At 35.1% G+C, this 115,343-nt stretch carries 93 protein-coding genes (1 of these 93 running past the window's edge); 36 read left to right on the forward strand and 57 right to left on the reverse strand.

Annotated elements, in window-relative coordinates:
- A protein-coding gene (locus ACFSTE_RS01330; RefSeq protein WP_176027932.1) for a zinc metallopeptidase crosses the window boundary here: on the forward strand, positions 1 to 70 show its final stretch. 623 nt of this gene lie to the left of the window's left edge; 70 of the gene's 693 nt are visible here — the last part of the coding sequence; the start codon falls outside the window, past its left edge; its stop codon occupies positions 68 to 70.
- A 139-nt stretch (positions 71 to 209) separates the two neighbouring features.
- Here ACFSTE_RS01330 and ACFSTE_RS01335 read toward each other — a convergent pair whose 3' ends face one another.
- From ACFSTE_RS01335 to ACFSTE_RS01345, 3 genes are all read right to left on the reverse strand, one after another.
- The gene (locus tag ACFSTE_RS01335) at positions 210 to 623 is read right to left on the reverse strand and encodes a carboxypeptidase-like regulatory domain-containing protein (RefSeq protein WP_378258065.1); all 414 of its coding nucleotides are present in this window, start codon (positions 621 to 623) and stop codon (positions 210 to 212) included.
- Between the two features lie 327 nt (positions 624 to 950).
- A complete protein-coding gene (locus ACFSTE_RS01340) occupies positions 951 to 1,421 on the reverse strand; it encodes an Lrp/AsnC ligand binding domain-containing protein (protein WP_176027930.1) in 471 nt (156 codons plus the stop codon).
- 79 nt (positions 1,422 to 1,500) lie between these two features.
- Positions 1,501 to 2,871: a saccharopine dehydrogenase family protein gene (locus ACFSTE_RS01345; protein ID WP_176027929.1), complete on the reverse strand. Its 1,371-nt coding sequence runs from the start codon at positions 2,869 to 2,871 to the stop codon at positions 1,501 to 1,503.
- Between the two features lie 153 nt (positions 2,872 to 3,024).
- Here ACFSTE_RS01345 and ACFSTE_RS01350 point away from each other — a divergent pair, with 153 nt between their 5' ends.
- Positions 3,025 to 3,408, forward strand: coding sequence for a DUF423 domain-containing protein (locus tag ACFSTE_RS01350; protein ID WP_176027928.1), 384 nt, complete (start codon positions 3,025 to 3,027; stop codon positions 3,406 to 3,408).
- 71 nt (positions 3,409 to 3,479) lie between these two features.
- Positions 3,480 to 5,036 (forward strand): phosphoenolpyruvate carboxykinase (ATP), encoded by a 1,557-nt coding sequence (gene pckA, locus ACFSTE_RS01355; protein ID WP_176027927.1) that lies wholly within the window; start codon positions 3,480 to 3,482, stop codon positions 5,034 to 5,036.
- Positions 5,037 to 5,172: 136 nt separating this feature from the next.
- On the opposite strand, the gene ACFSTE_RS01360 is transcribed toward pckA, so the two are convergent.
- Both ACFSTE_RS01360 and ACFSTE_RS01365 read right to left on the reverse strand, forming a co-directional pair.
- Positions 5,173 to 5,919, reverse strand: coding sequence for a uroporphyrinogen-III synthase (locus tag ACFSTE_RS01360; protein ID WP_176027926.1), 747 nt, complete (start codon positions 5,917 to 5,919; stop codon positions 5,173 to 5,175).
- A gap of 34 nt (positions 5,920 to 5,953) precedes the next feature.
- Complete coding sequence (locus tag ACFSTE_RS01365; protein WP_176027925.1) at positions 5,954 to 6,610, reverse strand: DUF4271 domain-containing protein; 657 nt, start codon at positions 6,608 to 6,610, stop codon at positions 5,954 to 5,956.
- A gap of 185 nt (positions 6,611 to 6,795) precedes the next feature.
- Here ACFSTE_RS01365 and ACFSTE_RS01370 point away from each other — a divergent pair, with 185 nt between their 5' ends.
- Genes ACFSTE_RS01370 through ACFSTE_RS01380 form a run of 3 tightly spaced genes read left to right on the forward strand, consistent with a single transcriptional unit; the run spans position 6,796 to position 9,366 of the window.
- The gene (locus ACFSTE_RS01370; protein WP_378258069.1) at positions 6,796 to 7,527 is read left to right on the forward strand and encodes a polyprenol monophosphomannose synthase; all 732 of its coding nucleotides are present in this window, start codon (positions 6,796 to 6,798) and stop codon (positions 7,525 to 7,527) included.
- Positions 7,528 to 7,529: 2 nt separating this feature from the next.
- The gene (locus ACFSTE_RS01375) at positions 7,530 to 8,870 is read left to right on the forward strand and encodes a dihydroorotase (RefSeq protein ID WP_176027923.1); all 1,341 of its coding nucleotides are present in this window, start codon (positions 7,530 to 7,532) and stop codon (positions 8,868 to 8,870) included.
- Between the two features lie 40 nt (positions 8,871 to 8,910).
- Positions 8,911 to 9,366 carry a DUF4296 domain-containing protein gene (locus tag ACFSTE_RS01380; RefSeq protein ID WP_378258071.1) on the forward strand — a complete coding sequence of 152 codons (456 nt, stop codon included), beginning with the start codon at positions 8,911 to 8,913 and terminating at the stop codon, positions 9,364 to 9,366.
- 24 nt (positions 9,367 to 9,390) lie between these two features.
- Here ACFSTE_RS01380 and ACFSTE_RS01385 read toward each other — a convergent pair whose 3' ends face one another.
- Complete coding sequence (locus ACFSTE_RS01385; protein ID WP_378258073.1) at positions 9,391 to 10,404, reverse strand: NAD-dependent epimerase/dehydratase family protein; 1,014 nt, start codon at positions 10,402 to 10,404, stop codon at positions 9,391 to 9,393.
- Between the two features lie 191 nt (positions 10,405 to 10,595).
- On the opposite strand from ACFSTE_RS01385, the gene tyrS reads away from it, so the two are divergent.
- Positions 10,596 to 11,891, forward strand: a complete 1,296-nt coding sequence (gene tyrS, locus ACFSTE_RS01390; protein WP_378258075.1) for a tyrosine--tRNA ligase — start codon at positions 10,596 to 10,598, stop codon at positions 11,889 to 11,891.
- Positions 11,892 to 11,973: 82 nt separating this feature from the next.
- On the opposite strand, the gene ACFSTE_RS01395 is transcribed toward tyrS, so the two are convergent.
- The 5 genes from ACFSTE_RS01395 to ACFSTE_RS01415 all read right to left on the reverse strand — a co-directional run bounded on the left by ACFSTE_RS01395 (position 11,974) and on the right by ACFSTE_RS01415 (position 15,465).
- Positions 11,974 to 12,426, reverse strand: coding sequence for a YHS domain-containing (seleno)protein (locus ACFSTE_RS01395; RefSeq protein WP_176027919.1), 453 nt, complete (start codon positions 12,424 to 12,426; stop codon positions 11,974 to 11,976).
- 87 nt (positions 12,427 to 12,513) lie between these two features.
- Entirely contained in the window at positions 12,514 to 13,029 is a 516-nt protein-coding gene (locus tag ACFSTE_RS01400; protein ID WP_176027918.1) for a DUF350 domain-containing protein, read from the reverse strand.
- Positions 13,030 to 13,038: 9 nt separating this feature from the next.
- Positions 13,039 to 14,052: a hypothetical protein gene (locus ACFSTE_RS01405; protein ID WP_378258077.1), complete on the reverse strand. Its 1,014-nt coding sequence runs from the start codon at positions 14,050 to 14,052 to the stop codon at positions 13,039 to 13,041.
- Between the two features lies 1 nt (position 14,053).
- Positions 14,054 to 15,031, reverse strand: coding sequence for a LuxE/PaaK family acyltransferase (locus tag ACFSTE_RS01410; protein WP_378258079.1), 978 nt, complete (start codon positions 15,029 to 15,031; stop codon positions 14,054 to 14,056).
- Between the two features lie 83 nt (positions 15,032 to 15,114).
- A complete protein-coding gene (locus tag ACFSTE_RS01415; RefSeq protein WP_176027915.1) occupies positions 15,115 to 15,465 on the reverse strand; it encodes a T9SS type A sorting domain-containing protein in 351 nt (116 codons plus the stop codon).
- Positions 15,466 to 15,711: 246 nt separating this feature from the next.
- Between ACFSTE_RS01415 and ACFSTE_RS01420 the strand changes: the two genes are divergently transcribed.
- On the forward strand, positions 15,712 to 17,118 hold the full coding sequence (locus ACFSTE_RS01420; RefSeq protein ID WP_176027914.1) for an MATE family efflux transporter: 1,407 nt from the start codon (positions 15,712 to 15,714) through the stop codon (positions 17,116 to 17,118).
- Between the two features lie 91 nt (positions 17,119 to 17,209).
- On the opposite strand, the gene ACFSTE_RS01425 is transcribed toward ACFSTE_RS01420, so the two are convergent.
- The 3 genes from ACFSTE_RS01425 to ACFSTE_RS01435 form a co-directional block, all read right to left on the reverse strand.
- Positions 17,210 to 18,421 (reverse strand): hypothetical protein, encoded by a 1,212-nt coding sequence (locus tag ACFSTE_RS01425; RefSeq protein ID WP_176027913.1) that lies wholly within the window; start codon positions 18,419 to 18,421, stop codon positions 17,210 to 17,212.
- 277 nt (positions 18,422 to 18,698) lie between these two features.
- On the reverse strand, positions 18,699 to 21,467 hold the full coding sequence (locus ACFSTE_RS01430) for a TonB-dependent receptor (RefSeq protein WP_378258082.1): 2,769 nt from the start codon (positions 21,465 to 21,467) through the stop codon (positions 18,699 to 18,701).
- A 377-nt stretch (positions 21,468 to 21,844) separates the two neighbouring features.
- Positions 21,845 to 22,204 (reverse strand): toxin-antitoxin system YwqK family antitoxin, encoded by a 360-nt coding sequence (locus ACFSTE_RS01435; protein WP_176027911.1) that lies wholly within the window; start codon positions 22,202 to 22,204, stop codon positions 21,845 to 21,847.
- Positions 22,205 to 22,732: 528 nt separating this feature from the next.
- Between ACFSTE_RS01435 and ACFSTE_RS01440 the strand changes: the two genes are divergently transcribed.
- The 4 genes from ACFSTE_RS01440 to ACFSTE_RS01455 all read left to right on the forward strand — a co-directional run bounded on the left by ACFSTE_RS01440 (position 22,733) and on the right by ACFSTE_RS01455 (position 28,442).
- Positions 22,733 to 23,929, forward strand: coding sequence for a porin (locus tag ACFSTE_RS01440; protein WP_378258084.1), 1,197 nt, complete (start codon positions 22,733 to 22,735; stop codon positions 23,927 to 23,929).
- Between the two features lie 87 nt (positions 23,930 to 24,016).
- Positions 24,017 to 26,407, forward strand: a complete 2,391-nt coding sequence (locus ACFSTE_RS01445) for an inorganic phosphate transporter (protein ID WP_176027909.1) — start codon at positions 24,017 to 24,019, stop codon at positions 26,405 to 26,407.
- Between the two features lie 272 nt (positions 26,408 to 26,679).
- Positions 26,680 to 27,363 (forward strand): response regulator transcription factor, encoded by a 684-nt coding sequence (locus tag ACFSTE_RS01450; protein ID WP_176027908.1) that lies wholly within the window; start codon positions 26,680 to 26,682, stop codon positions 27,361 to 27,363.
- Positions 27,363 to 28,442 (forward strand): sensor histidine kinase, encoded by a 1,080-nt coding sequence (locus ACFSTE_RS01455; RefSeq protein ID WP_176027907.1) that lies wholly within the window; start codon positions 27,363 to 27,365, stop codon positions 28,440 to 28,442. The genes ACFSTE_RS01450 and ACFSTE_RS01455 overlap by 1 nt, the downstream gene beginning before the upstream one ends.
- Here the strand turns inward: ACFSTE_RS01455 and ACFSTE_RS01460 are convergent.
- Positions 28,380 to 29,435, reverse strand: coding sequence for a glycosyltransferase (locus tag ACFSTE_RS01460; RefSeq protein WP_176027906.1), 1,056 nt, complete (start codon positions 29,433 to 29,435; stop codon positions 28,380 to 28,382). The genes ACFSTE_RS01455 and ACFSTE_RS01460 overlap by 63 nt on opposite strands.
- Positions 29,436 to 29,608: 173 nt before the next feature.
- On the opposite strand from ACFSTE_RS01460, the gene trmB reads away from it, so the two are divergent.
- From trmB to ACFSTE_RS01485, 5 genes are all read left to right on the forward strand, one after another.
- Complete coding sequence (gene trmB, locus ACFSTE_RS01465; RefSeq protein WP_378258088.1) at positions 29,609 to 30,295, forward strand: tRNA (guanosine(46)-N7)-methyltransferase TrmB; 687 nt, start codon at positions 29,609 to 29,611, stop codon at positions 30,293 to 30,295.
- Complete coding sequence (locus ACFSTE_RS01470) at positions 30,292 to 30,927, forward strand: LysE family translocator (RefSeq protein ID WP_368660069.1); 636 nt, start codon at positions 30,292 to 30,294, stop codon at positions 30,925 to 30,927. The genes trmB and ACFSTE_RS01470 overlap by 4 nt, the downstream gene beginning before the upstream one ends.
- Complete coding sequence (locus ACFSTE_RS01475; protein ID WP_176031044.1) at positions 30,924 to 31,253, forward strand: MGMT family protein; 330 nt, start codon at positions 30,924 to 30,926, stop codon at positions 31,251 to 31,253. Before ACFSTE_RS01470 ends, ACFSTE_RS01475 begins: the two co-directional genes overlap by 4 nt.
- A gap of 183 nt (positions 31,254 to 31,436) precedes the next feature.
- Entirely contained in the window at positions 31,437 to 32,573 is a 1,137-nt protein-coding gene (locus ACFSTE_RS01480; protein WP_176027904.1) for an Mrp/NBP35 family ATP-binding protein, read from the forward strand.
- A gap of 3 nt (positions 32,574 to 32,576) precedes the next feature.
- The gene (locus tag ACFSTE_RS01485; RefSeq protein ID WP_176027903.1) at positions 32,577 to 32,822 is read left to right on the forward strand and encodes a NifU family protein; all 246 of its coding nucleotides are present in this window, start codon (positions 32,577 to 32,579) and stop codon (positions 32,820 to 32,822) included.
- Positions 32,823 to 32,938: 116 nt separating this feature from the next.
- Here the strand turns inward: ACFSTE_RS01485 and ACFSTE_RS01490 are convergent, their stop codons facing one another.
- Complete coding sequence (locus ACFSTE_RS01490; RefSeq protein ID WP_176027902.1) at positions 32,939 to 33,835, reverse strand: metallophosphoesterase family protein; 897 nt, start codon at positions 33,833 to 33,835, stop codon at positions 32,939 to 32,941.
- A gap of 152 nt (positions 33,836 to 33,987) precedes the next feature.
- On the opposite strand from ACFSTE_RS01490, the gene hpf reads away from it, so the two are divergent.
- Positions 33,988 to 34,287 carry a ribosome hibernation-promoting factor, HPF/YfiA family gene (gene hpf / locus ACFSTE_RS01495; protein ID WP_176027901.1) on the forward strand — a complete coding sequence of 100 codons (300 nt, stop codon included), beginning with the start codon at positions 33,988 to 33,990 and terminating at the stop codon, positions 34,285 to 34,287.
- 111 nt (positions 34,288 to 34,398) lie between these two features.
- Positions 34,399 to 35,235: a universal stress protein gene (locus ACFSTE_RS01500; protein WP_378258092.1), complete on the forward strand. Its 837-nt coding sequence runs from the start codon at positions 34,399 to 34,401 to the stop codon at positions 35,233 to 35,235.
- Positions 35,236 to 35,442: 207 nt separating this feature from the next.
- On the opposite strand, the gene ACFSTE_RS01505 is transcribed toward ACFSTE_RS01500, so the two are convergent.
- Together ACFSTE_RS01505 and ACFSTE_RS01510 are read right to left on the reverse strand one after the other, a co-directional pair.
- Positions 35,443 to 36,330, reverse strand: a complete 888-nt coding sequence (locus ACFSTE_RS01505; RefSeq protein ID WP_378297920.1) for a DUF3298 and DUF4163 domain-containing protein — start codon at positions 36,328 to 36,330, stop codon at positions 35,443 to 35,445.
- Positions 36,331 to 36,383: 53 nt separating this feature from the next.
- Complete coding sequence (locus tag ACFSTE_RS01510; RefSeq protein WP_378258096.1) at positions 36,384 to 36,722, reverse strand: hypothetical protein; 339 nt, start codon at positions 36,720 to 36,722, stop codon at positions 36,384 to 36,386.
- 112 nt (positions 36,723 to 36,834) lie between these two features.
- Between ACFSTE_RS01510 and ACFSTE_RS01515 the strand changes: the two genes are divergently transcribed.
- The 4 genes from ACFSTE_RS01515 (at position 36,835) to hemN (ending at position 41,459) form a co-directional block, all read left to right on the forward strand.
- Entirely contained in the window at positions 36,835 to 38,061 is a 1,227-nt protein-coding gene (locus tag ACFSTE_RS01515) for a PAS domain-containing sensor histidine kinase (RefSeq protein WP_378258098.1), read from the forward strand.
- 12 nt (positions 38,062 to 38,073) lie between these two features.
- The gene (locus ACFSTE_RS01520) at positions 38,074 to 39,129 is read left to right on the forward strand and encodes a response regulator (RefSeq protein WP_176027896.1); all 1,056 of its coding nucleotides are present in this window, start codon (positions 38,074 to 38,076) and stop codon (positions 39,127 to 39,129) included.
- 89 nt (positions 39,130 to 39,218) lie between these two features.
- Positions 39,219 to 40,055: a universal stress protein gene (locus ACFSTE_RS01525; protein WP_176027895.1), complete on the forward strand. Its 837-nt coding sequence runs from the start codon at positions 39,219 to 39,221 to the stop codon at positions 40,053 to 40,055.
- Positions 40,056 to 40,094: 39 nt separating this feature from the next.
- The gene (hemN, locus tag ACFSTE_RS01530; protein ID WP_378258101.1) at positions 40,095 to 41,459 is read left to right on the forward strand and encodes an oxygen-independent coproporphyrinogen III oxidase; all 1,365 of its coding nucleotides are present in this window, start codon (positions 40,095 to 40,097) and stop codon (positions 41,457 to 41,459) included.
- 28 nt (positions 41,460 to 41,487) lie between these two features.
- Here the strand turns inward: hemN and ACFSTE_RS01535 are convergent, their stop codons facing one another.
- From ACFSTE_RS01535 to ACFSTE_RS01585, 11 genes are all read right to left on the reverse strand, one after another.
- Positions 41,488 to 42,063, reverse strand: coding sequence for a DinB family protein (locus ACFSTE_RS01535; protein WP_378258103.1), 576 nt, complete (start codon positions 42,061 to 42,063; stop codon positions 41,488 to 41,490).
- Between the two features lie 62 nt (positions 42,064 to 42,125).
- Positions 42,126 to 42,662, reverse strand: a complete 537-nt coding sequence (locus ACFSTE_RS01540; RefSeq protein ID WP_378258105.1) for a Crp/Fnr family transcriptional regulator — start codon at positions 42,660 to 42,662, stop codon at positions 42,126 to 42,128.
- 122 nt (positions 42,663 to 42,784) lie between these two features.
- Positions 42,785 to 43,489, reverse strand: coding sequence for a sulfite exporter TauE/SafE family protein (locus tag ACFSTE_RS01545; protein WP_176031043.1), 705 nt, complete (start codon positions 43,487 to 43,489; stop codon positions 42,785 to 42,787).
- A gap of 12 nt (positions 43,490 to 43,501) precedes the next feature.
- Positions 43,502 to 43,948: a FixH family protein gene (locus ACFSTE_RS01550; RefSeq protein ID WP_176027891.1), complete on the reverse strand. Its 447-nt coding sequence runs from the start codon at positions 43,946 to 43,948 to the stop codon at positions 43,502 to 43,504.
- A 222-nt stretch (positions 43,949 to 44,170) separates the two neighbouring features.
- Positions 44,171 to 45,592 (reverse strand): cytochrome c oxidase accessory protein CcoG, encoded by a 1,422-nt coding sequence (gene ccoG, locus ACFSTE_RS01555; protein WP_176027890.1) that lies wholly within the window; start codon positions 45,590 to 45,592, stop codon positions 44,171 to 44,173.
- Positions 45,593 to 45,680: 88 nt separating this feature from the next.
- A complete protein-coding gene (locus ACFSTE_RS01560) occupies positions 45,681 to 46,577 on the reverse strand; it encodes a cbb3-type cytochrome c oxidase N-terminal domain-containing protein (protein WP_176027889.1) in 897 nt (298 codons plus the stop codon).
- Positions 46,574 to 46,759, reverse strand: coding sequence for a CcoQ/FixQ family Cbb3-type cytochrome c oxidase assembly chaperone (locus ACFSTE_RS01565; protein WP_176027888.1), 186 nt, complete (start codon positions 46,757 to 46,759; stop codon positions 46,574 to 46,576). Before ACFSTE_RS01565 ends, ACFSTE_RS01560 begins: the two co-directional genes overlap by 4 nt.
- Before the next feature lie 5 nt (positions 46,760 to 46,764).
- A complete protein-coding gene (gene ccoN / locus ACFSTE_RS01570) occupies positions 46,765 to 48,963 on the reverse strand; it encodes a cytochrome-c oxidase, cbb3-type subunit I (protein WP_176027887.1) in 2,199 nt (732 codons plus the stop codon).
- 2 nt (positions 48,964 to 48,965) lie between these two features.
- Complete coding sequence (gene ccoS / locus ACFSTE_RS01575; protein ID WP_176027886.1) at positions 48,966 to 49,160, reverse strand: cbb3-type cytochrome oxidase assembly protein CcoS; 195 nt, start codon at positions 49,158 to 49,160, stop codon at positions 48,966 to 48,968.
- A gap of 209 nt (positions 49,161 to 49,369) precedes the next feature.
- Positions 49,370 to 49,963, reverse strand: a complete 594-nt coding sequence (gene pdxH / locus ACFSTE_RS01580; protein ID WP_378258109.1) for a pyridoxamine 5'-phosphate oxidase — start codon at positions 49,961 to 49,963, stop codon at positions 49,370 to 49,372.
- Positions 49,944 to 52,358, reverse strand: coding sequence for a heavy metal translocating P-type ATPase (locus ACFSTE_RS01585; protein ID WP_176027884.1), 2,415 nt, complete (start codon positions 52,356 to 52,358; stop codon positions 49,944 to 49,946). The genes pdxH and ACFSTE_RS01585 overlap by 20 nt, the downstream gene beginning before the upstream one ends.
- Before the next feature lie 201 nt (positions 52,359 to 52,559).
- Here ACFSTE_RS01585 and ACFSTE_RS01590 point away from each other — a divergent pair, with 201 nt between their 5' ends.
- Positions 52,560 to 53,462 (forward strand): universal stress protein, encoded by a 903-nt coding sequence (locus ACFSTE_RS01590; RefSeq protein WP_176027883.1) that lies wholly within the window; start codon positions 52,560 to 52,562, stop codon positions 53,460 to 53,462.
- Positions 53,463 to 53,536: 74 nt separating this feature from the next.
- Here ACFSTE_RS01590 and ACFSTE_RS01595 read toward each other — a convergent pair whose 3' ends face one another.
- The 9 genes from ACFSTE_RS01595 to ACFSTE_RS01635 all read right to left on the reverse strand — a co-directional run bounded on the left by ACFSTE_RS01595 (position 53,537) and on the right by ACFSTE_RS01635 (position 66,806).
- Positions 53,537 to 54,952 carry an MBL fold metallo-hydrolase gene (locus tag ACFSTE_RS01595; protein WP_378258111.1) on the reverse strand — a complete coding sequence of 472 codons (1,416 nt, stop codon included), beginning with the start codon at positions 54,950 to 54,952 and terminating at the stop codon, positions 53,537 to 53,539.
- Between the two features lie 127 nt (positions 54,953 to 55,079).
- The gene (locus ACFSTE_RS01600; protein ID WP_176027881.1) at positions 55,080 to 55,859 is read right to left on the reverse strand and encodes a patatin-like phospholipase family protein; all 780 of its coding nucleotides are present in this window, start codon (positions 55,857 to 55,859) and stop codon (positions 55,080 to 55,082) included.
- 131 nt (positions 55,860 to 55,990) lie between these two features.
- A complete protein-coding gene (locus ACFSTE_RS01605; RefSeq protein ID WP_176027880.1) occupies positions 55,991 to 56,836 on the reverse strand; it encodes a universal stress protein in 846 nt (281 codons plus the stop codon).
- A 116-nt stretch (positions 56,837 to 56,952) separates the two neighbouring features.
- Entirely contained in the window at positions 56,953 to 58,083 is a 1,131-nt protein-coding gene (gene chrA / locus ACFSTE_RS01610; RefSeq protein ID WP_378258114.1) for a chromate efflux transporter, read from the reverse strand.
- A gap of 145 nt (positions 58,084 to 58,228) precedes the next feature.
- Entirely contained in the window at positions 58,229 to 59,554 is a 1,326-nt protein-coding gene (locus ACFSTE_RS01615) for a DUF4302 domain-containing protein (RefSeq protein WP_378258116.1), read from the reverse strand.
- A gap of 15 nt (positions 59,555 to 59,569) precedes the next feature.
- On the reverse strand, positions 59,570 to 60,418 hold the full coding sequence (locus ACFSTE_RS01620) for a zinc-binding metallopeptidase (protein ID WP_176027877.1): 849 nt from the start codon (positions 60,416 to 60,418) through the stop codon (positions 59,570 to 59,572).
- 27 nt (positions 60,419 to 60,445) lie between these two features.
- Complete coding sequence (locus ACFSTE_RS01625) at positions 60,446 to 61,936, reverse strand: RagB/SusD family nutrient uptake outer membrane protein (protein ID WP_176027876.1); 1,491 nt, start codon at positions 61,934 to 61,936, stop codon at positions 60,446 to 60,448.
- Positions 61,937 to 61,954: 18 nt separating this feature from the next.
- Complete coding sequence (locus ACFSTE_RS01630; protein ID WP_176027875.1) at positions 61,955 to 65,551, reverse strand: SusC/RagA family TonB-linked outer membrane protein; 3,597 nt, start codon at positions 65,549 to 65,551, stop codon at positions 61,955 to 61,957.
- Positions 65,552 to 65,729: 178 nt separating this feature from the next.
- The gene (locus ACFSTE_RS01635) at positions 65,730 to 66,806 is read right to left on the reverse strand and encodes a FecR family protein (RefSeq protein WP_176027874.1); all 1,077 of its coding nucleotides are present in this window, start codon (positions 66,804 to 66,806) and stop codon (positions 65,730 to 65,732) included.
- 219 nt (positions 66,807 to 67,025) lie between these two features.
- Here ACFSTE_RS01635 and ACFSTE_RS01640 point away from each other — a divergent pair, with 219 nt between their 5' ends.
- Positions 67,026 to 67,649: an RNA polymerase sigma factor gene (locus ACFSTE_RS01640; protein ID WP_378258121.1), complete on the forward strand. Its 624-nt coding sequence runs from the start codon at positions 67,026 to 67,028 to the stop codon at positions 67,647 to 67,649.
- On the opposite strand, the gene ACFSTE_RS01645 is transcribed toward ACFSTE_RS01640, so the two are convergent.
- The 3 genes from ACFSTE_RS01645 to ACFSTE_RS01655 form a co-directional block, all read right to left on the reverse strand.
- Positions 67,600 to 68,913, reverse strand: coding sequence for a DEAD/DEAH box helicase (locus tag ACFSTE_RS01645; RefSeq protein WP_378258123.1), 1,314 nt, complete (start codon positions 68,911 to 68,913; stop codon positions 67,600 to 67,602). The genes ACFSTE_RS01640 and ACFSTE_RS01645 overlap by 50 nt on opposite strands.
- Positions 68,914 to 68,994: 81 nt before the next feature.
- Positions 68,995 to 71,793 carry a CHAT domain-containing protein gene (locus tag ACFSTE_RS01650; RefSeq protein WP_378258125.1) on the reverse strand — a complete coding sequence of 933 codons (2,799 nt, stop codon included), beginning with the start codon at positions 71,791 to 71,793 and terminating at the stop codon, positions 68,995 to 68,997.
- A gap of 183 nt (positions 71,794 to 71,976) precedes the next feature.
- A complete protein-coding gene (locus ACFSTE_RS01655) occupies positions 71,977 to 73,305 on the reverse strand; it encodes a S8 family serine peptidase (RefSeq protein ID WP_378258127.1) in 1,329 nt (442 codons plus the stop codon).
- Positions 73,306 to 73,510: 205 nt separating this feature from the next.
- On the opposite strand from ACFSTE_RS01655, the gene ACFSTE_RS01660 reads away from it, so the two are divergent.
- Complete coding sequence (locus ACFSTE_RS01660) at positions 73,511 to 74,047, forward strand: RNA polymerase sigma factor (RefSeq protein WP_176027869.1); 537 nt, start codon at positions 73,511 to 73,513, stop codon at positions 74,045 to 74,047.
- Positions 74,048 to 74,071: 24 nt separating this feature from the next.
- Positions 74,072 to 74,890, forward strand: a complete 819-nt coding sequence (locus ACFSTE_RS01665) for a tetratricopeptide repeat protein (RefSeq protein WP_378258129.1) — start codon at positions 74,072 to 74,074, stop codon at positions 74,888 to 74,890.
- Positions 74,891 to 75,242: 352 nt separating this feature from the next.
- On the opposite strand, the gene ACFSTE_RS01670 is transcribed toward ACFSTE_RS01665, so the two are convergent.
- Positions 75,243 to 76,142, reverse strand: a complete 900-nt coding sequence (locus ACFSTE_RS01670; protein WP_378258131.1) for a DUF6607 family protein — start codon at positions 76,140 to 76,142, stop codon at positions 75,243 to 75,245.
- Positions 76,143 to 76,247: 105 nt separating this feature from the next.
- Between ACFSTE_RS01670 and ACFSTE_RS01675 the strand changes: the two genes are divergently transcribed.
- The 7 genes from ACFSTE_RS01675 to ACFSTE_RS01705 all read left to right on the forward strand — a co-directional run bounded on the left by ACFSTE_RS01675 (position 76,248) and on the right by ACFSTE_RS01705 (position 85,033).
- Positions 76,248 to 78,323, forward strand: a complete 2,076-nt coding sequence (locus ACFSTE_RS01675) for a TonB-dependent receptor plug domain-containing protein (protein WP_378297923.1) — start codon at positions 76,248 to 76,250, stop codon at positions 78,321 to 78,323.
- Between the two features lie 12 nt (positions 78,324 to 78,335).
- A complete protein-coding gene (locus ACFSTE_RS01680) occupies positions 78,336 to 78,974 on the forward strand; it encodes an HmuY family protein (protein WP_378258135.1) in 639 nt (212 codons plus the stop codon).
- Positions 78,975 to 79,160: 186 nt separating this feature from the next.
- On the forward strand, positions 79,161 to 80,375 hold the full coding sequence (locus ACFSTE_RS01685) for a PAS domain-containing sensor histidine kinase (protein ID WP_378258964.1): 1,215 nt from the start codon (positions 79,161 to 79,163) through the stop codon (positions 80,373 to 80,375).
- A 102-nt stretch (positions 80,376 to 80,477) separates the two neighbouring features.
- Positions 80,478 to 81,329, forward strand: a complete 852-nt coding sequence (locus tag ACFSTE_RS01690) for a universal stress protein (protein WP_378258137.1) — start codon at positions 80,478 to 80,480, stop codon at positions 81,327 to 81,329.
- Positions 81,330 to 81,342: 13 nt separating this feature from the next.
- A complete protein-coding gene (locus ACFSTE_RS01695; RefSeq protein WP_176027864.1) occupies positions 81,343 to 82,197 on the forward strand; it encodes a universal stress protein in 855 nt (284 codons plus the stop codon).
- Between the two features lie 480 nt (positions 82,198 to 82,677).
- Positions 82,678 to 83,109, forward strand: coding sequence for a fibronectin type III domain-containing protein (locus ACFSTE_RS01700; protein ID WP_176027863.1), 432 nt, complete (start codon positions 82,678 to 82,680; stop codon positions 83,107 to 83,109).
- Positions 83,110 to 83,341: 232 nt separating this feature from the next.
- Positions 83,342 to 85,033, forward strand: a complete 1,692-nt coding sequence (locus ACFSTE_RS01705; RefSeq protein ID WP_176027862.1) for a T9SS type A sorting domain-containing protein — start codon at positions 83,342 to 83,344, stop codon at positions 85,031 to 85,033.
- A gap of 258 nt (positions 85,034 to 85,291) precedes the next feature.
- Here the strand turns inward: ACFSTE_RS01705 and ACFSTE_RS01710 are convergent, their stop codons facing one another.
- Complete coding sequence (locus tag ACFSTE_RS01710) at positions 85,292 to 88,531, reverse strand: TonB-dependent receptor domain-containing protein (RefSeq protein ID WP_378258140.1); 3,240 nt, start codon at positions 88,529 to 88,531, stop codon at positions 85,292 to 85,294.
- Positions 88,532 to 88,610: 79 nt separating this feature from the next.
- The gene (locus ACFSTE_RS01715) at positions 88,611 to 89,789 is read right to left on the reverse strand and encodes a FecR family protein (RefSeq protein ID WP_378258142.1); all 1,179 of its coding nucleotides are present in this window, start codon (positions 89,787 to 89,789) and stop codon (positions 88,611 to 88,613) included.
- 89 nt (positions 89,790 to 89,878) lie between these two features.
- Between ACFSTE_RS01715 and ACFSTE_RS01720 the strand changes: the two genes are divergently transcribed.
- The gene (locus ACFSTE_RS01720; protein ID WP_378258144.1) at positions 89,879 to 90,439 is read left to right on the forward strand and encodes an RNA polymerase sigma factor; all 561 of its coding nucleotides are present in this window, start codon (positions 89,879 to 89,881) and stop codon (positions 90,437 to 90,439) included.
- Positions 90,440 to 90,535: 96 nt separating this feature from the next.
- Here ACFSTE_RS01720 and ACFSTE_RS01725 read toward each other — a convergent pair whose 3' ends face one another.
- The 7 genes from ACFSTE_RS01725 to acs form a co-directional block, all read right to left on the reverse strand.
- Positions 90,536 to 91,150 (reverse strand): hypothetical protein, encoded by a 615-nt coding sequence (locus ACFSTE_RS01725; protein WP_176027858.1) that lies wholly within the window; start codon positions 91,148 to 91,150, stop codon positions 90,536 to 90,538.
- A 371-nt stretch (positions 91,151 to 91,521) separates the two neighbouring features.
- Complete coding sequence (locus ACFSTE_RS01730) at positions 91,522 to 92,661, reverse strand: hypothetical protein (RefSeq protein WP_176027857.1); 1,140 nt, start codon at positions 92,659 to 92,661, stop codon at positions 91,522 to 91,524.
- A 116-nt stretch (positions 92,662 to 92,777) separates the two neighbouring features.
- Positions 92,778 to 94,709, reverse strand: a complete 1,932-nt coding sequence (locus tag ACFSTE_RS01735; RefSeq protein ID WP_378258147.1) for a tetratricopeptide repeat-containing sensor histidine kinase — start codon at positions 94,707 to 94,709, stop codon at positions 92,778 to 92,780.
- 5 nt (positions 94,710 to 94,714) lie between these two features.
- Positions 94,715 to 95,440, reverse strand: a complete 726-nt coding sequence (locus ACFSTE_RS01740; protein ID WP_176027855.1) for a LytR/AlgR family response regulator transcription factor — start codon at positions 95,438 to 95,440, stop codon at positions 94,715 to 94,717.
- A gap of 184 nt (positions 95,441 to 95,624) precedes the next feature.
- Positions 95,625 to 96,179 carry a hypothetical protein gene (locus ACFSTE_RS01745; RefSeq protein ID WP_176027854.1) on the reverse strand — a complete coding sequence of 185 codons (555 nt, stop codon included), beginning with the start codon at positions 96,177 to 96,179 and terminating at the stop codon, positions 95,625 to 95,627.
- Between the two features lie 114 nt (positions 96,180 to 96,293).
- A complete protein-coding gene (locus tag ACFSTE_RS01750) occupies positions 96,294 to 97,325 on the reverse strand; it encodes a M12 family metallopeptidase (protein ID WP_378258150.1) in 1,032 nt (343 codons plus the stop codon).
- A 91-nt stretch (positions 97,326 to 97,416) separates the two neighbouring features.
- A complete protein-coding gene (gene acs, locus ACFSTE_RS01755) occupies positions 97,417 to 99,330 on the reverse strand; it encodes an acetate--CoA ligase (protein ID WP_176027852.1) in 1,914 nt (637 codons plus the stop codon).
- Between the two features lie 533 nt (positions 99,331 to 99,863).
- Between acs and ACFSTE_RS01760 the strand changes: the two genes are divergently transcribed.
- Positions 99,864 to 103,157: an FG-GAP-like repeat-containing protein gene (locus ACFSTE_RS01760; protein WP_378258152.1), complete on the forward strand. Its 3,294-nt coding sequence runs from the start codon at positions 99,864 to 99,866 to the stop codon at positions 103,155 to 103,157.
- A 143-nt stretch (positions 103,158 to 103,300) separates the two neighbouring features.
- On the opposite strand, the gene ACFSTE_RS01765 is transcribed toward ACFSTE_RS01760, so the two are convergent.
- The 6 genes from ACFSTE_RS01765 to ACFSTE_RS01790 all read right to left on the reverse strand — a co-directional run bounded on the left by ACFSTE_RS01765 (position 103,301) and on the right by ACFSTE_RS01790 (position 115,020).
- A complete protein-coding gene (locus tag ACFSTE_RS01765; RefSeq protein WP_378258153.1) occupies positions 103,301 to 105,028 on the reverse strand; it encodes an FN3 associated domain-containing protein in 1,728 nt (575 codons plus the stop codon).
- Between the two features lie 136 nt (positions 105,029 to 105,164).
- Complete coding sequence (locus tag ACFSTE_RS01770; RefSeq protein WP_378258155.1) at positions 105,165 to 107,474, reverse strand: family 20 glycosylhydrolase; 2,310 nt, start codon at positions 107,472 to 107,474, stop codon at positions 105,165 to 105,167.
- A 73-nt stretch (positions 107,475 to 107,547) separates the two neighbouring features.
- Positions 107,548 to 108,249, reverse strand: coding sequence for a LacI family DNA-binding transcriptional regulator (locus ACFSTE_RS01775; RefSeq protein WP_176027848.1), 702 nt, complete (start codon positions 108,247 to 108,249; stop codon positions 107,548 to 107,550).
- 122 nt (positions 108,250 to 108,371) lie between these two features.
- Positions 108,372 to 110,288, reverse strand: coding sequence for a glucosamine-6-phosphate deaminase (gene nagB / locus ACFSTE_RS01780; protein WP_176027847.1), 1,917 nt, complete (start codon positions 110,286 to 110,288; stop codon positions 108,372 to 108,374).
- A 104-nt stretch (positions 110,289 to 110,392) separates the two neighbouring features.
- Positions 110,393 to 111,943: a RagB/SusD family nutrient uptake outer membrane protein gene (locus ACFSTE_RS01785; protein WP_176027846.1), complete on the reverse strand. Its 1,551-nt coding sequence runs from the start codon at positions 111,941 to 111,943 to the stop codon at positions 110,393 to 110,395.
- A gap of 11 nt (positions 111,944 to 111,954) precedes the next feature.
- Entirely contained in the window at positions 111,955 to 115,020 is a 3,066-nt protein-coding gene (locus ACFSTE_RS01790) for a SusC/RagA family TonB-linked outer membrane protein (protein ID WP_378258159.1), read from the reverse strand.
- Positions 115,021 to 115,343: the final 323 nt, after the last annotated feature.

A 115,343-nucleotide genomic window follows, 5' to 3' on the forward strand; every position in this document is an offset into this window, starting at 1 on the left:
GGTAGCTGCACTGGGATCTATAGCAACGCTTCTGTATTTCATCTCCATCTTTTTAGGAAGGAGAGATTAAAAAGTAGTACGTAAAAAACAAATAGAAGAAGCCTCAACTTGAGAATAGGGGAAATCAATGTTGAGGTTCTTCTTGTATATCAACACTTCGTAAATGCTAAGTGCATATTACTTGGGGTAAAGGTTGATAATGCTTCTGTCTATTCTTCTTCTTTAGGAAGCGTTCTTTGTTGTTTGTTTTGATTCTTGTGATTATCTTTTTGAAAAGAAAGCTGATGAGTTGTTTTTTCTGATATGGATATAATAGGGGTTAAAAAGAAAAGCAACGGTTCGTTATTATCTGTTACGATAATAGTTTCTTTTTTGGATTGATAATTAGAATCGTTAATAGCGATTTCATAGGTTCCTTTTGATAAATTATTTATCTGGAAATACCCATTTTCATCTGTAGAAGTTCCGTAAAAATTACCTTTAGAGCTAAAAAATATAGTTGTTCCAGGTATAGGAGTCTCTGTGTTTTCTTTCAGTATTTGTCCGTGTATATCATACGTTCGCTGTCCAAACAATGAACAGGTGGATATGAGTAGAATAAAGAAGAAAAAATAAGAATTCATTTCTTTTTATTTAGACGGTTTTTAAATAGTTACTGTGAATGCGAAAGTATTAAAAAATGAAAATGCTTTCTTTTTTTGTGAGAAGTTTAACCGATTCTTTTGGTTTTTAAAATGTTCATTTTTTTTGAGAATATTTTCATTAAACACTTTTGTTAATCATTGTTTTTCAGTTTGTTGTGTTTTTGTGTAAAAGTTTTTAAGTACGTTTTTACCCTTGTTTAAGTATTAAAATTGAGTTAAAAATAAGATTTTTCTTTCGAGACTAATCGAGATGTTTATGTCCTCAAGAGGTGGAAATTGAAAAACATTTTTTATAGTGGGGGCGGATTATATCTTTATTTGCCTGTCGATTTGCTGATCCAGTGATATAAAAGTCTCTGTTCTGGAAACCCCTTCGATTGCCTGAATGTTTTTATTTAATACAGTCATGAGATGTTCGTTGTCTTTACAAAGGATTTTGATAAAGATAGACCAGTTTCCGGTAGTATAATGGCATTCGATTACTTCAGGAATTTCTTCTAATTGTTTAACAGCTTTTGGGTTGCTGACGGCTTTGTCTAAGTATACTCCGACAAATGCCATAGTTTTGTACCCTAATATTTTAGGATCTATAATAAATTTGGATCCTGCAATAAGTCCAGAAGCTTCCAGTTTTCTTAAGCGTTGATGGATGGCTGCTCCCGAGATGTTTATTTTTCGGGCAATCTCTAAGATGGGTCTTCTGGCATCTTCCATAAGATTTCGTAAAATCTCTTTGTCTGTACCATCTATTTTTATACTATTTCCTTGATTCTTCATAGGGTGGGTGGTGCGGTAATGATCAAAATATTAATTTGATGCTTGGGTTGATTTAATTTTTTTAAAAGATATGTAATGATTAGCCGGTTACTCTATTAGGGTTGTACCCGAGATATTCACATTCTTTTTCTTTAAAAATGATTCCGTATTCCTCTAATTCTTTGAGGATAGGTTTATATACTTGTTCCTGTATAGGGATTTGAACCCCGGTAAGTGTTATTTCCTTGTTTAGAATTCTTAGGGTTGCCATTGCTACTGGTAGTCCTACTGTTCGTGCCATAGCTGTATATGTCTGATCTTCTCCTATACTGACCATGGTAGCATCAATTTGTTTTTGCTCACCATTGATCTCGTATCCAAATTTGTGATACATAACGATCATGTCTTTATCTCCTTCGTCTAATGTCCATTTGTCCATTAATATTTTTTGAAGGATTTGAGCAGGGGTAGCATTAGGAATGCCTATTTTTTTGTCAGGATTAAAGAGGTCTAACTCGATTAGCTTAGCCCACATAATATCATCCTGATCAATTTTTAGATAATGTCTTAGTTTTAATTCTACGGAATCTGTAGGAGAATATGCCAGGAAAGAATTGGTGAACTCCCTGTAACTCATATTTTCGGAGTTTTCAATTGTGTAATCATCAGCGGTCATTCCTAGTTGTACAAATGTATTCCAGGCTCTGGAGAACCCTATTTTTCGAATAGTTCCTCTATAAAGTGTTAGGATATCATCAAGTCCGTAAATGCTTTGGTATTTTAGGGAGTTTCTGTTGGCATAGGCTTCAAATCCTCCGTATTCTTCTATTTCCAGAAATTCAGTCCTTCTAAAAAGTTTGTGATATGGAATGTATTTATAGGTGCCTTCTTGAAGAAATTCTGCAGCACCTCCCTGTCCGGCAACAACCACATTTCTGGGATTCCAAGTGAATTTGTAATTCCATAAATTGGTATCGCTTTCGGGAGCGACAAGTCCTCCGGTAAAGGATTCAAAAAGAACAACCTTAGCTCCTTGTTTTCTGATGCGATCTAATACCTGCATAGCACTCATATGATCGATTCCCGGATCAAGACCTATTTCATTCATAAATAACAATCCTTTTTCCTTGGCTTTTTTATCTAAGGCTTGCATTTCTTCACTTACATATGAAGCTGTTACCATTGATTTGTTGTATTGCAGGCAATCTTTTGCAACTTCTATATGAAATCTCGCGGGGAGCATAGAAACAACAATATCTGCATTTTTGATAGCTGCTTTCCGAGAGTCGCTCTTGAAAACATCTAATAAAATAGCAGTTGTATTAGGGTGGTTAGCTTCTAGTTTTTTGGCGTTTTCTAAAGAAATGTCCCCAATAGTAATATGTAGATTTTCAGTGACAGATTTGTCCTGTAAATATTTTATTAAAACAGCAGTAGACTTACCTGCACCAATAACCAATATCTTTCGCATACTTCATAAGAATTTTGATAACTTTGATACGAATGTAGTAAATAAGGGAAAAAAAAAGTTCGATATCACTAAGTGTTAATTGTGTTTCATTAAAATTTTTGTCTTTATTTATGAAAAACAGATAGAATATAATCAAATTAGGTAAAAAAAACAATGAATAAAGCAATTTTGATTACAGGGGTTGTTGCTGGTATGTTGGCGGTTATTCTGGGAGCTTTCGGAGCTCATGGTTTAAAAAAAATAGTGGACTTAGCAGCAGTTGACTCTTTTAATACAGGAGTTAGGTATCAAATGTATCACGCAATTGTATTATTGGTACTGGGAAGTATGTCCAAAATAGAAGAACAAAGGAAAAAAAGTATATTTTATCTTTTTACTATGGGAATGGTATTGTTTTCAGGATCTATTTACTTACTGGTTGTAGATCAGTCATTAGGGATTGATTTATCAGGAATAGGGTTTGTAACCCCTATTGGAGGAAGCTTGTTAATCGTTGGGTGGTTTTTATTTTTACGGGCTATTATTAAGATAAAGTGATTTTTTTAGTGGTAGTGAATTAATTATTCCTAATTTTGTCGATACATATAACTAACACAACATATTTTTTTATGGAATCACGAGATCCAATTACGAAAAGGTTTTCGTTAGAAAATTATGGTATTGAGAATGCCACAATGAGGTATCAATTGTCGACAGATGAGCTTCAGGAAGAAACGGTATTAAAAGGACAGGGAAGGATTACAGAATCAGGAGCTCTTGCTGTAAATACAGGGGAGTTTACAGGTCGTTCTCCTATGGATCGTTTTATTGTCAAAGATGATATTACTGCTGATAAAGTTTGGTGGGGAGATATCAATATTCCTTTTGATAAAGACAAATTTGATGCACTATATGCTAAGGTAACAGCTTATCTTTCCGGCAAGGAAGTTTTTGTGAGAGATAGTTACGCCTGTGCAGATGATGCGTATAGGTTAAATATCCGAGTGGTAAATGAGTATCCATGGTCTAATATGTTTGCCTATAACATGTTTTTGAGACCAACCGAGGAGGAATTAGAAGGATTTGCTCCAGATTGGTTGATTGTTAATGCTCCCGGTTTTATGGCGGATGCCTCTGTAGACGGAACACGTCAGCACAATTTTGCAATCCTGAACTTTGAAAAAAAGATAGCTTTAATAGGAGGGACAGGGTATACCGGAGAAATTAAAAAAGGAATTTTTTCAGCTTTAAACTTTATTCTTCCTGTAGAGAGAAACTGTCTTCCTATGCATTGTTCTGCTAATGAAGGGAAAGATGGTACTACAGCATTGTTTTTTGGATTATCTGGTACAGGAAAAACAACCTTGTCTACAGATCCTAAGAGAAAACTGATTGGAGATGATGAGCATGCCTGGACGGAAGAGAACACAGTTTTTAATTTTGAAGGAGGATGTTATGCCAAGGTGATCGATCTTTCTCAGGAAAAAGAGCCTGAGATTTATGGAGCGATAAAGAAAGATGCGTTGCTGGAAAACGTAATTATAGATAGTGAAGGAGTTGTTGATTATACTAATAGTACAATTACTCAGAATACAAGAGTGAGTTATCCGATTCATCATATCGAAAATATTAAGACCCCAAGTAAAGGGAAAACAGTAGAGAATATTTTCTTTTTGACTGCAGATGCTTTTGGGGTATTGCCTCCGATTTCTAAATTGACTAAAGAGCAGGCTTCTTTTCATTTCATTAGTGGTTATACTGCTAAGGTAGCAGGGACAGAAGCAGGAATCAATGAGCCAAAGCCAAGTTTTTCAGCTTGTTTCGGAGCTCCGTTTATGCCATTACATCCCAAAGAATATGGGGATATGCTAATGGATAAAATTGAAAAAACAGGAGCTAATGTTTGGCTGGTGAATACTGGATGGACAGGAGGAGCTTATGGTACGGGAAGTCGTATGAAGCTTAGGTATACAAGAGCGATGATTAATGCAGCCTTGAATGGAGAGCTGACAGATGTTTCTTATATAGAGGATAAGCATTTTGGTCTAAGTGTTCCGGAAACTTGTCCAGAAGTGCCATCAGAGATTCTTAATCCTAGAAATACATGGGAAGATAAGGAGGCTTATGATGCAAAGGCAGAAGAGTTGTTAGCTTCTTTTGAGAAAAACTTTGAACAATTTAAATAACATAGTGTAGAGAAAAATGTGTCGTGTTAGCTTTCGACACATTTTTTGATAAAAAGAAAGGGAGTGAAATTTTTCACTCCCTTTCTTTTTATGTTTCTTATTTGTTTATTAATGATAGTGTTACTAATAAAAACATTTATTTTTTATTCACTTCTTTAATGTATTTCTGAAGCGCCATCGTCATTGATGGGGTTTCAGGGGTTGGTGCTTGTATGTTTACATCCAATCCGTGGGCTTTTGCAGCTTTAATGGTAGAGTTCCCGAATACGGCAATTCTAGTGTTGTTTTGCTGAAAATCTGGAAAATTCTCGAAAAGCGACTGAATACCAGAAGGGCTGAAGAAAACCAGAATATCATAAAATACATCTCTTAGATCTGATAGATCGCTAACAACAGTTCTGTAGAAAACCGCTTGTTTCCAGTTGACCTTTAATCCATCTAAGGTTTCAGGAATTTCTTTCTTTAATTTGTCAGAAGAAGGAAGTAAAAACTTTTCGTTTTTGTATTTCTTTATCATAGGAGATAATTCCTGAAAGGTTCTTTTTCCTACGTAAATTTTTCGTTTTCTGTAGACAACATATTTCTGTAAGTAGTAAGCTACAGCTTCACTTTGACAAAAATATTTAAGGCTATCCGGTACTTTATAGCGCATCTCTTCAGCAATTCTGAAAAAATGATCTACTGCATTGCGACTTGTAAGAATAATCGCAGTGTATTGTGATAAATCTACCTTTTGTTGTCGTACCTCTTTGGCGTCAACACCCTCAACATGAATGAATGGTATAAAATCAATTTTTACCTTTTCTTTTTCTTCAAGCTCAAAGTAAGGTGAATTCTCTACTTTAGGCTCTGGCTGCGAGACCAAAATTGTTTTCACTTTCATATTACTTAATTTTCATAAGTTTTAAGTTTAAGGTTTATCGGGCAATAAGCTTAAACAGCATAAAATACGGGGCAATTTCAAAGGCGCAAAGATATAAAATAAAATAAAATAAGTTGTTTAAAATAACGTTTTCATTCTTTTTGTAGATCATAAGAAGGATGATAAGGTTGATAAGAAGGGTCGAAAAAAGAATGATAGAAACCAGTAAATGTGTAGGGGATACTGTGTATGTCAGTATAATGTCAACTGGTAATAAAATAAGTCCTATGAAATTTCTGTAGGATATTTTTTGAAAAATATAGTCCTCAATGATCTCATCTATCGAAAAAACAGTTCCAAATATTTTTTCAACTAGCATTTTTCCGATTACAAATAATCCGTAAATCGTCATTATTTTAATAAAAAAAATGAAATCCTGCGAATGAGAGTTCCATTTCAAGGTGTTAAAACAGATGAAAGCAAATAAGGAGATGGAAATGATTTGCGCCAATATAAGCATGGCATTAAAAGAAGAGGATAAACGCTTAGGTTTTTGATGCAATGTAATATATTTACTGGTGTTGAACAGCCTGATAAAATCGTTAAACTGAGGAGCATCGATTGTTTTTGCAATGGCTAAAAAAACGAAGCAAAAAAGCAATGCAATAGTGATCCAATTGGTGTCCGATATGTGACGGGTAATCATATCCATAATTCAGCGATAAAATTACGCTTTAGATATTATATGGTAAAATATTATAGCGTACAATTTATACGGTTAGCACATTTCCTTGAGATCTTTCTTTCAGGAGCGATCTTCAAAAATCATAATTGTTGAGCGAAACAGACTAAAAAACCTTGTGAATATTTAATTATATTTGCCGGAAAAGAGCCTAAATGGTAGATGCTATCGTAATTATTCCTACCTATAATGAAATAGAAAATGTAGAACGTATTATAAGAAATGTGTTTTCATTACAGCGTAGGTTTGATATTCTTATTGTTGATGATAATTCTCCTGATGGAACGGCTGTTTGTGTCAAAGAATTACAAAAAGAGTTTCCAGATCGTCTTTTTTTGAAAGAAAGAAAAGGAAAGCTAGGATTGGGGACTGCTTATATTGCTGGATTTAAGTGGGCATTAGAGCGATCCTATGAGTTTGTTTTCGAAATGGATGCAGATTTCTCTCATAATCCTAATGATTTGATACGCTTGTATAATGCTTGTGCTAAGGGGACATCACATGTAGCAATAGGGTCTCGATATGTGACAGGAGTCAATGTAGTAAATTGGCCAATGACCAGAGTGCTATTATCCTGGGGGGCTTCTAAATATGTCCGGTTTATAACAGGGATGGATATTCATGACACAACTGCCGGATTTATCTGTTATAAAAGAGAAGTGTTGGAAAAGATACGACTGGACAAAATTCAATTTATGGGGTATGCTTTTCAGATAGAAATGAAATTCAAAGCCTATTTACTGAAGTTTAAAATAAAAGAAATTCCAGTGATTTTTACCGATAGAACCAGAGGAACCTCTAAGATGAGTAAAGGAATTATTTCTGAAGCTGTTTTTGGAGTGCTAAAAATGAAGATAAAAAGTTTATTTAATTTATACGAAATATAATCATGCAACAAGTACTAATTAAGAATGCTAATATCGTTAATGAAGGAACGATTTTTAATGGAGATGTTTATATAGAAGATGGTGTTTTTAAAGAAATCGCATCGCAAATTAGTGCCAAGTCTCCTGATGTGTTAATTATTGATGCAGAAGGGAAGTACTTGTTACCGGGAGTTATCGATGATCAGGTACATTTTAGAGAGCCGGGATTAACGCATAAGGCAACTATTGAGACAGAATCTAAAGCTGCAATCGCAGGAGGAATTACGTCTTTTATAGAGATGCCCAATACCGTACCTCAAACCACAACAATAGAAAAATTAGAAGCTAAGTTTTCGATAGCGGCAGAGAGTAGCTATGCAAACTATTCTTTTATGTTTGGAGGGACAAATGATAATCTGGAGGAAATTATGAAAGTGGATTCCAAAAATGTGGCCGGACTAAAATTATTTTTAGGATCCTCTACAGGAAATATGCTGGTGGATAATCCAGAGGTTTTGGAAAAGATCTTTGCATCTACGGATTTGTTAATTTCGGTACATTGCGAAGATGAAGAAACTATTAGAGAAAACACCAAAGTATATAAAGAAAAATACGGAGATGATATTCCGATTGAATTGCATCCGGTAATAAGAAGTGAAGAGGCTTGTTATTTATCGTCTTCAAGAGCAGTAGCATTAGCTAAAAAAACAGGTGCCAGATTACATGTGTTTCATTTATCTACAGCGAAGGAATTAGCTTTGTTTGATCATACAATTCCTTTGCAGGAAAAGAAAATTACAGCAGAGGTTTGTATTCATCACTTATGGTTTTCGGATGAAGATTATAAAGAAAAAGGGACATTGATCAAATGGAATCCAGCTGTAAAAACAGCAGCGGATAGAGATGCGTTGTTAGAAGGATTGTTGATGGATAAACTAGATGTTATTGCTACGGATCATGCACCACATACTGCCGAGGAGAAAGACAATGTGTATACGAAAGCCCCTTCTGGGGGACCTCTGGTACAACATGCACTACCAGCTATGTTAGAATTGTATCATCAGGGGAAAATAAAATTGGAAAAAATAGTAGAGAAGATGTGTCACAATCCAGCTATTTTATTTCAGGTAGAAAAAAGAGGATATATCAAAGAAGGTTATTTCGCCGATGCAGTATTGGTAGATCTAAATGCTCCATGGACAGTTAATAAAGATAATATTCTATACAAGTGTGGGTGGTCTCCTTTTGAGGGGAGTACTTTCAAGTCCAGAATAACTCATACATTGGTTAATGGAAGTGTGGTGTATGAAAACTTTACGGTATCAGGGATTAAAAACGGAAAACGTTTGACTTTTGACCGATAAACCTTTAAGGGATATATAAAATACGTTTAATTAAGAAAAAATGAATAAGAAGCTTTGTTTGGTAATAATGACGATCGTGGTTTTTTCATGTCAGAGTATCGACAAAAAAGAAAAACCAGATCCTTTTATACAAGAAGAGAGGATGGTAGAAATTCTGACGGATATTGCTTATGTAAAAGCGGCAAAGATTTCTTATAAAAAAAAATTGGAAGAAAAACACTTTGATCCCGAAGCCTATATTCTAAAAAAACATGGGATTGACAGTCTTGTTTTTGAGAAAAACAGGGCTTGGTATATTACAAAATTAGATCGCTATAAAAAGGTTTTTGATAGTGTTAAAAAGCAATTAGAGAAGAGAAAAGTAGCCTATGAAGAACTCGAAAAAAAAGAAGATTCATTAAAGAGGAAAGAAGATTCACTTCGAATGTTTATTCATAATAAAAACAAAGAAAAACGGGAGATTAAACAACTGAAAAAGGAGCGTAAAAAGAAGTGATTATTTTATTTCTGTATCCTTGATTTATTTTTTTTCTTCCAGGAAGAAATTAGCAGCCTCTGTAATGGAGGCTTCTATTTTTTCAAACGAATAAGTGAGCTCTTTTTTGATTTTTTCATTTTCATAAAATGTTTCCGAAAAAGCACTTTTGATAGAAGATCTGAATATAGATCGTTTGGTTCTGAAAAGACGATATCCGATTAATTGCAAGTAATATCCGGTTTTCATCAGAAAGACAGATGCTTTTTTATGAGGCGGTTTTTTATGAAGGGCGTGAGCAATAAGGGTGAATACGGTTTTGTAACTATTGTTCTCACTAACGAGAATATACCGTTCGTCAGAATAATTCCCTTTCATTAACCTGTGTGTGATTTTTACAACATCTGATACGGCGACATATCCAGTGATTCCCGGGGTATGATAAGATAACCCCCTGTGTATTTTAGAAAAAAGTAGCCCGCTTCCACTATCGTAGAAACCAGGTCCGATGATTATTCCCGGATTGACAATAACCGTGTCTAGTCCTTCCTTATTTCCTCTCCAGACCTCCATTTCTGCTCCGTATTTAGTAATGGCATATACCGAATGAGGTTCTTCGGAGTTCCATTCGGAGCTTTCATTGATATTTGTGTTTTCAGCTCCTTTGTTTAGAGTGGCGATCGAACTTATATAACATAGTTTCTGTACTTTTTTTTGTATACAGATATTGACAATATTGGCGGTTCCTTCGATGTTCGTTTTTCGAAGTTCTTTATAATCTGCCGGGTCAAAAGAGATAAGAGCAGCACAATGATAAACATGGGTGACGTCGTTAAAAGCATCCGTGAGTCCCGGAACATCTTCTAGGGTACATTGAATCCATTGAATAGCAGAGAATAAGGAGTCTCCTTCTTGTGGGTGATGGTAATTAAAAATATGCCGAACATACTCTTTTTTTGCTTCTGTACGATACAATGCCTTGATAGGCAGCTCTTCTTTTACCAGTGTTGCTAATAGATGACTACCGACTAACCCTGTTGCTCCTGTAACTAAAATCATGATATAATTTCTGCTGACTAAAGTATAAATTATTTGTTAATCTGAGAGTCTAAAAAGAGCAGAGTTACTATAAACCTCTTCTGTGGAAATGTGTTTTTTTATACAATACCCAATAGGATTTCTTCATGTATCGATAGTGTAATATTATCTCATATTTTTATATTTGTAGGTCATAATAGAAACATAGGAAAATGACTAAGAACTTTATAGAAGAGATCACTTGGCGAGGGATGTTACATGATGTAATGCCAAATACAGAAGAACATCTGTTAGAAGAAATGAGGGGAGCATATGTGGGGATTGATCCTACGGCAGATTCCTTGCATATTGGTCATCTTGTTGGAGTGATGTTATTACGTCATTTCCAATTAGCAGGACATAAGCCTTTTGCGTTAGTAGGAGGTGCTACCGGTATGATAGGAGATCCTTCGGGGAAATCAGCAGAGCGTAATTTGCTAGATGAAAAAACATTAAGACATAATCAGGAGGCGATAAAATCTCAATTAGAGCGATTTCTGGATTTTGATAGTGACGCAGCTAATGCAGCGGTTTTAGTAAATAACTATGACTGGATGAAGGAGTTTTCATTTCTGGAGTTTATCAGAGATGTAGGAAAGCATATTACGGTTAATTATATGATGGCAAAAGATTCTGTAAAGAAAAGGTTGTCTTCTGAATCTTCAGAAGGGATGTCTTTTACAGAGTTTACATACCAGTTGGTACAGGGGTATGATTTTTTACACTTGTTCAGAACGCATAATTGTACCCTTCAGATGGGAGGTAGCGACCAATGGGGGAATATTACCACAGGTACAGAGTTGATTCGTAGAATTGGAGGAGGAAAAGGCTATGCATTGACCTGTCCATTAATAACTAAAGCAGACGGAACTAAGTTTGGAAAAACTGAAGGAGGTAATATCTGGTTAGATGCTGCGAAAACATCTCCATATAAGTTTTATCAATATTGGTTAAATACCAGTGATGAAGATGCTGAAAAATATATTAAAATCTTTACTTTCTTAACTAAAGAGGAAATAGAAGCATTGATTGCTGCACATAAAGAAGCACCACATCAACGTGCCTTGCAGAAAAAACTAGCAGAAGAAATTACTGTTATGGTACACTCTAAGGAAGATCTGGATAATGCGATTGCAGCATCTAATATTCTGTTTGGTAAATCTACTTCTGCAGATTTAAAAGGATTGGACGAAGCTACATTTTTAGATGTGTTTGAAGGAGTACCTCAGGCAGAATTAACAAAGGATTTGATTACTGAAGGATTAGATATTGTTGGGGCATTAGCACAGCATACCGGTTTTCTTAAATCCAATGGAGAAGCAAGAAGAGCTTTAAAGGAAAATTCAATATCTGTCAATAAAGAAAAAGTATCTGATTCATATACGATAGCTACTACAGATTTGATTAATGATCAGTTTGTATTGTTGCAGCGAGGAAAGAAAAACTACTTCGTTATTCGTGTAAAATAAAAGATTAAAAAAAGAACAAAGCCTGTCGGAATTTTCCAGAGCAGGCTTTGTCAACCAACCAATCAATTATTGAAAAAATTCTCTAATGTTTAAGGGTGCTGCCCAATTTCGCCCAATTTTTATCGGCTTTTTCTTGCAGGTCTTCTGCACCTTCCTGTTTCCATTTTTTTAGGGTGTTAATACCCCATGAATTGTAAAACAAATACAATTTTCCATCCCGTATCTCAAATGTTTTAGGGTTTATGGAAACCTTTTCGCCATTAATGCCAATCGCATATGCGCAATATCCGCCATATTGAGGAATATACTTTATGGGATTTTTGTCAAATTTTTCTTTATTTGCGGCAGTAATGAACTGATAGCTTACACCGTTATAGGAACTAGTAAAATTGGGGTCCCCTTTAATTGCTTTATTGTTGAAATATTCTGTAACATCATATCCATTAGCAACAAGACCATTTTTGGTATTGTAATCCTGTTGCGCATAAAAAAACGTAACGACAAACAAGCAAATTATAAGAACCCTTTTTTTCATAGCATATTCTTTTCCGTAAGCAAAGAATAAGTCGGAGATAAAAAAGATTCCTTACATCTTAATTACAGAATTATAAGCAGAAGTGCTTTAAAGAAAATTAGTGGTTTCCGGATAAGGGATTAGTGCACTGATAAGTAAGCTGATACTGTTTTTGGCAATAATAGTAATCGATAATAACGTAGCGGTTACAATCAGTGCGGTAGAGGTGTTGTTTTGCTGAATATCCTTAAATTCATTAATCCCTTTTGTCAGTGCAGAAAACAAAAAGAAAACAGCAATGTTTGTCAGTACAGCAAAGACAAAACCGATAAATAAGTATACTCCTGAATAGGTTATAATTTCAGTGATTGATACTTGATCCTGTCCGGATAATGAAATTCGTATGATATTAGTGATAGACGGGATGATTTCACTTAAAATAAGCCCTATAGACAGGATAATCCCTCCGGTAAAAATAGAAAATGCAATATTATCTTCTCTTAGCGATACTTTTTTTAAAAAAACTTTTTGAAGAATTTTGAAGGAAATAAATATGATGACTACTGAAACAAAAATAGATAGTAGTATTTCTATAGAGGCGAGCGTTAGTAGTTTCGTTTTCATATAATAGTTTTATGTGTTTGTCAGGATGATATTCCAGTGTTTTATGTTTGCAAAGTTACTGGGGAGAACGCCGATTGAGAAATTTTTTGAGGTAGTTTCCCATACGTAATAGCGTTTCCCTTTATAAGGTTTAAATTTTCCTTTGGCAGGAATATGAAGTCCCAGGATAGAATGTTTGTAGTAATTACTGTTTAAGATGGCTACCTCGTATCCAAAATGGTTCAGGATGGCAAAAATAAGTACAGTACGGGTGTCACAGTCTCCTTTTAGATTGCCCATGAATAAGGTAGGAGGTTGTATCCCGAAGGGTATATTACCAATGCAACATTTCTGGCATTTTTGCAAGATATCTCTAATTGATGCTTCGTATTTTTCGGGAGATTCGCACTGTTTGCTAAAAACGAAAGAATACGGAATATCTTGTACAAAGGAAACAACCATCTCGGCAAACTCGAATTGCGTTAGCTTTTTTTGTTTTTGAATTTGTTCGAACTCCTGAAGAATTAAATCCAGGTGAGGCGTATTCGTGTTTATAAGATATGCATAGAGATTTGCCCAGTGCATTTTTTGTAAGTGAGAAGTGTGATTGTCGTACGCTTTGGCAGAAGCAAAATAATCCCTTTCTCTAATAGAGAAATCTCCTGAGAATCTATTTCCGTAATTATCTTTCCACTTTCTTTGATGTGTCAGGATAAAAAGAGAATCCCCGTTAATTACTTTTTTTTCCTTAGATACAATTTCTGAAGTTTCTGGCTGGTAGTCATGGATGTTATCGCTGCTGAATAACAAGTTTTTTAAATAAAATATAGCTGCGAATAGGATGACATTAGGAATGAAATACTTTGCAGGTTTCTTTTCGATATACTTTCCGGTAAGCCACGAGAAAAGCAATAAAAAGAAGATAAATAAAGTAAATAAGCGGACAGGTATAAAAAAGCATACAAAACTACTGCTGATAAAAGCAATTAAGACTATTGCAGGATAGCCAAGGCAACCGAGCGTATTGTTTTTTTTCGAAGACATTCTATAGTACCATTAGATTACAACCCCTGATATCACTGTGATCGAATCGACCTAATACCTCGAAACTACCGTCTTTATATTTTTTACCTAGATCCTGAGTTGCAATAAAAGAACAGGAGTGTAGGTTTGCCAGGTCGATAACGTTAATTCCGCCTGTTTTTCCATACGGAATATAGGATAGGGCATCTTCTGTATCGCGAATAATTACATCCATCCAGGGAGGACAATTAAAGCTTCCATTGCCTTTGGAATACGCTTGAGATAATAATTCGGTCATTCCATACTCACTATGAATGGAAGGGACATGAAACCCTTCTGATAGGATACGGTGTAGTTCTTCTCTAATCAATTCCTTTCTTCTCCCTTTCATACCTCCAGTCTCCATAATAATAATATTTTTAAAAGATAAAGGATAAGCTTCTACAAGATCTAATAAGGCAAAAGATACACCAATAAGAAGTGTTTTTTTTGAACTTCCCTCGCATTGCTGTAGTGTTTTAATCAGTTTGTCGGTATCATGAAGATAAAAACCACTGCTACTTGTTTTGCTGTCTTTGATCAGTTGTTCAGTCATATATACCAGAGAAGAGCCTTCTCTTTCCAGATATGAAGGAAGCAATGCTAATACTGTATAATCGGTGATGTCTCCATAGAAATAAGAAAATGCTTTTCTGAAACTTTGTTCATATAGTGCTAAATCAGCTACATAATGTTTGCTGGTTATGGTTCCTGTGGTACCGCTACTGGTGAAAATTTTTGCGATAGAAGGGGTGTTATCAATAACAGGATATTGTTTGAAAAACTCAATTGGCATAAAAGGGATGTCGGTTATTTGTCGTACCGAAGTTTTTGTAACACCTAATAAATTGCAGAATCGCTGATATATTTTATTGTTCGTGTATTGATGTTGAAATACATTTAATGCTACCGTTTCAAAATCTTGGCTGTTTTTAATTGAGAAAATGGATTTCGACAGCATAAAAAGGAGTGTTTATTATGGAACAAAGGTAAAAAAAAACACTCCTACGAAGAGGAGTGTTTTTTTATAAAGTTTAATTAAAATTAATTAATAATAAGTTTTTTTGTGACAGATTTTCCACCTTCTTTGACCTGAATAATGTATACTCCAGTATTTAGTGGAGAAATATCCAGTACTTTTTCAACAAGTACTTTAAATAGCACTTTTTTTCCTAAAACATTAAAGATGGTAATCGTTTTTGTTTTGGCAGAGGCAGAAGTAATGTATAACTTTCCTTCGTTGGCAGAAGCAGGGTTGGGGTAAATTCGCAATCCTCGTATACTTATTTCAGCCGCAAGGTCTTTTTCAGCATGGGGCGCCTGTGCCTTTACTCCCGGGGTAAAGGAGAGAGCCATGATGCAGGTAAAAATTAGTAATAAGTAGATTTTTTTCATATGATTAAGAGTAGTGATCTGGTTATCAAATATAAAGATACAAATTAAAAATAAAAAAATCGATTATAATAGAAAAATATGCGTTTTTTTGCCTGATTTTTCGTTTTTACTTATAAAGTCTGTATTTTTGGCGTATTATGAAGTTATAAAGAATTAATTCCGACGTGTTTGATAAATGATTTTCTACTGAGGTAGAAACCGTTTGTTGTATTCTGTTATTACGCTATAATTTAATTCTTTAATTTGATGGGTCATCATACTTCAAAATTTCAAAAATCATTATTATTTCTTAAGGCTGCAGTACGTGGTGAACAAAAAGAGTTCACTACAGGAAGTATTCGCAGAGCCGTTTTTATGCTGTCAGTTCCAATGATATTGGAAATGCTGATGGAATCTATTTTCTTTTTAGTCGATGCTTATTTTGTTTCCAGCTTAGGAGCGGATGCTATTGCTGCGGTTGGACTGACAGAGTCTGTTATGACTCTGGTATATGCCATTGCTATTGGGGTTAGTATGGGGGTTACTTCTATAGTAGCGAGAAGAATCGGTGAAAAAAAGGTAAAAGAAGCCTCTAAATCGGCCGTACAAGCGATATTACTAGGGGTAGGTATTTCGGTTATTCTGAGTATTATCGGAATTGTATTTCCTAAGGAAATATTAGGTGTCATGGGAGGGGATGCTGAATTGATAGAGAAAGGGTACGGATATACTCAGATACTGTTAGGGAGTAATATTACAGTGGTGCTGTTATTCCTGATTAATGCTATTTTCAGAGGAGCAGGAGATGCCTCAGTAGCGATGAAAGTATTGATTTTTTCTAATGTTTTGAACATATTATTAGATCCTGTTTTCATTTTCGGATTTGGTCCTGTTCCAGCTTTTGGAGTAAAAGGAGCTGCGATTGCTACAACCATTGGAAGAGGAAGTGCGGTTATTTGTCAGTTTCTGATCTTATTTTATGGAACCAGTAAGATAAAGATTCAGATTTCTGACCTAGTGTTTAGACTGAAATTAATGATGAATCTGTTAAGGGTTTCGGCAGGAGGGATAGGGCAATTTATTATTGGGACTTCTAGTTGGGTATTATTGATGCGTATTATGTCAGAGTTTGGAAGTGAGGTATTAGCAGGATATACAATTGCTGTAAGAGTATTGATGTTTACTTTGATGCCATCTTGGGGAATGAGTAATGCTGCTGCGACTTTAGTCGGTCAGAACCTGGGGGCAGGAGCTGCGGACAGAGCAGAACAGTCCGTTTGGAAAACGGGAAAATACAATGCTATTTTTATGTTCGTAGTATCTGTTTTTTACCTGCTTTGTGCAGAGATGATTATTAGGATCTTTAGCGATGATCCCTTAGTGGTGTCAAGTGGAGCATTGAGTCTTCGAATGATCGCAATAGGATATGTTTTTTATGCTTATGGAATGGTGATTATACAATCTTTTAACGGAGCAGGGGATACCAAAACACCTACGATTATTAACTTCTTTTGTTTTTGGCTTTTTCAGGTTCCGTTTGCCTATATCATGGCATTGGTATTTGATTGGGGTGTGATGGGAGTTTTGATTGCTATTTCTCTGGCAGAAGCATTGATCGCAATTATTGGAATTGTAATTTTTAAAAAAGGAAACTGGAAGAAAGTTACGATTTAAAACCAGTATGCTATCAAAAAAAGAAAATCTCCTTTCGTAACGAAAGGAGATTTCTAAAATCCCTAATTTGTAATAAATTATATAAAGACAATTAGTTTTTTACTGTGTAGTTAGTCCAAGAGAACTTAGAGAAATCAGCTCCTACACCATTAGCAATAGATACTACGTTATCAGCTCCGATAGTGATTGCGTTATCGTTAGTAGTGAATGTACCGTTGATAGTACCTCCTATTTTATCTTCTCCAACATTACCTTGCTGTACAGCACCAGTAATAGTTACAGTTCCGTCTCCTTTATCATCTTTAGTATCGATTCTGTTTCCGAAAGAAGCAGTTCCTACAGTTCCGAAGAATAAGTTGTTAATAGTCACTTCAGAACCTCTTCTGATTTCAGCACCAGACTTTAATGCAGTATCAGCAGATAAATTGATGATCGTTACGTTTTCGAAAGTTGGCTTAGAAACAGGAGTAGCAGCAGTGTTAGATCCGTTACTGTCACCTTCGATACCTCTTGGGTCTTCAGTAGCATCGCTGAAATCTTTTTCTCTTACTCCGAATGCGTTTGTTATTTTTCCTGTATATCCTTCTGTGAAATCAAACATATCATCTTTGATATTAACACATAAGATGTTTTCTACGTTTACAGTTCCTCCGAAGAATTCAACTCCATCATCAGCTCCGTTGAATACAGCGATGTTGTTGATAGTGGTTTTAGTTCCGATAGTATATAGAGAGATTCCGTTGAATTCTTGCTCTCCATTAATTTTTGCTCCTGTGTATTCCGCGATTACATAAGAAAGTGTACCAGAGTTATCTTCTGTGTCGGTTCCTCCGTAGTTTAATCCAGCAACTTCAGTTTCAGCAGTAGCTCCTTTGTTTGTTGGAGTTTTTCCGGCTACAACGATTCCTCCCCAGTCACCAGGTGCAGGGTTTGAAGCATCAGATGTAAAACGAATTGGAGCAGCAGCAGTTCCTTTTGCTTCTATTTTAGCTCCTTGTTCAACAGCAAGAAATACATCAGTACGACCAGATTTAGCCTTGATGATAGTACCTGCTTCTATTGTTAGTGTATTTCCACTTTTTACTTTTAAAGGTCCTGTAAGTAAATATTCAGTGCTGGCACTTAATTTGATATTTGTGTTGATGTTCCCTTTGAAATCTTGAGCATCAAAATCATCCTGAGCGTCGATCTCTAGATCAAATTTTTTGTTGTCGTTTCCTCCCCCATTGTTATCATCATCACTAGAACATGAGAATGCTAATACAGATAGAGCACAGATTGATAAGAATTTGATTGTTTTCATTGATAACTTTTTTTGAGTTTTTTTTGATGCTGCAAATAACTCAATCAGTTCTAAATCCATTGTAAAGCAGGCATTATAAAAATGTTATGAGTTGTTATCTAGTATTAATTTAGTGTTATGTGAGCACCGTATTCGGTTTGAGGTTTTTTAGTAAAAAACAATAGCCTTTCTGATAAGGAAAGGCTATTGTCGAAAATGTTTTTACACTCATGAAGAGAGGGAGTTATTTTCTGTGTTCCAGAATCATTCGTCGTAACTTTTGATTCTCTTTCTGTTATTAGAATTTATAACTCATTCCCAAAGAGAAGTTAATCCCTCTATTGTATGATCTCATAACAAGTTCTTGTGGAACGTCTCTAACCTGTTCTATTTTGTTGTCTAAAAGATTGGTTGCTTTAAGCTTAATACCTAATCGCTCGTTAAACTTTCGTTCTAAAATAAGATCGAGGTTAGCAAATGATTTTTGAACCGTATTGTTATTAAAGTTAGAACCAATACCATATACCTTGTCTGCTTGATAAGAGAAAACAAGAGTTGCTAAAAATTCTTTTTTGTCTACAATGTGTCTGTAAGAAATATCACTGTTAATCAATAGTGGAGCAGCACCTTCTAATTCAGATTCCTCTTCTGTAACAGAGATCCCTTGTTCCTGAAGTTCTTCAGCATCCTTGAACTTTAGGTTTGTGTACATATAAGTTGCATTGGCACCAAAAGTTACCTTTTGCACTTTTTCAGATGTGTCGTCTTCCAGGGTGTATAAGTTTTTCTTTATTTCTACTTCTACCCCTGCGATGGTAGCATCTCCAAGGTTTGCATAAGTAAAGTTTCTGTCTGCAGCAGAGATACGCTCGATTCTGTTGATTGCTTCATTGATTTGTTTTCCAAAGATAGTGGCAGATATAAGTTCGTCTTTTTTAGGGTATGTTTCCCATTTTAGATCAATATTATAGTTGTCCGAAGGTTTTAAGTCTGGGTTTCCTGACTCCAGATAATCAATTCCTTCATATACGAAAGGAGCTACTTCTTTAAATTGTGGATACGTATATGTCTGACTGGCAGCTAGTCGAAGGATGTGTTTTTCAGATACGTTGTATTTTAGGTTCAAAGATGGAAGGACATAAGTATTATCAATATGTAATGGTCCTCCGTTTTCATCATTAGAGTTGGTTAGGTTTGTTAACCATTCTACTTCCATTTTTATATCTTCGAATTTACCTCCGATATTTACAAAGAAACGGTCACTGATTTTGTAATCTAATCCTATGGATGCAGATTGGATGGTTTTGCCTCCATTGTAAGTAAATGGATCTAATGCATTGTCTCCTGATCCGAATCCTGTAGTAAATCTAAAAACATTGTTGTCTATTGCTTCTTGGTTAAGCGTTGCTTCTAGATTATTTGGATCGACTGCTGTAGGTTTTGATAAGTTGTAGTCGAAATAGATTGCTTCAAAATCTCGTTGCGTATTTCTGTATGTATAGTCAAAAGTCACTTTTCCTTTATTTTCATCAGGAATTCGGTTTCCTAAGTATCTGGATAAAGATACCTTTGCTGTGATATCATCTTCTTTCAGGTTGTGATAATATCTACTATTGTTTCTAGGGGTTCCAGAAGCTAATAATGTTGTTTCATCAGCTGTGTTAATGATGAAAATATTTTTCTTTCGGTTTGGTTCATCGTTTTTTACAATATTATAAGATGTTCCAAGGTTTAGGTCGTATGATTCTCCTAGTTTGTGCTCTGATAATAGTTGGTTTACTGCTAATAGATTCTGAGATTGGGTTTGTTGTACCACTCTGGCAAGCTCATTTTCATTATCAGCTACATCAGGTTTTGTTCCTAGGTAGTCTTGCACTTTTTGATCATTAGATTGTACTAAAAGAGCATTGTATGAAATTTTGTTATTAGGATTGATTTTATAGGTGAAATTCCCCATTGCTACTTTAGTACTGGCATATTTAAACTCTTTTGCCTCAGGATAATTACTTCCAAAAGTTCCATCATTATTAAAGTTTATAGAAATTCCATCTCTAAATGTATATCCACTGCTAAATGAGCCTACAAGGAAAGCTGAAAAAGACCCTTCTTCTCCAACGTCATACTTTTTTCCCCAGTTTACAGATGCTCCCAGATTTAATGGGGTAACTCCTGATTTATTTGTGGCTAGGTTGTCATCAAATGGGTATACAGTCAAGTCTGTAACCTGATGTGTCGTATGATCTGCAAAACCAATCCAATTTGCTCCATCTATAGTTTGAAATTCTCCTACCCCTATGGTTTGTGAGTTAAAACCGCTAGAGATCCCTACAGTAAGTCCTCCTTTACCTTGAAGAACTTTACTGTTTATATTGATATTTGCTCCTGCAGCATCTCCTGTTTGCGAATAAGAAAAAGCCTTGCTTACACTTAGGTTTTGGATTACATCTGTTGGGAAAAGATCCAAAGAAATGTTTTTATTTGCAGGGTCATTTGAAGGTAAAGGAAGGTTGTTTAACGTAGTCGCATTGTACCTGTCACCAAGTCCTCTTACATATACTTTATTACTTCCTTCCTGCTTGGCAACTCCGGAAATTTTAGTAGCTGCTGCAGTAGCATCACTAACTCCTTTTCGCGATAATTCCTGTGCTCCGATCTTTTGTTCAATCTTTACAGCATTTTTCTGTTCTAAAAGTAAGGCTTCTTCCTTTTCCTTACTGGTTTCTACTTTGATTAGTACTTCTTCCAACGCAGCTGCTGTAGCACCTAGTTTTGTGTCAATAACAACATTTTTTCCCGCTTCTACAACTACATTTGGTATTGTTACTGTTTCGTATCCCGTGAAACTAAACTCTACTATATATGTTCCAACAGGGATGTTGTCAATAGTATACTTTCCATCGAAATCTGTTGCAGTACCAATCGTTGTTCCCTTAAGTACAACATTAGCAAAAGGCAAAGGAGAATCATTGGATTCCTTATCTGTAATCATTCCGCTTATTGATCCTTTCTCCTGAGCAAAAAGTATCCCGACAAATAAGCATGCCAGGAAAGTAGTGATTTTTTTCATTTTTTGTTTTCTGAAATTTGGTGCAAAGAACCATAGTAACTGTTAAGTGGGTGTTACTCGAACATTAAATATGCATCACTTTAATGTTATTGAATTGTTATCCGGGTAATAGTGATTATATACAAAGAGAGGTGTAAGGAGGAGTACTGTTTTGATTTACAGGGAAGAAAGATATTTTTTAGGAGTTTGAAAGTAGTGAAGAGTTGTTATTGAGAACCAGACTAAATTGTAAACAAAATGTTAAAAAATAAAGAATTTGCAAAATTAAAACAGCCATTATATCGATATAATGGCTGTTTTAATTTTTTATGTACGCGCGTACTTATATAAGTGTGCACGTATAGCATATGTAATAGTAATGTAGGCTTGGGGGTATATTATTGGTTATTGTAGTTAACAACAACATTATTCTTATCTGACCAGGTTGTGGCAGATGCTATCTTGTTATCAGTATAATTTACTTCAGATAATTTGTCTTCATTCCAGAAAAACCATTTTCCTGTTTTTATACCGTTATTATATTGTCCCATGGAGATCTTTTTTCCCGTAGCGTCATAAGAGACCCATTTTCCATGTAATTTTTTGTTCTTGTAAAACCCTTCTTGGCGTACTTGCCCGTTATCATGATAGAAAGTTCCCTTTATAAGATCTCCCTGTTTTTCAAAAGTAGGTTTTGTCTCCTGTGCAAATAAAGCAACAGAGCATAATAATGTTATTGAGGTGATAATTCTTTTCATTGCTGTCATTGTTAATACATTAATCGTCATTTATCTGATTATAAAAGTAATAAATATTTTACATAAAATCAATGTTTTGGTAACATTAAATTAACATTGGATCTTTAACGTATTGATTATTAGTATTTAGTGTTTCTTGTTTTTTGTAAAAATGAAGTTGTTTTATTCTTAAAAGAGCGTGCTATTTTAGAGCAGTTTTTTTGTTAACAGAAGATAAATGGACTTAATTGTTTCTTAACATCTTTAACGTTAGTTTAAAGTTTGGGTAACATACAGAAGGCAGGAATAAAATAGTTTTGTCGAATCATATGATTGACATGTAGTTCAAAGAATCGTATTAGTTTTTGTCGACTTGGATTTTTGAAATACGAGGCTGACTAGGCCAGTCAGCCTTTTTTTATGCCTAAAAACTTCAAGGTGTGTTTTTTTGCGGTTTTTCTGTAAGATAATCTTTATAAAATATTTAGTTAACATTTAGTTAACATGAATGTTGGTTATTTGCCTCCGACAAAAACTAATACTTGATAAATGAGATTATTAACTACACTTGTAGTAGGGCTCTTGTGTGCTATTTCTTCGATACAAGGTCAGGAAGCTTCTACAAAATTTGGAAAAGGAATTTTAAACGTAGTAGCGAAAGATAGCTCCTGGAGTGTGAAATTTGCTCCCAGAATGCAATTTCTTTCAACTTCTTCATGGGATATAGATAATGGAGATATAGGGAAGTTAGAATCCAACTTTTTGGTACGTCGTGCTCGATTAAAGTTTAATGGTTTTGCATATTCTCCAAAGCTTCAATATAAGATAGAATTAGGACTTTCTAACAGGGATCTTTCCGGAGGATCAGAATTTACGGGAGATACTCCCAGATATATATTGGACGCTGTAGTAAAATGGAATTTTTATGAAAATTTTGTTTTGTGGGTTGGTCAGACAAAACTTCCTGGAAACAGAGAGCGTGTCATTTCTTCTGGTAATATGCAGTTAGTAGACCGCTCCAGGTTGAACAGCAGGTTTAATATTGATCGTGATATGGGACTTCAATTACGACACCATTTTAATATCTCAGATAACTTTATCATTAGAGAAGCTATTGCAGTTTCTCAGGGAGAAGGTAGAAATGTGACTACTGGAAATTTGGGAGGTCATCAATATACTGCCAAGGTAGAATTGTTGCCTTTTGGGAAGTTCAAAGGAAAAGGAGATTATAAAGGAGGAGATCTGAAAAGAGAGGAAACTCCAAAGTTGGCATTTGCTGCAGCATATGATTATAATAGTAATGCAGTGAAAACAAGAAGTAATATGGGGGATTATATGCGAACACAGACAGGGTTTTATGAAACTGATATTCAAACTGTTTTTGTAGATGCGATGTTTAAGTATAAAGGTTTTTCTTTTATGGGAGAATTTGCAGATAGAGATGCAGATGCGCCAGTTGCGGTAGACGAAAATGGAACGGAAACCGGTGATGTTGTACAGGTTGGAAATGCATTGAATATGCAGGCAGGGTACCTGCTAAAAAATAATTGGGAGATTGCAGGAAGATATACTTCTGTTAATTTTGATAAGGAAGTGAATAAATTAATAGAAGAACAGTATACATTAGGGATTTCAAAGTATATTGCGGGGCATAACTTAAAAGTTCAATCTGATCTTAGTTATACTACGATTGGAGGAAAAGGGAATGGTTTACTGTTTAGAATACAAATGGATATTCATTTGTAGGAAAATACGTTCCATAACAGGGACATAACAATAAGGTAACATTGAACTAGAAATTGATTGTAATATTTGCATTTTAAAAATAATTAGATGAGTGACATTTACATTTTAATGATTGTTGCGCTGGCTATTTTGGCAGTGGCAGATCTAGTGGTTGGGGTCAGTAATGACGCTGTGAACTTTCTGAACTCTGCCATAGGTTCTAAGGCAATATCGTTCAGAACGATAATGATCGTTGCAAGTATAGGGATTGCTGCGGGAGCTATTTTTTCCAGTGGTTTGATGGAAGTGGCGAGGAAAGGGATTTTTGTTCCCGGAGAATTTTATTTTGATGAGATTATGATCATTTTCATGGCTGTAATGATCACAGATATATTATTACTGGATTTTTTTAATACCCTGGGGATGCCTACATCCACAACGGTATCGATTGTATTTGAATTGTTAGGAGCAGCAGTATGTGTTGCTTTGATTAAGATTGGAGCAGATTCTTCCTTGACAACCTCTGATTTGGGGCATTTTATAAATACAAAAAAAGCAACTCAGATTATTTCGGGGATTCTTCTTTCTGTTGCAGTTGCCTTTTCTGTAGGAGCCATTGTGCAATATGTAACCAGATTATTGCTGTCTTTTCAGTTTGAGAAAAAAGCAAAATGGGTTGGTGCCTTATTCGGAGGAATTGCCTTAACAGCTATTTTGTACTTTATTTTTATAAAAGGTATTAAAGGAACTAGCTATGCAAAATCAATTGTAGATGTTATATATAGTGGAGGTGCGAGTGGATTATTAGATTGGGCGAATGATTTTTTCTCTACCTCTTTTGAGTCGGTGAAAGAATTGGCTAAAGCGAAAAAAGATTTTGTAAAAATCAGTGAAGAAGCAGGAACTGTTTCTCTTACACTAAGAGGGTTATTAGAGATATATGTTTTGCCAATAGTAGGGATTGGATTTGTAATTTTATCTGCATTGTCCTACTTATTGATAAGCGTTTTTAAAATCGATATTTATAAGATTATCATAATTGTAGGTACATTTGCGTTGGCATTGGCTTTTGCAGGGAATGATTTGGTAAACTTTATTGGAGTTCCTGTGGCAGCATGGCAATCATACGAAGCCTGGTCTGCTTCTGGAGTACCGGCGCATGAGTTTTCGATGGCTATTCTTGGTAAGAAAGTGGATACACCTACCTTACTGTTATTTGGAGCAGGATTGGTAATGGTATTGACATTGTGGTTTTCTAAGAAAGCCAGATATGTAGCAGAAACAGAGATTAACCTTTCTAGAGAAGGGGAATCCAGAGAACGTTTTACACCTAATTTCTTGTCCAGAGGAGTTGTTCGTGGTGCAATGTTAATGTCTCAGTATGCATCAGCAATACTACCGGCTTCAGTACAGGCGAAAATCGAAAAACAATTTGAGAAACCGGTTATTGCCATTGCCAAGGACAAAAAATATGAAATGCCGGCTTTTGATAAAGTAAGAGCAGCAGTAAACCTAATGGTAGCGGGAGTATTGATCTCTATAGCAACCTCCATGAAATTGCCATTATCTACTACCTATGTTACTTTTATGGTGGCCATGGGTACCTCTTTATCAGATAGGGCCTGGGGCAGTGAAAGTGCTGTATACCGAGTTGCCGGAGTATTTAATGTGATCGGAGGATGGTTCTTTACAGCCTTTATCGCTTTTGTGGCATCTGCTACACTAGCTTTCCTGATTCATTTAGGAGGAACGGTAATGATTGCAATCCTATTGTTGATTGCTGTTGTGTTATTGGTAAGAAATACGCTGAATTACAGAAAGAGAGCGAAAGCAGAAAAAGAGGAAGATCGATTGAAGAAATCTGAAAGTAGTTCTGTTCAGGGTGTTATAGAAGAAAGTGCAGATAATATTAAGTCCTTTGTGAATAGAGCGAACAAGATTTATGGAAATACACTAGAGAGTCTTATAAAATATGATCTGATCGCTTTGAAAAAGACTAAAAAAGGAATTTCGAAACTAGATGCAGAAGTAGAAGAATTAAGAGATAATATTTTCTATTTCATTAAGAATCTCGATGAATCTAGTGTAAGCGCCAGTAACTTCTATATTACGATTTTAGGATATATTCAGGATATTACACAATCCCTGGAATATATTACAAAATCAGGACATAAACATGTGAATAATAATCATAAAAAGCTTAGATTTAATCAGATAAAAGATCTGAAAGAAATTGATGTGCAAGTGAATGATTTATTTGGAAAAATAAAAAGGATCTTCGATACCCGGGATTTTGATCATATTGATACGATTATCAATGAAAAACAAGAATTGTATGATCGATTAAATCAAAAAATAGACAAACAAGTAGCGAGAACACGTACTGAAGAAAACAGTCCTAAGAATACGACTTTATACTTTGGCTTGTTGTTAGAAACTAAAGATTTGATTACTGCGACAATGAACCTGCTAGAGACCTACAGAGGACATAAGGAGTAATAAGATTCTAGATACTATAAAAGCAAAAGCCAAGTGTTTTTTAAACATTTGGCTTTTTTTTATCTTTATAGAATAATGCTTGATAAGATATGGATTAGGGAGATCGCTAAGTACTGAATAGAGAAGGTTCTTAGAAAGGGACAAGGAAATATTAAGTTAATGTTATATATAAAGAGCCTTATGTTAGTATATTGTTACTAAGTGTATAGAAGTGTGTATACTTCGTATTAAATAGTATATTTATCACTGGATGTGTGTAATCAAAAAACACTATGAATATAAAAGATATTACGATATTATTAGTAGATGATGAGCCTGATATTTTAGAGATTGTAGGATATAATCTCACTGCAGAAGGATATAATGTGATTACTGCAGAGAATGGTCTCGAAGCTATTAAAGTAGCAAAGAAAAAAAAGCCACAGTTAATTATTTTAGATGTAATGATGCCAGAGATGGATGGTATAGAAGCGTGTGAACAAATCCGTAAATTACCAGAATTACAAGATACTTTAATTACATTTTTGACAGCGAGAGGGGAAGATTATTCGCAGGTGGCAGGATTTGAATCTGGAGCAGATGACTATATCACAAAGCCGATTCGTCCAAAAGTTTTAGTGAGCAAGGTAAAAGCTTTATTGCGAAGACTGAAAGAAGAAGAAGCTGTCGTCAATGTGGTCAAAATAGGAGATCTGGAAATCAATAGAGACGAATATAAAGTCGTAAAAGATAAAAGAGAGATTGTGCTTCCAAGAAAAGAGTTTGAACTTTTATCCCTGTTAGCTTCAAAGCCAGGAAAAGTATTCAAAAGAGAAGATATTCTGGATCGGGTATGGGGAAATGAAGTAATTGTAGGAGGAAGAACTATCGATGTACATATTAGAAAACTTAGAGAGAAAATAGGAGATAACAGCTTTAAAACAATAAAAGGCGTAGGATATAAGTTTGTAGTATAATGGCAGATAATTTTAAAAAGTCGTATAAGTTTGCGCTTATTACGTCTTTGTATATCACTATATCATTAACGCTCATCATGAGCGTTTTTTTATATTTCTTTTCAGAAATAACCTTTTGGGTTTTGATTAGTATTGCCATAAGTATTTATGTAGCAGTATTTTTTATTATTCAGTACAGGACTGAAAAATTTATCTATACCAGGGTAAAAAAAATATATGATGAAGTAGAACTCTTGGATTCGGAAACAGTAGGGGAAACTCCTGTGACAACCAATATGGATACTTTAATCCTCGAGGTGGAGAAATTCGCAAAAAACAGAAAAACAGAAATAGAAAGCCTCAAAGTAAGAGAAGCATATAGAAAAGAATTTATAGGGAATGTTTCTCATGAACTGAAAACACCATTATTTACAGTTCAGGGATATATTCTGACGTTGTTGGATGGTGCTATGGAAGATCCTGTTATTAGAGAGAAGTATCTAAATAGAGCCGCTAAAGGAGTAGAACGACTCATCTATATAGTAAAAGATCTGGATATGATAACCAAGCTGGAAGCGGGAGATCTGAATCTTAATTATACCAATTTTGATATTGTAGAACTGGTGCAGAGTGTTTTTGATTTGTATGAGATGAAAGCTTCTCAGAAAAATATTGTCCTTACTTTTGATATGAAGTATTTAGAGCCTGTGATTGTTCATGCGGATAAGGAAAAAATACAGCAGGTGCTTTCTAATTTAGTAGTCAATTCGATTAAGTATGGAAAGGAAGACGGAACTACAGAAGTAAGTATAGAAAACCTGATCAGAAATAAAGTTATTGTTCGGGTAACAGATAATGGAGAGGGAATAGCCCAGGGTCATATCCCCAGATTATTTGAACGCTTCTATAGAGTAAATAAAAGTGGTTCCAGAAAAGAAGGAGGATCTGGTCTTGGGCTGGCAATCGTTAAGCATATTATAGAAGCTCATCATGAGCGAATCTATGTAGAAAGCGATTACCGGGTAGGAAGTGAATTCTCATTTACGCTGGAACGGGTTAAACAATTCCCGGTAGTTGATATCAGTACTAAAACACCGTAATCCTTTATAGTGATTGATATCTTGTAATTTTTGAAGTGTAAATTCATCTTGAGAGCAACTGGGAACAATTTTGTTCTCACATAAAATCTTGGCTAAGTATTCTTGTTCGAATTGTCCGGGTGTAGGAATAAAGAAAGCCTTTTTCTTTAGTTTTGCCAGGTCCATAATCGTAGTGTATCCAGATCGGGAAATAATTAATTTGCTGTTATTGATAGCATCCTGAAGTGTATTTCCTGTGAGATAATTATGGACTGTAATATTGTTTTCGGTATAAGAACGGTGTTCTTCTTCTATAAGCCCTTTAACAAAAACAATTTTTTTATCACTCTGCTTGAATTCTTTTATAAGCTTTTCTTCCAGTAGACTGCGTTGCGGTTCCGGTCCGGAAAGCAAAATCATGATGTCGTATTTTTTAGGAAGGTTTTCATGAGTAAACCTGCTCAGGGGACCTAAATAGGTGATGGGGATATAACTTTTTTTAGGATGGCCCAGTTCTCCGCTGAGATTAGGAGATCCAGCCATATCAGGAACCCAGCAAGAGTCAAATTTTTTAATGTATTTGTTGTGGATTTTGGTACTGATTGCAGTAGTTTTTCCACTTAGTACGGTAAGTTGGTGTGTAATAAAAACAGAAGGGAGGCTTTTATGGCGTACCCCCAGTCGATTGTCAGAAATAATCCCGCAAAAATCGCCTGATGAAATAATCTCTTTCGTAGCCTTTTTCTCTTCTTTTATTGCCCGGGCAATTTTAGGCGTATTAAGAAGCATTTTAAGTTTGAAGTGATTGGCTTTTTTTGAATATGTTACATCGTATGAAGGAAGCTCCTTCATTTCTAGGGTCGGGAATTCTTTTTTTAAAAGCGATAAAGCAACTCCATCAGATGCAATAACAGGAGAAAAACCTTCAGACAATAAAGCATTCACGATAGGAATACATCGTGTAGCATGACCTAGTCCCCAGTTCAGAGGGGCAACGAGTACTTTTTTATTCATAATTCACAAAAGTAATCGTATCCCTCAATGCATATATTTCCTTAATTTTACCAAAAAATTAAATTTTAGGATAAAATTAGTTTTCATAATCAGAAGAATAAAAGAAAAAGTTTCTTTGTAAGAAAAAAAGTAGAAACCCTAAATCAGGTAATCTGACAATAAAAAAGTAATCAGTGGGAAGTAAGAATAAACTAAAACGGTTTAATGAGAATAAAACATTCGTCAATGTAGTCGAACCGACAAGAGAAGAGGTTCTAAATAACGAATTGGGATATAAAGGTGCGTGGAGTAAGAAATTTTTTAAGAATGATCATCCGATTGTTTTGGAGTTAGGATGCGGTAAGGGAGAGTATACTGTTGGTCTGGCCAAGAGATTTCCGGAAAAAAACTTTATAGGCATTGATATTAAAGGAGCGCGTTTCTGGAGAGGTGCTAAAACCGCTATAGAAGATAAAATGGATAATGTAGGATTTATCAGAACTCAGATAGAATTGGTAGATCATATTTTTGAACCGGGAGAAGTTGATGAAATATGGATTACATTTCCAGATCCTCAGATCAAATACAAAAGAACAAAGCACCGTCTTACGAATAGTGTTTTTCTAAAGCGATATCACAAAGTATTGAAAAAAGAAGGAATCGTACACCTAAAAACCGACAGTGAATTTATGCATGGATACACATTGGGATTACTTCATGGAGAAGGACATGAGGTGTTATATGCGAACCATAATGTATATCATAATGAAGGAGCTCCAGAAGAAGTAACCTCCTTACAGACTTTTTATGAAAAACAATATTTGGAACAGGACAAAGCCATCACCTATATTCAGTTTAAGATTAGAGATGATAAAGCATGATAATAGAAACCTTTAAGCTTTTTGGAGTCACGTTTATAGCTTCTCTCATTGGAGTTATTCCTCCGGGATTAGTTAATATGACCGTGGCGAGAACATGTCTCGAAAGAGGAAAGAAAAATGGAATGCTGGTAGCAATTGGAGCCAGCGTCATTGTTTTTCTTCAGGCGCTTATTGCGATTCTACTGGCAAAATATATTTTCAATAACCCATTTGTGAACAATATATTACTGCGTACAGGAGCAGTAGTCTTTCTGTTAATGGCAATATACTTTTTTGTAAAAGCAAAACAAAAAGATGTTAAAATAAAAGTATATGAACATGCCCATAGAAGAAGCTTTTTCAAAGGGGTCATGATGTCAACTATAAACGTTTTGCCGATTCCATACTTTTGTGCTGTGGCAGCAGGAATGAGTGTGAATGGAAAAATAGAATACGATAGTACCAGAGTATTTGTGTTTTCAATGGCAGCAGCTTTGGGAACATTTGCGACATTATATGCATATGTAGTGTCCTTTCTCAAAATAGAAAAGAAAACAGAGACCATCACTAAGTATTCCAATTATTTTATGGGAGTACTTATGTTATTACTAGTAATCATTACAACCATTAGAATTATTTACACTTGGAGATAGCAAAAAACGACAATTTTTTTGAAAGGGTTTATGAAGTAGCGAGACTGATTCCAATAGGAAGAGTAACCTCATATGGTGCAATTGCCAAATACCTGGGAGCTGCCAGAAGTGCTCGTATGGTCGGATGGGCGATGAATGGATCTGGGGTAAAAGAAGATGTACCGGCGCATAGGGTAGTAAATAGAAAAGGAATATTAACGGGGAAGCATCATTTTAAAGGAACAAATTTGATGCAGCAATTGTTAGAAAGCGAAGGAATTGTAGTAGAAGATAATCAAATAGTGGATTTTGAAAAAGTGTTTTGGGACCCTATGAAAGAGTTGTAATAAACTTAAAAATAAAGACTGACCCCATATCGTGATATAAAAAGAACCAGAAGCGTTATTGTCAGGAGTAATTTATATATAAATCATTTCAATAATCTTGTTTTATAATCTTAACTTTTCACGTTATCTTTGTAGTCTTAGTGGATCATTGGAAGATTTATTTTTGGAAAAAGGAAACAAAAAATGAAGCTAGAAAAAGCAGCTATTTTAAAAGCATTAGAATCCATCACTGTAGCCGGAGAAGGTAAGAATATGGTCGAAAGTGGTGTTGTGAAAAATGTAATTACTTTTGGAGATGAAGTTATTGTTGATATCACATTATCGACCCCGGCTTTACATATCAAAAAAAGAGCAGAAGTAGACATCATGAAAGTAATTCATGAAAAAGTATACGAAAAAGCCAAAGTTAAGGTAAATGTTAAAGTAGAAGCTCCACCAAAACCAGAGGTGAATCAAATCAAGGGCAAACCGATTCCCGGAATTAAAAATATTATAGCAGTAGCTTCAGGAAAAGGAGGGGTAGGAAAATCTACTGTGACTTCTAATCTGGCAGTTACCTTAGCAAAAATGGGGTTCAAGGTAGGGTTGTTAGATGCAGATATTTACGGTCCTTCTTCCCCAATTATGTTTGATGTTGCGACAGAAAGACCATTGTCAGTGACAGTAGATGGGAAATCGAAGATGAAGCCTATAGAGAATTACGGAGTAAAGATTCTTTCCATTGGATTTTTTACCCAGCCAGATCAGGCGGTAGTTTGGAGAGGACCAATGGCAGCAAAAGCATTAAATCAAATGATTTTTGATGCTGCTTGGGGAGAATTGGATTTTATGCTGATTGACCTGCCTCCAGGAACAGGGGATATTCATTTATCTATTATGCAGTCACTCCCGATTACAGGGGCTGTAGTGGTAAGTACTCCTCAGCATGTGGCATTGGCGGATGCCAGAAAAGGAGTTGCCATGTTCCAACAGGAGAGTATAAACGTTCCTGTACTGGGAATTATCGAGAATATGGCGTATTTTACACCAGCGGAATTGCCAGACAATAAATACTATATCTTCGGTCAAGAAGGAGCGAAGCACCTTTCAGAAGATCTAAAAGTACCTTTCTTAGGAGAATTACCTTTGATACAAAGTGTAAGAGAAGCTGGAGACATTGGACGTCCGGCAGCATTGCAGGTAGACACACCAGCAGAAGAAGCTTTTAATGAAATAACGAAGAACGTAGTTCAGGAAGTTGTCAATAGAAATGAAAATTTACCCCCGACTGAAATAGTAAAAATAACAACAATGGCAGGATGCTCTGCAACAAAAAAATAAAAAATGACTCCAGAAGAATTAAGAGAAAATGTAGAAAAAGCGCTAGAAGAAATCAGACCATTTCTAAAAAGTGATGGTGGTGATATTTCTTTAATTTCTATTGATGAAGACGGAAAAAAAGTAAAAGTACAATTAGAAGGTGCTTGTGTAGGATGCAGTGTTAATCAAATGACATTGAAATCTGGAGTGGAGATGACGATTAAAAAGTACGCTCCTCAGGTAGAAGAAGTAGTGAATATAGAAGGATAAAATAGTACTTTTTCCATATTTACTGAGTAACTTTATAAAGAGCTGAGGTTTACCTCATAGTTCAATATTGATTACAAACCAATACCTCATGGATTTCCTTGAGGTGATTTTTCTTTTTATTCGGTAATAAAATCCGTTAGTTTTTGAGGTCCTTCCAGCGGAACTCTGATGATGCGAAGGGTTCCATCTTCTGTCGTGGCGATCTGCCATTTAATCAATGTGATTGCTCCGTTTTCTATTTCTATACCTGTAATAGATCTCGGATGAACACAACTACCATCATTAAATAAGGCGAGCTCTCCTTTTTCCGGGAACCTAGGTCGATGTGTATGACCAATTACAGTAAACTGATTATTGTTTTTTGCAATCCATTTTTTGATTCGTCGCTCTACTTTAATCGTCTCCCGATAGTTTTTGGCAGGGCTTGTAGGGTCTGCAATTCCTATTACCTGAAGAGGTTTCCATAAAACCCGAACCAGAAAACGATTAATTCTCCATCCTACATAATTTGCAAAATCTGCCTGGTGCCCATGTAATAAGAATAAGTCTTGTTGAGTATTCGAATGCCTTAAGATAACAGCTTCGTGATATGTTAAATCAGGAAACAACGGAATGTCTTTATCTACTTTCGGATCAAAATAAGAACTCAGGTTTTTTTTTACATACTTGGGATCGCGATATATCATATCGTGATTCCCCCATATCATCAATAAACGATTATCTTTATGAAATAACTGAAGCTGCTCATATACATTTTTATGAGCCTTAAATATAGTTTTGAAGTTTGAATTTTCCCATAATTCATCCCCATCCCCTAATTCGCAATAAGTAAACCCTTGTTGGTAGTAATGCTGAATTGCGTGAAAATAAATATTTCTGTTATTGGCAAAATCATCAGCAAAACTATTATCTCCTCTATGACAATCGCTAAATAAGATAAACTTAGAATCGTCATTAAAAGGAACAATTTTAGCATTTTGATATGCACGGGTTAGCCGATAATCAGAAGACATATTTTTTTTCGAATTATACCTGTAAAGATAAGAATTGAAATGGGATAAAATAATAGATTTCTCAATCCGAAAGACAAGATGATAATTGTCATTGTTATAGGAGGGGCGAATGGGTATCTTTGAGTATAGTTAACAATAAATAAAGAAGATTTATGACGATTAATATTCAATATGTTCAGATGGCTACCAGTGATACAATGTCAGAGTTTATTACTAAGAAATTAGAGAAATTAGGAGAGCGATATGATTGGATTATAAAAGCAGATGTTTTTTTCAAAAAAGAAAATGACCCTACCGGTAAAGGAAAAATTTGTGATATACAATTAAGCCTTCCGGGACCACAAATTTTTGCGTCTTCTAATGAAACTAGTTTTGAGTTGGCAGGAAAAGAAACACTATCGGACTTGGAAAAGCAACTTAAAAAACGAAAAGAAGCACTAAAAGCATATTAATGGTAATATGTATAAATTCAGTACATTAGAATAGGTGGGTTAGATACACACTTTTTCGCTTTATAACGGATGTTATAGAGGTACTTTTATTAACCTTAAAAATATAAAACTATGAAGAAAATACTCGTTCCTGTAGATTTTTCGGATTTTTCGAACTATGCATTAGAAGTAGCTGCAAAATTAGCAAGAAAACATGAGGCAGAAATTATAGTATTGCATATGTTAGGACTTTCTGAAGCTGTATTTATAAAAAAAGAATCAGAAGGTGTGGAACAAGCAATGTTCTATATGAAGTTGGCAGAAAAGCGATTCGAAACATTCCTTGATCAAGACTTTTTAGAAGGTATAAAAGTAACTGAGACAATCCATAATTATAAAGCATTTCATGAAATAAATGAGGTGGCTAAAGATAATGAGGCAGACCTTATTATAATGGGGTCTCATGGTACCGGAGGTATTGAAGAAGTATTTGTAGGATCCAATACCGAAAAAGTAGTAAGAACATCAGAAGTGCCGGTATTGGTTATCAAACAGCGAAGAGAAGACTTTGAGATAAAAGATGTCGTATTTGCATGTGATTTTAAAATAGAAAACCTGAAACCGTTTTTTAACGCCCTGCAATTATTCAATACCTTAGGAGCGACAATTCATCTGGTATATATAAACTTACCAGGAGAGAATTTTTTAAGTTCTTCCCAGATAGAGAAAAGAGTTGAAGAATTTCTTCATGAGGCAGGACCAGGACATTTGGAGTACATGAAAAATATAGCTTACAGAAACGATTATTCTGTAGAAAAGGGAGTGTATGAATATAGTGTCAAAATAGATGCTGACGCCATTGCAGTGCCGACGCATGGAAGACAAGGATTGGCGCATTTCTTTGCAGGAAGTATAGGAGAAGATATTGTTAATCATGCAACATTACCAGTAGTAACCTTTAAAATCTAAATAGACTGTCCGTAGAGATAGTGCATAGTTGTCAATATAAACTCATCAGATTTAATCTTCTGATGAGTTTATTTTTTAGTACCATTTAGAAGAGAATACTTTACGCGACGATTGAGAGATAAATACTCTGAGGTTTGCTTGGGGTTAAGTTTATAATACCTTGTGTGTTTGTAGTAAGGTGGGGTGGTTATAATAGGAAAAAATAGATCATAGCAAAGAAGAAAAGGAAGGAGTAATGAGGTGTGCTATTTTTTGAATCGGAATGGTAATGCTATAAGTTCCGGTATACGATGGACAAATCACACAATCATCAAAATAAAATAAGATGGAGTCCTCAGCAATAATAAAGTTGTTTTTGTATAGGTCGAAATCTCCTTGAGATAAACTCCAGCAATCATAATACATTTCTCCGGATGAAATAGTCTCTTTGATCGTCTTATTTATGGTAGTAAAAAGCTCTTTGTCAGTATCTTTTTTAAAGAAATCACTATGAGTAATAAAAGCAGCATTGTCAGTATCAAAGTTGAGACATTCAAACATATATGAAGAGTTAGCAGCTCCTGCATAGTAATTTTCCTTATAAACGAGTATGCTTATAGTGTTGTTTTTAGAAAAGTACGCCTTATAATCCAATATTCTTTTGTCTTTTGATGTCGAGGGTAATAGGGAATCACAACTACGGTTTTTATTTTCTAATATCTCATTTTCAACCTTAGAGATATTTAGATAATCTCGTTCAATACGTTTATTAAAGATACTAAAAGAAGGGTGCTCTTTTTCGTGTAGATATGGGTATTTATAATCTAGAATATATTGATCAGTTTCTTTAAAAAATGCTTTGGATAACAACATCTTCTGCAATGATAATTTATCATCTTTGATGTTGAACAGGTGTTGTTTTTTCAGAGATCTCAGTTTCTCTTTTTGAGAATTCATATCTTTTTCTGAGAATACCTCCTGGGTTTTTATAGCCAAGCTATCAGAGGTTTCAGCTGTTTCAATAACCGGGGAGGTCAAAACGGGGCTTTTTTCAGGTGTTTTTTTCTTACAGGAGAATATACAGAGAAAAGTAAAAAAGAAAATAGTATGTTTCATAATAAAGTATGGCTACTGGATTTATGATATGGATTATTGTATTATTAAGTTCTTTAATTTTGAGTAAAGATCGAGCTTTTTTCTAAGATAATAGTTTTACAATCATTAATTCCCGGAGTAGAATAAGAAGGATTGTTATGTTTAAACGTTTTGAAAGAAGTTAAAGACTCCTCTGAGGTAACTCCATTTTCTTCATACCAGTCAAAGACAATTTCAATCTGAAAAGCAGCAGCAGTATAAAATTCGTCGGTGCTATCTTCTAATAGTGTCCATTGGGTATTGATAAACTCTTTCAAAAAAGCTTTTTCTGCTGCTCTTACATTTTTATCAGAAGCAGCAACAGCATAAAATAATTTTCCCAGGCTTTGATAAAATTCAACTTGATTCCTCATAACGGCATTATTTTGTCATAAAATTCGAGAGAATAAAAGTAATTGCTAATAAGTTTTCGGATTATGATAAATATCAGTTTCTCAAAATGGTTGAAACTATATATTTGAATCCATGCGGGTTTTCCATCAAAATAATAATGTTTTTAAACTACTTTTCGGAGCGATATCAGAAGGGATTGTGGTGGTTGATAAAAACCAGGTCATAGTAGCGACCAATAAAGCAACAGATAAGATGTTTGGGTATGAGCGGGGAGAATTGGTCGGAAAAACGCTCAATACATTAATACCAGATCAATTTCATAACGTTCATCAAGGATATTTTAAAGGGTTTTATCAGGAAGCTTTAAAAAAAAGACAAATGGGAGGGGTACGATCCGTCTGTGGCAAAAGAAAAGACAGTACAGAGTTTCCGGCAGAGACAGGATTAAATCCCTTTCAGATTGGAGGAGAAGGGTATATCATGGCGCTTATTGTTGATATTTCTGAAAGAAAAGAGAAGGAACAAGAAATCGTAGCGCTAAATGCCCGTTTAGAACAGAAAATTACTGAACGCACTGCAGAATTGAAAAAGACAGTAGCAGACCTGCGACAAGAGATGAAACGCAGAGAAATTGCAGAACATAAAATAAAAGAATCTCTGAAACACGAACGGGAATTAAATGAATTAAAGACGAAATTCTTATCCATGGTTTCTCATGAATTCAAAACACCGCTAAGTGGAATTATGACTTCTGCTGCACTGGCAAAAAAGTATACAAAAACAGAACAGCAAGAGAAACGAAAAAAACATCTTGATACCATTGCCCAAAAGGTAAAATACCTGGATAATATATTAAATGACTTTCTGTCGATAGAACGATTGGAAACAGGTAAGGTACAGTATAGAAAGAACCCATTTTCAATTGTAGAAATTGTAGAAAATACCATTGGGGATTTTAGGATGCTGCTTAAAGAAGGGCAGAAGATTAATGTGTCTTATCAGGAAAAACTAACAACTATTATATCAGATGATAAAATTGTAGAACTAATTATCTCCAATTTGTTGCATAATGCAATTAAATACTCAGGAGAGTATTCTACGATCGAAATAAGCGTATCACTGAAGAACAATAATCTATCCATATCTGTCTGCGATGAAGGAATTGGAATACCAGAAGAAGAACAGAAATTTATATTCAAAAGATATTACCGGGCAGAAAATGCATTACTAGATCAGGGAACTGGGATAGGTCTTAATATTGTGAAAACGCATTTGGAAAATCTAGGGGGTAATATTATTTTTACGAGCAAGCAAAATGAAGGAACCTCCTTTTGGGTAGTACTTCCGGTAAAAACCTAACTAAGAGAGAAGATGAAAAAAGTACTCCTAATAGAAGATGATTCGGCGCTGAGAGAAAATACAGCAGAGTTACTAGAACTGTCGGATTATGAAGTGGTAACAGCCCCTAATGGAAGAGTAGGTATAGAAATGGCAAAGGAAGAATTGCCTAGTGTTGTAGTGTGCGATATTATGATGCCTGAAATAGATGGATATGGAGTATTAGAAGCCTTGTCGAAAGAAAAGACCACCAGACATATCCCCTTTATTTTTTTATCTGCCAAAACAGAACATAAAGAAATAAGAAAAGGAATGGATATGGGAGCAGATGATTATCTGACCAAACCATTTGATGAAGAAGAATTATTAAGTGCTATAGAAAGTAGGCTGGCAAAATCAATACTCTTAGCGAATACAGCAGTAGCGAATGAAAATATAGAAAAAGAATCTCCCGAAGACCAGTTGAGAAATATCCATGAGTTGAAAAACTTTTTTGATGATAATGGAGAAGAACTTACATATAAAAAAGGAGAAACGATTTATACCAGTGGAGAACATTCTAATAAAGTCTATCTGATTCTCAAAGGGGTTGTTAAAAACCACAAAATGGATGAAAGTGGAAAAGAATTAACGACAGACTTGTATAAGGCAGATGATTTTTTAGGATTTACTTCATTTATGGATAATATTCCATATCAGGAATCAGCTACGGCTGTTGAAGAGGTTGTATTAGCAGGGATTTCTAAGACAACACTAAAAGAAGTATTGGCTAAAAGTCAACAAGTGTCTATGGAATTGATGGAGTTGTTGACAGATCATCTATCAGATATTAAAGAGCAATTGCTGCAAATGGCATATAGCTCTGTCAGAAAAAAAACAGCACAAACCATAATACAGTTTGCAGAAGTTTTGGGTAAAAAACCTGAAGAAACCATAAAAATATCGAGAAATGATTTAGCAAGTGTAGCAGGAATTGCAACAGAAAGCTTGATCAGAACACTTTCCTCATTTAAAAAACAAGAATTAATAGAAATAGAAGGGAGAAATATAAAAATTCTTGACCTTCAGGGCTTGCAGTTAATCGAATAATCATTCCTGATTTTTAGAAACTGATTTATATCATTCTTTAGCAGAAGTCATAATAATACATTTGTGTCATTATACAATGTGTTATAAAAATGAAGAATATCCTTATTCCCACCGATTTTTCTGAAAATTCGTGGAATGCAATTACATATGCGTTATCCTTTTTGGAGGATCAGCCATGCAACTTTTATATAGTGCATGTCTCTCCATTAAAGGTAAATGGGACTGCTTCTTTATATGGAATAAAAAATATTGTATTAGAAAACAAAGGCGATTATAATGTAGCCGAAGAGCAGGAGAAACTGCTAGGAAGAATGCGTGAATATGCAACGGGCAAAGCTCATCGTTTTTTTATGTTGCACGAACATTCTTTTTTTATAGAAGCTATCCGCAAACAGGTAGTAGAAAATGAAATTGATCTCATTATTATGGGAACAAAAGGAGCTTCGGGACTAAAAGAAGCAGTTATAGGGAGTAATACGGGGGATGTAATTACCAAAGTACAATGCCCTGTTTTGGTAATTCCGGAAAATGCAACCTATAAACCGCCGAAGGAAATCGCTTTCCCTACAGATTTTAATATCTATTATAAAAATAGGGTGCTAGATACGATTACTGAGATTATAACAATGAAAGATGCTATGTTGCGCATTCTCCATATCTCGAAGAAAAAACAAGAATTAACAGCACTACAACATAAAAACCAGATGTTTTTGGATGATAGCCTCTCCAAAAATGAGCATAGCTTTCATTTTGAAACCCATCAAAGTATTGAAGAAGGGGTTCAGAGGTTTGTAGAAAAAAACTCCATTGATATGATTGCTATGGTAGCAAAGAATCTTAATTTTTTTCAAAAATTACTGTTCAGACCGGTTGTAGAAAATATTAGTTACCATACAAAAATCCCATTTCTGGTATTGCACGAATAGAAGAAACAAGATAAAATCCAATAGAAAAATAAAACCAAAATGTGTAGTAATTTAATTGATAAATATAATATTCCGGGACCTCGATATACCAGTTATCCAACTGTTCCATATTGGGAGAATGATACATTTTCATTAAAAAAATGGAAGGAGTCAATTAAAAGATCCTTTAAGGAGAGTAATGATAAGGAAGGGATTAGTCTGTATATACATCTTCCATTCTGTGAGAGTATGTGTACTTTTTGTGGATGTAATAAACGAATTACGAGACGGCATGAAGTGGAAGGACCATATATTAGTACTTTATTAAAAGAGTGGGAATTGTATCGAGCTCTTTTTGATGGAAAGCCAACAATAAAGGAACTACACCTAGGAGGGGGAACACCTACTTTCTTTTCTCCAGAGAATCTGGCAGCTTTGATTCATGGGATAGTACGTCATGCTAAGATAGCAGAAGATCATGAATTTAGTTTTGAAGGACATCCGAACAATACCACCCGAGAGCATTTACAGGCATTGTATGATGTTGGTTTTAGAAGAGTGAGTTATGGGGTGCAGGATTATAATAAAACGGTTCAGAAAGCAATTCATAGAGTACAGCCCTTCGAAAGAGTAAAAAAAGTCACCGATCTGGCAAGAGAAATAGGGTATACTTCCATAGGACATGATATTATTTTTGGTTTGCCCTTTCAGACAAAAACAGAAGTAGCACATACCATAGAAAGAACAAAAGAGTTATCTCCGGATCGCCTGGCATTTTATAGCTATGCGCATGTGCCTTGGATTAAAGGAAATGGGCAGAGAGGTTATAATGAAGCAGATCTGCCTAGTGGAGAGGAAAAGCGGATGCAATATGAAATAGGAAAAGGAATGCTATCAGAAGCTGGATATACAGAAATAGGAATGGATCATTTTGCATTAGAAAATGACACCCTATATGAATCTATGGAATCTCAGAGACTACATCGAAACTTTATGGGGTATACAGCTTCTAAAACCCAATTGATGATTGGATTAGGAGTGTCCTCTATTAGTGATAGCTGGTATGGATTTGCCCAAAATGTAAAAGGAATCGAAGAATACGAACATTTAATAAGAGAAGGAGTAATTCCTGTATATAGAGGGCACATTCTTACAGAAGAAGATGAAATTATAAGAAAACATATTTTGAACCTAATGTGTCATTTTGAAACTTTTTGGGATGATGATACATTTCGTTTTACAGAATTACCTGATGTACTCGTTAGATTGCAGGAAATGGAGCGTGATTCCTTGTTGGAAATTTTACCAAATGGAATTCGTGTCACAGAAAAAGGACGCCCGTTTGTACGCAATATATGTATGTCATTTGATCTGAGATTACAACGTCATAAACCAGAGACACGACTGTTCTCTATGACGGTTTAAACTGTATATCTCATAGATACAATTGGTTTTATTTTGTTTTAGGCACCTGGATGTCCCCTGGCTTTTTTATACATCTTAAAGCTTGTTCCAGGTGCCTTTCATTATGATAAATCACTACTCTAAGCGTATCCCCCAAACGCAATTTGATCCATTTAGAGATACTGATAGATGTTTTGGTCTTGCTGAGGTTTTTAGTCGCACAATTCTCCAGTATTGATACTATATCATGAAGTTGATGGTTAAACTTTTTCAGTACTGAAATATCTAGTGAAGCATTATATGGATTTTTATCCGCAAATGTTCGCATGGACTTCATTGTTTTTCCTGGAAGCATCATATTAGCAAAATAATTCCCCAGTAATCCGCTTTTGAATATCGGATTATATGAATATGGACTGTGATGGATGCTGTTTTTCATTTCGGGAATGTAAAAATCCCCGTATAAGTTTAAGTGCTCAATACATTCTAATATATTCCATGCCTGAGGAGCTGGTCGTTGTTGTAGTGCTACAATTGATAGATGTTGTAATTGTTCTAGTTTTATTAGATGTTGTTTGGTACGTTGAGTCAGGTCCTCTAGTAAGGAGGTTGTTTTTATAGTCATGGTATTTCTTTTTATTATTGAGTAAAAGTCTTTAAAAAGAAATACAAAAACCTTGATTGAAATCAAGACTTTTTAATTCGGGATAAGGTTTCAGGGCTCATTCTCAGGTAGGAAGCAATGTATTTATGCGGAACTTCCTGAAACAGCTGAGGGCTTCTTTTTAGGACCCTCTGATATCGTTCTACCGGAGATGAGGTGAGAATATCTCTTTCTCTTTCCATTTGCTGATATATAAGCATCCCAACGATTTGCTTCCATAAGTTCAAATATTCGGAAGAACTATCTATAAAATCCATAAATGTCTTCTTGCGTAACACTTTTATCTGTGTTTTTTTTATTGCTTGTAAATAGAGTTCGGAAGGTGTTTCACTGATAAAAGAGTCCAGTGCAGCGATAAAATTATTTCTATATCCGAATCGAATGGTTTGTTCTTCGGTTTCGTCAATAACATAGATGCGAATGCTGCCCTCTTGAATGTAATATAGGTTAGTGTCTATGGTGCCGTTTTTAGAAAGGAACCCATTTCTGGGGATACAGATTTCTTTTTCCCAAAGGTCACTGGCATGAATTTTATCTGTTAATTGCTGAATAGGGTTCATTAGTGCTCAAAATAATCGATGGTATACTGCCCTGATGTAGCTCCAGGAGTATCCATACTTCTATTATTGAGTAAAAATAGGGAGTATTTTGAGATTCTTATGATCCAGAAGGAAGAATTCCTTTATTTATAGCATTCAAAATTAGAAGAAACCACTTCTGTTACAGCTTTGGGAGATAAGTAGGGAATTCCAAGTCCCAGTCCTCGAATAATAAATAAGAGCCCAATAATAACGACAAAAACAGGGATTGCTTTGAGGATGTGACGCCGAATATTTCCTGATAAAAAACGGCTGATGTATACTGTTGCTGTCATTAGAGGAATCGTTCCGATGCCAAAGGAGGTCATGTATAGAGCACCTTCTACTATCCCGCCAGTGGCAATTGCACCAAAAACAGCCATATAGACCAATCCGCAGGGAAGAAAACCATTTAAAAAACCAATGGTGAGAAAAGTGTCATTGCTCTTCTTTTTGAGTTCTTTTCCCAATGCATTTTTTACCTTTCCAATGATAGAAAAAACCGGTTTAGATATATTGTATTTAGCAAGTAGCCGATCAGGGAGTAGGACAAACAGTACCATCAGTACCCCAATGATAATAGAAAGTTTCTGCTGTATTCCGAATAAGTACAGACTTTTTCCCAATACTCCAAAAAATACTCCTATGATTGTATAAGAAAGTAGTCTGCCGCTGTGATAAAGAAATATTTGAAAAACTTTTTTCAAAGAATTGTTTCTGTCTACAGGAAGCATAAAAGCAATCGGTCCGCACATGCCAATGCAGTGAAAACTACCTAGAAATCCTAATATGAGCGCTGCTACTAACACCATTAATTCGACTTACAGTGTGATTGGTTTTTTGAATAAATATGGAACGCCCTGATAGTTCCATGAGATATTGATATTCCATCGACCTGCTACCAGGCGTTCCTGAGGAATTTCTACTTTTGAGCCTTCTAACTGTATTGGTATTTCAAAATCAAGATTCTCATTAGAAGGGCGATATAAAGTGATGGTTCCTGATATTTTTGCAGGATCTAAATCCTCGGGAAAATAAATTATTAACTGATCGTCTACCTGTCTTACATTCAGGCTGTTTTTTAATAAGCTCGTATTTTTTGCTGCATCAATTTCTTTCTGAAAAGCAAGCTCCTTTTTGTAATAATCTTCTGTTACAAGGTGATGATTGTATTTTTCCTGCGTATTCATTTTTATCACAAAAAACATGATAAAAGATATGAACCCTATAAATACAAGTACGATGGATGTTCCCCAGTTAATTTTCATCTGTTTATTTTTTTTAGATTTCTGAATAGAAAGAGGTTTGTGTTTCTTTATATCCAGGAATATGCATGAGAAGCTAATCGTTATCTGAGATATGATTAAATTTCTATATGCGCATTCTATATGGTTTTATCGGCACTGCCAAGGTGTATAATGCCTCAAGCCTTGCCTTGAAATTGAAAATTTATTTCTAATGAATACCTCGCGGGCTTGCCCCGAGGTAGTTTACTTATAACTTCTAGGACCTAAAAAAGCCGTAGTTGTTGTTTCTATTAATTCTCCGTTACTGTATACACCAATTTTTAATTCGTCTTTATCTCCATTAAGGGCAGCTCTATTGATCTCAATAAAGAGAGTTCCTTCGGATAATCCTTGTTTTGGAACTGTGAATTTTTTATGTGTAACTAATTCAATTTTACCGCTATGAGACATAAGTTCGAAATGAACATTTTCTATTTCCAAAGTGGTTTTGTTTACGAGTTTATATGTGTATACATTACTAATGATATTATTCTCTTTTCTTTCGTATAATTGTCCAGGTAGTCTGAGTATGTTTGCCTCTACATCATTTCGTAAGAAAAGCATTCCGACAAGCACTCCGATAAGAATTGTGAGAACGACACTATATCCTATAAGTCGAGGAGTGAAAGAAAACTTGGCCTTTCGCTCGATATTTTCTTCACTGGCATATCGGATAAGCCCTTTCGGCATTTTTACTTTCTCCATAATATGATCACAGGCATCAATACACGCAGTACAGTTGATACATTCTAACTGCGTACCGTTTCTTATATCAATTCCTGTGGGGCATACTTGAACACATTGAAAACAATCGATACAATCTCCTTTTCCTAATGCGGATCTGTCTTCGTTTTTTCTGAATTTTGATCGACCAGTCTCTTGTTCTCCTCTTTTATGATCATAGGCTACAATGATCGATTTATTGTCTAATAAAACTCCTTGTAGTCTTCCGTAAGGACAAGCGATGATACATACTTGTTCTCTAAACCAGGCAAAAACAAAATAGAATACTCCTGTAAATATGAGTAAAGACACCAGTGTTTTAACGTGCTTTAATGGTCCGTCAGAGATATGATGTACTAATTGGTCACTGCCAATAAAGTAGGCTAAGAAAATATTAGCAATCAAAAAAGATATGAAAAAAAAGACGGACCACTTTAGCACGCGTTTTTTGATTTTTTCGGCATTCCAGGGTTGCTTATCTAGTCGAATTTGTTTTCCTCTATCTCCTTCTATCCAGTATTCTATTTTGCGAAAAACCATTTCCATAAAAATGGTTTGCGGGCAGATCCATCCACAGAAAATACGTCCAAATGCTACCGTAAACAGAATAATGAATACGATTCCTACAATCATAGAAATGACAAACAGGTGAAAATCCTGTGGCCAGAAAGGCGCTCCAAAAATATTGAAGCGGCGTTCCATGATATTAAATAAGAACAGTTGATTTCCTTTAACTTTTATAAAAGGAGCTGTAAAAAGAAAAAGCAACAAAAAATAACTAACCCATTCGCGATATGCATAGAATCGCCCATTGGGTTTTTTGGGATATACCCAGGCTCGTTTTCCATCATCAGTTACAGTACTGATAGAGTTTCTGAATTTTTCGTTTTCAAGCGCTTCCAAATGGGGTGTTTTTTAGGGTTTTATTTTGTCAATATATCTAGCCAAATCGGGAGGGAATTTGGCTAGATAAGGATACAGTATTCAGCAATTATTTGCTGTTTTCTGTTTCAGGGTCTTTCCAGATATCTCCTTCTGGTTCTTTAGGTTCGGTTGGAGTTGTACCCCCTAATGAAATAACATAACTGGCAACTTGTGCAATCTCTGAAGGTTTTAGGTTTTGTTTCCAGGCAACCATCCCTTTTCCATCACGTCCTCCTTCTGAGATGGTTCTGAAAACATTTTTAATTCCTCCTCCGAGAATCCAATATGGATCGGTAAGATTTGGTCCTATTCCTCCTCCTCCGTCAGCTTTATGACAAGCAACACAATTAGCGGAGAAAGTAGCTTTACCGGCTTTTAGATCCGAAGCATCTGTTAATAAGGTTACCGTATTGGCATCGATAAGGTCTTTTGCTGTACGTTTGTATTCTTCAATCGCGATTTTCGCTTCAGCAACTTCCATTTCATACTCTTCTGCCTGGGTATAGTCATTCATTATATGGAATCGAACCAAGTAAACGGTTCCAAATATGATGGTCATATAAAACCCGTAGACCCACCATGGAGGCAAATTATTGTCTAATTCCTGTATTCCATCGTAGTTGTGATCCAGAATGATTTCTGCTTCATCTTCTATAGGTTTGCTATCTAAAAGTTTTTTGTATTTTTCTTTAATCCATTTATATTGTTTCTCTTTTTTCTCTTTTTCTGCTGCTTTAAACCGTTCTTGAGCTTCCGGGCTTAAGGCCATGAATAAGGTACCTTTTACTGCACTGATACAAATCTCAAAAGCAACAGCAAACAAGGCTACCAACCCTATGATTAGTAGTGTATATGGGTTTGCTACAAATGCAGATTCATCTCCGGATTCTACTACCCATTCTATTAAAATATACGTAATAGCAATAAATGCGATTACTCTAAGATATGATGAAATCGTTCTCATGAAGTCTTTTGTTTTTCAGTTTCTATTGGAATTTGGCTCACTTGTTTTATATAATCTTTTTTGGCAGAGAATACCCACCAGAACAATGCAATGAAGAATATTCCAAAGATTAATAAGGAGATAATTGGGTATATTTCGATACCTTCAATACTTTCCATGTGTCCTTTTATAAATTTTAGCATGTTGATTATTCTTTATGGGTTACACTTTCTCCGTCTTTTATTTTGATATCAGTTCCTAATCGTTGGATATAGGCAATTAATGCTACAATTTCACGATCTCTCATTTCAATAAATTCTTCTCCGTTTTCTAGAGCATATTTCTTATCAGCTTCATAACTTTCTGCAAATTCCGGATCATTGTATAGGTTTTTCTCTATTTGAGCTGCTTGTTCATCCATCCATTTCTGGGCTCTTTCGATTTCTTCCGGTGTGTATGGGACGCCAAGAGTGACCATCGCTTCCATTTTATCTTCAGTTAGGGATCTGTCTAGTTTATCCGTGATAAGCCATTTGTATGCAGGCATAATAGAACCGGGAGATGTACTTTGCGGATCATACATATGATTAAAATGCCAGTTGTCTGAGTATTTTCCTCCGATTCGCATCAGGTCGGGACCCGTACGCTTACTACCCCATAAGAATGGGTGATCATAGACATACTCTCCTGCTTTGGAATATTCCCCATATCGTTCTACCTCACTTCTGAAAGGTCGTATCATCTGAGAATGACAAGAAACACAGCTTTCTCTGATATAGATATCTCTTCCCTCTAATTCTAATGGAGTATATGGTTTCACACTAGTGATTGTAGGAATATTGGATTTGACCATTAATGTGGGCACGATCTGTACTGCTCCTCCGATAAGAATTGCAATCGTGGCAAAAATGGTTAGTTTCACAGGTCTTCTTTCTAACCAGGTGTGGTATCCTTCTTTTGCAGTTCTGTATTTTGTGATTTTTTGTAATGGAGCAGCTTCTGCTTTTTCATCTGCTACTGCGGTTCCAGCTTTGATCGTTTTATACATATTGTATACCATGATGAACATCCCCAGAATAAACATCGTTCCTCCGATAGCTCTCATCCAGTACATAGGTATGATTTGATTCACTGTCTCCAGGAAGTTACCATAGGTCAGGGTACCATCAGGATTAAATTGTTTCCACATAGATGCCTGTACGAATCCGGCAACATACATCGGAAGTGCATAAATGATTATTCCTAGTGTACCAATCCAGAAATGCATGTTGGCAAGACCGGTAGACCATAATTTAGTTTTGAATAATTTAGGGATAAGCCAGTAGATCATACCAAAAGTAAGGAACCCGTTCCAGGCTAATGCTCCTACGTGTACGTGAGCAATTACCCAATCACTAAAATGAGCAATAGCATTTACGTTTTTTAGTGAGAGCATAGGACCTTCGAATGTAGCCATACCGTATCCTGTTATAGCTACTACCATAAATTTAAGAACAGGATCTGTTCGTACTTTATCCCAGGCTCCTCTCAGTGTTAATAAACCATTAATCATACCTCCCCATGATGGTGCGATTAGCATAACAGAAAATGCAACTCCTAAATTTTGTGCCCAATCTGGTAGAGAGGAGTATAAGAGGTGATGAGGACCGGCCCAGATATAGATAAAAATCAGAGACCAGAAATGTATAATGGATAATCTATATGAATATACAGGACGATTTGCAGCCTTAGGAATAAAATAATACATCAGACCTAAGAAAGGAGTCGTAAGGAAGAAAGCAACGGCATTGTGACCATACCACCATTGTACCAGGGCATCCTGAACTCCTGCATATACAGAGTAGCTTTTTAATGCACTTACAGGAAGCTCCAAACTATTAAATATGTGTAATACAGCAATTGTAACTACAGTAGCAAGATAAAACCATATTGCTACATAGAGATGCCGTTGTCTTCGTTTTAATATGGTACCGATGAGATTCCATCCAAAAACTACCCAAATCACGGCAATGGCAATATCAAACGGCCATTCTAATTCTGCATATTCTTTAGAAGAAGTATACCCTAACGGAAGTGTAATTGCAGCTCCTACGATGATTAACTGCCATCCCCAGAAATTGATTTTACTCAGAAGATCATTAAACATTCGTGTTTTTAATAATCGTTGAGTTGAGTAATAAACCCCTGCAAATATGGCATTCCCTACAAAGGCAAAAATTACAGCATTGGTATGCAAAGGGCGTATTCTACCAAAACTAAGCCAGGGGATTCCGTCCGTAAGATTGGGGAATAAAAATAATATCGCCAGCAGTAATCCGACGGACATTCCTATAATCCCCCAGAGAACGGTGGCATACAAGAAATTTTTTACGATCTTATTATCGTAATAGAATGTTTCCATTTTCATATTTATGATTGTTTGTCTTTCGTTAATATTGTTGTTTTCTTTTTACCTTCTCCTACCAACTCGTCATCGAAAAGCATTCGAATGGATGGAGTGTATGTATCATCAAATTGTCCATTTCTAACAGAAACAATAAATGCTACAAAGAATACGATGGCGACAATAATACTGATCGTTAATAGTATGTAAATAACACTCATGGTAAAGTCTGATTTTATTCAAAAGTAGGAGGGAACAGATTCTAAAAAAATGACATTTATCAGGTTTAACCGTAAGTGAATATGTGGTAATAAAGGACAAGGTTACTAGTAGTTTGTTATCGTTGGTAAGTATAGTAAAAACTGGTGCTCCAGGAGGTTATATGTGATAGGGGTAAGTTGATAAGAATAAAAAAATAAGGACCTTCCTCTTATTTAGAATGAGTCTGTTTAATCCAGTGATAATTTTTCTGTAAACAGTAGGTTAAATGATGATTTTTATCATTTTTTTTGTGATCGATAAAAGTTATAGTTTTTGGACTGACCAGATACCCTCCCCAATATGCCGGCATGGGGATTTCTTTATTCCGAAACAAAGAATCGTAATGAGCGAGCTGTTCATTTAATTGTTTTCTTGAAGCAATTTTGCTTCCTTGCATAGAAGCCCATGTGCTTAATTGACTTCCTCTGGGACGTGAGTCAAAATAACCTTGTGATAAATTTACAGGGATTTTAGTTGCTTTTCCATAAATATGAACCTCCCGGGCTGCTTTTTTCCAAAAAAAAGAAAGAGAAACCAGTGGGTTGTTTCTGATAGCGATTCCTTTTTCACTATTATAATTAGTAAAAAAATAGAACCCTTCCCAAGTAAATCTTTTTAATAAAACAATCCTGTTTTTGGGAAAACCATCATTTCCAATAGTTGATAATGACATGATATTAACCTCATCTTCGGGATGTGCTTTTTCAACTTCATAAAACCATTGCTGAAAATGTGCTATCGGATTATGACTTTCTTCTTTCATGTGATTTCATTAGTTTTCGACCGGACCAATTGGTAAGAATGGTTACATAGACTAGTACCGAGATGGAACTAAGTGGCATCAATATGGCAGCAATTACAGGAGATAACTGACCGGAAACTGCAAAATATAGCCCTATTATGTTATAGAAAAAAGAAAGGATAAAGCTGGATTTGATAATCTTTAATGTTTGTTTAGAGGCAAGAATAAAGTTGTGAATTTTGGTGAACTGCGAAGCATCCAAGATCGCATCACAGGCAGGAGAAAACACATTTACATTTTCTGAAACGACAATGCCGATATCACTTTGTGCCAGTGCTCCGGCATCGTTAAGACCATCTCCAATCATGATTACTTTTTGATCGTTTTCCTGCAAGGATTTGATATGTGCTAGTTTTTGCTCTGGTTTTTGATTGAATAATAGAGTAGTACCTTTGGGTAACCAGCTTTCTAATCGTGTTTTTTCTCCTTCATTATCCCCGGAAAGGATTCCCAGTGCATATCTCCCGGATAATTTTTGAAAGAGTTTTTTAACTCCTTTTCTATATCGATTTTGAAAAACATACCGCCCTTTGTATTCATTATCAGTACTGATATGTACGGTGGTAGAAAGTGAGTTTGATGGGATTGCATTGTCTACAAAGTGAGCGGCACCTACCTTTATAGATTTTTTATTGTAGCGGGCCTCCATTCCCATTCCTGTATGTTCCTGAAAGTCGTCCAGCGTCTTAATATGTTGATCATTGAGCAATTCATAAAGGGCTCTGCTCAGCGGATGATTAGATGCTCGTAATGTGTTCTTTAATAACATCTCTTCTTCTTCATCTAAGCTAACCCCTTCATAAGTGATAGCACTTTTCTGATTAGAGGTTATTGTACCGGTTTTATCAAAAATAAGTGTGTCTGCATTGGCTAATTGCTCAATAACACTGGCGTTTTTTAGATAAAATTTATGCTGTCCGAATAATCGAAGCATATTTCCTAAAGCAAAAGGAGAAGAGAGTGCTAATGCACATGGGCAGGCTATAATAAGTACGGCAGTGAATACCTGAATTGCTTTGGATGCGTCGTAAAAGGTCCAAAAAATAGTAGCCAATGCTGCGATACATAAAATAGTTATTGTGAAATACTTACTGATGGTGTTGGTAAGATTTGTAAATGCTTCTTCTTTGTTTGTTTTGAAAACATCGTTGCTCCACAATTGTGTTAGGTAGCTTTGCTTAACAGATTTTGTAGCTTCTATTTCGATAGCTCCAAAAAGTTGCCTTCCTCCGGCAAATAGTTTGTCTCCTGTTTTTTTAGTAACAGTTTCGCTTTCTCCTGTGACAAAGCTATAATCGATCTGAGCATTTCCTTCTATTAAGACACTGTCTACTGTGATTAATTCTCCATTGCGAATCAGTATACGATCTCCTTTTTTTATATCGTAAACCTGTATGTTTTCTTCTGTTTTGGCGTTTGTTGTTTCGTCTGTTTTTATTCTGGTTACTGCTATGGGAAAATAGGATTTGTAGTCTCTTTCGAAAGAAAGAAATGCGTATGATTTTTGTTGAAAAAATTTACCGAGCAACAGAAAAAAAACAAGACCGGTAAGACTATCAAAGAAACCGGTTCCCAGATCAAAAATGATTTCCGCAGTACTTCTGAGAAATAAAACTAAAATCCCCAGTGCTATCGGAACGTCGATATTTAATACTTTGGAACGTAACCCCTTATAAGCAGAAATAAAATATTCCTGAGAACAATAGAAAACAACAGGAAGTGAAAAGGTAAACATTAACCATCTGAACATATGTTTGTATTTTTCCAGCCAATATTCAGAGACTTCAAAATATTCTGGAAATGATAAAAACATAACATTCCCAAAAGCGAAACCTGCGATTCCTAATTTATAAATGATGCTTCTATTGATGCTCTTTTTGTCTTTCTTATAATCATTAAGGCTGATGTAAGGATCGTATCCGATGGCATTTAATAATAATACGACTTCTTTTAGGGAAAAGTTTGTGTTATTATACGTAATCCGTACGGTTTTTTTTGGAAAATCCACCTGAGAAGCAGAAATCTCAGGTTGTAGTTTGTGAAGGTTTTCCAGTATCCAGATACAGGAACTACAATGGATATGTGGAATATAGAGTCGTACAATTTCAATAGAGTCATCGTGAAACTCTAATAATTCTTCTTGGATTTCAGGGGTGTCCAGATAGTCATATTTACCGGCGGCTTCTTCTGGCTTAGCTCCGGGAGCTTTCTGTAATTCGTAATATGAATTCAGTTCATTACTAGAGAGAATATCGTAAACAGTTTTACATCCATTACAGCAGAACTTCTTTTGATCAAACTCTATAATGGTAGTATCACAGTCATTACCGCAATGGAAACAAGTATCAGTCATCATATAGGTCCCCTTAATTTTTTACAAAATTCTAAAAGAAGTAAAGGGTGGGCAATGATAAATATCATAGTTTGATATCTGATCAAGAACTAGTTTTGGGGGGTAATTATGAATTACAGGGATGTTGAAGGGGACAGAGTAATATCCAAAATTAACAAATCGGTTATTGTTATTATCGCAAACCGAATAAACAAAATAATACAGATGAAGAATATATTATTGCCAACTGATTTTTCTGATAATGCATGGAATGCGGCTAAATACGCTATAGAAATCTTTAGAGAGGAGGAATGCACCTTTTATTTATTAAATACATATACCCCCCAGATGTATAGAGCTACTTATTTGGATGGGGCACCTATGGAAAGAGGATTGAATGATTTGGCAGCAAAAAATGCACTAAGTGAATTAGAACGTATCAAGAATAAAATAAAAAAAGAGCTACCTAACAAAAACCATCGTTTAGAGAGTATTACTTCTTGTGATATTTTGATCGATAAAATTAAGTCAATTGTTGTAGAAAAAAAGATAGATCTGATTGTTACAGGAACCAAAGGCGCTACCAATGCAATTGAAATTTTTATGGGAAGCAATACGGTAAATATGATAAAGTCCGTTACGAGTTGCCCTGTGCTGGCTATTCCAGAAGATTTCGGATTTATTACTCCATCGGAAATTGCGTTTGCAACAGATTTTAATCATTTCTATAGTAAGAATGAGTTGGAACCGTTAATAGAGATGGCAAAACTCTTCAAGGCTACCATCCGAATTGTTTATATCGAAAAAACACAAAAAGAATTGTCAGAGCAACAACAGTTTAATCTAAACATGCTACAGAAATACCTGGGAGAGATTCCGAGTACTGTATATCAGATTCCTGAAAAAGATTCTGTGTCCGAAACATTGAAAAACTTTACAAAAGAATTAGATATTTATCTTTTAGCCATGTTATATTATAAGCATAGTTTTATAGAGCGATTGACAAGAGAACCGATTGTAAAGAGAATAGGGTTTCATACGCAAATTCCTTTTTTAGTTATTCCTGAAATAGGAATGAGTGATGCATTTACTAAAGAAAAGAAAAAAGAAACGCCAAAATTGGCGTAGTATTAATAGAAACTGAATAACCTCCTTTTTTTACCTGTCCTTTGATTTTAGTATAAATCAAAGGACAGATTTTTTTATTTTTTTAAACTGTTAGGGCAGCTAAAAGCCGTAGTGGCTAAACCAGCTTCTTTAATAGCTTTATACCCTTCAGCGATATCTATTCCATTATGAATTCCTCTGCTTTTTAATATAGATAATGCAATGATGGATCGGTATCCTCCAGCACAATGCAGGTAGAAAGGAGCTTCATCGGGGAAAGCATCCAGATAATTGTTAATAGCATCCAGAGGTGTATGTATTCCGTCTTCCAGGTGTTCAGCGGTGAATTCTCCTTCTTTTCTTACATCAAATACAGAAGCGTTATTTTTTTTTAGTTGGTCCTTTAACTCTTCTGCAGAAATCGAATGAATCGTATCAACTTGTTTTCCTTCTTTTTTCCAACATTCTATTCCTCCCTTTAGATATCCAAGGGTGTTGTCAAATCCTACTCTTGATAGGCGCGTAATTGTTTCTTCTTCTCTTCCTTCTGGGGCTATGAGAAGAATGGGTTGTTGCACATCAATGATTAATGCACCTACCCACGGAGCAAATCCTCCATCGATACCGATAAAAATAGAGGAGGGGACATGTCCTTTGATAAAGGCGCTTTGATGTCTCACATCCAGAATCAATGCGTTGGTTTCTTTCGCTATAGATTCAAAAGCATCAGGGGATAAAGGGGTTGTTCCTTGTTTTATAATTGTATCAATGTCAGTATACCCTTCTTTATTTAATTTTACGTTTGCAGGAAAATACCCAGGTGGAGGTAACAAGCCATCGGTGACTTCTTTGACAAATTCTTCTTTAGTCATATCAGCACGCAACGCATAATTGATCTTTTTTTGATTACCTAAAGTGTCTACTGTTTCTTTCATCATATTTTTCCCGCAAGCAGAACCCGCTCCATGAGCAGGATATACAATTACATCATCTGCTAGCGGCATGATTTTATTACGAAGGCTATCGAATAACTTTTCTGCTAATTGTTCTTTTGTGAGGTTTGCTGCTTTTTGGGCTAGGTCAGGGCGCCCCACATCTCCAAGGAATAAGGTGTCTCCACTAAAGATAGCATGATCTTTTCCTGTTTTGTCTCTTAGTAGATAGGTCGTGCTCTCCATTGTATGTCCAGGGGTATGTAATGCTACAATAGTTATTTCTCCTAATGAGAATTCTTGCAGATCTTTTGCAATAGTTGCTTTAAAAGAAGGAGCGGCAAGGGGGCCATAAATAATTTCAGCACCAGTTTCTTTGGCAAGAGTGAGGTGACCACTTACGAAGTCTGCATGAAAATGAGTTTCAAAAATATATTTAATCACGGCATCATTTTCTGTTGCTTTATCGATATAAGGTTTTACCTCGCGTAGAGGGTCGATGATCGCCACTTCTCCTTTGCTCTCGATATAATATGCGCCTTGAGCCAGACATCCTGTATATAGTTGTTCTATCTTCATATGTGCTGTTTTAATTTATTTTATATTTCTATTCAAAAATAGAAATGAGTGTTTGTTTTATGTTTTGCAAACATATCAATAAAAGAAGTGCTTTTTGACTCTCAGGACATCTTCTTTGATATGCGGATTAATTTTCTTGATTTGCTCTATATGTAATCAGTTGTTTTTTTGCTTCAGAATATCCTAGCTCGAATACCTTATCCAGATTGTAAGCATTGAAAATTCCGTAGTTGACTAACTCTTCTGGTTCTACCAGAATATTGCAATGCTTGAAATTATTCTGGGCATTAGCTATGGACATCAAATAATATGCTCTTTGCATTACATTATATGCATGTTTAAAATCTTTAGCGGTAGGTTTTTTGACAGGAGTTACATTAACTCCTAAAATCATATCACAGTGATTTATCAAAGGGGTAATCGGAAAATTATCCATGATCCCCCCATCGGCATATAATGCATTGCCTATTTTTATCGGAGAAAAAATCCCCGGAAAAGCGGCAGAGGCCAGAATAGGTTTGATAAGTTCTCCACTACTAAATACCTTACTGGTTCCTTCGATGAGATTCGTAGTCGTAATAAACAAAGTACGCTGTAATGATTCAAACGTATTCTCAGGGAAAAAAGAGCTGAAATCGTCATAGAATTTTTCAGAATCAAGGAACCCTGGTTTTTTTCGAGTGAATTTATTAAATCGGAATAAAGGTGTTTTCTTAAAAAAAGATTTAATCGCTGTAATGGAATATCCGCCTGCATAGAGTGCACCAACAATTGCTCCTGCACTACTACCGGAGATATACTGGGGGGTGATTCCAGCTTCTTCGAATGCCAGAAGAGCACCTAGGTGAGCAATTCCTTTATATCCTCCACCCGAAAGAACCAATCCTATTTTTTTCTGATGATTCATATGGTAAAAAGCATAAAATATATAGAATAATGTTTTACAGGCTTTATGAATAGAATACAATTAGTGAATAACTGTTTCTACAAAGTTACTTTTTTTTAATCATTGTCCAGAATACAGCAAAGGAACTTCTCTCATTGTATATCTTCATGTATTACTAATAGAGGAACAATCGTTTTGTAACTGATATTAATGTTTTTTGACCCCGTTATATATCGTTCGATTAATGTTTCTTTTTTTATGAACATTGCGTTAAGATCAATATTCATGATTTGGATAAAACTATTGATTGCTTCTTTAGTGGAAACATTCACAATAGGGTGATAGGATTGCGGAATATTACTAAAAAAAGACTCCAGTTGTTTTTTAGTATTTGTTTCTTCATTTTTGATGTGTTCTTCATTTTTTATATTTAAAATTTTCAGGTGTGCTGCGTGGTTTTGTAAGATTGTTTTTAATGGACTCAAGAGATGTGTAGGGCAGTTATTAGAGTTATCAACAGTATAGAGTACATTTTGAATCGATTCGAAAATATATCCTTTAGGAACAATAAGGACTGGGCAGCTGGTATTCCTAATAACATTCACGGTATTGCTTCCGAAAATAACTTCTTTGAATCCCGAGACTCCATTTGTCCCCATAACAATCAAATCAATATTTTTTGCAATTATGATTTGATTGATGGCATCAGTAAAAGGGTCATATTCTATTTCTGGAATAAAGTGATAAGATTGATGAGGATATTTTGCGCTGAGTGTATGAATCAAGCTAGTTAATTTATCGCTGTCCTCCTGGATAATGGAATCTTGTATTGAAGCAGATGCATCTGATGACATTAAATTTCCGGTTTGATATTCGGAGGTCTTTTGGACATGTAAAAGATGAAAGCTACAAGTCTCCCCTCTAAAAAAATCTAAAGCATACGTAATTGCATGTAATGAACTGGTTGAAAAATCGGTGGGTATTAAAATGTGGTTCATGACTTTTTAAAGATTTGAAGTCTCTAAAGTATGCGATCAGTTATAGGAGGGCAATGATATATATCATGCTATCTGCATAATGCAGTTTTTCTTTGTTGTTGATTTTTGTAAGAGGTTTATATAAAAGAGAGTATGTATCCTGAGACAGCTCCTCCAAGGATAATCCATAGGGTGTTAATTTTTTTGAAAAAGAAAAAACAAATAAGACTACCGCAACAGATAAGAATGCTTTTCCAATCAATTAGAATATCGTTCCCCATTTTGATAAGTACCGAAATCATAATAGCTACGGCTGCAATATTTACAGCATCCAAAAAATAACTTAAAAAGACAGATTTTCTCATTTTAGGAATTAGAGGATTCAGGATAAGAACAAAGAGAAAGGAAGGCAGAAACATTCCTAAGCTAGCAGCAATTGCTCCCCAAAAGCCATTGAGTTGATATCCAATAAAGGTAGAAGTTGATAAAATTGGTCCCGGGGTGAATTGCCCTATGGCAATGGCATCTAGTAATTGTTGTCTGCTGAGAAGTCCTTTGGCAACTAATTCTACATCCAGATAGGCAAAGAGTACATATCCACTTCCATATAAAATACTCCCTACTTTAAGGAAGGTCCAAAAAGTTTTGGTAGTGGAAAATAATGTAGCAGAAGAAGATACAGATTGAAAGAATATTATTGGAGCTAGAGAAAGGTTTTTTTGGGGGGTATTGGAGGTTATGAAAAAAAATAGAGCGCCTATAATACCAGCAGCTAATAAGGCTGTAATCTCATTAATTCCCACAAAACTGGCAATAAGTGTTGCTATTCCTAGAATAGCTAGCGGAATATTTTTCAAGGCCTTTTTACCTAGTTTTAATACAGCAGAAAGAATAATAACCAACACAGCAGGTTTTATCCCATACATAAACGTATGTACTTCGGGGATTGTACCATAGGTCATATATAACCAAGCTAGAAGTCCGGTAATAAGTACTGCCGGAAAAATAAAACAAATCCCTGCGATGAATAATCCTGGAATCCCTGCTCTTTTATGCCCGCAATGCATGGTCATTTCGGTAGAATTAGGACCGGGAATCAGATTTGTTGCTCCCATCAGGTCTAAAAAATGCTGTTGGTCCATCCATTTTCGCTTATGGACGATTTCTTCTTCCATCATAGCTATATGGGCAGCAGGTCCTCCAAAAGCGAAACACCCTAGTTTTAAAAAAACAGTAGCAACTTCTGTAATGTGTTTTCTTTTGCCCATAGGTTATATGATGTTTGGTATAAAAATACGATAAAACATGTATAAAAAAAGAAGCCGTCTTATTACGAATAATAAGACAGCTATCTTCCAGTTGAGTTCAAGGGGGTGTGTATGTTGTTAAGTTAATTTTATCATATCCACTATATCAGAACCAAAAAGAATAAACTCGTAGCGATGGGTCTTGTGCACTGGTAAATGTTCCTGCTCTATTAGAAAAATTTAAATAATTTCCGGTTGTTTCATAGAAAAGACCTTCTGAGCTGGTAAAGAAATCAAGAAGTGGCTTTAATTGTGTTTGCAGGAAATTTGCATTTGCATTTAACGGAGTCATAGAATCCAAAAGAAGCTTTTTATCTACGATAGAAGATTTGAACCCAAATTGAGACCAAAACCCAGAAGTATTGATCCAAATGAAAACATCCCCGTTTTCATCTGGTTCCAAAACCATATCAAATCTGGAGAAACTTATTCCAAAACCAGCCAGAGCAGCGTCTACCTCTGCAATCATAGCATCAAACCCTAGGGATGTTAATGGATTTGCTGGTTCACTTACTCTATAAGAGAACGTATTAAGTCCATTTCCTATTTTTAATACATCATTGGTAATAAAAGCAGGGCGATCTGCAAAACCTATAGATGCCATTGTATCTCCAACAGTAGCAATAAAAGATTGTTTGGAAGCATCATATATAAAGTTCTCGTAAGTAACTCCTTCTATTTCTACCGGGGGACTAATAATAAGACCTTCTGTAGTAAAAGCAATTCCGAATTTAAGCTCAGAAACCGTTCCGTCTTCTGCCTGATTTCTAGGATTAGCGTGATATCTGAGACCATCATAGTTTAGGTTATAGTTAGTTTCTCCATTTGCATTTATTATAATGAATTGTTGAAAAACAAAAGAAGTTTCAGAAGGAACAAGGTTTTGTCTCATTGCCAATAAATCAGGAACCTGGTTCCAGTCATCCTGCTGTGCAGGTTCGAAAACTAAGATTGCCTCATGTCGAGGTTCTCTAAATGTTATTTTTCCGTCATTTTTGCTAATATATTCGAAAATGGAATTTCCTTCGTATCCTGAACCAATCAACCCTGGTAGGTTACTGTCAGAAAGTTTATGGATGTGGTTTCTGGTAGTAAATACCAGTTCAGTAGTACTTCCTAAACGCACTTCATATCGGCTTGACTGAACCTCGGTATTAGCATCTCCATCCGATGTCATTTCTACTGTTCCATCAGCATTAAACTTCATAAAAAAAGTAAATCCTCCGTATTTTTGGTTATTAGGAAAATAAACAACTTTATAACCATTCGTCTCTGCTAAAAGTAATGTTTGAAGCTCAGCATTTCTTGCTTCAATTCGTTCGGTTGGGGATTGTTCAAAAACCGTTTCTTCATCATCACTACAAGAGGATACCACCATCATTAGTACTAATAATAAGTAACACGATATATTTTTTATTATATTTCGATTCATAATTTCTTGTCTTATTTAGTTAATAACTTCTAAGGTGTTTTGGTATACAACTTCTTGTAATTCATATAAGTCAATGCCAAATTCCGTGCTGAAATAACTCGCGACCATTTGTTCCTTTTGTCTGATGTGAGCTTTTGCTTCTTCACTGGAAATGCCCTCTACAATAGCATCAAATTCAGCTTTAGAGGTTGTAAGCATTGTTGCCACCATTTCTGCAAAATCCTCACTGTCACTACTAGAAGCGTAATCGGTGATATATCCCAATTCTCTCGCTTCTGCAACAGATCTGTTAAACCATTGTGCCGTATAGTTTTCTGGGTTAACTTCTCCATATGCAGGATCATAAGGTTTTGTTTGATTTAGAATATGAGCATATTCGTGTTGAATGGTTTGGAAATACCTTCTGGTCAATGTTAAATCTGTAAGGTCTAATTGATCTACATTAAAAAGAGTAATTTTAGTACCAGCTTCAGCTAACCCCAAAGTGATAGTCCCCGAAGGGTTATAATTAAACCCTCCGACTAATGTAAACTGTCTGGGAGAGATATTTTTAATAAAATCTTCTCCTCCTAATTGAGTATATGGCTTAACCCACACCGCCAATACTACTTCTAACAAGGGCTTTACATTCTCTTCCGTTGGAGGGTATAAGTAACGGTTTAGATTCACCTCATTCTCATTCCAGGCATATTGGATTTCTATATTATATGGTTTTACGAAATTTTCCCGTAACCAAATATCTAATTCTGATAATTGAGGAGGATTCGTATTAATTTGACTTTCTCTAACACTGTCTTCTCTAGTGCATGCCCCTATGATGAATAAGCATACTATTAGGGTAATTAAATGAATTATTTTTTTCATTGTAATAATCTCTTTTAATTAATATTTTTATCTAGGATTTGGTTGTAAACCAAATGCGATAGCGTCTGCGGGTATTTGCAGTTGCTTTCTGTTATCTTCTTTCGTAAGGACGAATTCATTGTCGAAGAAATCTCTATGAATAACCTCCATATTGTATCTTCTGATATCGAACCAACGTAATCCTTCGTTATGAAATTCTCTTCTTCGGAACTCAGCTATTCCATGAATTATAGGAAGTTGTGCTTCCGGGATGTCATAAAAAGGAGAGTACACTCCATTATCTGTAGCGTAGTATGATTTAATATCGTCCAGAGACAATATATCAGTACCAGCGTCATATTGCCTTGTTTTAATAGATAAGAAAGTGTTCATATCCTGAAGGGCATTATCATCTTGTCCTAGCATAGCGTAAGCTTCTGCTCTATTTAATAATACTTCATCGGTAGAAAGCAATACATAGGTCGTAAATGCAAACCCAATATTAGCTGCAGCATTGGTAACTCTAAAGTACTCATCATATTTAGGAATGTTTAAAAATAAATCATTACCGAATACTCTATAAGCCCATCCTTTGTTATCAATAGGGTTGGTATTATTATCAAAAAGATCTGCTCTTAGGTCTGAAGATAATTGATACCTTGCAGAAGCAAAAAATCTACCGAATAAAGAACCTCCTGATACTAATAGTAGATTGGAAGGATCTTCTATAGCAGAATATCTTACAGTAGTCTCACTATATGTCAGATTTTGATAATCCCCTCCCCAGTCTCTTAAAACAGAAGCAGCATTATTTTCTAACACAATAGAACTGTGTTCTATTACTTTTTGCCAGTCTCCTTTATAGGTATAAAATCGCGAGGCAAATGCATTGGCAGCATTAATAGTAAAGTGAAATTTAGGAACGTTGTATCTATTTGTTACTAATGGAAGCCCTGCTGTTAGATCTGCTTCAATCATATCATATACTTCTTTTACGGAATTTCGTTTGTAATCTTTGATTACAATATCTTCCGGCTCTGTTACATATGGGATTCCAAGATCAGAGGCTGCAGTTGCAGGGTTGTATGTTTTCCCCCAAATATTAACCAACATGAAGTGCGCATAGGCTCGAGCCAACAGTGCTTCTCCCTTTAGATAGTTCAAATCACTTCCTCCTCCGAGTTCTTCTATTGCAGCTAAGGCATGATTAGCCTGAGCAATAGCTTTATAGGATTCATTCCAATAATTAGTAGGGAAATCACTATCAGGATCATCTACATCTCTCCAGAAATACATTTCTGTGTTTACACGTAGTTCTCTTGCGCTAGCCCCTTTGTCATCGGCATTGTCAGTTCTGGGTTCTATAAAAGTGGTATAAGAAGCTTCTGGGTATGCCTTGGTTAATAATTCTGCAATTTTTTCTGCATTGTCTATCTGTGTTCTATTATCTGGTACTTCATCTAAAAAAGAGTCACAAGAAAATAAAACTGTACTTATTGCTATTAATAGAGTACCTAGTATGTTTTTTATAAGTTTCATAGTCATCTTTTTTGTTTGTTAAAATCCTAGATTAAGTGAAAAAGTATATTGCTTAGCAACAGGGTATGAAACACCACCTGTTCTGAAGAATTCCGGATCTTGTCCCTGTAACTTTTTATCAGAATAAATTAAAAAAGGATTTGTGGCCTGGAATGTTAACTTTAACGTAGATAGATGAATAAGATCCAGTGCTTCTTTTGAGAAAGCATAGGATAAGGAGATATTTTTCATACGAACGAAACCTCCGTCTGCGATTCTTTCAGAAGAAAAGTTATACGCATTATACGCTCTTCTGATTTCATTCACTCCTACTTCGTTGATAAGTCTTTGGGAAGGAATAACAGGAATAGTGGTTCTGTTTTCGTCTCCAGGAGCCAGCCATCTGTCTGTAAATTCCTTAGGGAATACAGATAGATCAGTATAATTTGAAGAATAATAAGGGTGTAATCGAATTTTATTACCCGCAGAGAAAGTAGCGAAGAAACTCAAGTTCCAGTTCTTATAGGAGAAATTATTAGAAATACCTCCGGTAAAGTTAGGCTCTATAGATCCTTCGTATTTTAGATAATCTTGTATATCTTCTATCTCTTGAAAATCAATACCTGTTACAGGATCTCTATCATCATTAAAGATAAAATTAGGTAACCCTCTGTCATCTAATTTATCAAACTGGAATGAGAACAGGGCTCCTCTAGGGAAACCAATAGCATTTCCACCTGTAGAAGAAACAAGGTCTAATACATTAGGTTTTTGCTGTAATTCTGTTATTTCCTGATCAAAATAAGATAGGTTGATTGTTGTGTTCCATTTAAAATTAGGTGTAACGATGTTTTCAGTGTTTAGCTGAAATTCAAGTCCCTTGGTATTCATAGTAGCGTTATTAGCTAACTTTAATCGCTCTCCTCCGATACCTGAAGTTCGTACTACGTCGATGAGGTCTTCTCCTTTTCTGGAGTATGCATCTGCAACAAAAGAGATACGGTTGTTGAAAAAACCTGCTTCTAATCCCAAGTTAAACTCAAATGTTTTTTCCCAGGTTAGTTCGGTGTTTTGAAGATCCTCTATGTTTATCGCATTTTCTCTGGTGCTAGGGTTGAATCGATCTGTTATTACATTTCTAAAAACAGGTAAGTTGTTACTTACATTATCTGCTAATAATCCTACAAGCCCGTAGCTTGGTCGGATTGCTAATTTAGAAATCCAGGATACATCCTGCATAAATGATTCCTGATCTATATTCCACTTCCCTCCAATATTATAGGTAGGTAACCAACGAGTACTGGCAGATTCTCCGGCTCTGTTAGATCCTTCGTAGTTTCCTGTAACATTGATAATGTATTTTTTATCAAATGCATAAGTAGCCGTAGTGAAAAAAGTAACTCCTCTTTCTCTACTTTGATTTAACCCAAAATAGTTTCCTCCATCTAAAATGAGTTTTGTAATAATATCAGGATCGGTAAAAGGAACTCCTCCTTTAGAAAATTGATATCCAAAACCTCTGTTAAAGCTTTGTTCTCTGTTTGCATATCGGAACTCTTGTCCAAGATATACTCGGAGATCGCTTCTATCACTTAACTCTTTATTGAAGTCCAGTGTATTTCTAAAATTATAAGTGACGATTTTGTTTTCTCTTCTTGTATAGATCCCTCCAGAAGGTAATACGACTTGTGGTCTGGCATTCGGATTTTCTGGATCATTAAACAGAAAAGTATTCTGATCTTCTACAATAGTTGTCTCATTCGCTCTGTAGGCTCCTGCTACATTGGAGTTTTCTCGTACTTTATGCTCATTTGTAGAGGTGGCGTATCGTGCAGTACCCAGGAAGTTATATTTTAATTCATCCGTTAGCTTTGCTTCAAATTCTCCCTGGAATTTAAGGTCTAAAACAGTTAATTCCGTTGTGTTGTTCTCCAGTTCGTTTAAAATATTAAAAGGAGCCCAGTTGTATCTTGTATATTCCAGGTTCCCATTGTTATCTCTGGGGCGGATAGCTCTACTGGTATTTAAGGCATAACTAAAAGGGTTGATATCAAAGTCCCTGTTGAATCCTCCATTTACTACATCGGTTTGTCTGTCAAATGCACCGGGCGCATTTTGGTCCCTGAAAGATCCTTGTAAAAGAACCGTTGCTTTATAATTGTCATTTAGGAAATATGTATTTCTGATATTTCCTGTTAATCTTCGTACTCTGTCAGCTATCGTCCATCCCGGATCTGCATAATAACCTATAGAAGCGTATTGTGCAGAATTTTCACCTCCTCCGGAGAAACTCAAAGAATGACTTTGGGTTGGTGTCTCACGGAAAAGCGTTTTAAACCAGTTAGTGTTGGATAATTCAAATTGCTGTAAAAAACGAGCTTTTGCCTCAGGAGTATTTTCTAAAAGGAATGAGTTTGTTGCAGGGTCAAAGGTATTTATTCTATTGTACATAATGTTATAGATTCCTCCGAATCTTCCCTGTAAGCTTTGGGGTAAGCTTAAAAACCCTTTAGATTCTAACTCTCTGTAGATAGAGACTGTTTCCTGAGAATTCAATAAATCGTATTGTGAATACTTCGGGATGGGTCTGATAGCATATTCAGCAGAGTAGCTGATATTTGTTTTCTGATTTCTTTTTCCGGATTTAGTAGTAATAACAACTACACCATTTAGGGCTCTTGCTCCATAGAGTGCTGTTGCAGAGGCATCTTTAAGAATTTCAATACTTGCTATATCTGATGCATTTAGCCCAGCTACAGCAGAACTTAAAAGGGTATTGGTATCTCCAGAAACTAAATCATTTAACGATAAGTTGATGATTTCTTCCTGTATGGCTCCATCTACAATCCAGATCGGTTTCGTATCTCCTAGAATAGAAGAAGAACCACGAATTGTAATCTTGGGAGTTGCTCCAAAGGTACCTGTTACGTTTTGTACACTTACTCCGGCAGCACGCCCTTCTAAAGATCGAGCAACATCAGGAACACCTTCTAGCTTTATATCTTCTGTTTTTAAAGATTGAGACGCTCCGGTAAAAAATACCTTTTTAATATTTTGGTAACCGGTTATAACGACCTCGTCCAGATCCTCAACATCATCTTCCATAGTGACATTGATTGTTAGACTATCTCCCACAATGACCTTCTTTGTTTTTACTCCCAGAAAGCTAAAAACTAGTGTCTGACCTTTGGAAACCGGAATTTCATAATTCCCGTCAAAATCACTGGTTGTTCCTTTATTTGTTCCCTCTATAACAATGGTTACTCCGGGAAGAGGAATCCCCTTGGTATCGGTTATTTTTCCTCTGGCAACTGTTTGTCTTTTAGCTTTTCTAGCTTCTTTAGTGACAATAATTTGTCGTTCTATAATTTTGAAAGCTAGATTTTTGTCTGTTAAAACCCGAGATAGGATTGAAGAAATAGATTCTTTTTTAGCATTGATAGAAATTCTTTTTTTATAGTCTGTTATATTGTCATTATAAAAGAAAATAAAGTTGCTTTTTTTCTCTATTTCTTTAAAAAAATCTTCTATACTGAGGTTCTTAGCCTCTAGGTTTATTTTATCCTGGCCATATGTGCTTTTTGCATAAATACTGCTTAATCCAAAGCATAAGCATAAAACATATATCTTAATCATACTCAATAAGAGTTTGTTAAGCTCTTTTTTTGATATAAAAAGAACTGGCTTACTTTTTTTATTCATATTTTTGTAGTCCGTAATTAAATGTTGTTCGACGCGATATTTAATTTATTCATTCAGAAGATGTTGGCGCATCTTCTGAATTTTTTTTGAAAATAAAATAGGGTATTATTGCTTACTTCATTGGCGGGCTGTTTTTATAATTAATGATTATTTTTTGGTCTTGCTTTATATATGTGAATTTGGTTGTTTCTTTTAGAACGTCTAATACCTCTTCTATAGAATCTTTAAGATCTAAAGAACCAGAAAAAGTAAGTTTTTCAATTTCAGGATGATCGCTTTCGATGTCAATGTTGTAATATCTGGATACCTTTTTGATAATATCAGATAAGTTCTTTTTGTGAAAAATAAAGACACCATCTCTCCAGGACATACATGCCAGAATATCTTCTTTCCCTCGGGTAATTTTTCGAGAGACTCTGTCATAAGAGATCTGATTGCCAGGTATAATTTTTAGAGAAGAACGCTTTCCGAAAAAATCAGCAGTACCATAATTAATTTTTACACTTCCGCTTTTCAAGGAAGTTTTCGTAAATGAGTCTTCGGGGTAGCTACTGACATTAAATACAGTACCGAGAACTTCTACATCATAGTCATGTGTCAATACATGAAATGGTCGTTCTTTATCATGTGCTACATCAAAAATAGCTTCTCCTGTCAGGTGTACTTCTCGTTTATCCTTTTTAAAAGTACTGGCATATGTCAATTTACTTCCAGAATTTAACCAAACTTTAGATCCATCCGAAAGTGTTAAAAAAGATCTTTTTCCATAAGGAACCACAATCGTATTAAATGTCTCTGTATGCGTATCGGTAGTTTCTGAAACTGCTACTTTTTTATTGTTAACCTGAATAGATTTTCCTGTTTTGGAATATGTAATACTAGGGTTTTCTTCATGTAGAGAAATTACTTCTTTATTATTTTGAATTACTTTGATGGTTCCATCTGTTAATGAAGCATTATTAATATTTGTTATCTCGACATATTGATATAAAGTATCAGATGACTTTTTATAATTATAGATAAAAGTTGCACCAATAAGAATGATAACAGAAGCGGCAGAAGAAAAGTAAAAGAAACGTTTTCTATTACGTTTTTCTTTTTGCTGTACTTTTCGAATAGAAGTGTTTATTCGATGTTGTAATTCCTTCTTTTCTTCTTTACTTATGATATATGTATGCTTTTTATTCACTAAGTTATTTTTATGAATTAATTATGTTAAAAAAAGATTAAAACAGAGGCTTTATATTAATAAAGCATTAAAAAATGAATTCATAGACAGCTGTTTTAATTTTTTTTTAAGAAAAATATATTTTTAATATGTTATTAGCATGTTTTTTTGTCTTTTTTGATTAAGTTTCTATCTTTAGGCAAAGATTATTAGAGAGTTCTTAGAAAAAGTGGGAGATTTATGGGAAATAAAATAGAACATGGAGTACGATTATGGAGAGAAATAAAGAAGGGTAATACCGTAGCTTTGAATGAGTTATATTGCCTGTATGTTGATTCTTTATTCTCTTATGGGATGAGGTATGTAAATAATCAAAATATTGTTAAAGATTCAATTCACGATCTTTTTTTGGATATTTATAAGTATAGGAAATCTTTATCTGAGGTTTCTAATGCCGAATATTATCTTTACAGATCCTTAAGAAGAAAAATAAGTAGACAAAGCAAAAGAGAAGTTAAAGAAATTTCTTCTGAGAATATAGTGTTTACTTTTACAGAAGAACGATCAATTGAAGATGTTCTTATCAATGAAGAAACAGTGGAGGAACATACCTCCAGATTATCTGATGCATTATGTAGGCTCCCTGAAAAGCAAAGAGAAGCAATTCAATATCGGTATCACAACGAAAAAACATACGAAGAGATCGCTGAAATTATGGGAACCTCTATCGAAACTGTAAGGACTCAGGTATACAGAGCGATAAAAAAATTACGTGTCGAATTAAAAGATATGGAATATAGCGAAGGAGTATATCTTATATTTTTGTTATTCGGACTTTCTTCTTTTTTAGTCTTGTATTATTGATTTTTTTTAGGAATTCCAGATTTTTTTCAGGATGTACGGCTACAAAAGCACAATCTTGCTTTAGCTCGATACCTCCCACCTGATCTTTAGACAGCCCTCCTTGTTTCATCAATAGCCCGGCGATGTCTCCTTTGGAGATTTTGTCTTTTCTTCCTCCTGAGATAAACAATGTTATCCAGTTGGATGGAAGTAGTGGCTGTGCATTGTTCTGTATAGTAATAACCTTATGATTGTGAATGAATTCAGGTAAATTGCTATCTGTCGTATCTATAATATAAGCTATTCCTTTATTGTGCATTCTCGCAGTTCTTCCATTGCGATGGATGAATTCTTGGCTTTTTAAAGGAAGTTGGTAATGTATGATAAACTGTAATTCTGAAATATCAATTCCTCTTGCTGCTAAATCCGTAGCAACAAGAATTTGATGGGTTCCATTTCTAAATTTAATTAAGGCTCTTTCCCGGTCTTTTTGTTCCATACCTCCATAAAAACATCCGTGTTGTATATGATTCTGTGTTAGGAAAGTGCTTACCTCCTGAATTGTATTCTTAAAATTACAAAAAACAATACCAGGCTTATTGCCGATATGAAAAATGAGGTCACGTAGGGTGTCTAGTTTTTTGTCAGAGGAAGTCGTTACCGATTGAATTGATAATTGCGTTTTTTTTTGATCCAGATAATTAATATATATCGGATCAGAAACTCCTACGAATGATGGAATTTGGGCTTCATGAGTAGCAGAGGTGAGCACTCGTTTTTTTAGTGCAGGGAGCAAGGAAATAATTTCTTTCATTTCTGATTCGAACCCAACTTCCAGTGCTTTGTCAAATTCATCAAGGACCAGTGTTTGTATATGCGTAGAAGTAAATGCTTGCCTTCTTAGGTGGTCTGCAATTCTTCCTGGAGTTCCAATCAATATCGCAGGGAGATGTTGCAGTTCTACTTTATCTTTAGCGATAGGACGTCCTCCATAAATAGCGTTGACTTTATATCCGGTTCCCATTTCCCGGCAAACTTGCTCTATCTGGATAGCTAATTCTCTGGAAGGGACTAAAATCAAAGCTTGAATTTGGTCATTGTCAGGAGTTAGTCCCCCAATAACAGGAAGCAAAAAAGCAATAGTTTTCCCTGTTCCTGTTGGAGAAAGTAAAATAGTAGATGCTGTGGAAGAGATAGCCAGCTTAGCTTCTTCCTGCATTGGGTTTAGCTGAGTAATTCCCAGTTTTTTTAAAACAGAGGATTGATCTTTCAAAAAATTTGACATGCCGCAAAGGTACTGTTAATTGCAGAAGAGAAGAAGTGTTTATTATAAAAGTAAAGGAGAGTTCTTCCAGATCAGATATTTTTATATAGAATTACTATTGTTACCTGCGTATTCCTGTTTTGAGTTCTTTTTTTTGAATAAAACATATCCTCCTATCAGGAGTAACAATAAAAGTATGCTTCCTCCGATAACTAAAAAATAAGAATAAGAAGGTGTGTGAAAAACATTTTTTTTCCTTCCGTTGAGAATAAGAGGAGCCCAGAAATATGGAGATAATTCACTAGCTTGATGTGTTTGGAGATATTGAAGTTTAGCCTTACGCAAGGCAGATGACTTGTCTTCTCCTTTTTTGAGAAACTGATAAAAACTGAGAATAATTTCATTGCTGGATTTCTCATTAGTGCTCCATAAAGAAGAAATAACACTATTAGCTCCAGCGTGAAAAAAGCCTCTCGATAAACTCAAAATACCTTCTCCTTGTTTCATTTCGCCAAGTGCTGTTTTACAAGCATCGAGGATAACAAGTTCAGCATTGCTTTGGATAAAGTATAGTTCACTCAACGACAAAGAAGCATCATGAAAAGCAATCCAGGGCTCTTTATTACTAACTGCATTGGCATGGGTAGAGAGATGAACAATACTATAAGGAGCAGCTTCCTTTATAAAATTGTTTTTTGAAGCTTTTTCTTTGGTAAATAGAGTGGTGGGGAACAAGCGACCGATTTCGTTTAATTTTTGTTCACTTCTACTTAAAGTGGTAAGCTTTTTATTTGAGAAACGAACCGGGGCAAAAGCAATAGCAGTAGGATTTACCGTGCTATCTTTTTGGGCGAGTTTGTGAAGTAAAGAAAACGAATATTGATAATGAATGTCTACATCATAGATTAAAAATGGTAACTGATTTGATTCTTTTCCTAAGTAGGTGATTAATGATTCGAAAGGAAAAAGGTGCAATCGATGGTCTGGTATAACAACGATCTTCTTTTCTTGTGCTATGGTTGCTCTGATTTCTACAGGAAATAATGCTTGGTATATAGCAAATGATAACTTCTTAAACGCTACACGTTCTTTTGTAGAAAAAATAGGTTTAGTAAAAAAAGGCTGAATATCCCGAAGGTTTTTATTTAGAGAAATGGCTTCTGGGATTTTAAAGAAATGTGTTTGATTTTTAGTAATAAACAGACCGTATCCAGAATCTTCTGAGAGCATGTATTGAATACTGTTTCCTGTGCCGTTTTGTATTTGTGTTCTATATGCTTGTAGGGAAATTATCGATTGTTTTTTTTGGAGCGCATAATATGCTGGGTACTGTTTTTTTAGAAAATCAATAAAGACCTCAAGTTTTTTTCTTTGTTGTCGAATATGCTGTAGTTTTTCTGATTTAGTTTTTGTAGTATCGGTATAAAAACTTTGTTCAGCTGCCAGGATATTGTGTTTTAATGTTTGCTCCTTTTCAATAATCTTTCTGGGTAGATTCGTTCTTTTTCTGGCTTCTTCTTTGGTAAGATTTTCTAGGAGAGACAAGGATTTGCTTTTTTCCATAAAGTAAAAAGCTTCTGCAGGTTTTTGAAGTAAGTAACAAACAGAGGTAGCCAGCATATACAAATCTACTCCTTTAGACCGCCAAAAATATTTAGATTGTTTTTCGGTGCTTTGAGATCGAATTGTATCAATAAGCATATCTGCGGTCTTAATGGTTTCCAGAGCGTATAATAATTGTTGCTTCTTCTTAGAAACCTGATAATAGGAGAGCCAGGCATAGGCTTTGTCCTTGAGGTCATTTACTAATTTCACCTTTTGAGGCGCCCGCAATAAAACTTCAGAAGAAGGGAGTTTTTTATAGTTGGGAAGAGAAAATAGGTTTGCTTCATAGGAGATTGCTTTTTGGTAACTTTGTAAGGCATCAACGTATCTTCTTCTGGATAAATAGAAATCTCCCAGATTATCATGGATCATAGAATTAAGGGTATCTTTTTCTAATGCTTTTTGATAGTAAGTATAGGCAGTATCTGACTCTTTGATCTTAAAATATGCATACCCGATATTGTTGTATAGTGTAGTGAGGTGGTTTGTCGTCATCTGATCGTGATCTAATGAAAGTGCTTTCTGATACCATTCGATTGCTTTTTTGTAATCTGAAAGCTCATCATAACAATGACCATATCGGTTGTAGATCGTAAGTTGTACACCTATAGAAGGCGTTCTATTGAGTTCTTTTATCGCTTTCTCGGCTTTTTGTAAAAAAAGAATAGCTTTTTTACTATATGTTTCCGATTCCATTTCTGAATAAACAAAAGAAAAACTCAGGTATATCTTGTATAATTGAGGCTGTAATGGAGGATTGTTAGCAACTAGAAGAGCTGCTTCTTCGAGGTAATGAAGGGCTTGATGATAGTCTCCCCAATCTACAAGAATAGAAACAATCTGCACATAGGCTTTGATAGTAAACCGATCTTTTTGCTCGTTATTAATCAATTGCTGATAGTGTCTAAATGCCAGTGAGTGCTTGTCATTTTTTAATAATATATATGCTAGATTGTTTAGGCTATTATTAAGTTTTGAAGGAAGGGAGTCTTTAAAAGAAGAACGTATTTTCACAGCTCTCCGAGTGTTTCTTACAGCATTTTCATAATCGCTATTTCTAAAATTGAAGATTCCGATTTGATGGTATAATTGTGCTGTAAACAGGGAGTCATCAGCTGTCTTTTTAGGAAAAGATAAAGCATGTAACTCTTTTGCTTTTTCAGGATACGATTTCGTTGTCGAAGTAGTAATCCGTTCATAGCTATTGAGAATTTCTTGTTGTAGAGGAGTGTTCTCTTGTGTGTATGATACATTATAAAAAAAACAAATCAGAAAAAAAGCAAATAATGAACGCATAATAAGGGTTTCATTAATCAATTGTAAATGCAATACTTAAATGTAGGCATCTTTTTTAACTAAAAAAAGAAACACCCTTCCACACTGTTTTTTTTAAACCCGCATGTTCGGGATGGGCTGATTAGCCAGTTACTTAAAAAAAAACGGTCTAGAAGAGTGTTCTTTTATAATACGCTTAGTAGTTTATTCTACTATCACATTGTATTTTGTAAATGTAGGGAAAGAAACAGGAGTTCCGTTGGTATATATTCTGTTTGTTATTTCCAAAGGGGTTTCGTTAAAATCAATTTTGTGTTTTGCTGCTTTAACGGCTACAAAGGGAGCTGCAAAAGAAGTTCCATATGCATAAGAAATATCTCCCAGATTATCTTCTATAGGGACTGCAGTACCTAGTGAAAGAAAATCCACGCTGTTTCTTCCGTAGTTAGAAAACGAGACTTTCCCATCCTTTCCTTCATTAAAACTTCCTACAGCAATGACATTATCAAAGGGGTAAGCAGAAGGGTAGTGGGGATAGAAATCAGTATTTTTATTACTGTTTCCGGCAGAGGTGATATGGGTGATGTGTGTGTTTTCTGACATAAGTTTAGGGAGTAAAACAAATGGAGTGTTATACCAGCCAAAACTCATATTGATGATACTTACCGATTCTTTTTTTGAGGCATAAATATAGCCGCAGATCAGGTCAAAATAGGAACCTTTTCCTTGATCATTCATTACTTTGACAGGGAGAATCTGATAATTGTTGATCTGTTCATTTTCCATATTAGTAATGATAACATTAGCAACTTTTGTTCCATGACCGTGATCATCGAAGGTATCAAAATCATGATTGACAAAATCCCAACCAGAAATCTCTGTTTGTCCGTTATATGAGCAGGGGGTTCTTGGTCTTTGTGAGGATTGCACAAAAGGGGATTGATTTCTTCTTACTCGAATATCTGTATGTAGCGTTGTCGTATTTCTTCCCGGATTGTATAGAAATGGAGTAGAGACAGGAAGTTTTTGTAAGTGAATTCCTGTGTCCAGAATAGCAATTGTTATTCCTGCATTATTTGCTTTGGTTCGAGATCGAATAAGATCCGGAGATTGCGAATAAGGAATCCAGCCTGTAGTAACAGCTTCCATAAGATAAGAAAATTCATTATCGACACTTTCTATTCCAACGTCATCTTGCGTTATTTGACCTTTCCTACCTTCTATATCGATGCCTTCTTTGAATTCCCATTTTTCTATTTGTTGATTAGAACAATTACATGTTTGATAGGTTTTTACTTCATATCGTTGTCGGATGGCTTGTTTTTGAACGGTAGAAACCCCTTGTTTAAACTGAACAATGAGCTCATTTGAAGATTCAATAGGAAGATTTTGGAGTGGTGCATTTTTTGAAGATTGATTTTCAGGTGTTTTTGGAATTGATTTGACTATTGGTTCCTGTAATGGATCCCGACTACAACCGGAATACAAAAACAATAGAATCAAGATACTTACAAGAGGGGTTAAACGTGTCATTGTTGTTTAGTTTATATGGAGTTACTGTTTTATATAATAGTGTATGAACTATTAGTTCATTACCCGATTTTTTTTATCTTGTTTGTGTAATAACAAAGTTAAAATCGGTTAAGTGAAAGCTCGATAGGGGATGGTAAATATAGTGTATTTATTTTCAAGTATTTAGAGAGGTGTTGGGCAGCGTAAATAAATTTATAAGAAATTAATGCAATCAGGAAATCGTTTTATAGAAGCATTATTGAAGGGGGATAGTGTGGTGATCTCAGAAATATATGAGAGATTCTTTCCTAAGGTTTTACAATTTATTCTTCAAAATAAAGGATGCCATGCCAGAGCGAAAGATGTTTTTCAGGAATCTTTAATCAGTATCATACTTGCAGTAAGGGAGCGAGGGTTAGAAATAGATAATTTTGAAGCCTATTTGTTTACCGTAAGTAAAAATATGTGGCGAAGAGAACTAGAAAAGCAAAAAAAATGGGTAATAAAAGATAAAGAGGTTGCACTAGTAGATAAAGATACGGATATGGCAATGTTTGCAGTAGAGCAAAAACGTTTTGAACTGTATCAGGAACAATATGATCAGCTGTCAGAAAATTGCAAAGAGTTACTTTCGTTGTTTTTTAATGGAGTTTCTTATCAGGAAATTATCAAAGAGTTTTCATATGCGACAATTAATACAGCGAGACAACGAATCTTTAAGTGTAGAAGTAAATTAATGAAACTAATAAAATCCAAGATGTGATTTTCTATAATTCGAAGAAAGAATATGGAATACGATGAAACTGTATATAGAAAGATTGATGCTTACATCCGAGGGGAGCTAAGTGAGGATGATAAAAATGCATTCGAAGAAGAAATGGAAGCAGATATTAGGCTAAAAAAAGAAGTCATGATGCAGCTGTCTGTCAAAGATGTTGCTACGGATAATGGATGGAACCTCATAGAAAAAAAAGAATATAAAGAAGAGATTGATGCTGTTGTGAGCTATAGAAGAAGCGAAGTGTATGAAAGAGATATTCAAGCTGTAAAACAAGGAGGGAAAAGATATTTTGAGAAGGAGGAAAACCAGGGGAGACAAAAGAAAAAAAAGTATCTGTATGCTCTTTTAGGAGCCGTAGGAGTAATTATTTTCTTTTTTGTTACGCTATTCACAGGAGAACCTCAAACATCAGAATTATATGCTATGTATAATGAGTGGGATAATTTACCCTCGTTTGTTACACAAGGAACTCAAAAAAACATATTGATAACCGGGGAGCAGGCCTTTACAGAAAAAGAATATGAACGGGTTATAGCAATATTTACGGATGTAGTAGAGACCAATAAAACAGATCAGTTACCTTATGTGTTAGCGTATTTAGGAGCTTCTTATCTGGAGCTGGAAGCATATGAAAAAGCAATAACTGTTTTTGACCAGTTGTTAGAGACAGAAACTGTAGAAAGTAGTAAGGCTTATTGGTATAAAGCAATGGTGTACTTGCGAAAAGGAGATGTGGAGAATGTAAAGAAGCAGTTGCATTTGATTCTTAATGACCCAGAAAACTACAACTTTGACAAAGCAACGGAGCTATTAGAAGAATTATAAGGAAAAACAAGAACAAAGTTTACCGGTTTGATAAAAGTAATGCCCATTACCTGGGGTACGGGCATTAACTAGGTTTATTAGTGATAAGGCTGTAATGACTTTATTATCTTAACTTATGTATTGCAGAAGGAGTATTATTTGTAAAATCTAATCATAACCGTTTTCCTCCTAAAAAAAACAACCGTATCAACGTTTAATAAGTGCCAAATATATCTAAATCGCTTGTTGAGATGTATAGGTGTTTACACCTGATTTATAAAATTAACAACCCAAATAATTAATTAAAACTATTCGGGTTGTAACGTTATAAAAAAGTATGGCGTTTACTTATTATATAAATCGGTTTTGATCATTATTGTTGAACGACAAAAGAATCAATAATGTCACTTATTTCTTTATCTTTAGCTGTGGCTTCCAAGTCGAATAAGTATTTGTAAAGCCTCTTGTTTTTTACTTTGGCAGATAGTGTTAAGTCTTTGTTTTTGCTAAAAACTGAACTCCACTTATTCCTTACTTTTTTCCAAACTTCTGTGTTTTCTTTCCACCATTTCTGAGCAGCTACACATTTGCTGTCATCAACTTTTGTATAAGTGTTAAGTCCAAACTCTTTTGCCAAAACAATATCTTCTTTGTTTGATGCTCTGATCACTTTATCATTATTCTGTAAATGATTCCATCCGGTTTTGGTGATTTCATGTCTATTTCCTCTAACAGTCACATTATAATCACTTCGTTTGGTATACTCTCTTCTTGGAAGAGGGGCACTAGTTCTGTTTTCCCAAAAGCTTTTGCCATCTACATGAACCCAGGTAGCAGACCCTTCATATCTAGGACTATCATCTACCTGAAATACCCTCTGAGTCCACTGACCTTTTACAGCCTCCGGAGATAATTTATTGAATTTCCAGTTGTTATTTGCATTAAATAAATATTGATCTGTATTTTGAAATAACCAATCTTGTCTCCAGTGTTTAATCACCATCGTATCATTGATCACTAACAAATGTTGCATGGCAATTTTATCATCAGCGTCTTCAACCAATTGTACCCATTCAATTGCTTTGGCATGTTTTTTCTTAGATGGCTTATAAGTCGAATCCTTGGAATAGGAAAATGTTTCGGCAAAATTAAAACCAACTTCATAACAACCGCACATGTCTTTAATGGCTTTTTGGTCTTGTTGTTTTTTTGTTTGTGCATTGATCAATGCTAGTGCACAGAAATAGATACTGATGAATGCTACTCTTTTCATCGGGGGTTTTTTTAAATGTTATTTCGGTACAAAAATATTAAATTTATTTAGATTTATTTAAAATAGAGAATATATTTGTAGCCGAATTTATGTCTTTATAACCCCGTGAGATCATTTTTGTTTAGTATATCGTTGATTATTAGTTGTTTTTCTTTTTCTCAGGAAGTTCAAAAAAAAACAGACTCTACCCATATTCAGGAACAAAAACTGGAGGAGGTTATGATTACAGCTACGCGTACCTATCGACAGGTTTCTTCCCTTCCTTTACCTGCTCAGATTGTAACCAAGAAAGAAATAGAAGCAATTAACTCAGTACGCTTAAGTGATATTCTTAACGAACAAACAGGGGTAATTACTATTCCTGATTTTGGAGGAGGAGAGGGAGTGCAAATGCAAGGTTTTGATTCTCAGTATATCTTGATCTTAATAGATGGAGTACCTCTTGTAGGGCGTTCGGCAGGAACGCTGGATATGAATAGAATAACATTAGGTAATGTTAAACAAATAGAGGTCGTCAAAGGAGCTTCTTCTAGCTTGTACGGATCAGAAGCATTGGGAGGAGTAATCAATATCATTACAGAAAAGAAGTTTGATGGATTACATGGAAGTGTGAATTATCGTTTTAGTGATTATAATGTTCACGATGGAAATCTCGCATTGGCATATGGAGCAGATAAGATATCTGTCAAAGGTTTTTTTAATCGTTATAGCAGTGATGGATATGATCTGAACCCTTTAGATATAACAAATACAGTAGACCCTTTCTCCAATTATACTATCAGTTCTCAATTGCGTTATGAGTGGTCAGAAAAGACAGCCATTCTGGTTTCGGGAAGATACTATGATCAGAAACAAGAGGTAGTCTCTTCTGCTGGAAATGAAGGGGAAGGGAACTTAGAAGAATGGAATGCACGTGTAAAGATCAGCCATTCTTTTTCTGAAAAAACAAAAGGATATCTGGATATATATAGTACACAATATAAAGCCGAAGAGTTTCTACAGGGTACTAACGGAGAAAAACTGGATGAGAGTTTTTTTGATCAACGATTACAGCTTCCCGAAGCTAGAATGACGTATACAGTGAATAAAAACCATTCATTTATAGGAGGGGTAGGATGGAAGAATGAACGACTTGAGCGAACCAGTTTTTCCGATAATCCTGAGTTTAATTCCCAGTATGTATACGTACAGTATGATGGGCATTTTTTTGGAAAATTGAATGTAATTCCCGGATTTAGGTTTGATAACCATAGTGAATATGCTTCTCATTTTAGTCCCAAAATAGCTTTGCGATATAATATCTCTGATAGAGTAGCAGTAAAGACCAGTGTAGGGGTAGGTTTTAAAGCACCGGATTTCAGACAATTGTATTTTGATTTTACAAATTCTTCTGTCGGGTATACTGTATTGGGCTATAATGCTGCTCCCACAAGAATTAGAGAGTTACAAGCTCTGGGTTTAATCAACAGAATTGTAATCCCGCTTACTGAATTTGACGGAAAACTAAAATCAGAAAGCTCAGTGAATTATAATCTTGGACTTGTTTATAAACCTATAGAAGGGCTATCAGTTGATATCAATGCATTTCGTAATGATCTGAAAGATATGATAGAAACTCAGGTAATAGCGAATAAAACAAATGGTCAGAACGTATTTAGTTATCAGAATATTAGCAAGGTATATACCTATGGGATAGAAACAAATGTAAAATATAAAATATCTCCTTCTATTCTATTTACTGCAGGATACCAATTATTGTATGCCAAGGATAAAGAAGCACAGGAGGCTTTTGAAAATGGTCAGGTTTTTGCCAGAGACCCGGAAACGTTGAGTGCTTTTCAGTTATCAGAGAAAGATTATTTCGGTCTGTTGAACAGGTCTCGTCATATGATTAATGGAAAAATCTTTTATACCCACCCCAGATGGAAATTAAATACCAATATCAGAGCGACCTATAGAAGTAAATATGGACTTTTTGATTCGAATAATAATACCTACCTGGATGATTATGATGTGTTTGTCGAGGACTATGTGATTTTGGATTGGGCGATTAATAAGACAATTTATGAATCGTATACAATGAGTTTTGGGGTGGATAATATATTCGATTATACAGATGCAGCGAATATTTCGAATCTTCCTGGAAGAATGGTTTATGGGAAAGTAATGTTTAAATTTTAATTTTTATTATATATGAGAACGACAGTTTTATTAGGAATGTTATTGCTTTTTGTAGGCGTAACTTCATGTAGTAGTGACGATGATGCTGCACCATTAATGGAAGTAGAATCAAGTAAGGCGTCTAATATTCATGCTCCTCAGCAAGGAGGACAAGGAAAGCCGGTTTCCGGACCGTTTACCAAATTTGATTTTAAAACAGGTAAGATAACTACAAGTGACCAGGAATGGGATATCGCTTTTAGAGGAACAACTATTATCGTTAATGGAGGAGCTCCTTCAGGGACAACTGATGAGCCTGCTAGATCAGGAGAAGCGGCTGCCTATATAACATCAGGAACCTCTTTAGCAGGTGTAACCTCTGTTGATACATCAAAACTGACTCAGGATGGAGCTGATGGTTTAGCTATTTCAACGGGATCCGGGGAAGGATGGTATACATACGATTCTACTACTCATATTGTCTCTCCAGTAGTAGGAAAAGTATTAGTAGTAAAAACCCGTGATGGGAGATATGCTAAGCTAGAAATCCTAAGTTATTATAAAGATGCACCAGCTCCGGCAGATTTAACTCAGGAAATTATATTGGGTAGTAGCAGATATTATACATTTAACTATGTGTATCAACCAAATGACGGAGTAACGACTTTTTAATATTTGATAATAAATATCATTGTAATTAAAACAATCAGTTAGGGACATCTTAGCTGATTGTTTTTTTTGATAAAGAGTCAAGCCTTTCTTAGAGAGATGTCTGTGAAATAATTTACATTTTTATTTGTGGGTTCATTAATAAATGAATCTCAGCAACGAATTAAAATTGTTATTTTTGACCTCAATATGATAATTGAAGAAAACAGCGAGATTTTTAAGATTCTTTCAGATGCGATTTCTGAAGGAATCATCGTAGTGAATGAAGAACGAATTATTGTAGCAACAAATACTTGTTCGGATGACATGTTTGGATATGAATCCAGGGAATTAGTAGGAAAACATCTGAATATACTGATTCCCGAGAGGTACCATATAGAACATAAGCAGCATGTGAGTAACTTCATGATGAATAGCGGGAAACGACAAATGGGAAGAGGAAGAGATCTTTTCGGTTGTAGAAAAGACGGAAGACAATTTCCGGTAGAAGTAGGATTGACCCCTTTCCATATTGGAGAAAAGCACTATGTAATGGCGTTGATTATTGATATTTCTATAAGAAAAGAGCAAGAACGATTGATCTTAGAGCTGAATGATAAGCTGGAACAACGGATTAATGAACGCACAGAAGAGCTTGGGAAAACAGTGTCAGAACTACGTGATGAAGTTAAGAAACGAAAGGAAGCAGAAAATAAGATAAAAGAATCCTTACGCAAGGAAAGAGAGCTTAATGAGTTGAAAACCAAGTTTCTTTCGCTGGTTTCTCATGAGTTTAAAACTCCACTAAGTGGCATTTTGACCTCAGCGACTTTGGCAGGAAAGTATGTCAAAACAGAACAACAGGAGAAAAGAGAAAAGCACCTCAATACCATAAAAAGTAAAATCAGGTACCTCGATGGAATTCTCAATGATTTCTTGTCTATAGAACGTATAGATAGCGGAAAAGTAAATTATAAGTTCACCTCATTTCCTTTGAGTAAAGTAGTCAATGAAGTACTGTATGGTGCTAATATGCTATTAAAATCAGGACAGAAGATCACTTATCCAGAGAATATTGAAGAATATATAGTTGAATTTGATGAGAAGATATTAGAATTGGTTTTATCTAATCTGATTCACAATGCAGTAAAATATTCCCCAGAAGATACAACAATTGATCTGGTTGTTCGAAAAGAAGGAAAGATGCTGGAGTTTATTGTTAGAGATGAAGGGATAGGAATTCCTGAGAAGGAACAAAAGTTTATTTTTAATAGATATTTTAGAGCAGAAAATGCATTACTTAATCAAGGAACAGGTATCGGTCTGAATATTGTAAAAAGCCACCTGGAAAGCCTCGGAGGTTCCATATCTTATATCAGCGAAGAAAATAAGGGGAGTACTTTTATTGTACAAATCCCTCAATAATTAATACCATAGGAAGAGACATATTACCTGATAATTATCATGGTTTTATAGAAATTGGTTCAGTAGTTTTGAAGTATCATAATCATAACAAAACCGATCATTATGAGGAAAATTCTAATCCCTACAGACTTCTCTGAAAATGCAATGAATGCCTTTCGGTATGGAGCAGAACTTTATAAGTATGAACGCTGTGAATTCTTTATATTACATGCGTATGCAGATGAAGTTTATGCGGAAGAAATGATTCCTGATAGAAAAACTTTTGAAGCGTTAAAAAACGCAATTCACAAGAAAACAATTCAGCAATTAACAGAGGTTGAGACGACACTTAGGGGAATCTCTCCCAATCCAAAACATGAGTACCATAAAATAGCTGTTTTTGATGAATTGGTAGATGCTGCAAATGTATTGGCAGATCAAGAAAATATCGATCTGATTCTTATGGGAACCAAAGGACAAACTTCCCATAAATATGCTATTTTTGGGAGTAATACCCTGCACTTGATGAAATATGTAAAATGTCCTGTTTTAGCAATTCCTCAATCTTATGGCTCATATACACAACCTAAAAAAATCCTTTTTCCTACGAATTTTAAAATTCCATATAAGAAGAGAGAGTTGAGACTGTTATCTACGATTTCCAAGAGTTATAGATCGATGATTCACATGTTGTTTATTTCGGATTCTGATGAATTATCCTTCCGGCAAGAAGACAATAAGCTGTTTCTGGAAGATTGTTTTAAAGAAAATCACCTTACTTTTCACAGAGAAGCCTCCGAGAGCCTATCACAAGAAATCAATACATTTATAAGAGATAAGGCTATCGATATGCTGGTTATGGTTAATTCCAGACATTCATTTTTGGAATATATATTTTTTCAGTCGACGATTGATAAGATAGGATTACAGATTACGATACCATTTCTGGTAATGCAAAACTTACCAAGAAAATAAAAGACGATACACCATGAAAAAAATTCTATTACCAACAGATTTCTCAGAAAATGCATTTAATGCCATACGATACGCACTTCGTTTATATGAAAATGAAACTTGTACCTTCTATTTGTTGAACACATATACCCCTATATCCTATCATGATCAGTATTTGTTAGAAAATCAACAGATGTATCAGTTAGAAGATATTTCAAGGGAAAACTCAGAAAAAGGACTGGAAATCATCATAGAAAAAATAAAAGAAGAATTTCAAAACCCGAGACATCATTTCATTCATAGGTCAGCCTTTAATACGCTTATTGATGAGGCATTGCAGGTCATTGATAATGAGGGTATAGATCTTATTGTGATGGGGACAAAGGGGGCTACTGGAGCAAAAGAAATTTTTATGGGCACCCATACGATGTATATGATAAAAAAAGCAAAGTGTCCCGTTATAGCAGTACCAGAAGAATATGCTTATATTACTCCAAAAGAAATCCTTTTCCCTACAGATTATAACCTGAATACAGATAATACAGCGCTTTCTTTTATCAAAGAAATAAGTACAAACCATCAGACCAAACTAACAATGTTATATGCTTATTACGGATTGTCGTTAAGTGATTATCAGGAAGAAACCAAAGTATTTTTGGATGAATATTTTAAAGAAAATACACATACATTTCATATTACAGATGGAATGGACGTAATAGAAGCAATTGAGGATTATCAGAAAAAAAATCCTATTCATCTATTGGCTATGATACATAATAAGCATTCTTTTTTTGATAATTTACTTTTTAAGCCTGTTGTAAATCAAATAGTGTATCATACAAATGTGCCTTTTTTAGTCATTCCGTCTATGGAACGAATGAGCAAATAGAAGCAAACTTCTTTGTAAAAAGTCTTTTTTGAAGAAAAAAAGTGCCGTTATTTTTTCGAATACAAAAGGAAAGTCTCTTTTTTTTGTCAATAATGAACAATTTTTCTTTTTGATCTTGATGTATTCATTAAAAAAAAGTCTTTTTATTATGTAAATGATAAAAATTGAGTTGTTTTTGATTTTTTTATTGAGTTTTTGTCAGTATTTTTTGTTTTTATTAACATTTTATGTGTTTTTGATTTCTTGTGTTTTTTGTTAAAAAAATGAATGATTCTAACTAAACTCTTTTGTTTTAGTTCCATTATGTGCAATCCGATCAATTGTTTAATGCGAATCTCTTATTTTTTCATTTTGTAAGTCTCTATTTTTCTTTTAGTTAGGTAGCTTTTTCACATGCTTTTTGTATTGTTTTTTTAAATACTTTTGCCTCGAATTTTTAACCAAAATAATTATTTAAAGCACTATTTAAATTTTAAAAAAATGATTAAAAAAGCCCTTTTTCTAACCTTGTTTTCGATTGCACTAATAAGTTGCGAATCAGAATCTTTTGATACGACTACTACTTCAGGGACAGAAGTAACAATAGATGATCAAGTGAGCACCATATGTGTGGAGCCAAAAGGTCTTTCTACAGAAGATGTAACGAATGAAACTGTAAATGTCATATGGGAGCAAGACGCTATCTATAAAGAGCAGTCTTGGGAAGTAAGATACCAAAAACTAGATGACAACATTGCAAAAAATGATGAGCCAATCGTAGGTGAGGAAGGAAATATCCTTAACGTAGGAAGTAACAATGTAGAAATAAAAAAATTAGAATCAAGAACCACTTATAATGTATATGTACGCTCTAGATGTAACTTAGATACATATAGTGAGTGGGCAGGACCGATACAAATCACAACATTGTAATTCTTGTAGCATAAAAAGAATTCAGTGATATTGATTTTTTGATTAATAGAACCCGTTATAAGAAAGCGTTCAAGATATTTGAACGCTTTTTTTGTTAAATAAATACTAAATTAGACTAATTCGCATTAAAATGTAATATGTTGTTTTTGAGATGATTGTTTTATTGTTGTACTTTTAGTTTTGTAATTAACTAAACAAAATTTAACAATTAACACAAACTCATCTTTTAAACATGAAAAAATCACTTTTTTTATTGACCATAATTTTATGGTCATGTGCGAATGTATTTGCACAGGAAGAACTACCTCATCATTATTCCAAGTATAACCTGGAGATAAAAACAAATGCAAATAAGAGCGGAACACAAGAAGCTTCGGAAGTAGTAACCGAAAAAGGAGCTACTTGGTTACGATTGTACTTTGAGGAGGTAGAATTAGGTGCTAATGGGAAACTTACCATTACATCATTATTAGATGGAGCAACGCAAACACTAACAGCAAACACACTTAAAGAATGGAAAAACTCTACAGCTTATTTTAATGGAGATAAGGTAAGAGTAACATTGACTTCTGGGGCAAAATCGGGAGCAATTCGTCTAAAAGTGAATGAACTGGAAGTAGGAGAAAAGTCGTCCACAAAAACACAATGTGGATCTTCTGATGATAGGAGAGCTTCCTCAGATAGAGCAATTGGTAGAATTATGCCAATAGGATGTACAGGTTGGATTATTAGAAATGGAAAACTGGTAACAGCTGGACATTGTGCTACTAGTAGAGCACAATTAATAGAGTTTCAGGTTCCAAAATCTAACTCAGGAGGAAGTGTTGTACACCCAGGACCAGAAGACCAATATCCTATTGGAAACTTTGTAACTGAATATACAGGAGCTTCTACTGATTGGGCAGTTTTTACAGCAAGTGCCAATAGCCAAACAGGAAAAACGCCAATTCAGGCGCAAGGAAAATCATACAATGTAGTACAGAGTAATCCGGGAAGTACAATTCGAATTACGGGATACGGAGTCGATACAGGTAGAGATAATCAGACGCAGCAAACGCATTCAGGACCATTATCCTCTTCTACCAATACTTTTGTGAGATATAGAACAGATACTGAAGGAGGAAATTCAGGAAGCCCTATTATTGATGAAGCTTCAGGAAATGCAGTAGGAGTACATGGATATGGTGGATGTAGCAGAAGTGGAGGAAGTAATTACGGAGTGAGAGCTACTGTTTCAAATTTTTGGAGAGCCATGGGACTTAGTGGTGGCGGAGGATGCTCTGATGGAGATCAAGTCAATGTCACTTTTAGAAACAGTACCAATTGTAGCTTGAGTTTTTACAGAAATGGAAGTTCTCAGTTTACGATTAGTGCAGGACAATCCAGACAAGTATCGACTACTGTAGGAACAAACTGGCAGGCAAGAAATTCAGGGCAGAATGTAGATTCTTTTACAATTAACTGTAATTCCACAACGTATACTGCTTCAGGAAACTGTGGAGGTAGTGGAGATATTTGCGCAGGAGTAGCTCCATGGAGATCTGGGGTTTCGTATTCTGCTGGAGATCGAGTAACGTACAGAGGGTACTTATATGAAAAACGATCAGGTAGAGGATGGAATAGAATCGGTAGATGTGGTAGCAGAGCGTTAACAGAATCTGTAACAGAAGGGGTTGTAGAAACAGAAGCTTTCGAAAACCAGAAGTTTACAGTAGCTCCTAACCCGGTTGCAGGAGGAGAGATAGAAATATTCTTACCACCAACAGTAGATGCATCTTATGAAATTATTGACCTTTTAGGAAAGACTATTCAGAAAGGATCTGCAGAAAACACAATTAATGTATCAGGTCTGAAAAGAGGTGTTTATATGATAAAGATCTCATCTGAAGGTAAAAACCAAATACAACGAATTATTAAAAAATAACAAAGAAGTTTAGTTAATTATAAAATTAGAGCAGGGCTGTTTTTATGGCCCTGCTCTTTTTAATAACCCGATATTGTTTTATTTGATATCTAGAATATTCAGTTCCTAAACACACATGATTTCAATGTGAGTACATGATATGTCATAAGGAAGTGAATCCTTGTGTAGCGACATGTTTTAAATTCTAGTAAAAGAGGTAAACAAGCAAGGATATACCAGTAACCTCGCCTGTTTACCATAAGAACAAAAGGGGGTTTTTTATAAGTTAAAATTTAAACGAGCAAAAAGGAATCGACCAGAGTACCCGAATTGAGAAGTTCTTCTCGAATATACAAACTGATCCCCTGCAGTTCCTTCTGTTCTATTCTCATCAGGATATACATCTAATAAATTATTGGCACCTATTGTTATTTGTAGGTTTTTCAAAATAGAGGTTGATATTGATAAATCTGTTACAATTTTACTTCCATATATGGCATCATCACTTACGGTTGTTCCCTCTACTCGCAGGTCGCCATTAAAATCATCAGGATCTGTCACTTCTCCAAAGAATACATTTCTTAGAAGGAAATCCCAATTTCCTATAGATAGACTGTTTGTGAGGTTTACCTTTGCTCTCGGTTGAGCAAGGGTTAAGAAGGCTTCTTCTTGTCCATCAAAAAAACTACCACTCAATCCCGCATTTGCAATTTTTTCAGGAACTCTGATTTCTTCGACTTCTGTTTTAGAGAAAGTAGCAGACAAGTCATTTTTTAAAGTTACTTCATCTCCCAGAGATGCTTTATGAGAAATAACAACATCAAACCCTTGAGATTTAGTGTCAATGGCATTAACGAAAAAACGAGCACTCGTTGCTCCGGCAGTCTGAAATACCTGAGTTAGTTCAGGGTCTCCTCCGTTCCCAAAGCTTCCACTATAAATAATACGATCATCAATAGTAATCAGATATGCATCTGCTGTAATGGTAAGGTTTTTAATTTTGGCAGTAAGACCAGCGCTAAAGCTATTAGAAGTTTCTTCTTTTAGTTTTGCAATACCGATAAGGGATGCTGCTCGGCTATCATTCGTGAATGTTCCTTGTTCAAAAGGTTGATTGTCTACAAATACGGTACTGGTTCTGCTAAAAAACTGCTGATGTAGAGAAGGTGCTCTAAATCCCGTACTATTGGCTGCACGGATCGAGAAGTCTTCTGATAATTTATAGCGAGTTGCTACTTTATAATTAAATGTATCTCCAAAATCAGAGAAGTTCTCATAACGCCCAGCAACACTAAAGAGCCATTTATCTGTGAAATCAGCTTCTATATCAATATACCCAGCAATACTGTTTCTGAATTTATCAGTTTCATTATTAGGATCATATCCTCTAAAAACCTGTGATCCTCCTCCAAGAACGGACCCTGTAAAATTGTTACGAACAAGTAATCCGTCTGGGGTAGCACTATTTACAGGGTTTCCGTTAATATCATAACTGGTATAAGAGGCCTCTTCTCCTGCACTAATAGCATAGTTTTCTACCTTGAATTCAGCTCCCATCGCAATGTTTAACCCGCTGAAAATGTCTTCATGAAATTTATTAGTGTCAAGGTTGGTTGTATTCTGCATAAATTTTAGTGCCCCTGCATCAAAGGTTCTGGGGGTTGCAACGCCCAGAGTTCCATTACTGGAGTTACTCACTGTTATGTCAAAGGTGTTTATTCCATAAGTATTCGAAAAATCAATATTCCAATCATTGATTTTTCCTTTGATTCCTGTGGCTAAGGATTTATCAATGATATCCGTACCTATATTAGGCAAAAAACCATTAGGGAATGCAGGTGTATTTGCTCTGCCATCTGCTTGAGCTGGTCTTCTGTAAAATCCGGCAGCCAATCCCTGACGATAACTAATACCACCAAAACTATAGACAGTGGCATTCTCTCCAACAGGAATTTCCATATTAGCGAAGAATTTACCCTCTCTTAGCTTAGAAGTACCTACTTTAAATCTAAAATCAGAACGACTCAGTCCTCTCGCAGCTAGTTCATCTTCATCAGCATCAAAATTTAATAGTTCTCTAAGCGAGGTAATATCGTCTTCATTGGTAAGGTCTAAGGCGGCAATCTGATCTTTTGTATCCTGATTTAGGTAGCTCAGCTCTTGAGAAGCAGTTTGATAGTCAGTCAATGTCATTGCTGCTACGATTCCTCCATTAGCAGCGAATACCCTTTCAGCACCGTGATATCCTCTGAAGATATCTCCCTGATAGTCTTTATTTCTTAAAGCAGGTTCTCTGGAGGATAGTGAACCGGAGAAATTGATATACCCCCCATTGTCCCCGATAGCTAATCCATAATTGGCTTCAATTTTCACCTTTTCTCCATCACTACCTCCTTCAAACTGGTTTGCGTTCTTACTAAAGTTTGCTCCGGTAGTCAAGGTAAGATCTAATTTTCCGGTATCTTTTTTTAGTACCAAATTAATAACTCCAGCGATAGCATCCGATCCATATTGTGCAGCAGCGCCATCTCTCAATACTTCAATTCGTTGTATCGCAGATGTAGGAATTGCATTCATGTCAGTCCCAACGCTACCAGCTCCTACAGTTCCATTAACATTAATCAGTGAAGAATTGTGCCTTCTTTTTCCATTGATTAAGACCAGTACCTGATCAGGACCAAGTCCCCGTAAGGATGCAGGGTCGATATGATCGGTTCCGTCGGAGACCGTCTGTGTTTGTGAAGTGAAAGAAGGAGCAACATAATTGAGTATTTCATTTACAGAGGTTTGAGGTCCTTGAGAGGCTATTTCTGTCACATCAATGACGTCAATTGCTACAGCTGTTTCTGTAGCTGTCCTGCTGGGGTTTCTGGATCCTACAATAACAACATCATCTAATTGAGCAGAAGCATCTTTTAATACGATATTGATAAAATCTTTTCCCTGGATGTCTACCTCGGTAGTTTCGAATCCTATAAAAGAAATAACTAATGTGGTGTGTTCTTCTGATATATTGATAGAAAAATTGCCATCAAAATCTGTTTGCGCACCTATGGAAGTACCTTTGACAATGATATTTGCACCAGGTAGCGGACTCCCATTTACATCCTTGACAGTTCCTTTAATTTCTCTGTAGAGTACTTCTTTTGTCTTTTTAGGTGCTTTTTTTAGTATAACCTGCTTTCCTATAATAGCATATGAGATATTCGTATCTTCAAAAAGGATGGATAGTACATTCTCCAGTGTTTCATTGTTTACATGAATAGATGTTTTTTGATCCAGATTAATCTCCTGATTCATGTAAAAGAATTTATAAGGGGCTTGATTCCTTATTTCATGAAGGACATCACTGATTGGCGCTTTTTCAAAGTTTAATTGAATCTTACCCTGAGAAAAACCGGACGTCGCCATTATTTGAAAAACAGAAAAACAAAAAGCAATAAATGATAGCTTCATTTTAAGGATCATTGATTTATCGGTCATGAGAATACATGACCAGGGATTCCCTTTTTTTTTCATAATTTTGAAAAGTTTGATTGTTAGTACCTATTTTAATAATCAACATTCTAAAAAGGAGGTGTTGCCGCACTTCCTTTTTCTATGGATTGATTGTAATTGTATTATCTTTTATTTCATATGTAAATTCTAAAGTTTTGGAAAATGTCATAAAAATTTCTTCGATATTTTCTATGTCAAATTCACCTGTAAACCGTGTTGTGTTTAGTTTTTTATTATGACTGTGAATCGACACATTATAAGCACGTTCTATCCGTTTTGAAACTTCTGCAAAGGTTTCATTCTGAATAATAATCTTCTTACTCATCCAGGAAGTGTATACAGTAGTATTTACTTTTTTCTGATGAATCGATTGTTGTTTTTTATCAAAAACTGCTTGATAACTTGGGGTAAGAATCATTTTTTTTGCAGTATTGTTTTTCTGATGAATTGCCACAGAGCCTTCTACCAGTGTCGTTTTGATAGCTTCGTCATCCTGATAGGATGAAACATTAAATTGAGTTCCCAGCACACTGACATCGATATCTTTCGTTTTAACAATAAAAGGTTGCGCTTTGTTTTTGGTTACATCAAAAAAGGCTTCTCCTTCGAGGTATACAATTCGGTTTGTATCAGAAGGGTCAAAACTCTGAGGGAATTTTAAAGAACTGGAAGCGTTTAGCCACACTTTTGTCCCGTCTGCCAATGTCAGTTGAAACATATTGCCCTTCGGAATAGAAATTTCCATAAAAGCAGCCTCTCTTGCGGTAGTTTTAGAAGCTAATACCAGTTGGTCCTTATTTTTTGTGCCGATTACTCCTCCTGTCTGATCGGTTAATTGGGTCTGACCTTCGAGGTCTATATAGGTTGTACTCCCATCCGATTGAACAATTTTGACCTTATTATCGGAGTTGGGATATTCCGTGACGAAAGGAACTCTTTCTGAAGAGGGGAATATATCAGTATTAGTATATAAGAAATAAGCACCAAACAAGATTCCGCAAAGAAGGGCAGCAGCAGCATATCTTATTGGATGAAAAGAGATTATTTTTTGAAGAAAAGAAGGTCTCTTTTTAGTGATAGCAGTCATAAACCTAAGATATGCCGAATTAGAGTCAACATCTTCTTTCTTTTCCTGTCTTTGATACCATTTTTTTATTTCTTCTTTGAAAAGTGTTCTGTTCCTAGCGTCATTTTGAAGCCACTGCCAGAGCATTTCCCGTTCAGAAGAAGAAATGGTGTTATTAAGGTACTTTTTTATTATCGTTAAATAATTGCTCATTCTTAGGTGTATCTGTATATAAGATGCAGAAATGATAACATTCCCTTACTTTTATTTTATTTTTTTTAATTTAGCGGAGCGTGCTCATCATGAAAAACAATATTATCTATACTGAAAAAGACCTTATTAAAGGCATTGTCAAAGGGGATAGAAAAAGCTATAAAATTCTCTTTGACACTTATTATATAGGATTACATCGGTATATGTTTAAGTTGTCAAATGACACAATATTGTCAGAAGATTTGATCCAAAATGTCTTTCTCAGAATATGGGAGAAGAAAGAGGAATTGAATATTACTTCTTCATTAAAAAGTTATCTTTTCAGATCCTGCCATAATGAATTCTTAATGCATTTGCGGAAACAAAAACGAGAAGGAGATGCATTAGATGCATTAAAATGGGAAATAATGTTTGAAGTTTTTTCAGAAGAAGAAACGCAGGACACCATATCGGAAGATTTGGTTAAATTAGAAAAAGTGATAGAAAAACTCCCTAAAAAGTGTAAGGAAGTTTTTAAATTAAGCCGTTTTGAACAAAAAAAACATAAAGAGATTGCGGAAATTTTAGGGATTTCTACTAAGACAGTCGAAGTACATATTACAAAGGCTATTCGATTTATAAAAACAAATGTTTCTATCTTTTTTTTGTGAAACTGTTTTTTTATGGATAAATAAGGAATACTAAAAAAAGATCCTGCCCTCTGAAGAGGACAGGATGTTCTAATTATAGTTGAGTTAGTGTCCATCTTATCGCATTGCTAACCCTTTTACAGAAGTTTCAAAATCAATATTCTGGGTATTACTGACTAATAACCCCATACCTCCTGATTGAGAGGAGATTAAATATTCTGTTTGGAATTTTTGCTCTTGTTTTACAGCTTTAATATATTTTAATTTTACAATTTTAGAAGTATTCGTAAAAAAGTAACGCCCGTGAATTCTTCTATATTTAATTCGTTGTTTATTTGATTCCCTCTTTAATTCTTTATTGAGATTTGAAACGTATTTTTGAGCGATAAACTCATCAAATTCTACATAGTTTCTCGTATACACAAAAACAAAGTTTTTTGAATTATTAGGATCTATAAATAATTGATATTCTACTTTTCTGTTCTTAACTTTTTCTAATTCTTGTTTCGCCATCTTTTTGAATTTAGAAGAATCTGCAATGGACTCTATACGATTTTCGAATTCTTCTGCGGATATGAGTAAATACCCTTGGGGGAGTACAATAGTGTTTCCCTGAAAATCAATTTTTGTTTTAGTAGGAGCAGATTTTCTGCCATTTTGGGACATTCCGTCTGTAGGAATATCGCAGCTGACACATAGGGAAAGGAATAGTAATGGTAACAGTTTTTTCATAATTGGGGGCGTATAAAATTAATATAATATATAGAGCCCCAATATGATTGTGTGTGATAGATTTCTTGTAAGATACTAAAAAAAACACAAAAACCATAATCATAATATGTTGTAAATGTATTGATTGGGATGTTTTTGAGAAAAAAGGAAGGAGATAAGATAAGTGAGATAGCCTTATTTTAGTAGTAAAGATAAAGGGAATAAGAGTGTTTTTTAGAATAAAAATAAATTAAGTAGTAAAAGATTATTTTTTGTAGGAAAAAAACAAAACCTTCCAATGTAAAAGGAAGGCTTTATCGAGTACCCGATCATTGATATTTGAATGCTTCGAGGGAGTTTATTGTCAATTAGCAATCGTTTTATGGATTGATTTAAGGGGTTTTTATTTTGGATGAGACAGCGAGTTTTGCAGGTTCCAGTAATTCATCGATTTCTTCATGATATTCGAATCCGGGATAGATAACAGCTGTTGTACTGTAATCTCCAGCGGGATAGTTTCTGCTATTTACTCTCACTGATACATCTGCACTTTCTCCAGGTCTCAATCCTCCACTAGGAAGCGTTCTTCTAACCGTAATAACATTTGTGGGAGTCTCAGGGGTTTGATTTTCGTAGGTGTTTGCTTTGGTATACCTGATGACATGGTTTCCTTGATTAATCCATTTAGTAACCGTAAAACTCTCTGTAGTCCCAGCAGTTGCATCTGGAGTAGTAATTGTCTCGGATTCCAGTTTTATCGGGTTTTTTATATCCACTATAACAACGGTAGTTTTGGATGCACTATGATCACTGTTTCTTGTTTCAAGAATAAATGATTTAGGATATTTAAAATCAATAGCAACTCCTTCGGCAGGATATTCTTGATCTGTCGATCCGGGAGCCTGAGAAGTATCCTGATAATAAAATAATTTTGAAGCATCGTAGCTAATAGTCGGAGTGAGACTGGTGAAATCTGTTCCTACAGGGACAAAAACATAAATTTTGTCAATTCCGCTATTGTCTTCTACTCTTTTGGCGATGTTAATATCATTTGAGAATTGTTGGTTTTTGCTTTTTTCAAAAACGAGGTCGGTTATTTTTAATGTTTCTACAGGAATATTTTTTTTGACGTACACATCGTAATGAAGTACTGCTTGTTGGTCTTTCAAAGAGGTTATCGTATATCGGTGTTTCTCATTGTTATTATAATCTCTGATATCTCCAACAGAAGGACTAATGCTGAAATTATCTTGATTAAAACCGACAGTTTTTAAGCTTAAGCTCAAAGGAGCGGTTTCTGAAACGATAATTTCAATTTTACCGGGAACAATCTCTGTATTGTTTACAATTTTAGGATCTGTAATTTGTATCGAGGAATATGAAGTTTCTTTCAGAGGGAAGTCATGGAGCATTGCCTCTTCTATTAAAAGATTTGTGTCTGTAGAAGAAGTATCGTCATTGGAATCACATCCAATTAATAAGGATATAAAAGTACAGCATAACAAGGTTGCTGATTTCTGAAAAAATCTCATATGATTATCTTTTTTGTTTTCGAGATACAAACCTAGGTAATATGCTCATGATCTCTAATTGAATTTGGTCTGTGGTTTTATTTTAAGGGTGAATGTTTTAAAAAAAAGGGTCATTGTTATTCTAAACCAAGAGGAAAAGAAAGGGTGTATGTGGTCCCCTTATCAGATGTTATACTCAGCGTTCCTTTTATTTGTTTGCTCAGTCCTTTGATAAGCTGCATTCCTAATGAGTCTTTATGCTTTGTTGGATCAAAATCTTTAGGAAATCCTATACCATTATCTTTTATTGCTAAGGTACACCCCTGATCCGATAGTGAAGCCTTAATCATAATAGCTCCGTTATGAGTAGGAGGAAATGCATGTTTGATACTGTTAGAGATAATTTCATTTAGGATTAATCCGCAAGGTACCAGCGTATCTATATTTATAGGAGTGTCGACCACATCGGTGGTGATACTAATACCTTGCTCAGATAGGGCATAACTTGTTTTAAAATAAGAGGATAATCGCTCTATATAAGTTTTAAACGAAATAGAAGAAAGGTCTCCTTTTTTATACAAGTTTTCATGTATGATAACCATGGCTTCAATCTTATCCTGCACTTTTTGTAGAACCTCCTGAGGAGGTGTTTTGTTACCAAATTCATGTTGTAGATTTATTAAACTAGCTACAATCTGCAGATTGTTTTTGACTCTGTGATGCACTTCTTTTAATAAGATTTCCCGCTCTTGTAATGTGGTAGCTATTTTTTTGTTCTTCTCTTCTAATGCCTTGCTTATCTTTCTTTTATGAATATAAGCAAATATAGCAGTTGACAAAATAAATACAGATGCCAGGAGACCTATGATAAGGGTTGTTACAGCGGTTTGTTGCTGTTGGTTCTGAAGTTCTTTTATCTGTAATGAGTTGGTTAACAGCTGTACTTCTTTTTGTTTGTTTTCGACATCAAATTTGGTTTGAATCTGCTGGAGTTGCTTTGATTTTTCGGTAGTGAATAAGGAGTCTTTATAACGGGTATAAAGGCATAAGTAATGATATCCTTTTTCGAACTGCTTTGTTTTTTTAAAGAAGCGATGAAGTGCTTCATATGTTTTGACTAATTGAGGGGTAGAGTGAATTTTTAATGCTGTTTCCTGTGCTTTTAGGTAGTAATGCAATGCAGTTGTATTGTTTCCCAGTTTTTCATAAATGTTTCCATGATGCAGGTATTCTAATGCTATTTTTAATGAGAACCCGGCTTTTTCTCTAATTTCTAATGATTCTTGTGCATATTGTAAGGCTGGGGGGTATTCTTCTTTAGCAAGGTGGATTGCAGATAGATTTTTTAAAATATTTACAATTACCTGAATATTGTTTTCTTTTTTAGCAAGTGAGAGTGCTTCAGAAAAGGAAGCAGTCGCTTTTTCATAAGCTTCTTGCCTTAGATACATTTCTCCGATATTAGTCAGGATGTAGGATTTAAAATTGTGATCGTCGTTGTTTTTTGTCAGATCTAATGCTTGCTCAAAATATGTTTTTGCCTTTTGATTGTTTTTTAGGTGACAAGAGTGTAAGGTTCCCAGATTGTTTAAGATTCCTATTACAAGTTCATTTTTATTGTGCTTCTGGTAGATATTTAGAGCATCTAAGTAGTGTTTTAATGCTTTTTCATAATGCCCCATTCGAATATGAGTGACCCCTATATTTTGAAAACTTTTGGCAATACCAAGTTCATAATTTAACGCTTGAGCAACTTCCAATGTCTTATTGTAATAGCGTAAAGCTTGTTGAGGATTTCCTTGTTCGTTAGCAATCTTTCCTAATAATAAATAAAAGAAGCCAGCATCCTTAGAAATAGAGTCGTTGACCAGCGCCAGCCCCTGGCGGGCATAGTCAAAAGCCTTTTCCAGTTTGATCTCACTGTATTTTATCGTCAGTTTTTTATACAGCCCTATTTTTTCTGCTTGAGAAGCTTTTGGTAATTGTAATTCCAGGCTATCTGCTTGACTGATACTAGTCAAGGGAATGAAAAAGAAAAGGAATAAGCAAATGAAAAGAGATAATTTCATATGAACTATAGTATATCCAGGGCGTTAAATAATTCTTTTCTGTATGCTTTGCTAAAGGGAATTTGTTCATTGCCTATGATTACAAATCTATTTTCAATAGCGTCAATTTTAGATAAAGCGATAATATAAGACCGATGAATTCTCAGGAATTTGTCTTTTGGGATTTTTTCATAGAACTCTTTCAGAAACATATTTACCATTACTTTTTTGTCTTGTGTGACAATACGTGTATAGTTATCCATTGCTTCTATCCATAAAATCTCATGAATTGAAACACGAACTAATTTTGATCTATCTTTTATGAATAAGGTATTTGTTTGCTTTTGTTTTATAGGTGTATTGATGGCTGCGTTTTGTTCTTGTTGTTTTTGTACAGCAATCTGAATGGCATAAGATAATTCCTGAATTTTGAATGGTTTTAGTAAAAAACCAAAGGGGTTGGTTTCCAACGCTTCTTTAAATGTGCGTTCATCTCCGTTTGCTGTAAGAAATATAATGGGGGTTTTATTCTTCTGATAAATAGCTTCAGCTGTTTGTATACCGTTCTTATCTCCACTAATATTAATGTCCATGATAATGATATCTGGACTGTTCTCAGTAATACTTTCTATGGTATCAGTATAATTGTCACAGATATCAGTAATCTCGTATCCTAACTTTTGAAGACGAAGTTTGATGTCCAAAGCAACAGGGAATTCATCTTCTACAAGGAGTATTTTGGTGTTTTTCATGGGGCAGGGTTCGGAATAAACACGATTAAATCGTACGCAATATTAGTAAGTTGTACGATGGTATGGAAAGAAAAACAGTTGTATTAATGTTAAAGTATATACATAAGCAAGAAATACGAGCTTTACAGTGCTCATACTTCTCTGTTGATTAACAAGAAAAAACTTATAATATTTTAAATAGTAATTATTCTATATCGGACTCCCGGATATCTTTGGAATCCCTTAGAAGTTCTTTTTCTATATTGTCGGGAATAGCAAGTGATAATTCGTTCAGCTGAATGACCAGACTATTATAGGCAATCACCAGTTTTTTTTTGGCTTCCAAAAGTTTTTCAGGAACAGGTTTTTTGCGGTTTTTAAGCTCATTTAAAAGACCGGACTCAGTAGATAAAACAACCATCCGGGAAGAGATAGGATTAACTTTTAATTCTTTTGTCAGGTTTTCGTTAAATGTATCAATTAATAAATCAATACTATCTGCATACTTTTTAGTGTAATAAGCATTTGAATTGTTCAGGGAACGGATCAGCTTTCTTAAGTTGTCAAAATCTTTATAGCTTTCCAGATCTTTTTCTGCCTGTGGAGAAAGCTTAAGAATCTTAATCTTGTTTTTTTCTTTTGCCAGACTATCAAGCACGATAGTTTCTTCAGTTTCTATACCAGTGTTACTTTGTTCTTGTTTGCAACCTATAAAGCATAGTATACTGATGATAAATATTGTGGAGAACGATCTAATCATAAAGAATTGAATTATTGTTCAAAAGTAAACTATTTCTCTTGTTTCAAAAAATAAAAGGTCACCAATAACGATGACCTCTTTTGTGCGGTTACTTATGAATCAAAGATTACATTTTTATGCATATCTCCAGGCTCCATTGACATAAACAACTTGTCTCCATCCATTTCTGGAGCTGTAGTAATACCATTTGTCATTGTATCGATATACTCGTAATCCATGTACGGTATAATACTGACCGTTTACATATACAGGACCTCCTCCGCCATCACCGGGATACATTTTATTGATTCCTTTTAGATCATCAGCAGACAAAGCATTTCGTTGAGCGCGGTAACTACCTCCATCTTTTTTGACAATAGTAGGTTGCCCATTTTTAGAAAAGGCTGTAGGACCGTACATCATAATAGAACCAAAATCTAGAGAAGTCGTGTATTCATCACCATCTCTTCCTCTTTCTGCATATGTTTGGAAGTTGTGCTGTTTTCCTGACTCGATGTTATTAAAATTGATTGTTAGAAAACGATCCCTATCAGTTCTGCTTTGCTCATGCCATAACCCTATGGCATGTCCAATTTCGTGAATGGTATTTCCTGTACTACATCTGGTAGATAAGTTGATGTTTTGTCTTCCTCCTACCATTCCCACGCTAGAAGAACACCCATTTCCAGATCTAAAATAGATATAGTTAGGTTGATTTGTTCTTTTTACGAACTTTAGATTTGTTCTTGTTTCCCAATGATTAATTGCATCAGTAACTCTACTTTGATTAGGAAGGTCGCTTTGAACGGTGTAATAAACGGTATTATTTGGCCATCTTCCAGAAGTTCTTCCTACGCTTTTTGTTAGAGGAACAGGTGCTCCTTGTTCGATTACATAATGCGTATCATTTTTGTAGATATCCTTTTCACTAAGGATGATATCTCCTTCAAAAATGTGATCTCCGTTAATAGTTTCATAAGCAACTTTCATCCCTTCGTAGTACCCTTCGTTTACCATTCCGTTTTGGCTGAAATACGCTTTTTCGGTAAGGTCTGTGGCAGCAGTTTCGGAATCGATTAGCTGTGGTGTTTGGCTTTGTTCATCTTCAGAACAAGCCACTACTGCTAGGGCGGTTCCTAGCAGTAGCAATGACTGTTTAAATTTCATGAGTTTGTGTTTTAGTTCATTTTTTTAAACCACAAACTATGTTATTTATTGTTCTGAGCTATATAAAAACAATAAGAGAGTTACTGTGATACTACAGTGCATTTTCCATAATCTCTTGTACCACATCAGGATTTAAAAGTGTCGAGGTATCTCCTAAATTAGAGGTGTCATGAGAGGCAATTTTTCTCAAAATACGTCTCATTATTTTTCCACTTCTCGTTTTAGGGAGTCCATTGACAAATTGTATCTTATCTGGTTTAGCAATAGGTCCGATAGTATTGGACACCGTATTTCTAATTTCTGCAATTAGTGCATCGCTAGGTTGTATGTCATTGTATAGCGTAACATATGTATACAATGCATTTCCTTTTATATCGTGAGGGAATCCTACTACGGCACTTTCTACAACACTTTCATGTTCATTAATTGCGTTTTCGATAGGTGCTGTACCAAGATTATGCCCTGAAACAATTACAATATCATCTACTCTACCAGTAATTCTATAATTTCCGGAGGCATCTCTATAGGCTCCGTCACCTGTAAAATATTTGTTTTCAAAAGTCGAAAAGTACACTTCTTTATAACGTTGGTGATTTCCATAAATGGTACGTGCCATAGATGGCCATGGGAATTTGATTGATAAACGACCTTCTGCTTGTTTTGAGTTAAAAGCAATTTCGTTCCCTTGCTCATCGATTAATGCAGGTTGTACACCAGGTAAGGGTAATGTCGCAAAAGTAGGTCTGGTTGGTGTTATTCCGGCCATTGGAGAAATCATGATTCCTCCGGTTTCCGTTTGCCACCAGGTATCAACAATAGGACATTTTGTTTTTCCGATATTGTCATTGTACCAGTGCCAGGCTTCTTCGTTGATAGGTTCCCCTACGGACCCTAGTACTTTAAGGGAAGAAAGGTTGTGTTTATTGACCAATTCAAGAGGTTGTTTAGCCAGCGCTCTGATAGCAGTAGGAGCAGTATAAAAATGAGTGACATCTAATTTATCACAGATTTCCCAGAACCTTCCATAATCCGGATAACTCGGAACACCTTCAAACATTACAGTTGTAACCCCTGAAGCCAGTGGACCATAGATAATGTAGCTATGACCGGTAATCCAGCCAATATCGGCAGTACACCAATATACATCGTTTTCTTCCATTTGGAATACATTCTGGAATGTAAAGGTGGTACCAACCATATACCCTCCAATCGTGTGTACCATACCTTTAGGCTTTCCGGTAGAACCAGAAGTATATAAGATAAATAACATGTCTTCTGCATCCATAACTTCTGCTTCACAAGTAGTTTCTGCTCTTTGAAGTTCATCAAACCAGAACTTGTCTCGACCAGGAGTCATAGGAGTAGGTTCTACAGTTCTTCTGTATACAATAACGGTTTCTATGGAAGGGGTGTCCTTTAATGCTTCATCACACATTCCTTTTAGATTTACACGTTTTGACCCGCGATATACCTCATTAGCAGTAATTAACATCTTGCATTGAGAATCATTGATTCGGCTGGCAATTGCGGCACTGGAAAACCCAGCAAATACAATAGAATGAACTGCTCCAATTCTCGCACAAGCAAGCATCGCGATAGCAAGTTCAGGAATCATAGGCATGTATAGACAGACTCTGTCTCCTTTTTTGATTCCATTATTTTTTAGCACATTAGCAAAGTGACAGACTTTTACATAAAGCTGTCTGTAGGTTATATGTCTGGACTCTTCATCAGGATCATTGGGCTCCCAGATGATAGCAGTCTTATTTCCAATAGTTTCTAGATGGCGATCTAAGCAATTTTCAGTGATATTTAACTGACCTCCCTGGAACCACTTCACTTCTGGAGATGTAAAATCCCACTCGAGTGTTTTGTCCCATTTTTTTTGCCAATAAAATGTGTCAGCAACCGATTCCCAGAATTTTTCCGGTTGCTCTACGCTCTCGCGATATGCTTCTTTATAATCGGCGAAGGATTTTATTTTTAAATTATCATTAAACTCCATTGGATTAGGTTTTATTACTAAAAAATTAACGAATATCTTGAAAGATATAAATTAGAGTTTGAAAATGATTAATTATTAGATGTATGACATTCAATTTTATATCAACAACATCATATGCTCGAGATTGTGGTTTTTTGATAAATGAAATCAGGAGAATACTTATTGGAGATATGTGTTTTTCTTTCCAGGGCAAAGGGATTTTATTTTATAGAATACGGTTTTAGTATTTTTTATCGAATGTTGTTATTTTTTGAAAAATTCGTGATCAGAAGGTGAAAAACAAGGTGTTTTTTGTAGAAAGTAAAATTGTGAAGTTGTTCATGACGAATGATTGGAAGTAAGTTAAATTATAAGTATTTTGCTGAAATCAAAATTGTCTTCTTTGGTCTGTGAAATCAAAATATATAAGAATATTATTTGCTTGTTTTATGAGGGGAAGAAGAAAAAACACATAGGTGGGATGAGTCATAATTATTCAGTTGATATTGATCGAATGATCTAGGCAAATTCTAAAAATCAATAAAAATAAACAGATGAAATATTGGGCGTTCTTCGCTTTGGTTGCTCTTATAGGGTGTTCCAAAGAAAAAGAAAAGGAAACAAAACCAATCTCAGAAAAAGAAAATAAAGAAGTAGTTAGAGAAACCCTTTTCAAGGAGATTTCTCCGGAGCATAGTCATGTTACGTTTAAGAACACTGTAACAGAAAATTTATACTTCAATTTTTTGAACTATTCTTATATCTACAATGGTGGTGGGGTTGCAGTAGGGGATATTGATAATGATGGTCTGGAAGATGTGTATTTCACATCTAATCAGCAAAGCAATAAATTATATCTGAATAAAGGAGGTTTTGTGTTTGAGGATATTACCCGGAAAGCAGGTGTCGAAGATGATAAGGGGTGGACTACGGGAGTTTCTATGATAGATATAAATGCTGATGGCTGGCTGGATATATATGTATGCAAATCAGGAGATCTCAAAAATGAAGGGCTTAGAAATAACCTGTTATTTATGAATCAAAAAGATGGGACCTTCAAAGAAGAAGCAAAAAAATATGGATTGGATTCGAATGCATTTTCTGTACAAGCATACTATCTTGATTATGATAAGGATGGAGACTTAGATGTTTATTTAGTAAATCACAGACCAGATTTTAATAACAATGTTACCATCGATCCCAGAATACAGCAAGATATTCGACCAGAAAGTACTGATCAGCTTTTTGAAAATCAGAAAGGAGTTTTTGTAGATGTTTCCAAAAAAGCAGGTATCCTTAACAAAGCTTGGGGATTAAGTGCCTCTATTGGAGATTTTAATAATGATGGTTGGATAGACGTTTTTGTTGCTAATGATTTTTTAGAGCCAGATTTTTTGTATATCAATAATGGAGATGGAACTTTTTCAAATAAAAACCTAACGCATTTTGACCATATTTCAGCCAATAGCATGGGATCCGATTATGCCGATATTAATAATGATCAATTGCCTGATTTAATAGTGTTGGATATGTTGGCAGATGATTACCAAAGAAGCAAAGAGAATATGGCAACCATGAGTACTGAAAACTTTAATGAACTGGTAGCAGCTGGGTATCATCATCAGTATATGTCTAATATGCTTCAATTAAATGAAGGAAAAGGAATATTTAGTGAAATAGGTCAATTATCAGGGATTACTAAAACAGATTGGAGTTGGGCTCCGTTGTTAGCAGATTTTGATAATGATGGATTCAATGATTTATTTGTAACAAACGGAATAGAGCATGATTTGTCCAATCAGGATTTTAGAAACAATATGAAGGCGAATATCATGCGGAGAAAAAAGGTAACTCTGGAAACAGCCATTGCTATGATGCCTTCAGCAAAGCTGAAAAATCGAATATTTAAAAACAATAGAGATTTCACATTCTCAGATAAGACTCTGGCATGGGGATTTGAAAAAGCAATAAACTCCAATGGAGCGGCTTATAGTGATTTAGATAATGATGGAGATCTGGATTTAGTAGTGAATAATCAGGGAGATATTGCTAGTATCTATAAAAATGAGCAAAAAAATCACTATGTGGGTATTGGATTAAAGGGAGCGGTGAAAAACCCAAATGGTATTGGAGCCAAAGTTACTGTATATACCAATCAGATGATACAGGAAAAAGAGGTGTATACCTCCAGAGGATATCAATCTACTGTTTCTAATCGATTGCTTTTTGGGTTAGGAGCAACAAAAACAATAGACAGTATATTGGTTCGCTGGGAAGAGGGTATAACAACGGTACTAAAAAATCAAGAAGGAGACCAATATCTTACAATAGCCTATGATGATGGAATACGGAATGGAGGGAAACAAAAGCAGGAAAAAACAGTATTTGCAGCAGTTAAAGCAATGGATTTAGGGATAGACTATGTGTATAAAGACAATACATTTGATGATTATAAGGTGCAATTGCTTTTACCTCAACAACAAAGTAAAAAAGGAGCTGCACTTGCGGTTGGGGATATTAATGGAGATGGCTTAGAAGACTTTTTTATAGGAAATGCGAAGCATGCTTCAGGGGCATTGTATATCCAGCAGAAAAACGGAACATTTGTCAGCTCTAATCAATCCTTATTTTCTGAAGATAAAGCGTATGAAGATAGTGATGCTTTGTTTTTTGATAAAGATGGGGATGGGGATTTGGATTTATATGTGGCCTCCGGGAGTTATGAGGATTCAGAAGCTAGTAAGTTTTTGCATGACAGAGTTTATGAAAATATTGGAAATGGAAAATTTAAAAGAGATTTGAATTTCCCATCTATAGCCACAGTGACAGCCACAGTGACAGCTGCGGATTATGACGGAGATGGAGATTTGGATTTATTTATAGGAGGAGGAGTGATGCCGGGGAAGTATCCATTGGCAACGCCATCGTATATTCTGGAAAATCAAGAAGGAATCTTTGCAGATGTAACAAAAGAAAAAATTGAAGGAATTGAGAAATTAAGAATTGTAAGTGATGCTGTATTTTCAGATTATGACAAGGACGGAGACAAAGATTTACTGGTAGTAGGAGAATGGATGCCATTGACTGTATTTAATAATAAGAAAGGAGTGTTTACCAAAGCAGCGCTTCCAGAATTTTCGAATAAAAATGGCTGGTATTTTTCTATAGTCGCTTCAGATTATGATAAGGATGGAGATGTAGATTATCTATTGGGAAATTTGGGAACAAATAATAAATTTCGTCCTAAAAAAGAAAAACCATTTCATATTTATGCACGAGATTTTGACGGAAATAATAGTTTTGATGTCGTACTCAGTAAGGAATCTAATGGAGTCCTAGTACCGGTTAGAGGGAAACAATGCTCCTCGGAACAAGTTCCAATGCTGACAACTAAGATTAAAACTTTTAAAGAATTTGCAAATTCATCTCTGGGGGATATCTATGGAGATAAAGATCTGGAATCTGCTACACATTACGAAGTACATGATTTTAGAACTACGATTGCTCAGAATCAGGGAGATGGAACTTTTTTATTTTCGCCCATAGCAGGCAGGGCACAATTCGGTCCTACGATGGACTTTTTAGTAGATGATTTTAATAATGATGGGTATCAGGATGTTTTTGGTATTGGAACATTATATGAAGCAGAGGTAGAAACGATTCGCTATGATGCTTCCAAAGGATATCTGATGATGGGAGAAGCTACAGGAACAAAGGATAAGGTGTCTTCTGCTTTACTGGAAGATATAGAAGCAAGAAAGCTCGCTCCAATAGTAATAGGAAATGAAAAGTATATATTGATTTTAACCTTAAATAAAGGGGTTAAGGTATTGAAATACAAAAAATAAACCCTCGTGCTTTTTTTAGTTTTAAAAGCATCCAGTTAGAGTAAAGGTAACAGCGTAATGAAGTCGAATCTTACGATTTTATTACGCTTTTTTTTCGATCAGGTTGTTGCGAACAAAGTTCATTACGATTGTCAAAGGATATTTTATCGTACAATAATTTCATCTATAAAAATCCAGGTAGGTTTTCCTGCATTTTTTCGGTCTTGAGGAATTGGACGATTGATTCCTCTTATTTGCAAATATTGTGTAGAGAGATCAAGATTTTTGATTTCTGCATAGCGAACCTTTTCTTTCCTCAGAGGAATGTCGATTGTTTTAATTTTGGTAAAATCTTTTCCATCAACAGAAGAGTATACTTCTATAGAAACTGGGGGATAAATCCAGTTACCGGGATCATTGATAAAATGAAAAGCAATTGTTTCTATTTTTTGAGGAATCGGATATGATATAGTAATATCCATATTAATTGAATCAAAACCAGCCCAGTGACCATCCGAAAAAGAAGAAGAACCAATAATTCCATCATGTAGCGCATGGATACCATTAAGAACTGTATATTTATCGGTTAGCGGGCTTTTAGAGGTTGTAATTCCTGCTAACCCTTTATGAATATTGATTTTTTTGCTTGTAATAGTTCCTTTTTCCTGTGCTCCCTCAAAAGCAAGTGCTTTAATAGTAGTTTCTTTATATATGGGTATTGGAGCAGTATATGTTTTACTGTGGGTAGAAGGAGTTGAAGAATCGGTGGTATAATGAATTGTCAGTTCCGGAAGATCACTTTTGAGCTGTATATAAGCTGTGTCTTTTGTCGGAGACAGGGAGATATCATACGTAACATCATAGAACTTTTTACTTTGTATTAATGAGGTTCCTTTTAGTAAGGGAGCGTATGTACTCACAGCGTCTTGAAAGCTCCAGGTCGTAAATAAATGACCTAGCATTTTTGGGCTTTTATTTTTATAAGAATACTTGATTAGATTCTCTACAGCGTTTATTTTTTTGAAGCTACAGGGAAGAACACTAAAACCCTTGTCAATAAACATGTTGACAGAAGGGTAGGTTTCCATTGGTTCGTAATGCCAATCGCAGATAATAATATCTTTAGGGATTAAGTCTATTGCAGGAGCAGTACCGTTGAGAGAGGATTCCCAGGAACCATATTTATAGATATTGCCATCTATAAGACGATCTCCCCATATAAAAAGATCTACTTTTTTTTCCGTTGCAAAATAGTCATGAAAATCATTAACAACCTTAGCAAATACCTCTGCCGGATTTTTATCCTTGGTACTTTTGGCATGCGGAGAATCAATCAGGAATATTTCATCCATTCCCAGATGAAGCCCATCGGCATTAAAACCTTCCAGGATCTCGTCGATTAACGCGAATACAATTTGATTGACTCTCGGATTATAGGGATCCCATTCCCTACAATAAATATCTTTGTTACCTGGATATGCTCCAGGGGTTAAATCTAGTTCCGGATAGATTGTTAATAGAGAGTAAGTAGTTTCTGCCCATGATTGGTGACCAAAAGATTGAAATTGAGGAACTAATCTGATACCATTCTTATCACACTGTTCTTTGAATTTTTGAGCGCCGGATTTGGTGATAACAGAAGTAGGGTCCCTTAGTTCCGGATGCGAAGTGAAGTCGTAATGATAATCAACCTCTAAGAATAAAAGATTAACACCTAATGTTGCCAATTCAGGTAATTGTTTACTCAATTGTTCAAGTTTCTCATCAGAGGTTTGATCTAGCAGATGAATTGCTATTATTTTTTCCGAAGAAGAAGTATCAGTTGGTTGTTTCTTTTTAGAACAATAAATCATTAGAATAGCTAAGCAAAAAAAGAAGAGATTTTTTTTCATCTGTTTATTTTTATTGTTTTTTGTAATTAGCTTAGAGCTATCAGAACCATTCTTTTATTTCTAAAAAAAAGTCTGACAATTTTAAAACACGACATTTAAAAAAGTCAGACTTGATGAGTAGGGTTATTTCATTTGATTAATGAAAAATCATATTTCTGTCGACTGTGGTATATGTTGAATCACTTGCTTTTTTGTATTGTAATTTCACATCGTTCCAGTCAGATGCCCATCCTTTTACAACATTGTTTAGGTATACTATTTTTAATTTGTGCTTTCCTTTTTTGAGGATGATGTAGCCGTCTATTGGTTGATCTCCTTTCTTTACAGGTCTTTTGTTGTCAATCACTAACTGATCAGCAATCCAAACCTGATCCTGAACACTGTTGAAGATATAGGTGCCATCTTCTGGAAGGTCTATATATCCATCTAAATAAACGGCTCTAAAGTTTTCTTTTAATACATCGCTTCCCCATGCATAGGTAGTATTGGCTTGAGAAATACTATCCACTGTAGTACTTTCTATAGGAAGGTTTTTGTCAATTTCGTTAACATCTTTGAAGTGCCCTTTAATCGTGTTCATTTTTAATCCTTTTTTAGGCGAATCAACTGCTATCGGTTCGAAAGCTTGCTGCTTTTCTAGAGTGATAGTTCGTGTAGGACTCATTTTTCCATGCGGGAGTATTGACGCGATTTTAATGGTCGTATTGGTTGTAAATGTTAATGGCGCAGTATACTCTTTACTATTTTTATCAGGAGTTGTTCCATCAGTTGTATACACCATTTTTACAGGGTGAGTAGTTGTAAAGGAAATACTGGTGCTATCTGCAAACTTAATCTGATCAGTACTAGGTCCTTCAGGAAGTGGGATGTGGTAATTAATTTCATACGCATCCAGAATAGGATATAAGTGGTCTAGACGAGTTAGGAAATTTTCGAAATTCTTATTAGAAGGATCAGACCAGGTCACTTCTGCTAGTGCTATAATTCTCGGGTAAATCAGGTATTCTATTTGTGCTTCTGTACTGGCGTATTCTGTCCAGATATTTCCTTGTGCTCCAAGGATGTGTTTTCTTTTGTCCGTATCAATTTTAGAAGGGATCGGAGAGTAATTGTATGCTTTTTCTAAAGGAATATATCCTCCAAAAGCCATAGGCTCTACCTTGTAGTCTCCCTGATAGAAGTTGAAATATACAAAGGCAGCAGGTGTCATAATAACGTCGTGTCCTTCATTAGCTGCTTTGATACCACCTTCTTCTCCCTGCCAGGACATAATATTTGTGGTTGGAGTGATTCCTCCTTCAAGGATTTCATCCCATCCGATCATTTTTCGATCGTATTTTTTTAATATGTTTTCGACTTTAGCCATGAAATAACTTTGTAGTTCATGTTCATCTTTTAATCCCTCTTTTTTCATTAATTGTTGACATTCTTCTGATTTTTTCCATTGATCTTTAGGAACTTCATCTCCCCCTACATGGAAATATTCAAAAGGAAATAAGGATACCATTTCTTTTATTACATCCTCTACAAATACCAATGTCTCAGGTTTTCCTGGGCAGAGAACATTACTTTCGACTCCCCATAGTGTTCGGGTTTTATAGGTTTTATCATCACAGGCTAGTTCTGGATATGCTGCTAAAACGGCAACAGTATGTCCCGGAATGTCAAATTCAGGAACAACATCAATAAATCGCTCTTTGGCATAGGCGACAACTTCTTTTATTTGTTCTTGTGTATAAAAACCTCCATAAGTAGTACCATCTTCATTGACTCTATTGGAACTAATTTCTGTAAGTTTTGGGTATTTTTTGATTTCAATTCTCCATCCTTGATCGTCTGTAAGATGCCAGTGAAACTTGTTGATTTTGAATAACGAAAGCAAATCTAGTTGTTCTTTGATAAAATCAATGGAACTAAAGTGTCTGGAAACGTCCAAATGCATTCCTCTCCAGGAAAATGCAGGTTTATCTGTAATGGTTATTCCTGGAATTTTCCAGATTGTATTTTCTGTATTAGTGATCTCCTTAGCAGAGCGAGGAATTAATTGTAGTAAACTCTGTAATCCGTAAAAAACTCCTTGAGGAGTAGCTCCTTTGATCTCTATAGTTTCTTGAGAAACGTGCAGTTGATATGCTTCTGAATCTAGGCTTAGCTCAGCGTCTATAATAAGCCTGATTGTGTTTTTTTTCTGTGTGTCTTTATGAACTTCTAAAGAAAGACCTGTAAATTCTTTTAATTTCTTGGTAAAGAAATTGGCAATCGTAGTACTTTCATCACTATTGCATGAGATACTAGTGTTTTGAGATAATAAAAAGAAAGCCTCGTTTTTTTCCAGCTGCAATGGGGTAGGGGTAATTCCTACATGATCATTAGAAACAATGTTTTTTGGTTTTTCTGTACAAGCGGTTAAAAGAATAAAAAAGAAGATAAAGAATTTAGAATTCATGGAGAATATAATTGGATTAGGAATATGATGTTAGAAAAACGAATGATTTATTTTGATAATGAAGCTTCTTTTTTTAACAGAGCTCTTTGCGGGAAGTTCGCTTTTGTTGTAGTATTCCTTTAGAAATAGATCGGAACATCATTGATGCTGGATTAAGGCATTTTTCAGTAGCTCCAATTGTTTTTTTATTAATTTTTTTGATCAGAGTTTTTACTGCTTCTTTACCGAGCATTTGATGAGGTAAGTTTATATCGTCGATATTATCAGCCTGGATATTTTTATCGATAAAAACTTTACTACATGGTATTTCATCAATTTTATTGAGTAATACCAAAGGGAAATTTGCTTGTGTAAGGTTCATCAGAGATACATAATTCTTTTTCTCAATAGTTTTAGGACTCAGAGAGATGATTAGACCGTCTGTACATCCGTTGGTAAGCATTTTTATTAACGCGATTTCTCTTTCGCTACGTCCTTTGGATTGATAGATCATTAGTTTTGTCTGATTAGCCATGGTGTAATCAGCAATTTCGTCTACGAGTTCTAATGTAGAGATATTTCCCAAATCAGGAACAATTAGTCCTATAGTATTCGTCTTTTGTAGACGTAAGTTTTGCGCTATACTATTGGGTCTGTAATTATAAAGTTGAGCAATCTCTGTTACTCTTTTTTTAGTTTCTTTACTTATTTCTGTACTGTCACTAAGTGCTTTAGAAACAGTGGAAATTGAAACTCCTAATATACAAGACATCTCTTTTAAAGTGATATTCGGCATTGTTTTTTGTTTTTTGTGATAGATATATCTATTACTTAGGAGACTTAAAAGGTATAGTCAATCTCAATTATCGAGATTGACTAACCTCTTTTTTCACTTCTTAAATTATTTGATGAGAACAATTAGAAATGGTATCTTTTAAAAGCTTCTATAGCTTCATAGTCAGCTAATCCTAGTTGATCATATAATTCGGCGGTGTTTCTGTTTCTTTCTTGAGCACGTACCCAGAATTCTCTCGCATCTTCTCCCTGGAACATCACTCTGTCTTTTTGTGATTGGTGGAACAAGATAGCATTGGTCTTTCTGTTTACTTCATCAGGGCTTAATGGTACCGCCATTTCTATTTCAGAAATATCCCATTCATGCCAAGCTCCTCTGTATAACCATACCCAACAATCTTTCATGAAAGGTTGCTTTTTTAGTAGAGGAAGCGCCTCAAAAATAGCATCTAGACATAATTTATGCGTACCATGTGGGTCTGCTAAATCTCCTGCAGCATATATTTGATGAGGTTGTACTTCGTTGATAAGGTCAATGATGATTTGAATGTCATTTTTTCCGATAGGATTCTTTTTGATTTTTCCGGTTTCATAGAATGGTAGATTCAAAAAGTGTACATTGGAATCATCTAATCCTAAATATCTGGTAGCTCCGTATGACTCCATTTGGCGAATTAATCCTTTGATTAATCGTGCTTCAGGGATGTCAATGTCTCCTTTGTTTTTAGAGTTTAAGGAATCTTTTATTGTATTAAAAATGGAAATATCTGAATCGTTTGCTAGCTTTTGTGCTACTTCAGCAAATTTTAAAGCTTCTTCATCGTTTACAGCAATATTTCCAGAGGTTTGATACGCTACGTGTACTTCGTGTCCCTGATCGATTAATCTGGAGAAAGTACCTCCCATGGAGATCACATCATCATCTGGGTGAGGACTGAAAATAAGAACTCTTTTCTTGGTAGGAAAAGCTCTTTCCGGACGATTGGTATCATCTGCATTTGGTTTTCCTCCTGGCCACCCGGTAATTGTATGTTGTAGTGTATTAAATATTTTTATATTGAGATCATATGCGGATCCTTCTAATGCAAGAAGCCCAGACATACCATGCTCGTTATAGTCTTTGTCGGTTAATTTTAATAATGGTTTTTTTACTTCCTGACTAAGCCAGGTGACAGCTTTTAGTTTTAGATCCTCTGTCCATATACATTGATCTACTAACCAAGGTGTTTTAATTCTAGTTAGTTCAGATGCAGCTTCTGCATCACAAATGATTGTGGTGTTTTTATGATCTTGAAGAAAAGTTGCGGGTATTGTAGAAGTAATATCTCCTTCGATTGTTTCCTGAAGGACAGAAGCTTTTTTATGCCCCCATGCCAAAAGGATGATACGCTTGGCATTCATTATGGTGTTAATTCCCATAGTGACTGCTTTTTTAGGTACATTTTCAATACCATTAAAATCAGAAGCAGCGTCTCTACGAGTAATGTGGTCCAATGTGATAATTCTGGTTCCTGAATTACGATGTGATCCAGGTTCGTTGAATCCGATGTGTCCAGATCGCCCAATACCTAATAGTTGAAAATCAATTCCTCCGTACTGTTTGATTTTCATCTCATAGTCAATACAATACTGATCTAATTCTTCTACGGGAATATCACCACTAGGGATATTGATATTCTCCGGATGAATATCTACATGATCGAAAAGATGTTGATGCATGAAATGATAGTAGCTTTGTTGATTTTCAATCTTCATAGGATAATACTCATCCAGATTGAAGGTCACAACATTTCTAAAACTAAGCTCACCAGATTTATGAAGCCTTACAAGCTCTTCATATACTTTAATAGGTGAGGAGCCTGTTGCCAGACCAAGAACACACTGCTCTCCATTTTCTTGTTTTTGAATGATAAGATCAGCAATCTCCTGCGCTACAATTTTTGAAGCATTAACAGAGTTTTCAAATATTTCATTGTGAATCTTTTCAAACTTAGTGTCTTCAAATTTACCAACCTGTTTGTACTTAATTTCTTTGATCATTTTTTAAGTCTATTTATAACTTATTGAGTAATTGTGATTATGATATGGGAGTTGAGTAAAAAGAGATAAGCAATATGCTTATCTCTTTTTCTAAACAAATTAACTTAAAAATTACCTCCAGCGATATCCCACCAGAGTCTGGTACCTCCAGTATCAGGACCGCCTAACAGAGATACTGCTTTTTCTACCTCGGCAGAATTTGCTACTTTATCAGAGTCAGCAAATTTTAAGCGACGTATTTGGATATCTGTATCGATTTCTCCATTACTCTTGTTGTTTACAACAGGGAATAATTTTGGATATCCTGTTCTTCTAAACTCACTCCATGCTTCCTGTCCGTCAGGGAACATAGCAATCCATTTTTGAGTTATGATTTTTTCTAATTTTACTTCATTACTAGCAGCCGCGTCCCAAGCAATAGTTACATTACTAACTGCTCCAGTATTATGAGCTGCTTCTACAGGATCAGTATAATCAGCAGCAACTTTTGTGTTATCAGATGCATAAGAAGCATCAGCTACTCCATGCTGATCAAAAGAAGTGGCAATTCCAGCTTCGTAGTTGGCTTGAGCATCTCCAGCTCCAGCCCATCCTCTTAATGCTGCTTCTGCTTTTAAGAAATGTACTTCAGATGCCGTCATTAATTGAATAAGAGTTGTTCTGATAATACTTTCACCTATGTTAGAAAAAGGTTGATATTTTGGTTTGTCTGCATTAATACCAATTCTGATTCCTTTGTATTCACCAGGTGATACTTCTGATTCTTCAAAATACTTTTCTAATCTTGGATCTTCATATCCAGTAAGAATAGATTCCATAGAAGCTCCCATTCTGATATCGTTCCAGGAAGCAGCTATCGTAGCTAATGGATGTTCAACTTTACCATCTACTAAGAAGTTGTTCGTATTGTTGTCAATCAATCCACCACTATGTGCTAACGACTTTTCTCCTTCTGTTTGCGCTTTGCTTGGATTTACTTTTGAGATTCGAATTGCTAATCTAAGACGTAAAGAGTTTGCGAATTGAACCCATTTATCTATGTCTCCTCCATAAGCTTGATCAGTAGCAGCAAATGTTCCCGGAACATCTGGCAAGCTGCTATCAGATAATGTAGTTATAGCGTAATCCAGTTCTTCAAAAAATGTGTTATAAACAGTCTCTTGAGAATCATAATAACCTACTAGTGGGTTTTCTCCAAATCTAGAATATACGATAGGTCCGTATATGTCAGTAACTCTGTGCATCGCTTCAACTTTTAATATCAAAGAAAGCGCATATAGTTTAGGATTTGTTTCTTTACTAATTCCTTCTATCGTGAATGCATTGAGCATGATATTAGAATAAGCAACATTCCAAGGGAAGTTGTTCCAACCATCTACTAATGCATAGGTCATATTATTAATGTTACTGGCAAAACCAGTTGGAGGCATCATGTATCCGGAATAAACATCCCCGTTAAGGTTTTGTTGTAATTGTGTACTCCAGGCAGGTTGATTTTGATAAATATTATTGAACATACCCGCAAAGAAATCAGTCGCTTCTAATTGATTCTTTGGGATTGTAGTGTCATTGGTGTTTATATCTTCGAAGTTATCTGTACAGGCGAAGATTAAGAACAGTAATGCAATACCTGATATTTTATATATACTTTTCATATTTCAAAAAGTTAAAATGTTAATTGTAAGTTGAATCCTAAGCTTCTGGTAGTAGGTTGAGAAAAGAGATCGATTCCTTGAAGACCTTCTCCGGTACTTGCAGATATGTTCGGATCGAACGGAGCATCTTTGTGGAAAAAGAATAGGTTTCTTCCTATCACAGAAAAGTTCGCGCTTTTTATGAATAAACTTTCAGGTAATTTAAATCTGTACCCTAAAGATAATTCTGCTAATCTAATGTTTGTAGCGTCATATACATATTCACCGGTAAACCCTTGTCTTCCCCCTACTGCAGTATAATATGCCTGAGGATCAACAGTACCTGTAAAAGGAGTACCGTCTTCGTTTACAAAACTTCCAGCTACAGCTCCAGCATTTCTAGCATCAGCAGTTCTTTGAGATAGCCCTCGCTCATCAAGGTATCCTTCAGTGATACTCAATACTTCTCCTCCAAATCTAGCATCTACTAATACATTTAAAGTAATGTTTTTGTATTCAAAGCTGTTGTTCCATCCTAGTGTCCAGTCTGGATTTGCATTTCCAACTAAGTTGATTCCTCCATTTACAGGAGTACCATCCGCTGCTAGGACAATATTTCCATTGGCATCTCTCTCAGTTGTTTGTGCGTATATATCTCCAAAAGATCCACCTTCTTTAATAATATATCTATAGTTGATGTTAGAAGGTACTGCATCTGTTAGGATTACTTCGTCTTGATCTGGAGCTAACTCAGATTTAAGTTCTTTTACTTTATTATCATTTACCGCATAGTTAAGGATACTATTCCACTCAAAGTTATCATTTCTGATAATAGATGCATTAATAGAAACTTCAAGTCCTTGGTTTTGTATGTTACCTGCATTAATGAATGTCTGTGTAAGTCCCTGTCCAGAAGTTGGAGTTGAAATAGGGATAATCTGATCATTCGTATTTGTTTGGTAATAAGTAGCATTAAATCCTAATCTGTTGTCTATAAATTTAGCTTCTAAACCAAATTCCGTTGATTTTTGAAGTTCTGGTTTTAATGGAACCACAGAAGTAATAGACTGGATGAATGCTCCTTGTCCAAATGGAGCAGAGAATTGTGGTTGAGAAACAAAAGCAGGTAAATCGTTTCCTACTTCTGCATATGAAGCTCTAACCTTAGCATAGCTAATCGCTTCTGGTAATTCGAATGCTTCAGAAAGTATTGTTGTAATACCTACGGAAGGGTAAAAGAATGAATTGTTATCAGTATTTGATAATGTAGATGTCCAGTCATTTCTTGCCGTTAGGTCAAGATAAATCATTTCTTTAAACCCTAATGTTGTACTGGCGAAAACAGATTGTTGTTCTCTTTTTCCTGCTAATGTTTGTGCTAATGTAAAAGAATTAGCAAAATTAGAGTCAAAATTCTGAACGATAAATTGATTAGGAACTCGTAAACCTCCGTTTACTCCAGAGTCTAAACTTAATCCTTCTCCAATTTTAGAGTTTGTAATACTGGTACCGATATTAGCAGAAAGGTTCCAGTTTTCTCCAAAGTCTTTGTTAATAGTAGCTATTAAGTCAGCATATAACTGAGTGTCTTCAGTTTCTCTATAAATAAATCTTCCTGTTGCAGGAGCTAGAGTCGCTTCTGTAGTAGCGTATAATCTTTTCTCGAACTTATTGATTGTTCTGTCATAACTCCCTCTTGTTTGGAATGATAACCAATCATTAACTTTAAATTGTAATGATAATGCAGTAATTAACTTTTGGTTTAAGTCATCACTTTGGTTTCTGTTGATGATCCAATATGGATTTTGTTGAATATCTTCTTGGAAAATCCAGTTTTGTTGTGGGTGAATGTTTCCTGGAACAAAAGTTTCATAAGTATTTTCGTAATTACTGAAACTATCTCCGCCTACTCTTGGATATAGGTAAAGACCTGTTAACGGGTTGAAATAAAGTCCATTTACTGGCTTGTTATCTATAGATTGAGTAGATAAAGTGATATTTGCATTGGCAGTTAGTCTGTCGTCAAATAGTTTAGCTGTCTCTCTAAAGTTTAAACTGTGTCTCTTTAGTTTATGAGAAGGAGTAATTCCTGATCCAGAAGTATTAGCATATGAGAAATATGTTTGAGCTTTCTCTGTTCCTCCTGAAATAGATACCGAGTTTATAGCGGTAACCCCTGTGTTAAAGAAGTCTTCTACATGATCGTCAGAAGCTCCTTTTCCGCCGTTCCAAGCATTGTTTTCTCCTGCAGCTCCAAGATATTCTGTTTGGAATTCAGGAAGGCTAGCAGCATTTTCAAATGTCAAATTCGAAGAATAAGTAACTTTAAAAGATCCTTCTTTTCCTTTCTTAGTAGTAATCAAAATAACACCATTTGCTCCCTGGCTACCATATAATGCAGAAGCAGAAGCACCTTTTAATACCGTCATGCTTTCGATATCATCTGGGTTTAAAAGAGATAATGCATCTCCACCATCACGGTTACCTCCACCAAAATCTCCAAATGCATTATTTGGTTGGTAAGAACTGTTGTTAGATAATGGAATACCATCTATAACGTACAAAGGTTGATTTGTTCTGGTAGAAGAATTACCCCTTAATGTAACCTTTACAGATCCTCCAAGTCCTGAAGAACTTCTGTTAACAGTTAAACCAGATACTTTACCTGATAAACTGTTGATCGGGTTGGCATCTTTAACTTTGGTTAATTCATCTGATTTTAAGTCTTGTGCAGCATAGGTAAGAGATTTTCTGCTCTTTTTAATACCTAAGGCTGTTACAACCACTTCGCTTAATTGATCGGCATCTTCCTCTAACTGAACATTGATAACCGTTTCGCTACCAACTGTTCTTTCTACTGCTCTCATCCCTAAATAAGAGAATTGTAGAACAGCTCCCTGAGGTGCGCTGATAGAATACTTACCGTCAAAATCAGTCTGAGAACCGGTAGAGGTTCCTGCGACAATGATATTAACTCCTGGTAAAGGCAAACCATCACTCATACTGGTAACTGTTCCGGAGATTTGAACATCCTGTCCAAATATCCCCAAGATGGAGAATAAGGAAAGGCCGATGAAAGTAAAAAATTTTTGTTTCATGTCTTATGGATTGTTAATTGATTGCCACAAAATAAACTTTTGAATTCATGAAAAAATTTTTTTTATATGTACAACATGTTTTTTACAACGAACGACATATATTCTCATATAATGTGGTTTTTCAGTAAAATGGGATTTTTAATTTTTTTGTTTTTTCTTTTAATTAATTATACATTTTGACGGTTTTTGCCGTAAAAAAATTACATATAAGTCATTTTTATTGATATTTATACATTGAGGGGAAGCGGAATACAGTTAACGATTAAGAAGAAGTACCATCTTTACTTTTGGACGGTTTATTTTTTGTTCAATTTTTTGAGATG

This window comes from Aquimarina hainanensis, from assembly GCF_042684685.1.
Classification (GTDB): domain Bacteria; phylum Bacteroidota; class Bacteroidia; order Flavobacteriales; family Flavobacteriaceae; genus Aquimarina; species Aquimarina hainanensis.

What these genes read in the sequence shown, in the direction of transcription:
- ACFSTE_RS01460 (WP_176027906.1), bottom strand. Translation starts at nt 29,435, where the DNA reads ATGAATAAAAAAGTACTCGTTGCCCCTCTGAACTGGGGACTAGGTCAT.
- ACFSTE_RS01695 (WP_176027864.1), top strand. Translation starts at nt 81,343, where the DNA reads ATGAAAAAAATTCTATTACCAACAGATTTCTCAGAAAATGCATTTAAT.
- ACFSTE_RS01645 (WP_378258123.1), bottom strand. Translation starts at nt 68,913, where the DNA reads ATGTCAAATTTTTTGAAAGATCAATCCTCTGTTTTAAAAAAACTGGGA.
- ACFSTE_RS01500 (WP_378258092.1), top strand. Translation starts at nt 34,399, where the DNA reads ATGAAGAAAATACTCGTTCCTGTAGATTTTTCGGATTTTTCGAACTAT.
- ACFSTE_RS01485 (WP_176027903.1), top strand. Translation starts at nt 32,577, where the DNA reads ATGACTCCAGAAGAATTAAGAGAAAATGTAGAAAAAGCGCTAGAAGAA.
- ACFSTE_RS01615 (WP_378258116.1), bottom strand. Translation starts at nt 59,554, where the DNA reads ATGAATCGAAATATAATAAAAAATATATCGTGTTACTTATTATTAGTA.
- ACFSTE_RS01395 (WP_176027919.1), bottom strand. Translation starts at nt 12,426, where the DNA reads ATGAAAAAAAGGGTTCTTATAATTTGCTTGTTTGTCGTTACGTTTTTT.
- ACFSTE_RS01350 (WP_176027928.1), top strand. Translation starts at nt 3,025, where the DNA reads ATGAATAAAGCAATTTTGATTACAGGGGTTGTTGCTGGTATGTTGGCG.
- ACFSTE_RS01715 (WP_378258142.1), bottom strand. Translation starts at nt 89,789, where the DNA reads ATGAGCAATTATTTAACGATAATAAAAAAGTACCTTAATAACACCATT.
- ACFSTE_RS01410 (WP_378258079.1), bottom strand. Translation starts at nt 15,031, where the DNA reads ATGCTGTCGAAATCCATTTTCTCAATTAAAAACAGCCAAGATTTTGAA.
- ACFSTE_RS01445 (WP_176027909.1), top strand. Translation starts at nt 24,017, where the DNA reads ATGAGTGACATTTACATTTTAATGATTGTTGCGCTGGCTATTTTGGCA.
- ACFSTE_RS01440 (WP_378258084.1), top strand. Translation starts at nt 22,733, where the DNA reads ATGAGATTATTAACTACACTTGTAGTAGGGCTCTTGTGTGCTATTTCT.
- ACFSTE_RS01480 (WP_176027904.1), top strand. Translation starts at nt 31,437, where the DNA reads ATGAAGCTAGAAAAAGCAGCTATTTTAAAAGCATTAGAATCCATCACT.
- ACFSTE_RS01490 (WP_176027902.1), bottom strand. Translation starts at nt 33,835, where the DNA reads ATGTCTTCTGATTATCGGCTAACCCGTGCATATCAAAATGCTAAAATT.
- ACFSTE_RS01425 (WP_176027913.1), bottom strand. Translation starts at nt 18,421, where the DNA reads ATGAAAACAATCAAATTCTTATCAATCTGTGCTCTATCTGTATTAGCA.
- ACFSTE_RS01640 (WP_378258121.1), top strand. Translation starts at nt 67,026, where the DNA reads ATGGGAAATAAAATAGAACATGGAGTACGATTATGGAGAGAAATAAAG.
- ACFSTE_RS01655 (WP_378258127.1), bottom strand. Translation starts at nt 73,305, where the DNA reads ATGACACGTTTAACCCCTCTTGTAAGTATCTTGATTCTATTGTTTTTG.
- ACFSTE_RS01345 (WP_176027929.1), bottom strand. Translation starts at nt 2,871, where the DNA reads ATGCGAAAGATATTGGTTATTGGTGCAGGTAAGTCTACTGCTGTTTTA.
- ACFSTE_RS01740 (WP_176027855.1), bottom strand. Translation starts at nt 95,440, where the DNA reads ATGAAAAACACCAAAATACTCCTTGTAGAAGATGAATTCCCTGTTGCT.
- ACFSTE_RS01680 (WP_378258135.1), top strand. Translation starts at nt 78,336, where the DNA reads ATGAGAACGACAGTTTTATTAGGAATGTTATTGCTTTTTGTAGGCGTA.
- ACFSTE_RS01515 (WP_378258098.1), top strand. Translation starts at nt 36,835, where the DNA reads ATGCGGGTTTTCCATCAAAATAATAATGTTTTTAAACTACTTTTCGGA.
- ACFSTE_RS01430 (WP_378258082.1), bottom strand. Translation starts at nt 21,467, where the DNA reads ATGAAAAAAATCACTACTTTCCTGGCATGCTTATTTGTCGGGATACTT.
- ACFSTE_RS01510 (WP_378258096.1), bottom strand. Translation starts at nt 36,722, where the DNA reads ATGAGGAATCAAGTTGAATTTTATCAAAGCCTGGGAAAATTATTTTAT.
- ACFSTE_RS01685 (WP_378258964.1), top strand. Translation starts at nt 79,161, where the DNA reads ATGATAATTGAAGAAAACAGCGAGATTTTTAAGATTCTTTCAGATGCG.
- ACFSTE_RS01620 (WP_176027877.1), bottom strand. Translation starts at nt 60,418, where the DNA reads ATGAAAAAAATAATTCATTTAATTACCCTAATAGTATGCTTATTCATC.
- ACFSTE_RS01540 (WP_378258105.1), bottom strand. Translation starts at nt 42,662, where the DNA reads ATGAACCCTATTCAGCAATTAACAGATAAAATTCATGCCAGTGACCTT.
- ACFSTE_RS01705 (WP_176027862.1), top strand. Translation starts at nt 83,342, where the DNA reads ATGAAAAAATCACTTTTTTTATTGACCATAATTTTATGGTCATGTGCG.
- ACFSTE_RS01525 (WP_176027895.1), top strand. Translation starts at nt 39,219, where the DNA reads ATGAAGAATATCCTTATTCCCACCGATTTTTCTGAAAATTCGTGGAAT.
- ACFSTE_RS01335 (WP_378258065.1), bottom strand. Translation starts at nt 623, where the DNA reads ATGAATTCTTATTTTTTCTTCTTTATTCTACTCATATCCACCTGTTCA.
- ACFSTE_RS01370 (WP_378258069.1), top strand. Translation starts at nt 6,796, where the DNA reads ATGGTAGATGCTATCGTAATTATTCCTACCTATAATGAAATAGAAAAT.
- ACFSTE_RS01745 (WP_176027854.1), bottom strand. Translation starts at nt 96,179, where the DNA reads ATGATTAGATCGTTCTCCACAATATTTATCATCAGTATACTATGCTTT.
- ACFSTE_RS01585 (WP_176027884.1), bottom strand. Translation starts at nt 52,358, where the DNA reads ATGATGACTGATACTTGTTTCCATTGCGGTAATGACTGTGATACTACC.
- ccoS (WP_176027886.1), bottom strand. Translation starts at nt 49,160, where the DNA reads ATGAGTGTTATTTACATACTATTAACGATCAGTATTATTGTCGCCATC.
- ACFSTE_RS01725 (WP_176027858.1), bottom strand. Translation starts at nt 91,150, where the DNA reads ATGAAAAAACTGTTACCATTACTATTCCTTTCCCTATGTGTCAGCTGC.
- ACFSTE_RS01650 (WP_378258125.1), bottom strand. Translation starts at nt 71,793, where the DNA reads ATGCGTTCATTATTTGCTTTTTTTCTGATTTGTTTTTTTTATAATGTA.
- ACFSTE_RS01360 (WP_176027926.1), bottom strand. Translation starts at nt 5,919, where the DNA reads ATGAAAGTGAAAACAATTTTGGTCTCGCAGCCAGAGCCTAAAGTAGAG.
- ACFSTE_RS01435 (WP_176027911.1), bottom strand. Translation starts at nt 22,204, where the DNA reads ATGAAAAGAATTATCACCTCAATAACATTATTATGCTCTGTTGCTTTA.
- ACFSTE_RS01700 (WP_176027863.1), top strand. Translation starts at nt 82,678, where the DNA reads ATGATTAAAAAAGCCCTTTTTCTAACCTTGTTTTCGATTGCACTAATA.
- ACFSTE_RS01420 (WP_176027914.1), top strand. Translation starts at nt 15,712, where the DNA reads ATGGGTCATCATACTTCAAAATTTCAAAAATCATTATTATTTCTTAAG.
- ACFSTE_RS01450 (WP_176027908.1), top strand. Translation starts at nt 26,680, where the DNA reads ATGAATATAAAAGATATTACGATATTATTAGTAGATGATGAGCCTGAT.
- ACFSTE_RS01670 (WP_378258131.1), bottom strand. Translation starts at nt 76,142, where the DNA reads ATGAAAAGAGTAGCATTCATCAGTATCTATTTCTGTGCACTAGCATTG.
- pdxH (WP_378258109.1), bottom strand. Translation starts at nt 49,963, where the DNA reads ATGAAAGAAGAAAGTCATAATCCGATAGCACATTTTCAGCAATGGTTT.
- ACFSTE_RS01535 (WP_378258103.1), bottom strand. Translation starts at nt 42,063, where the DNA reads ATGACTATAAAAACAACCTCCTTACTAGAGGACCTGACTCAACGTACC.
- ACFSTE_RS01365 (WP_176027925.1), bottom strand. Translation starts at nt 6,610, where the DNA reads ATGGATATGATTACCCGTCACATATCGGACACCAATTGGATCACTATT.
- ACFSTE_RS01340 (WP_176027930.1), bottom strand. Translation starts at nt 1,421, where the DNA reads ATGAAGAATCAAGGAAATAGTATAAAAATAGATGGTACAGACAAAGAG.
- ACFSTE_RS01455 (WP_176027907.1), top strand. Translation starts at nt 27,363, where the DNA reads ATGGCAGATAATTTTAAAAAGTCGTATAAGTTTGCGCTTATTACGTCT.
- ACFSTE_RS01690 (WP_378258137.1), top strand. Translation starts at nt 80,478, where the DNA reads ATGAGGAAAATTCTAATCCCTACAGACTTCTCTGAAAATGCAATGAAT.
- ACFSTE_RS01790 (WP_378258159.1), bottom strand. Translation starts at nt 115,020, where the DNA reads ATGAAACAAAAATTTTTTACTTTCATCGGCCTTTCCTTATTCTCCATC.
- ACFSTE_RS01665 (WP_378258129.1), top strand. Translation starts at nt 74,072, where the DNA reads ATGGAATACGATGAAACTGTATATAGAAAGATTGATGCTTACATCCGA.
- ccoN (WP_176027887.1), bottom strand. Translation starts at nt 48,963, where the DNA reads ATGAAAATGGAAACATTCTATTACGATAATAAGATCGTAAAAAATTTC.
- ACFSTE_RS01630 (WP_176027875.1), bottom strand. Translation starts at nt 65,551, where the DNA reads ATGATTAAGATATATGTTTTATGCTTATGCTTTGGATTAAGCAGTATT.
- ACFSTE_RS01785 (WP_176027846.1), bottom strand. Translation starts at nt 111,943, where the DNA reads ATGAAAAGTATATATAAAATATCAGGTATTGCATTACTGTTCTTAATC.
- tyrS (WP_378258075.1), top strand. Translation starts at nt 10,596, where the DNA reads ATGACTAAGAACTTTATAGAAGAGATCACTTGGCGAGGGATGTTACAT.
- ACFSTE_RS01600 (WP_176027881.1), bottom strand. Translation starts at nt 55,859, where the DNA reads ATGAATCATCAGAAAAAAATAGGATTGGTTCTTTCGGGTGGAGGATAT.
- ACFSTE_RS01720 (WP_378258144.1), top strand. Translation starts at nt 89,879, where the DNA reads ATGAAAAACAATATTATCTATACTGAAAAAGACCTTATTAAAGGCATT.
- hpf (WP_176027901.1), top strand. Translation starts at nt 33,988, where the DNA reads ATGACGATTAATATTCAATATGTTCAGATGGCTACCAGTGATACAATG.
- ACFSTE_RS01560 (WP_176027889.1), bottom strand. Translation starts at nt 46,577, where the DNA reads ATGAGAACGATTTCATCATATCTTAGAGTAATCGCATTTATTGCTATT.
- ACFSTE_RS01400 (WP_176027918.1), bottom strand. Translation starts at nt 13,029, where the DNA reads ATGAAAACGAAACTACTAACGCTCGCCTCTATAGAAATACTACTATCT.
- ACFSTE_RS01750 (WP_378258150.1), bottom strand. Translation starts at nt 97,325, where the DNA reads ATGAAATTTAAACAGTCATTGCTACTGCTAGGAACCGCCCTAGCAGTA.
- ACFSTE_RS01775 (WP_176027848.1), bottom strand. Translation starts at nt 108,249, where the DNA reads ATGCCGAATATCACTTTAAAAGAGATGTCTTGTATATTAGGAGTTTCA.
- ACFSTE_RS01760 (WP_378258152.1), top strand. Translation starts at nt 99,864, where the DNA reads ATGAAATATTGGGCGTTCTTCGCTTTGGTTGCTCTTATAGGGTGTTCC.
- ACFSTE_RS01375 (WP_176027923.1), top strand. Translation starts at nt 7,530, where the DNA reads ATGCAACAAGTACTAATTAAGAATGCTAATATCGTTAATGAAGGAACG.
- ACFSTE_RS01765 (WP_378258153.1), bottom strand. Translation starts at nt 105,028, where the DNA reads ATGAAAAAAAATCTCTTCTTTTTTTGCTTAGCTATTCTAATGATTTAT.
- nagB (WP_176027847.1), bottom strand. Translation starts at nt 110,288, where the DNA reads ATGATCAAAGAAATTAAGTACAAACAGGTTGGTAAATTTGAAGACACT.
- ACFSTE_RS01605 (WP_176027880.1), bottom strand. Translation starts at nt 56,836, where the DNA reads ATGAACCACATTTTAATACCCACCGATTTTTCAACCAGTTCATTACAT.
- ACFSTE_RS01565 (WP_176027888.1), bottom strand. Translation starts at nt 46,759, where the DNA reads ATGCTAAAATTTATAAAAGGACACATGGAAAGTATTGAAGGTATCGAA.
- ACFSTE_RS01380 (WP_378258071.1), top strand. Translation starts at nt 8,911, where the DNA reads ATGAATAAGAAGCTTTGTTTGGTAATAATGACGATCGTGGTTTTTTCA.
- ACFSTE_RS01505 (WP_378297920.1), bottom strand. Translation starts at nt 36,330, where the DNA reads ATGAAACATACTATTTTCTTTTTTACTTTTCTCTGTATATTCTCCTGT.
- acs (WP_176027852.1), bottom strand. Translation starts at nt 99,330, where the DNA reads ATGGAGTTTAATGATAATTTAAAAATAAAATCCTTCGCCGATTATAAA.
- hemN (WP_378258101.1), top strand. Translation starts at nt 40,095, where the DNA reads ATGTGTAGTAATTTAATTGATAAATATAATATTCCGGGACCTCGATAT.
- pckA (WP_176027927.1), top strand. Translation starts at nt 3,480, where the DNA reads ATGGAATCACGAGATCCAATTACGAAAAGGTTTTCGTTAGAAAATTAT.
- ACFSTE_RS01660 (WP_176027869.1), top strand. Translation starts at nt 73,511, where the DNA reads ATGCAATCAGGAAATCGTTTTATAGAAGCATTATTGAAGGGGGATAGT.
- ACFSTE_RS01470 (WP_368660069.1), top strand. Translation starts at nt 30,292, where the DNA reads ATGATAATAGAAACCTTTAAGCTTTTTGGAGTCACGTTTATAGCTTCT.
- ACFSTE_RS01415 (WP_176027915.1), bottom strand. Translation starts at nt 15,465, where the DNA reads ATGAAAAAAATCTACTTATTACTAATTTTTACCTGCATCATGGCTCTC.
- chrA (WP_378258114.1), bottom strand. Translation starts at nt 58,083, where the DNA reads ATGGGCAAAAGAAAACACATTACAGAAGTTGCTACTGTTTTTTTAAAA.
- ACFSTE_RS01730 (WP_176027857.1), bottom strand. Translation starts at nt 92,661, where the DNA reads ATGAGATTTTTTCAGAAATCAGCAACCTTGTTATGCTGTACTTTTATA.
- ACFSTE_RS01625 (WP_176027876.1), bottom strand. Translation starts at nt 61,936, where the DNA reads ATGAAACTTATAAAAAACATACTAGGTACTCTATTAATAGCAATAAGT.
- ACFSTE_RS01735 (WP_378258147.1), bottom strand. Translation starts at nt 94,709, where the DNA reads ATGAAATTATCTCTTTTCATTTGCTTATTCCTTTTCTTTTTCATTCCC.
- ACFSTE_RS01595 (WP_378258111.1), bottom strand. Translation starts at nt 54,952, where the DNA reads ATGAAGATAGAACAACTATATACAGGATGTCTGGCTCAAGGCGCATAT.
- ACFSTE_RS01590 (WP_176027883.1), top strand. Translation starts at nt 52,560, where the DNA reads ATGAAGAATATATTATTGCCAACTGATTTTTCTGATAATGCATGGAAT.
- ACFSTE_RS01770 (WP_378258155.1), bottom strand. Translation starts at nt 107,474, where the DNA reads ATGAATTCTAAATTCTTTATCTTCTTTTTTATTCTTTTAACCGCTTGT.
- ACFSTE_RS01550 (WP_176027891.1), bottom strand. Translation starts at nt 43,948, where the DNA reads ATGAAAATTAACTGGGGAACATCCATCGTACTTGTATTTATAGGGTTC.
- ACFSTE_RS01710 (WP_378258140.1), bottom strand. Translation starts at nt 88,531, where the DNA reads ATGAAAAAAAAAGGGAATCCCTGGTCATGTATTCTCATGACCGATAAA.
- ACFSTE_RS01385 (WP_378258073.1), bottom strand. Translation starts at nt 10,404, where the DNA reads ATGATTTTAGTTACAGGAGCAACAGGGTTAGTCGGTAGTCATCTATTA.
- ACFSTE_RS01520 (WP_176027896.1), top strand. Translation starts at nt 38,074, where the DNA reads ATGAAAAAAGTACTCCTAATAGAAGATGATTCGGCGCTGAGAGAAAAT.
- ACFSTE_RS01405 (WP_378258077.1), bottom strand. Translation starts at nt 14,052, where the DNA reads ATGTCTTCGAAAAAAAACAATACGCTCGGTTGCCTTGGCTATCCTGCA.